Genomic DNA, 114,457 nt, shown 5'->3' on the forward strand with positions numbered 1-114,457 from the left:
TGGCGGCCTGGCAGGAAGACGAAACGGTCCGCGAGACCTTCGGCGAAGCCTCCGAGCCGCTGGGTTACGATCTCTGGGAACTGATCGCGAACGGGCCAGCTGAGGAACTCGATCGGACCGATCGTACGCAGCCGGCCATCCTGGTCGCCAGCGTGGCGCTGTGGCGCGTCTGGCAGGAACGAGGCGGTGCGGAGCCGGCGGTGCTGGCCGGACACAGCCTGGGGGAGTACAGCGCGCTGGTGGCTGCCGAGTCGCTGCAGCTCGCCGATGCGGCCGCGCTGGTGGCCGAGCGCGGTCGCTACATGCAGGAGGCCGTGCCGGCCGGCGAGGGCGCCATGGCGGCGGTCATCGGGCTTGAGGACGACAAGATCCGGGAGATCTGCGCCGGCGCCGCCCAGGGGGCCGTCGTGCAGCCCGTCAACTTCAACGCGCCGGGACAGGTGGTCATCGCCGGCAACCAGGAGGCAGTGGAACGGGCCGGTTCCGCCGCGAAGGAGGCCGGCGCCAAGCGAGTTCTGCCGCTGCCAGTCAGCGCGCCGTCCCACTGCAGCCTCATGCAGCCAGCCGCCGAGCGTCTGGCCCAGCGCCTCGAGGAAGTAGCGATCGAGGAGCCGCGCCGTCCGGTCATCCACAACGTCGATGTCTCGGTCAGCCGGGACGCTGCGTCGATCCGCCGCCGGCTGGTCGAGCAGCTGGCGAACCCGGTGCGGTGGACGGAGACGGTCCAGAAGATGAGCGGCGAAGGCGTTCAGGTCCTGGCGGAGTGCGGCCCGGGCAAGGTTCTGACCGGACTGACTCGCCGGATTGAGCGCAGCCTTCAGGGCGGATCGCTCAGCGAGCCGGACACTCTGGACGACATGCTGCGCCGTTTCCCGGCGACCAGCTAACCCCATCCGGACAGCTTTTGTTTGAAGGAGGCAGCGTGCACGGCAAAGACGACCTGCAGGGGCATATCGCCCTGGTAACCGGGGCGAGCCGGGGCATCGGCCAAGCCGTTCTGGAGTCCCTCGGCCGCGCCGGCGCGACGGTCATCGGGACCGCCACCAGCGAGCAGGGCGCCGAGGGAATTCGGCAGCGCCTGTCGGAGGCCGGGCTTATGGGCACCGGGATGGCACTGGATGTCACCGACTCGGAGCAGATTGCCGAGGTGCTGGGCGCCATTGGCCGTGACTTCGGGGCGCCAACCATCCTGGTGAATAACGCCGGCATCACCCGCGACAACCTGCTCATGCGGATGAAGGATGATGAGTGGGATCAGATCATCGACACGAACCTCAGCTCCGTCTACCGCATGAGCAAGGCGTGCCTGCGCGGCATGATGAAGGCGCGCGGCGGGCGCATCATCAACATCGGTTCGGTCGTCGGGGCCATGGGCAACGCCGGTCAGGCCAATTACTCTGCGGCGAAGGCCGGCATCATGGGCCTGACCAAGTCGATGGCCCGGGAGCTCGGTGCGCGCAACATCACGGTGAACACGGTAGCGCCCGGATTCATTGAGACGGATATGACGGCCGCCATGAGCGAGGAGCAGCGGGCGGCGCTGATTGGCAATGTGCCCCTGGAGCGGCTTGGCAGCCCGGAGGATATCGCCGCGGCGGTGACTTTCCTGGCCTCGCCGTCCGCCGGTTACATCACGGGCGAGACACTGCACGTCAACGGCGGCATGCACATGGCTTAAAACTCGTTGTTAAACAGTATCTTGTAAATGGTTCAGGATTCCGCTGGGGCGTTCTGGTACTCAGCGAACTGTTCCCCTACAATACGCGCCGCAGCCGGAAGACTGCGCCAATTAGAACCTCGGAGGACCTTTTAATGAGCAGCATCGAAGATCGCGTCAAGAAAATCGTCGTCGAGCAACTGGGGGTCAAAGAGGAAGAGGTCACTGGTGAGGCCTCGTTCGTGGACGACCTTGGCGCCGACTCGCTGGACACCGTCGAGCTCGTGATGGCGCTCGAGGAGGAGTTCGAGTGCGAGATCCCCGACGAGGAAGCCGAAAAGATTACGACGGTCCAGCAGGCCGTGGACTACATCAAGAAGCACCTGGAGGGGTAACCCCCACGGGCCACAGTCTGAAGGCGCAGCGGGGCCGGTCCGGTGGACCGGCCCCGATACATTCTGCGCCCCGAAGGGCACAAGGGTATGGATGATCGAGCCGTTGTCGTAACCGGGCTGGGGGTGGTCTCTCCGGTCGGTCACTCCGCTGATGAAGCCTGGTCCGCGGTGACCGAGGGCCGCAGCGGGATCCGGACCATCACCGAGTTTGATACGTCCGCCTACGCGGTCCAGTTCGGCGGGACGATCGAGGGCTTCGATGTGTCCCAGTATCTGCCGCGCAAAGAAGCACGGCGGATGGACCCGTTCATCCACTATGCCTTCGGCGCCTGTGCCGAAGCCCTGGAGTCGAGCGGCCTGGAGATCCGCGAGGACAACGCGGACCGGATCGGGCTGTCCGTTGGCTCCGGCATCGGCGGTATCCTGGGGATCGAGACGGGCCACCAGGCCCTGATGGAGGGTGGGCCACGCAAGGTCTCTCCCTTCCTGGTGCCGAGCAGCGTGATCAATATGGCGGCCGGGAACCTATCGATCCACTACGGACTGCGCGGCCCCAATCTCTCAACCGTCACCGCCTGCGCGGCGGGCACCCACAACCTCGGTGTCTCCGCCCGCATGATTGCCGCCGGAGACGCGGACGTCATGATCGCCGGCGGTGCGGAGAAGTGCATCACCCCGCTGGGACTGGCGGCGTTCTCGTCGGCGCGGGCGCTGTCGAGTCGCAACGATGATCCCTCGACGGCCAGTCGCCCCTGGGATGTCGATCGCGATGGTTTCGTCCTGAGCGAAGGCGCGGCGGTCCTGGTGCTGGAGTCCTATGCCCATGCGCGAGCGCGCGGGGCGACCATACTGGCCGAGCTGGCCGGGTTCGGCACCAGCTCGGATGCCCATCACATCACGCAGCCTGCCGAGAGCGGCGAGGGGGCGCAGCGCTGTATGGCGCGGGCCCTTGAAGACGCCGCCATGGCACCCGCGGATATCGATTACATCAACGCCCACGGTACATCGACCCAGGTCGGCGACCTGGCCGAGGCGGCGGCCGTCAAGCGCCTGTTTGGCGATCGGGCCGGCGAGGTGGCCATGAGTTCCACCAAGTCGGTGACCGGGCATCTGCTCGGCGCCGCCGGCGGGCTGGAGGCGGTATTCAGCGTGTTGGCGCTGCGCGACGGGATCATTCCGCCGACCTGCAATCTCCATCACCCGGAGGCCGATTGCGCCGGTCTCGATCTGGTACCCGGCGAGGCGCGGCAACAGCGGCTGCAGGCCGTACTCAGCAACTCCTTCGGATTCGGCGGGACGAACGCTTCCCTGATCTTTCGCAAGGCGAGCTGAGAAGTGGGGGCCCTTGAGCCGTAAGCAACTGGTCAACGGCAGAGCGGATACGGCCCTGGATGCCGAGGACCGTGGCCTGGCCTATGGCGACGGTCTGTTCGAAACCATAGCGGTGAATCGGGGGCGGCTGTGTCTATGGGACTACCATATGGACCGGCTGCTGGACGGGGCGCGGCAGCTGGGGCTCCCGGAGCCACCATTGGCGACCCTGCGAGAAGAGGCCCGCTTTCTTACCGAAAAGGTGGAGAGCGGGGTGCTCAAGGTGGTCTACACCCGGGGCAGCAGTGAAGGGCGCGGCTACCTGCCCCCGTCCCGGCCGATCCCCACCCGCATCCTGACGCTTCACAATCCGCCGGCGATCCCGCCGGAACGCTGGCAGGGGGTCGATGTCCGCCTCTGCCGGACGCGCATCAGTGCGCAGCCCCGGCTGGCCGGTATCAAGCACCTCAATCGCCTGGAGCAGGTGATGGCCCGTTCCGAGTGGCGGGATGCGGCCATCGCCGAGGGCTTGATGCTCGATGCCGACGGGCTCATCGTGGAGGGTACCGCGACCAACGTCTTCGCGGTCCGGAACCGGGTGTTGCTGACGCCGCCGCTGACCCACTCGGGCGTGGCCGGCGTGATGCGCCGCTGGATCGTGGAGCAGGCCGAGGCGTTCGGCCTGCGGGTGGAGAAACGCGGTTTCTATCCGGGTGAATTCGCCGAGATGGACGAGGTTTTCCTGACCAACAGCCTGATCGGCCTCTGGCCGGTCCGCTCGGTGGCCGGGACCTGGGTCCCAGTCGGGAAGGTTAGTCGCGGCTATCTCGAGCAGATCGGCAGTCGCGGGCTCACGCCGCTGGTGGACCCGCCCGAGGTTGGCGGAGAAGGGCGTTGGTGACGCGCGCATCCCGGCGGCGCTGGTGGATCCTCGCCCCGGTGCTTGTGCTTGTGCTTCTGCCGATCGTCGGCGGCGGCTGGCTGTTCTACGAGCTCGACCAGCGCCCTATGGCCGTTAGTGATCCGCCCGAGACCCTAGAGGTTCCGCGGGGCAGTTCGCTGCACGCCCTGGGGCGGGAACTGGAGGCGAGGGGCTGGATCTCCGGGGCGACGCGATTCGGGCTGCGGATCTACGGGCGCCTGACCGGTATCTCCGCTGAGCTCAAAGCGGGCGAGTACGCGGTGGAGCAGGGCATGACCGTCCGTCAGCTCCTGGCGCGGGTGCGCGCCGGCCGGGTCAAGCTCCACCCGCTCACCGTGGTCGAGGGTTGGACGTTTGCACGCCTGCGCGAGGCCCTGGGCCGACACGATGCTGTAGAGCAGACGCTGGAGGGTATCCCCGATCATGAGATCATGGAGGAACTCGGCCTCGGGGAGCGACACCCCGAGGGGATGTTCTTCCCCACTACTTACCATTTCCCGCGCGGTACCACGGATCGTGATCTGCTGCGCGTGGCGTTCGGGCAGATGCGTCAGGAACTGGCCCGCGTGTGGGCCGAGCGACGGCCGGAACTGCCCCTGGAAGATCCCTACGAGGTACTCACCCTCGCTTCGATCATCGAGCGCGAGACCGGCCGTGATGACGAGCGGCGGAAGGTGGCGGGGGTGTTCACGCGGCGGTTGGAGCAGGGCATGCGCCTGCAGACGGATCCAACCGTGATCTACGGCCTGGGCGAAGACTACGACGGGCGGCTGCGCCGATCCGATCTGCGCCGTGATACGCCTTACAACACCTACACGCGCCACGGCCTGCCGCCGACCCCGATCGCCCTTCCCGGGCGGGCCTCTCTGAAAGCGGCTGTCGACCCGAAGCCGGGCAGTGCGCTCTATTTCGTCTCCCGCGGCGACGGCAGCCACCATTTCTCGGACACGCTGGACGAGCACAACGAGGCCGTCCGACGCTACATCCTGGAGGAGGAGTGACGGAGCGAGGCCGTTTCATCACCGTCGAAGGGCTGGAAGGGGCCGGCAAGACCACCTGTCTGCGGGCCATCGAGCAGATGCTGGAAGAGGCCGGCATCGAGCGGCCGCTGTTCACCCGCGAGCCTGGGGGCACGCCTTTCGGCGAGGCCCTGCGCGGCGCGCTCCTCGACCCGCAGTACAGCGGTCTCAGCGCAGAGGCCGAGGCGTTGACCGTCTTCGCCGCGCGGGCCGAGCACCTCGCGCAGGTCATCCATCCAGCCCTGGCCACGGGGCGCTGGGTGGTCAGCGACCGCTTTACGGACGCCACCTACGCCTATCAGGGCGGCGGCCGCGGGCTCGGTGATGAACGGATCGCGGTACTGGAGCAGTGGGTCCACGGGGGCTTCGTGCCTGACCGGACGCTGCTGCTCGATGTGGATCCGTCGGTCGGACGCTCCCGGGTCGCCAGTCGGGGCAGCGGGGAGGATCGTTTCGAGCAGGAGCAGGACCCGTTCTTCCTTGCGGCGCGCGCCGCTTACGCCCGTCGTGCCGCAGCGGAACCAACGCGCTTCCGTTGCATTGACGCGAACCGGCCGGAAGACGACGTGGCCCGCCAGGCACGCGCCGCACTGGCCGACCTGCTCCCGGCGCGGAGTGCGTCATGAGCGAAGCACCCGAGCATCCGGACTGGGTGCCGCCGGGGCAGGGACGGGGCCAGCTCCCGCCCTGGCTGCTCCCGGAACTTGACCGGCTGCTCGCCCTGCACGACCAGGGTCGGTTGCATCACGCCCTGCTGCTGACTGGGCGAACCGGACTCGGAAAGAGGCTGCTGGCCGGCGTCCTGGCCCGGGCGCTGCTCTGTCAGGGGGGGGAGGAGGGCGGACAGCGGCCCTGCGGGGAATGCCGTGGCTGTCGTCTGACCGGTGGCGGGGCCCACCCCGATCTGCGCACCCTCAGCCCCAGCCGCGGTGGCGAGCGCGGCGAAATCGTGGTCGATAGCGTCCGCGGGCTGGTCGATTTCCTGCATCTGAGCGCGCAGCTCAGCGGCAGCCGGGTCGCGGTGATTGTGCCGTGCGACCGGCTCAACCGCGCAGCGGCCAACAGCCTGCTCAAGACACTGGAGGAGCCGCCCGCAGGGGTGTTCCTCATCTTGGCTACCGGGCGACCGGGGCGGCTGCCACCGACCGTACGCAGCCGGTGCACGGTGCGCGGGTTGTCGCCACCGCCTTGGGGCACGGCACGGCAGTGGCTAATCGAGCGTACCGCGGCCGGGGCTGAGCGGGCAGACAAGGCACTGGCGCTGGCCGGCGGCATGCCGCTGGCGGCCGAGCGCATCCTCCGCGAACAGGGCCTTGAGGGGTACGAGGCATTGCTCCAGCAGCTTCATCGGTTGAGTGCCGGTGGCGATCCGGTCAAAGAGGCAGAGACCTGGGAACGGGCGCCGGAGGCGTTGGCCGACGCGGTTTCGGCGATCCTCGCGGATCTGCTGCGTCAGCGCCACGGCGCACCGGATCGCGGGCTGCTGCCCTCAACCCTGGCGCAACAGCTGATTCGGCAGGCATCGCCGGAGTCGCTGCACCAGACGTTCCTGCGCATCGGCGAGCACCGGCGCAGCCTGGAGCAACCCCTGAATGGACGTCTGGCCGCGGAGGCGATCCTCCTCGACCTGGCCGCAGCCCTGCGGCCCGTGGGTCACTCGGCCGCCAGGCAGGCCTGAAGCCGCCGCCAGGCTTCCTCCAGGTCCTCGGCCGTGTTGTAGAAGTGCGCCGAGAAACGGATGCCGCCACAACGCGAGGCACAGGCAACATCGCGGGCGCGCAGAGCCGCCAGGAGGCGCTCCGGGTCGGCGCCCGGGACGCGGAAGGTGACAATACCGGCGTGGCGATCCGCTTCAGTCGGTGTCACCAGCTCGAAACCGTGGCGCCGGACGCCTTCCATGGCCTCCCGGGCGTTCGTCAGGACGCGCCGCTCGACCTCCTTCAAGCCGACATCCTCGAGCACCGCCAGGCTCGCTTCGAGGGCGTGGCTGCCAAGCAGGTTCGGGCTACCGGGTTCCAAGCACCGGCCGGTGCCGGCGGGATCCCAGTCGGGTCGGTCGAAGGCGCCCAGATCTTCGGCCATATGCCAGCCGATCTGCCAGATCCGCAGCTCATCGCGCACCCGGGGATGGACGTACAGCCCGCCGATCCCCTCCGGGCCGAGCATCCACTTGTGTCCATCCGCGACAATGAAATCGGCGTCCACGGCAAGCTGAAGGGCGCCCAGCGTCTGGATCGCATCGACGCAGAGCAGGACGCCGCGCTCGCGACAGGCGTTACTCAGCCGCTCCAGGTCCATGCGCAGTCCCGTGCCGTACTGGACACTGCTGATCGGAAGCAGCCGGGTGCGTGGCGTCAGGGCGTCGATGAGGGCGTCCTCCGGCGTGGCGCCGTCGCTCAGTCGCACCTGACGGACGTGGACGCCGTAGTGTCGGGCCAGGGATTGCCAGACCCAGCGATTGGAGGGGAATTCCTGGTCGTTGATGATCACCTCGTCGCCGGGCTGCCAGGTCACCCCGTGGGCGACCATGGAGAGGCCCGCCGAGGTGTTCGGCACCAGGGCGATGTCCGACACGGCACCAGCGACACCCATCAGTCGTGCCAGCCGGGCCCGTAGACGGTCTTCCGCCTCCAGCCAGTTGGGATAGTCCGCGGCTCCGCGATGGAGGCATTCGTCGGCAAATCGGTGGACGGCATCCCGAGTCCGCTGCGGCCAGGTGCCGACCCCGGCGTGGTTGAGATAGACCAGGTTCGGGTCGAGCGGGAACTCCGGGTGGGCCATTGCCGTTGCCTTTGTCGTTGCCATCGGATCCGGGGGGCGAGTATACCGGCCCGTCGCCGGGCTGTCGGCAGGCTGGCCGCTCAGTCACCCGTGCGATCGGGGTCACCCGGAGAGCCGCGGAAGGTATATTATGTTAAATTATGTTAGACGCAAGCAGCGCGGCTCTCCCGCCACGCTGCCATGGGCTTGTTTCGGCTTGTTTCCGTCTCTCTTCGCCTCAGCTACTCGGGCGCTTGTAACCATCGACCATACCAGCGGTCAGGTTCTGCTTCTCACGCCGACCGGAGAGCGTTACGCCGAGGATGTGCATGCCGACCAGGGCCAGCAGTGTATAAGAACTCACGATGTGCACATCCGAGATCAACTCCCCAGGCAGTTGCGCCCCGTACAGGAACCCAAGCGGACCCGCGCCGCGATCCAGCGCTGGCAGCATCATGCCTGATACGGACGCGATCACCAGTCCCAAGAGCAGGATCACTGCCATCACACCGCCCTGCGGCGGATGGCCCAAATAGCGACGGTCCTCTCCGGTGCTCATCGCACGCAGATGCGCCATCAACGCACGCGGCCCCGGCACGAAGTGCGAGAAACGCGCCTGTGGCGGCCCGACGAATCCCCAGACGATCCGCGCCAGCACGACCACGGTCAGCAAGTAACTGACCCACAGGTGGGCGGGCATCTCGCCGATCACAGCGGTAAAGAACGAGGCCGCAAACAGGAGCGTGATCAGCCAGTGACTGCCACGTACCACCGGGTCCCAGACATAGATGGTGCGCTGCTCCATGAGTCCTCCCATCGCTCGGATGCGCCGGCCTGTGGGCCTTTAGCCCTGGCCGGCCATTCACAGAGGTCTCCCGACCCAAACGCCGCAGCCGGGAGGCAGGGTGTGGCGAATTGTTTCAGCCACTGCGCCCAAGCATAAAAGTACAACTTGTGTACAACAATGTCCCCGTAGACGGTTTCCCGCGGGGTCAACAAGCTAGGTGCGCACCAGGTGGGACAACGATAGCCTATGCTGTGATCCCTGACTCAGCCCTCATTAATGGAAAAAATATTCCATTGCCCTACAGGGTGTCGCTGTGCTCAGACCTGTCGGGTCTCACGCCAGCGCTGGGCGTGGTCCTCGTCGCTGATGTTCCATTCCTGCTCGATGAACTGCTTGTCGCCTGTCTCCAGCAGCGCCCACTGGACGAAGTCGGCGGCGTCCTCCGGAGTATGGAGCTGGCCGTTCTGCTTGAGCTTGATGAATCGGTCTACGGCCGGGAAGCGCTCCGGCGTCTGGGTCCGGATGTGATCCTGCATCGGGGTATCCACGACACCCGGGCGAACGGAGCCCACCAGGATACCGTCCCGCCACAATTCGTCCCGGTAGACCTGATAGATCATGAACAGCGCGGCCTTGCTGGTGCAGTAGGCCCCCCACCCCATCGATGGCTTGTGTGCCGCTCCCGAGGAGATATGCAGGATACGGCTGCCCCGCTCCATGCGCGGCAACAGCCCCTGGGTGAGAAAGACCGGAGCCTCGACGTTAACGGCCATGGCCTGTCGCCAGGCCTCGAGGTCTACCTCTCTGAGCGGTCCCACCGGGTCTAGCAGACCGGCGTTGTGGACCACGGCGCGGACTCGCCACCCCTGAGCAGCATCAACAATGCGGGCGCGATCCTCCGGGTTGGCAATATCTGCACTCAACGTGCGGATGCGCTCAGGAGCGACACTGGCGGTCTCGCCCAACGGCTCGGCACGCCGCCCTACCGTGAGCACTTGTGCCCCGTCCCGGGCGAGTCCGCGCACCAGGGCCCTGCCTAGGCCACTACCGCCACCGGTTACCAAGACCAGATCGTTGTCCTGCCACTTCATCCTGCACTCCTTCACTCGATCCCAGCGACCCGTCCCCACCCGGGCGGGTGTGGACCGGGCCCCGCTCCGATTCAAGGAAAAAACCCAGTGTAACCAGTCAGCGCCTTACGGGTCGTTGTCCGGGCCGACGACCTGGTTCGGTGGCACTTCTCCGGCTGCAAAGGCCGCCAGGATGTCACGTAGTTGCCCCACAATGCGCTGTCGTGCCTCCAGCGCAGACCATGCGCTATGCGGAGTGACCGCCAGATTCGGTAGATCCGCAGCCAGTAGCGGATGCTCCGGTGGCGGTGGTTCCTTGGTCAAAACATCCAGTGCCGCTGCACCGATCTCCCCGTTACGCAGCGCCGCTGCCAGCGCCGGCTCATCGATCAGGCCCCCACGAGCGGTATTGACCAGTAAAGCATCGCGGCGCATCAGCCGCAGGGCCTGCGCGTCGATGACTCCGGCCGTCGTTTCCGTCAACGGGCAATGTAGACTCAGGACATCCACCTCGGGTAACAGGTCGTAGAACGGCACACGGCCACTGCGACAGGTCGCGGCTGCGGGCCGTTCCGCTACGCGGACCTTCATGCCCAGGGCCTCGGCATAAGCCGCCACCCGCTGACCCAGGGTGCCGTAGCCGAGAATGCCCAGGCACCGGCCGGATATTTCGCGCTGACCGGAGTCGATGAGGCTGAAATGGGCGCTGCTGCACCACTCCCCCGCCCGGACCCGCGCCGTGGCCGCGGGGATCCGCGTGAAGTGGTTGAGGATCATGGCCAGCGTGTGCTGCGCCACCGCAGTGGTCCCGTAGCCCCGGCAGTTCGCGACGGTGACCCCCCGTTCGCGGGCCGCGTCCAGGTCTACATTGTTGGTGCCCGTGGCCGCCACCGCGATCAGTCTCAGGTTAGGAAGACGGGCCAGGGCCTCAGCGTCGATGACGACCTTGTTGACGATCGCCGCCTCGGCGGGTTCGAGCCGGGGGAGCAGCGCCTCGGGACGGGTCCGGGGGTAGCACTCGAGTGGATCAGCCACCCGTTGCAGCGGGCCGAGATCGAGATCTCCAAGATCGAGGGATCCTGCATCGAGGAAGGCGGTGTGCATAGCGTGGCCCTGGGTGTCAGTTAATAGACCACCTGGCGCGCGGTTGCGCGACAGCCTGTTCGTTATTCTATGATCTTTCAGCTCTTGAGACAGGAGGCGACAAAATATGCCGCCAGGCTGTGGACACTGCCCGCCCCCTCCGGAAGACGCCCTGCAGCAAGCGGCACGCTTGCCGGCCCTCCGGCCGGTTATCGCCGTCACCGGGTACTCGGGGGCGGGCAAGACGACCCTGCTCACCGGGCTCGTGGCGCGGATGCGTCGCGGTGGCTGGTCCCCGGCCGTGGTCAAGCATGCCCACCACGGCTTTGACATGGATCGTCCGGGCAAGGACAGCTATCGGGCTCGGGAGGCCGGCGCCGAGCAGGTTCTGGTGGTCTCCGCTCGGCGCTGGGCGCTGTTGACCGAAACCCCGACTGCCGAGCGGGATGAGGATCTGCTCGTCAGGCGGCTTCAGGCCATCGACCCTGAACGGGCTGACGTCATCATCGCCGAGGGATTCCGCCACAGCGGTGCCGGGCAACTGCTGGTCCACAGCCAGCGCACCGGGACCGATCGCCCCGATTTCCGGGCACCCGGGATACTCGGTGTCGCCACCGATGAGCCACAGGCTGTGCCTTCGGGGCTGCCCTGCCTGGATCTCGATGACCAGGCCGCTATCGCAGCATTCGTCGAGCAATGCATCCACGGCATTATTGCGCGTACTGACGGCAATCCGGCACCTCACTATTAACAAGTCGAATCAATAAGTTAAAAGCGTACTTGCCCTTCCCTGCAGCCTGGACCGGGGTTACATTGAGCGGACCGGCGCGGGCGTACGCGCGGGTCGATAACAAGCATAAGCCCGGGGACGGCGACACCCCCAACGGAGGGAGGGGAGCCATGAGCTATCAGGAGACTTATCAGGAGTCGATCAACGATCCGGAGGGGTTCTGGTTACGCGAGGCGCGGCGCCTGGCGTGGATGACCGAGCCCCAAGCAGCCCTCGCGGAGGATGAACAGGGACGACAACGCTGGTTTCGCGGAGGACGCCTGAACGTCGCCCAGCTGGCGCTCGACGTGCATGTCGATGCCGGCCGGGGCGATCAGCCCGCCCTCCTCTACGACTCACCGGTTAGCGGCGGTAAAGAACAGTACACCTACCGACAGCTTCGCGACGAGGTGGCGCGCGCCGCCGGGATGCTGAGCGATCTGGGGGTCGGCCGCGGTGATCGGGTGGTCATCTACATGCCGATGATCCCGGAGGCGGTCATCAGCATGCTCGCTTGTGCACGGCTCGGTGCCATCCACTCGGTGGTGTTCGGTGGGTTCGCCGCCAACGAGCTCGCCGTGCGGATCGACGATGCCAGCCCACGGGTGGTGCTCACCGCGAGCTGCGGAATCGAGGTCGACCGGGTTATCCCGTACCAGCCACTGGTCAACGAGGCCCTGCGCCGTGCGGAGCACAAGCCGGAGCGGGTGATCTACGTCAGTCGCCCGCAGGCCGGGGTGGAATGGGACGAGGAACGGGATCTGGACTGGCACACCGGCTTAGCGGGTGCCGCTCCGGCCGATCCGGTGCCTGTCGATGCCACCGATCCGCTCTACATCCTCTACACCTCGGGTACCACCGGGAAACCCAAGGGCGTCGTCCGGGACAGTGGCGGATACGCCGTGGCGCTGAACTGGAGTCTTGGAGCTGTTTACGACCTGCACCCGGGGGACGTCTTCTGGACTGCCTCCGACGTCGGCTGGGTCGTCGGCCACTCTTACATCGTCTACGGCCCCTTGATTCGGGGCTGCACCACAGTGGTCTATGAGGGCAAGCCGGTGCGCACCCCCGACGCCGGTGCCTTCTGGCGGGTGATCTCGGAGTACCGCGCCAAGGCTTTCTTCACCGCTCCTACCGCCTTCCGCGCCATCAAGAAGGAGGATCCCGAGGCGCGCCATCTGCAGCGCTACGACATCTCCTGCCTGGAGAACGTCTTTGTTGCTGGTGAGCGACTCGACCCCCCTACCTACGAGTGGCTCTCACAGACCCTGCAACGGCCGGTGATCGATCACTGGTGGCAGACAGAGACGGGCTGGCCCATCGTCGCCAACCCAATGGGTATTCAGCCCATGCCCGTCAAGAGCGGTTCCGCCACCGTACCCATGGCCGGTTACGATATCCGCGTACTGGACGACTCCGGCCGCGAATTACCGGCAGGTGAACAGGGCAACCTGGCCATCCGGCTCCCGCTCCCACCGGGCTGCCTGCCGACCCTCTGGAACGACGAGGCCCGCTTTCAGAAGTCGTATCTGGAGCGCTTTCCGGGGTTCTATGACACCTCGGATGGCGGGTTCATCGACGAGGACGGCTACGTCTACGTCATGGGCCGGGTGGATGATGTGATCAACGTAGCCGGCCACCGCCTCTCCACCGGCGAGATGGAAGAGGTCATCGGCGATCACCCGGCAGTGGCCGAGTGCGCTGTGGTTGGTATCCACGACGACACCAAGGGCGAGCTGCCGGTGGCCTTCGTGGTGCTCAAGGATGGCAGTGACATCGACCAAGAGCGCATCGAGTCGGATCTGACCGGCATGATCCGCAACGAGATTGGCGCCATTGCTTCCCTGCGCCGGGTCGCCGTAGTCCAGAAACTGCCCAAGACCCGTTCCGGGAAGATCCTGCGCAAGAGTATCCGGACGCTCGCGAAGGAGGCGCGCGAGCAGGTTCCCACTCCTTCGACCATCGACGACGTCTCGAGCCTGGACGAGATCGCGGACGCGATTCAGGCCTACAATTTGGGACGTCACACCTGACGTCGCCGTGTCGGGCGCGGCCAAAGCGCCGCGCCCCACGGGGCCCCCGCGCCGGGGCGCCTAGCCCAGTGACCAGCCATAGAACCGCTCAAGCTGCTCGTAAACCGCCGGGAAGGATCGGCGCAGCCGCCGCGGGTCGGCGAAGAAGGTCTCCGTGGCTACCGCGAAGAATTCACCGGGATCCTGCCCGGCGTAGGGGTCGAGTGGGGCCGCGTCGCTCCCCTCTTCCGCCGCGTAAGTCTCCATCGTGCTGAACGCCGGCAGGAAGGCCGCCGACCAGTCCTCGACGGCCATCCCGCTCGGCAGCGGCGGCAGCCCGTTGACCGCGCCCTGACCCATATCCAGCTTGTGCGCGCACTCGTGGATGACCACGCTGCTACCCGGCTCCGGTTCCAGGGCGTCCTCAAGGGAGAGGACCAGCGGGCCCCCTTCCCACGCCTCGCCGATTAACGGTCCCTCCTCGATGTGCACGATGCCGTCTTCATCCTCGTACTCATGGGTGGCGATGAAGCCGGCTGGATACAGAAGGACGGTCGCCCAAGGCGCATACCAGTCCAGTCCCAGCTCCAAGACGGGCACAGCAGCTTGCAGTGCCACTGTGTCGATGGCTTGCGCATCGACTGTAACGCCGGCCAGGCCTTCGAAGCGCTTCTCGTGAACCAGCGCAGCCGCAACGGCTGCCAGGCGTTGCCGCTTGGCAGCATCCAGCCGGCGCAGCCCGGGCAGCGCTGCCTCGGCGCGGCTCCAGGCGCCGGGCGAGAGCCTGTAAGCGCGGGCAACACGGCGGCGGCGCCAATTACGCAGCCATCCCACGTCCACGCCTCCCTTGGGATCTTGGGCTCGCCTGGGTCATAATCCACCACCGTTGCCACTGGAAAGCCGATCATGCCAGAAACCACCCCCTGCGGTCCGCGCAAGCACATCAACGTTAACGGCACCGAGTTCGTACTCCTGGGCACGGCGCACATCTCCCGGGCCAGTACCGAAGAGGTCGAGCGTGAAGTGGCCGGCGGCGCCTACGACGCGGTGGCCATCGAGCTCTGCGAGAGCCGCCTGCGCGCCTTCCGCGAGCCCGACCACCTGGAGCGGATGGATCTTTTCCAGACACTCCGTGAGGGGCGTGGTGGGCTGGTCATGGCCAGTCTGGCCCTGGGGGCGTATCAACAGCGCCTGGCCGAGCAGCTCGGCGTGGACCCCGGGGCAGAGATGAAGGCAGCCGCCGCTGGGGCCGAACGCCAGGGCGCCGATCTGGTGCTGGTGGACCGGGAGGTCGGCGTTACCATGCGGCGGCTCTATCGCAACGTGCCCTGGTGGCAACGCTTTGGCCTGATCGGCGGCCTGATCGGCAGCCTCGCCTCCTCCCAGCGAATCAGTAGCGAGGAAGTGGAGCGGCTCAAGCAGGGGGACCTGCTGGAGTCGACATTCCGCGAGTTGGCCCAGAGCAGCCGGGCCCTGTACCAGCCACTGATCGATGAGCGGGATCGCTATATGGCCGCGCGGTTGCTGGAGTCCGCGGCTGGGCGCTACAAGCGTGTCCTCGTCGTGCTCGGCGCCGGACACCTCGAGGGGGTGGCGCGGTACCTGGGGCAGGCCTGGGAGGATCCGGGGGTCGAGCGCGAGGCGCTGGATCGGATGCCGCCGCCGGCACGCTGGCCACGCTACTTGGCCTACTTGGTGGCCATCGTGATCATCTCCGGCTTCGTCATCGGATTTAGCCGCAGCCCGGAGCTGGGCTGGACTCTGGTTGCGACCTGGGTGCTGATCAATGGCGGCTTCTCGGCACTGGGAGCAGCCCTCGCCTACGGCCACCCGGTGACCGTGGCTGGCGCCTTCCTGGCCGCCCCCCTGACCTCGCTCAATCCGACCATCGGCGCCGGCTTCGTGGCTGCCGCCATCGAGCTGACCGTGCGGCGGCCTCGGGTCGGCGATTTCCGCGCCTTGCGTCAACATGTGGCCCACTGGCGCGGGTGGTGGACCAACCGGGTGGCCCGCACCCTGCTTGTATTCTTCTTTGCCTCACTGGGCTCGGCCATCGGCACCTATCTGGCCGGTGCACGCATCATCGAGCGGCTGATCGCCGCCTAGCGGTCCCGCGTTGCGTGGAAGCCCAGGTCCGGCCAGCGCTCCTGGGTCAGCTCGAGGTTGGCCCGGGTCGGGGCGAGATACGCCAGCGCCCCGGTGCCGTCCCAGGCCAGCGCGGACTCGTTGCGCTCCCGGAAGCGTTCGAGCATCTTGGGATCGTCGCCGGTCACCCAGCGTGCGGTGTAGACCTGGACGCCCTCGAAGGTGCACTCGACGCCATACTCCTTGCGCAGGCGGTACGCAGCCACGTCGAACTGCAGGGTGCCGACAGCACCGACGATCCAGTCACTGCCGAGTAGCGGGCGGAATAGCTGGGTTGCCCCCTCTTCACACAGTTGTTCAAGTCCTTTTTGTAAGGCCTTCATTCGCATCGGATCCCGAAGAACGACGCGACGGAAGAGCTCCGGTGCAAAGTCGGGGATCCCCGTAAAATGCAGCGGCTCGCCCTCGGTGAAGGCATCGCCGATGATGATGGTGCCGTGGTTGTGGATACCGATGATATCCCCGGGAGCCGCCGTCTCGGCATGGGAGCGGTCACTGGCCATGAAGGTGGTGGCGCGGGGGATCTTCATGCTCTTGCCGGTGCGTACCTGGTAGAGCTTCATGCCGGGCTCGAAACGACCTGAACAGACGCGCAGGAATGCAATGCGATCACGGTGCTGCGGGTCCATATTCGCCTGGATCTTGAAGACGAATCCGGTGAAACGCCCCTCGTCGGCGTGGACCTCGCGGCCGGCATCGCGGCTGCGCGGCGCCGGGGCATGCTCAACAAAGTCGTCCAGCAGCTCGCGGATGCCGAAGTCGTTAACCGCCGAACCGAAATAGACCGGCGTCAGGCGCCCGGCGAGGTAAGCCTCAGGATCGAAGGAATCGCTGGCCTCGCGGACCAGCTCGATCTGCTCGCGCCACTCGTCCACCTCTCCCGGGAAGAGCTCGTCAAGGCGCGGGTTGTCCAGCCCCTGGATGACCTCGCCATCGGCGAACAGTCGCACCTGGTCCAGGTTGAGGTGGTAGACACCGCGAAAGCCCCGGCCCATCCCCAGCGGCCAGGTCACCGGCGCGCAGCGGATGCGCAGGACCGACTCCACCTCGTCGAGAACCTCGACCGGGTCACGGCCTTCGCGGTCGAGCTTGTTGATGAACGTCGTAATGGGCGTATCCCGCATCCGGCAGACGTCCATCAGCTGCACGGTGCGCTCCTCGACGCCCTTGGCGATATCGATGACCATCAGGGCCGAGTCGACCGCGGTCAGGGTGCGATAGGTGTCTTCGGAGAAGTCTCCGTGCCCCGGTGTGTCGAGCAGGTTCAGAATGCGCTCGCGATAGGGGAACTGCATGACCGAGGAGGTTACGGATATCCCCCGCTCCTGCTCCATCGCCATCCAGTCGGAGGTCGCGTGAAGCTTGGATTTGCGGCCCTTCACGGAGCCCGCCATCTGGATGGCGCCCCCGTAATAGAGCAATTTCTCGGTCAGTGTGGTCTTGCCGGCGTCGGGGTGCGAGATGATGGCGAAGGTGCGTCGCTTCGCTGCCTCGGTGGCCACGTCTTGCATCGGGTCTCCTGAACGGGGGTGAATCCGCGCATCATGAAACCGTACGATTCTACCCGAAGCCCGGCCGTTGCGTCGTCTCCTGAGGCTGGCACCGATGGCCCGGGCGGGAACCTGAGCGGGCCTGGTGATGTCGCACCAGGCAGCGCGCCGGGACCGGACGGCAGACCGGCTGTGTCGCGGCGGCATGTACATTCGGTAATGGCGCAAAAGGAGTCCTCAGCATGAAGAACCAACAGTGGATCAAGCTCCCTGCCACGGCAGCTGCCCTGGCGCTGGTGTTCAGCGTGAGCGCCCAGGCCCAGCAGGATCCGGGCATGGGGCAGCAGGATCCCGGTATGCAGCAGCAGGATCCGGGGATGGGGCAACAGGACCCCGGCATGCAGCAGCAGGACCCGGGCATGGCCCAGCCGGAGCCTGACCAGGCCACCTTCAGCAGCGACCAGATCGAGCGCTTTGTTGACGCTTATCTGGACATCATCGACATCCAAGAGCAGTACACCTCCGAGATCGAGGGTACCGATGGCGCCGAGGACGCTCGTGAGCTGCAGGAGCAGGCCAACGATGAGATGGTGGCGGCGATCGAGGACAACGGCCTGAGCGTTCCCGAGTACTCTGAGATCGCCAATGCCATGGACATGGATCCGGAACTGCGCGACGAGGTCTCGTCCAAGATCCATGAGCGCGAAGGCGGCTGAACGCTCGGCCCCTAGCCGCGCGCCGAACCACCCCCGGCCCCCACGCAGGGCCGGGTTTTTTTTGCCCGAGTGCGGCAGCGGGTGCGTGGCTAGTTCAGACGGGAGTGTGTACGATAGCGGCCGCACCGGCGCAAAACCGCCCTCTCTTTCGACGCTGAACTCTCCAAGAAGGTCGCATGGTCAAGCAACACAGCTACAACCGAGACGAACTCCTGCTCAGCGGTCATGGCCGGCTCTTCGGCCCGGGGAACCCCCAGCTCCCGAGCCCGAACATGCTCATGTTCGACCGCATCACCCGGATCAATGATGACGGCGGGACGTACCGCAAGGGTGAGGTGGTCGCTGAGCTGGACATCCATCCGGAACTCTGGTTTTTCCGCTGCCACTTCCCGGGCGATCCGGTGATGCCCGGCTGTCTGGGTCTCGATGCACTCTGGCAGATGGTCGGCTTCTACCTCGGCTGGATCGGAGGCAACGGGGCCGGTCGCGCGCTGGGTTGCGGCGAGGTGAAATTTACCGGACAGATACTCCCGGACAATCGGCTGGTTACGTACAATGTGGCGCTGAAGCGCGTGATCAACCGCCGGCTGGTCATGGGGATCGCCGATGGCAGCGTGTCTGTCGACGGCGAGACGATCTACGAAGCTACTGATCTGAAAGTCGGGCTCTTCCAGAACACCGGCGAGCTGAACGGGGCATAGGATCAGGCGCGGACGCCAGGAGTGACAGGAGGAATATCGTGCGTCGAGTGGTAATTACCGGTCTGGGCATCGTGTCGTGCATCGGCAACAGCCGCGATGAAGTCACGGCGTCTTTGCGGGCCGGCAGGTCCGGGATTCGTTACCAGCCCGAATACGAGGAGGTCGGCCTGCGCAGCCTCGTCGCCGGCAGCTGCGACATCGATCTCCAAGATCACATCCCCCGCAAATCCCTGCGTTTCATGGGCGATGCCGCCGCCTACAGCTACATCGCCATGGACCAGGCGATCGCCGATGCGGCCCTGGACTACGATTCCATCTCGAGCCCGCGTGTTGGCCTGATCGCCGGTTCAGGCGGCGCGTCGACAGCGAATATCGTCAGCGCCACCGAGACCTTGCGCAGCCGTGGGGTCCGGAAGATCGGCCCTTACGGCGTCACGCGCACCATGGGGAGCACCGTCTCGGCCTGCCTGGCGACACCGTTCCGGATCAAGGGCCTCAATTACTCCATCACTTCTGCCTGTGCGACCAGTGCTCACTGCATCGGGGCGGCCATGGAGCAGATTCAGTTGGGCAAACAGGACCTGATCTTCGCCGGGGGCGGTGAAGAGGAGCACTGGTCGCTGACCCAGTTATTCGACGGCATGGGCGCGTTGTCGACCAAGTACAACGACACCCCCGAGCAGGCATCCCGCCCTTACGATGCCAGCCGCGACGGCTTCGTGATTGCCGGCGGGGGCGGTATGGTCGTGGTCGAGTCGCTTGAGCATGCCCAGGCGCGTGGCGCTCCGATCCTCGCCGAGTTGGTTGGCTTCGGAGCGACCTCCGATGGTTACGACATGGTCGCCCCGTCCGGAGAGGGGGCGGCGCGCTGCATGCGCCAGGCCCTCGAAGACGTCGAAGGGCCGGTCGACTACATCAATACCCACGGCACCAGCACCCCGGCCGGCGATATCACCGAGCTCGAGGCCACGCGGGAGGTCTTCGGGGACAGCATGCCGCCGATGTCGTCGACTAAGTCGCTGACCGGCCACTCCTTGGGCGCCACCGGGGTCCAGGAAGTCATCTACTCGCTCCTGATGATGGAGCAAGGGTTTATCTCGCCCTCGATCAACATCGAGCAGCTCGACCCCGAGGCAGGTGACGTGCCCATCGTCACAGAGACGCGCGAGGGGGTTAAGCTGACTACCGTGCTCACCAACAGCTTCGGCTTCGGTGGTACGAACGCAACGCTGGCACTACGCCGTTTCGACGGCTGAACGGGGCGGTGCCGGCACCCCGGCGCCGCTGGCCTCCAAGCGATTAGGGCGTAAAGGTCTCTTATGGAACAACGGCTTGACTTCGATCGCGATTTGCTGCGCCGCTACGATGTAAGCGGACCGCGCTATACGTCGTACCCGACGGCGCCCCAATTCCATGAAGGGTTTGACGCCCAGGCTTACGCCGCGGCAGCCCGGGCCACCAACGAGGCGGATCACCCCAACCCCCTGTCGGTCTATGTGCACGTGCCGTTCTGCCGCAATGTTTGCTTCTATTGCGCGTGCAACAAGATCGTGACGGCGAATTACGGCCGTGCCCAGGAGTACCTGGAGCACGTGTTCAGGGAGATCGAGCTCCAGGCACAACTTTTCGGAGACCACCGACGCGTTGAGCAACTGCACCTGGGAGGCGGCACCCCCAACTACCTCACGGTCGACGATCTGGGCCGCCTGGTCGAGAAGCTGCGCGAGCAGTTCACCCTCGACGACACCGATCACCGGGAGTTCTCCATCGAGATCGACCCGCGCGACGTGCAGCTCGAGGATATCGGTCGCCTCGCCGAGCTCGGTTTCAACCGCATGAGCGTAGGCGTTCAGGACTTCAACGAGGACGTGCAGGCAGCGGTCAACCGCGTACAGAGTGCCGAACTCTGCCGTTCGATCATCGAGGAAGGCCGGCGACACGGGTTCCGCTCGACCAACGTCGATCTCATCTACGGCCTCCCCAAGCAAACGGTGGAATCCTTCGAGGAGACCCTGGACGAGGTCATTGAACTGCGCCCTGAGCGCTTGGCGATCTACAACTACGCCCACCTGCCGCACCTGTTCAAGATCCAGCGGCAGATCAACGAGGACGAGCTGCCCGGTCCCGAGGACAAGCTGACCATCTTTGGGCGCACCATCGAGAAACTCACCGAGGCCGGTTACGTCTTTATCGGCATGGATCACTTCGCCCTGCCCGATGACGAACTGGCCGTGGCGCAGAAGAAAGGCACCCTGCACCGTAACTTCCAGGGGTACTCCACACGTGCCGAGTGCGACCTGATCGCCCTGGGGTCCACTTCCATCGGCAAGATCGGCAACACCTACAGCCAGAACCTGCGGGATCCCGAGGAGTACCAGCAGCGCATCGCCAACGGCGACCTGGCGGTCTTCCGCGGCTACGAGCTGAACGAGGATGATCTGCTACGCCGGGAGGTGATCATCGAGGTCATGTGCCACTCCCGTCTCGATTACGCGGACATTGAGGCGCGGCACGGCATCAACTTCAACGAGTACTTCGCCGATGCCCTGGAACGGCTGCAGCCGCTGGTTGAAGACGGGCTGATGGAGATGGACGACCGCCACCTTCAGGTACTTCCAAGAGGGCGGTTAATGCTCCGCCACGTCGCCATGGCCTTCGATGCCTACCTGGAGCGCGAAGCCAATGAGGGCAAGCGCTATAGCCGCGTGCTGTAGGAGGCTCTGGCGAGGGGGCGTGGCCGCATCGGCCCTGGCCACGGCGGCAAGCGCCGTGGCCGGGCCGACCCTCCCCGATACGCAAGTTCTGGACCCCGGGCAAGTCGATGCACGCGGGACCCTGGGATTCAGCTATTTCGGCGCGGGCCAGGGCACGACCATGGATATCCTGCCCACGCTGCGCGCCGGTCTTCCGGGGCCTTTCGACGTCGCGATCACGGTTCCCTACCGGCACGACCTTGAAGAGGACGAGTACGCTCTGCGCAGCTCGTTCCGTACCGACTTCTCCTTCCGGATCCACGACGACGGGCGTCGCCGGGCGGTGCTGCGGGGCTACACCACCTTCGACCCGTCAGACTCCGGGGAGCGAGTTGGGAGCGGATCGCACAACTACGGGGTCAGTGCCGATTTCCGGGGCGAGGACTGGCTGGTCCCCGGAGCCTTCTACCTCCGCGGCGCTCTCGAGCGCCACGACCACCGCCAAGATCCCGGCAGCGGCGACCTCGACTATCGGCTGGCGAATCGGCTAACCGCCGAGGCCGGTGTGGGTCTGGATACCGACATCGATGCCGAGCCCTATCTCGGGATCCGCGGCACCCAGGGGCTGGGATCGACGACTCGGGATCAGCAGAGCCTGTCCTTCCGTCCGGGCATTCGGTTTCGCATCACGGGCAACTCCGAGCTCCAGTTCCTGGCTCAGTTCGATACCGTGCAGCGCAACGCTGAGCCCGAGCGGGCGATCTTCGCTACGTGGACGTACCGGCATCGCCCGCCGGATCGCGATCTGGATAGCCTCCGCGAGCGTATTGCCGCCAACGAGACAGCGATCGAGCGCCTGGATCGGCGGGTGGGGGATATTGAGCGCCGGCTGCTGACGCGTCCCGAGGTTCCCGAACCCGAGGCGACCGGAGGCGTTGTCGTGCTGAACCACTCCGGTATACCGGAACTGACAGCCCTGGTCGTCGATACCCTGGAGACCCTTGAGCTATCGGTTGCGGAAGCCCGTGAGGAGGACGACGTGGCCCGCCGGGACCGCACAAAGATCCTCTATCGGCCGGGGCATGCCGAACGGGCTCGGGAGATCGCCCGCGCCCTCCCGGGCAATCAGCTGATCGAGCAGCGGGAGGATCTGCCTGATCAGGCCGAAATCGCCGTGCTCGTCGGCTTCGACCTGGAGTAGCCCCCTTGCCCTCGGAGCACTGTATCGCTATCATGCGACGCGCTGGCTAGGTGGCAGAGTGGTGATGCAGCGGCCTGCAAAGCCGTGTACGTGGGTTCGATTCCCGCCCTAGCCTCCACCACCTTTCCCCATCGGCTATCGCCCCCTCCAAATGTCATGGCGAAGTCGATCCCCCGCCTGCCCAGGTGGCGGAACTGGTAGACGCAGGCGACTTAAAATCGCCAGGCTTATGCCGTGCCGGTTCGAGTCCGGCCCTGGGCACCATGCCGGGCGCCTTGCCGCGCCTACGCGGCCTACGCGGCCTCTACCCCGATCCCGCAACTCGATGGCTGTCGGCACCAAACGATGCCCCCTCGAAGGGCCGGCTCAAACCGGCGGCGGGGTGCCGGCGGCCGAAGGCGGCCTAGTCGCCCGCGCCCTGCCCGTCCCATCCACGTGTCAGTCTAGGACCTCCATCGCCGCTCGCATGTAGACGTAGGCGGAGTAGAGGGTCAGAAGTGCCGCCATCCAGACCAGAATGAATCCGATCTCGGGAATCGGTATCCCAAGGATGGGTTCGCGATAGAGCAGCATGAGGATGGCCGCCATCTGCGCGGCCGTCTTCAGCTTGCCCATCTGGTTCACCGCTACACTAGCCCGCTTGCCGATCTCCGCCATCCACTCGCGCAATGCCGAGACCGCGATTTCGCGACCAATGATCACCGCCGCCGGGATCGCCATCCAGAGTCCGGGGTAGACCGCCACGAGGGCAACCAGCGCTACGGCCACCATAAGCTTGTCCGCCACCGGGTCCAGGAACGCGCCAAAATCCGACGACTGGTTGAGTCGGCGGGCCAGGTACCCATCAAGCCAGTCGGTGATCGCCGCTAAGGCGAACACGGCCACGGTGAGCAGGTTGGTCCACGGCGGAGGCAGGAGGAAGCAGAGCCCGAAGACCGGGATCAGCACGATGCGGAACAGTGTGAGCGCGGTGGGCAGAGTCAGCGTCATGATGGTGTCCTAGCCGTGGAACGTGTCGTAGATCCGTTGAGCGAGCGAGCGGTTGATGCCGGGCACGCAGGCCAGGTCCTCGACGCCCGCCTGACGGATTCCCTGCATCCCCCCGAAGTGTTTCAGCAGGCTCTGGCGGCGTTTCGGCCCCAGTCCTGGGATCTCTTCCAGGATCGACTCCCGTCGTGCCTTGCCGCGGCGCTGGCGATGACCACTGACCGCAAAGCGGTGGGCTTCGTCACGCACTTGCTGCAACAGGTGAAGCGCCGGCGAATCCGCCGGCAACTCGAGTTCCCGCTCCCCGTCATCGAGCAGCAGGGTCTCCTCACCGGGGCGACGCTCCGGCCCCTTGGCGATCCCCATCAGGGCGACGCCGTCGATACCCAGTTGGTCGAGGACTTCCCGTGCCTGTGCAACTTGCCCCTTTCCTCCATCGATTAGCAAGAGGTCGGGCAGCGGTGCCTCGCCGCTCTGCACGCGCCGGTAGCGCCGCGTCAGCGCCTGGTGCATGGCCGCATAGTCGTCGCCGGCCGTTACATCGCGGATGTTGAAGCGACGATAGTCGCTCTTGACCGGCCCCTCCTGATTGAAGACCACGCAGGAGGCCACGGTTGCCTCGCCGCCGGTGTGGGAGATGTCGAAGCACTCGATCCGCTCCGGCGGCATGTCGCTGTCGATGATCTCGGCAAGCGCGCTGTAGCGCTTGCGTTGGCTGGACGTGGAGGCACTGCGTGCCGACAGGGCGTAGCGGGCATTCTCCTCGGCCATCTCGACCCAGCGGCGACGGTCGCCGCGCACACGATGGCGGATCGCCACCGCGCCGCCAGAGGGGGTGCGCAGGGTCTCTTCGAGCAGGCGTTGCTCGCGGACCGGGCGATTGATCACGACCTCTGGGGGGGCGGCACGGCCGATGTAGTGCTGAGCCAGAAAGCTTGCCAGGATATCGGTCTCGCGACTGCCTCCCGGCACGTTGGGGAAGTACGACTGGTTGCCCAGGCTGTTGCCGCCGCGAATGAAAAAAACCTGAACGCAGGCCGTATCCCCCTCTGCCACGCAGGCAACCACATCCATGTCGTCGTCCCGGTCCTGCGCGACGTACTGCCGCTGCTGGATGTGCCGGAGATTGGCAATGCGGTCACGCAGGCGCGCCGCCTGCTCGAACGCCAGGTTCTCCGCGGCCTCCTCCATGCGCTCGACCAGCTCGGCAATGACCTCGCCGGAGCGCCCTTCCAGGAAGAGCTCCACGTCCCGCACCTCGCGGCGATAGTCTTCCTCGCTGATGTACCCGACACAGGGCGCCGTGCAGCGTCGGATCTGGTATTGCAGGCAGGGGCGCGAGCGGTTCCGGAAGAACGTGTCCCGGCACTGCCGTATGGGGAAGACCTTCTGCAGATGACCGAGCGTCTCGCGCACGGCCGTGGAGTTCGGGTAAGGCCCGAAGAATCGGCCCGCCCCCTTCCGGCCGCCCCGGTGGTAGCCTAGCCGCGGAAACTGTTGATGACTGGAGAGGTAGATATACGGGTACGACTTGTCGTCCCGCAGCAGGACGTTATAGCGCGGCCGGTGCTCTTTGATCAGGTTGTTCTCCAGGATCAGCGCCTCGGCCTCGGTGTGCGTCACCGTGATCTGGATATCGGCAATGAGCTGGACGAGCCGCTCCGTCTTGGGCGTCTTGCGGGACGGCGTAAAGTAGCTGGAGACGCGCCGACGCAGATTGCGGGCCTTACCGACGTAAATGATGGTGCCTTCGGCGCTGAGCATGCGGTAAACGCCCGGCCGCTCCGGCAGGCTGCGGACCCGCTCGCGCAACGCCTCACGCCCGGAGATCTGCTCTGCCGAACCCTTGCTCATCCCGTTCCATGCCCTGCCCTGCTGTTGAGCCGGTCTGACCGCCTGCCGTCGCCCCCCGGAAACCCGGTTCTGGAGAGTCCGGGTGTTGTACCCGCTCCTTCAGCCACTGTCCACCGGAGCGGAACACAGTCGGAGTCATGGCGGCCGCGCCGGCACCAGGCGCGCGGGCAACAGCCGCGGCCCGTGACACCCCCGACCGCCACCCGCAGGCGAGGAAACGCTCAGGACTCGGGGGGCTTGGAGTCAAGCAGACCGTAGTCGAGGGCAACCCGCGTCAACTGGGCATCGTTACGCACGCCCAGCCGTTCGTAGAGACGACCGCGGTAGGTGCTCACGGTCTTGGGGCTCAGGCACAGCTCCTTGGCGATGCTGGTCCCCCGCTGTCCGTTGAGGATGCGCATCAGCACCTCGAACTCGCGGGAAGTCAGACCATCGAACGGGCTCTCACCGGTGCCGTCCAGGCTGACCAGGGCCACGTGCCGGGCGACCTCCGAACAGATATAACGGCGTCCGAGGTAGACCGAGCGGATAGCCTCGATCAACTCTTCCCGGTCCGCCCCCTTGTGCACATATCCCCTGGCGCCCGCCCGCAGCGCGTGGGCCGGATAGGGCCCCGAGTCATAAATGGTGACCGCGATCACGCCGACCTTCGGGTGGCTACGGGACAAGCGCCGTGTGGCCTCGATCCCCCCCATGCCTGGCATCTGAAGATCCATGAGAACCACATCGGGCTCATGCTCGCGCACTGCAGACAGGGCCTGCTCGCCGTTCTGTACCTGCTCAACGATCTGGAGGTCCGGGATATCCCGGAGCATTCCCTCGATGGCCTGCCGGACCAGGCGGTGATCGTCTGCCAGAACAATGCGAATCATCCACCCACCTCGAAACCGCTCGGGATACTCGGCTATTCTGTAGAGCGTGTTACATTCGGGCAACCCAAACTGATCAGGCCGTCACCTGCATGGACCCTACCCTACATCCCCGGCTTCAGCGATTGTATCCTTTGGAATCAACAGGTTCCGTCGACCTCGAAGGCCTCTACCTCGACACCCCTCTCCCGGAGGGGAGCGGCAATACGCCATGGGTCTACGCCAACTTTGTCACCAGCCTGGACGGGCGCATCAGCCTTGATGTCGGCCCCGGTTGCCGCGTGCCAGATACGGTGGCTAATGCCCGTGACTGGCGACTCTTCCAGGAGCTCGCCGCGCGAGCGGACTGCCTGATCACCAGCGGGCGTTACCTGCGGGAACTCGAGGGGGGCTTTGCCCAGGATATCCTTCCGGTGGGCCCGGCATTCAACGACCTGCAGCAGTGGCGGCGGGATCACGGGATGCAGCTGCAACCGGATGTGGCGGTTGTTTCCGGTTCAGCGGATTTTCGGATCCCGTCCCTGCTGCGCGAGCAGGGGCGACGGATCTGGCTGTTCGTCCCGGAAGATACAGCAGCGGAACGGCTGCAGTGTCATCGTGAGGTGGGAGCCGAGGTGGCGGCCCGGTTCCCCGGCGGGCGAGTGACGGGTCAGCAGGTGCGCGAGACGCTCGGCGCACTTGGGTATGCCCGGGTGTATTCGGTCGCCGGTCCTCAAGTAGCACATACTCTGGTCTCGGACGGGAGCCTCGATACACTCTTCAAAACCGTCCGCCACCGGATCATCGGCGGCAAGCCAGGTGCGTTCGAGACCATCATCGAAGGTGCAGGCCTTGAGCGCCCGGCCGACTTCCTGTTGCGCTGGATCTACCTCGACCCCGGTACCGCCCCGGGCGAGGAACAGCAACTGATGCGCCTGGACCGGGTCCGGGGGTAGACCGATCCAGGCGCCGGGCATCCCGGCCGGGCGGTTACTGTCCCTGGCCCGGGATGCCGCCGCGTGCCAGCTCCCGAGGGTCCAGCAGGCGCTGCAACTCTGCCTCCGAGAGGTCGGTCATCTCGCGGGCCACCTCGATCACCGGCCGCCCCTCCCGATACGCCTGCTTGGCGATCTCGGCGCCCTTCTCGTAACCGATCACGGCGTTCAGGGCCGTCACAAGAATCGGGTTGCGGTCCAGAGCGGTGCGCAGGTTGTCCTCGTTAACGGTAAACCCGGCAATGGCGTCCTGCCCGAGGACCGTCGACGCGTTGGCGAGAAGATCGATGCTCTGCAGCACGTTGTAGCCGATCACGGGCAGCATGACATTAAGCTGGAAGTTCCCGGACTGGCCCGCCACCGAGACGGTGGTGTCGTTACCCATGACCTGTGCCCCGACCATAGCCACCGACTCCGGGATGACCGGATTGACCTTGCCGGGCATGATGCTCGATCCGGGCTGCAGGGCCGGGAGGCTGATTTCGCCCAGCCCCGCCAACGGGCCGCTGTTCATCCAGCGCAGGTCATTGGCGATCTTCATCAAAGAGACCGCCACGGTGCGCAATTGTCCGGATAGCTCCACCGCGGCATCCTGGCTCGACAGGGCCTCGAAGCGGTTCGGCGCCGGGGCGAAGGGTACGCCGCTGGCTTCGGCAAGCCGCCGACAGACCTGCTCACCCAGCTCTGCCGGGGCGTTGATGCCGGTGCCCACGGCGGTGCCCCCCTGGGCCAGGGCGTGCAGCCTTGGCAGGCCAGCCTCGATGCGGCTGACCCCGTTGCGGATCTGCGCGGCCCAGCCCGAGAGCTCCTGCCCTAGGGTCACCGGCATGGCATCCATCAGGTGAGTCCGACCGGTGGTGGTGACATCCTCAAGCTCGGTGGCGCGCTGCTCGATGGTGTCCGCCAGTCGGCGCAGTGCCGGCAGCAGCCGATCGTGAACCTCGAGGGCGGCGCTGACGTGGATTGCCGTCGGGATGACGTCGTTGGAACTCTGCCCCATGTTGACGTGATCGTTGGGGTGGACGGGGCAGCCCGCCCGGTCACTGGCCAGCCGGGCGATGACCTCGTTGGCGTTCATGTTGCTCGAGGTGCCCGAGCCGGTCTGGAAGACGTCGATGGGGAAATGGTCGTCGTACTCGCCCCTTGCGACGGCCTCGGCCGCCTCCGCAATGGCTTCGGCGACGGTCGGATCGAGACCGGAGAGGTCGCGGTTGGCTCGCGCGCAGGCCGCCTTGATCAGCCCCAGCGCCTGGATGAAGGGCCGCGGCATGGGCTGCCCGCTGATCGGGAAGTTCTGCACCGCACGCTGCGTCTGCGCGCCGTACAGGGCGTCCGACGGGACCTGGAGTTCACCCATGCTGTCGCGTTCGATCCGGTAACCGTCTTGAGTCATAGATTGGCTCTCTCTCCTGCTCAATAGCGAGGGGCGATCAGGCCCACAAAAAGGCGAACAGGCATTGTAGAATACGCGGCCGGAATTGGCAGCGGAGACCCTTACCCGTGGAGCTGGATACCCTGACCGCACTCGCGCCGATCGATGGGCGCTACGCCGACAAGACCGACAGCCTGCGGCCGTTGCTCAGCGAGTACGGCTTGATTCGTCACCGAGTGGTGGTCGAGGTCCGCTGGCTGCAGGCCCTGGCTAACGAGCCGGGAATCGCCGAAGTCCCGCCGCTGTCGGCCGATGCCACCACCTTCCTGGAGGAGCTGCTGGCCGGTTTCGACACCGAGCAGGCGCGGCGAATCAAGGCGATCGAGGCGACCACCAACCACGACGTCAAGGCCGTCGAGTACTATCTCAAGGAGCGGCTCACCGCGCACGAAGAGCTCGCGCAGCGCGCCGAGTTTGTGCACTTCGCCTGCACCTCCGAGGACATCAACAACTTGGCCTGGGCGTGCATGCTCCGTGGTGCCCGCGACGAGGTCCTGCTGCCGGCACTGGACGCCACCATCGAGCAGCTGCGCGAGCTCGCCCATGCCCAGGCTGAGCAGCCCATGCTCTCGCGCACGCACGGTCAGACGGCCTCGCCCACAACGCTGGGCAAGGAGATCGCCAACGTGGTGCATCGGCTGCGCGAGCAGCGGCAGCGCTTGGCGGATGTCCAGCCGCTGGGCAAGATCAACGGCGCCGTGGGCAACTTCAACGCCCACCTGATCGCGTACCCGGAGGTGGACTGGCCTGCCCTGGGGCAGCGCTACGTCGAGGGTCTGGGGCTGGGGTGGAACCCTTATACCACGCAGATCGAGCCCCACGACTGGATCGCCGAGTTGTTCGATGCCATCAGCCGGGTCAATACCGTATTGCTGGATCTCAGCCGCGACGTGTGGGGGTATATCTCGCTCGGCTACTTCGGACAGCGGGTCGTTGCCGGCGAGGTCGGCTCCTCGACCATGCCCCACAAGGTCAATCCGATCGATTTCGAGAATGCCGAAGGGAACCTGGGGGTCTCGTCAGCGCTGCTTGAGCACCTGGCTCGCAAACTGCCCGTATCCCGTTGGCAGCGGGATCTGAGTGACTCCACGGCCCTGCGCACGGTGAGCCTGGGCATCGCCCACACACTCATTGCCCTGAAGTCCCTTGAGAAAGGTATCGGCAAGCTGGAGGCCAACCCCCACCGCCTCGACGACGACCTAGAGGCTGCCTGGGAGGTATTGGCCGAGGCGATCCAGACGGTGATGCGCCGCTACGGGGCCGAGGAACCGTATGAGCAGCTCAAGAAACTCACGCGTGGTCGCCGGATCGATGAGCACGCGGTCCGCACATTCATCGAGGGGCTCGACCTACCGGAGGAAGCCAAGGATCAGCTGCGCGGGCTAACCCCGCGAACCTACCTGGGCAATGCCGCGGCCCAGGCCCGCGCAGTGTAGCCGCTCGCCGCCTCTGCGCCGGGTGCGCCGGGCCCTTGCGGCCCGGCCCCGGGTGGGCCCGGTGACGTTGCTGCTCCGGGCGCTAGTCGGGATCCTCAGCGGACCAGAGATGGTCCGACCAGGCCCCCTCGGTCCACTCCTCGCGCAGACGACGGCGGTTGAGAGCCAGCCACTGTAGCGCAATCACCGGCATGGCGGCCCGATAATGGCCCTCTGCCACCTGTCCGATGGCCTCGTCGGCCGGGAGCACATGGGTCCAGATATCCTCGTGCTCCTCGTCGAGCCCGTGGACACCGCCGGCTTCACTGGTATCGCAGCGGGCACAGTAAAGCACGACCCGCTCCGTGCTGCCGCCGGGGCTGGGCAGGTAGTCCGCAATCGGGCGCAGGTCCTCAATGACCACGTTGGCCTCTTCCCGCGCCTCGCGGATGGCCACTGTGCGCGGATCTTCCCCAGGTTCCGCGATGCCGGCGATGGTCTCGGTGATCCAGGCGCCGCGATTGTCGTCGATGGCCCCGACCCGGAACTGCTCGACCAGGATGACCTCGTCGCGCTCGGGATCATAAGGCAGGACGCCAACGGCCAAGCCACGGACCAGACACTCCCGCGTCAACTCGGGCGTCATGCCGCCCTCAAACCTGGCGTGACGCAGACGGATCCGGTCCAAACGGAGGAACCCCTCATGGCAGGGGTCACGACCGAGGATCTCGAAACGGTGGGCCATTCCTTTACTCCCTCGATTCAGTCACGGTCGAAAACCGCGAAGCTCTCGACATGGGCGGTGTGCGGGAACATGTCCATAATACCCGCCGCCTTCAGCCGGAAGCCGTGCTCGGCGACAAGGATCCCGGCATCGCGGGCCAACGTTGCGGGGCCACAGGAGCAATAGACCACCCGGCTAGCGCCTGTGCCGGCAACCGCGGGAAGAACCTCCTGGGCACCAGAGCGTGGCGGGTCCAGCAGGACGGCGTCATAGTGTCCCGCCGCCTGTCGGGTGCCCTCCTCGCTGGCGAGATCGGCCACGGCGAAGGAGGCGTCCAGGCCGTTGGTGGCCGCATTCTCCTCGGCGCGGCGGACCAGTCCCGCCTCGCCCTCGATGCCGGTCACCGCGGCCCCTTCTCGCGCCAACGGCAGCGTGAAGTTGCCCACCCCGCAGAACAGGTCGAGGATGCGTCTGCCCGGCCGCGGCTGCAGCCATTCCAGAGCCTGCTCGACCATGGCCACGTTGATGGGGGCATTGACCTGCGTGAAGTCCGTGGGTAAGAACGCCACTTCGACATCGTAGGGCGGCAGGGCGTAGCTTAGGTCCAGCGCCGACTGCGGCGCCACCGGCGTCACCGTGGATTCATCCCCCGGCTGACGGAGGATGGCCAGGCCGGTGGCTGCGGCAAACTCACTCAGCCGATCCAGATCGCTGTCTGTGAGCGGCGCCAGGTGGCGCAGCACCAGCGCCGCGCGCGCGTCCCCGCAGGCTACCTCGATCTGGGGAATGCGGTCCGGGATCGACAGGGAGCCGACCAGACTGGCCAGGTCCTGCATGCGCTCACCCACCCGCGGGTCGAGCACCGGACAACTGTCCACCGGCGCCACGAGCGGGCTGTGCTTCTCGCGGAAGCCGACTAGCACCCCACCCTTCTTAGGCACGTGCTTGACGGCTAGCCTCGCCTTGCGCCGGTACCCCCAGACCGGCCCGGTCAGCGGTGCCAGACGCTGCTCCGGTTCGACACCACCGATGCGCTGTAGCTGCTCGAGCAGGACCCGTTCCTTGTGGGCGATCTGCGCCTCCGGGGGAAGATGCTGCAGCGCGCACCCGCCGCAGGTGCCGAAATGGTCACAATGCGGTGCGATCCGCTCGGCCGCCGGCTCGAGAATCTCGATCGCCGTCGCCTCGGCCCGTTGACGGCGCAGCTTGGTATACCGGTAGCGAACCCGCTCGCCCGGCAGGGCGAAATCGACGAAAACCGGCCGCCCCTGGGCATCGTGGGTGATCCCGCGCCCCTCGTGGGCCATGCCCTCGATACGGGCCTCCACCGGCTCGCGGGACATACGCCGTTTACGCCCCACGCCAGGCCTCCAGGAAGCTGCTCAGGTGGGGACGATCGGTGGCTTCCAACGCCGCAGCCACCCGGTCGGTCTCGCGCTGGTAGTCTTCGCGGTCCAGGGCGCCGCGGAAGTACTGGAAGCGCAGGTATAGCAAATAGGTATTGAGCACGTCGGTCTCGCAGTAGTTGCGCACCGCCTCGATCTCGCCCCGGGCGACGGCATCGGCTACCGCGCCGCCGGTCATGCCCATCTTGCCGGGCAGACCGCAGAGCGTGGCCACCTCGTCCAGCGGTGCGGCACCCCGCATCTGGAACGAGGAGAGGACGTCCATCAGATCGAGGTGGCGATCATGATAGCGGTTGAGGTAGTTGTTGAAACGGAAGGCTCGATCGTTGTCGCCCGTCTCCCAGTAACGCGGCGCACTGACCCCATTGATCAGAGCGCGATGGTGCAGCACGGGGATATCGAAGCCATTGCCGTTCCAGGAGACCAGATTGGGCACATAGCGATCGAGTCCCTCGAAGAAGCGTTCGAGGAGTATCTGCTCGCCATCCTCCGGGGTGCCCAGTGACCAGACGCGAAAACGGCCCTCGACCAGACCGGCCAGCGAAATGGCCACCACCCGGTGCAGGTGCAGTCGCGGGAACTCGTTTCCAGTCTCCTGGCGGCGTCGCGCCGCCATGGCCCGGGAGACATCCGTGTCCTCGAGGCCGTCCAGACCGTAGACGACCCGGCCGCCGGCCAGGTCGGGAACGGTCTCGATATCAAAGGCGAGCACGTTCATCGTTTCTCTCCCTGTCGATCAGCCGGTTACGAGGACCACGAAGGCAACGGCGTACTCCCGCTCGTCGCTGAGGCTCAGGGCTGCCTCATTCACCCGCAGGGCTGCGGCCCGCTCGGCGGCGGCGCCGTGGAAGCGCAGCGAGGGCTTGCCCCGGGCATCGTGGACCACCTCAAGATCGCGCAGCGTCACCCCATCGCTCAGCCCGGTGCCCAGGGCCTTGGAGGCAGCCTCCTTGGCAGCGAATCGGCGCGCCAGGAACGCCGCGGTACCGCCGGACTCTTGGAAGCCTTGCAGTTCGCCCGGCGCCAGAACACGCCGGGCGAGTCGCTCACCGTGGCGCTCCAGTGCACGCTCCAGTCGCACCACGGCCACAATGTCCGTACCAATGCCGGCAATCATGCCGCCGCCGACCGCATGAGCCGCTTCATCTCCGCCACGGCCGGCGTCAGCCCCTCGAAGACCGCGCGGGCGACAATGGCATGGCCGATGTTCAGTTCGGCCATGGCCGGGAGTGCCGCTACCGGCTCCACGTTATGGTAGTGCAGACCATGCCCGGCATTGACCTGCAGTCCGGCATCACGGGCCCGTAACGCCGCCGTCCGCAGGCGCTCGAGTTCGCGGCCCTGCGTAGCGGCATCCGGGGCATCGGCGTAAGCACCGGTGTGGAGTTCGATCACCGGGGCCCCGGCGGTCGCCGCGGCATCGATCTGGGCCGGATCGGGGTCGATGAACAGCGACACCCGGATGCCGGCCTCGCCCAGGCTGCGGCAAGCCTGCTCCAGGCGCTGCACATCCCCGGCAACGTCGAGGCCACCCTCGGTGGTCAACTCGGCGCGCCGTTCCGGCACCAGGCAGCAATCCGCCGGACCCAGCCGCGAGGCGATCCCGATCATCTCGTCGGTAACCGCCATTTCCAGGTTGACCCGGGTCTGCGTATGCCGCTGCAGCTCCTCCACGTCACGGTCTTGAATGTGCCGGCGATCCTCGCGCAGGTGGACCGTGATCGCATCCGCCCCTCCGCGCTCGGCCTCCGCCGCGGCGTGAAGGATGTCAGGGTAGCGTGTGCCGCGCGCCTGACGCAGCGTAGCCACATGATCGATATTGACACCGAGTTGAATTTGCCCCGTGGACATAGGTCTCCCAGAAAGCCGTCCCATCAACCGCGCAGCGATCGGAACATCTCGCGACTGCGCAACCGGCGCCCACCCAGATGTCGATGGAGCACCGCCCGCATCAGCCGCCGCGCCTCGCTGCGCACCGGTTCTTGCGACAAACCCTGCCCCTCCGTGGCTGCCAGTGCCAGCAGTGTAGCCCCCCGGACCTCCACGCCGCCCTCGCCCGTGCCCGCAGGCTCAGCGCCCCGCTCCGGGGTGTAGCGGTAGGCGGACTGCGGCACAACCGGCCGGCCGAGGACGTCCGTTTCCAGCTCCATGCCGTAGCCGCTCTCCTCCAGGAGCGCGAGCTCGAAGCGCCGCAGTGCGGGCTCCGCATCATCCCCAGCCAGACAATCGACGGCGATAGCGTAACGCTCCCAGGTCAGCGGGTGCGGGTCCTCCCGCCGGGTCAACGCCAGCAGGAGCTCAGCCATGTAAAACCCACACGCCAGCGCCCCACCACGCAACGCATAGCCGCGTCCGGCTTGCTCGACTTCGGTCAGGGTCTTGAGGTCGCCGCGGCCTTTCCAGACGACCTGAAGCGGGATAAAAGGCTCAAGCTGCCCGCTCCACCCCCGTCGCCGCACCCCGTTGGCAACTGCACCGATACGCCCGTGCTCGCGGCTGAACAGTTCGACCAGGGTGCTGCTCTCGCGGAAGGCTCGCCGATGAAGCACCCAGGCCGGCTGCCCCTGCGCGGTATCCATTCAATCCGTGTAACCGAGCTCGTCGAGCGCCCGCCGATCGTTCGTCCACTGCTCCTTGACCTTGGTCCAGAGCTCCAGGTGGACCCGTTCGCCGAGCATATTCTCCATCTGCAACCGGGCGCTGCGACCGATTTTCTTGAGCCGTTCGCCCCCGCGTCCGATCACGATGGGTTTCTGCCCCTCGGTCTCGACCCAGATGACCGCCGATAGCCGGGTCATACCCTCCTCGCGATGGAGCTGCTCGATCTGCACCGTGGTGGTGTAGGGAAGTTCGTCGCCGAGATTGAGCATGAGCTGTTCGCGGACTAACTCACCGAGGCGAAAGCCGAGGTCCCGGTCGGTGATCTGGTCGGCCGGGAACAGGGGTGGCCCCGCCGGAAGCTGCTGGATGATCTCCTGCTCGAGGGCATCGAGATTCTCTTTCCGGGTAGCCGATACCGGCACCAGCGCCGCGAATTCCCGTTGCGCGGCCAACCACTCCAGATGTGGTAAAAGCAGCCGTTTGTCCTGGACCCGGTCAACCTGATTCACCGCCGCAATGACAGGGGCGTCGACCTCGGTGAGGCGTTCCAGGACCCTCTGGTCGTCATCCTTCCACTCTGTTCCGCGGACGACGAAGACGACCACATCGATATCTTCCAGCGCGCTGTGGGCGGCCCGGTTGAGCTGGCGATTCAGGGCACGCTTGGCGGATTGGTGCATGCCCGGCGTATCGACCAGCACCGTCTGGGATCCGGGGCGATTGAGAACGCCCAGGATACGGTGCCGAGTGGTCTGTGGCTTGCGCGTGACGATGCTCACCTTCTCGCCGAGCAAGGCGTTGAGCAGCGTCGATTTACCGACATTGGGCCGACCGACCAGTGCGCACAGCCCGCTGTGCTCGAGCGTCGCAATCGCCTCGGTTGATCCATTACTCATGGCCGGAGCCTCCTCCTTCCGCCGACTCGGCGCCGATCTCGACGAGCATCGCCTCGGCGGCGCGCTGCTCGGCCTGCCTGCGGCTGCCGGCCTCACCGACCGTTTTCTGCTCGCTGTCGCTGAGTCGGCACTCGACCTGAAAGCGCTGATGGTGGGCTCGTCCGCGGACATCCAGCACCTGGTAGCCGGGCAGGGGACGGCGCGTCGACTGCAGAACCTCCTGCAGGCGAGTCTTGGGGTCCTTGAGCACCGCCTGCTCCGGCAAGCTCTCCAGTCGCGGACGATACAAGCCGATGATGACTTGCGACGCGGTCTCGAAGCCCGCGTCCAGGTAGACCGCGCCGAACACCGCCTCCAGGGCATCGGCCAGGATGGAGTCACGCCGGTGGCCGCCGCTCTTGAGTTCGCCGCCGCCCAGGCGAAGATGGTCACCCAGTTCTATGTCCCGCGCGATGGCCGCTAGGCTGGAGCGATTGACCAGGCTCGCGCGCAACCGCGACAGCGTACCCTCGCTATCGCCCGGGCGCCGGTGGAATACCTCGTGGGCGATGACGAAGTTCAGCACCGAGTCGCCCAGGAATTCCAGGCGTTCATTGTGGCGGCCGCCGGCACTGCGGTGCGTGACCGCCTCCTGGAGGCGGTCAAGTTCCCGGAACCGGTGATCGAGCCGCTGTTGCAGGCGTTCGAGATCGGACATGGGTTATTCGATCCGCTGGCCAATGCGATCCCAGGCGATCCCGCCCTCCTCGCTGTCCCAACTCATCCAGATCAGGAACGCGCGCCCGGCCAGGTAGTCGTCCGACACCGGGCCCCACATCCGGCTGTCGGCACTGCGATCCCGGTTATCCCCGACAGTGAAGTACTTACCCTCGGGGACCGTGTACGTGAAATCCGCCGACTGGGAAGCCGGATGGTGGAGGATGGTGTATTCGCGACCGGAGACCCGCTCCGTGCGCAGGACCGAGGGTTGGTCCGGGTCAGCGCCTGGGCCGGCGTAGCGCTCCTGCCCTTCCTGCTCCAGGCGCTCACCGTTAACGTAGAACGTCCGATCCTGATACCGAATCTCGTCCCCAGGCAGGCCGATGACTCGCTTGATGTAGTCCTGGCCCGGGTCAACGGGATAGCGGAACACGGCCACCTCGCCCCGCTCCGGCTCGCCATCCCCGAACAGGCGGCTGCGCAGGACGGGCAGACGGATGCCGTAGGAGGCCTTATTGACCAGGATGAAATCGCCGGCCTGCAGCGTGGGGAGCATCGAACCGGAGGGGATGCGGAACGGCTCGGCCACGAACGAGCGAACCAGCAACACGATCAGGATGATCGGAAAAAGCGAGCGCGGCAGATCGATATACCACGGGTCGCGGTCACGATCGATATTCTCGCGGTGACGCAGCCACCGATCCCAGCCCCACACCAGGCCGGTGAGCAGGGTCAGCACAACAAGGAGGATTTCAAAGTTCATGGGCGCCCACTAATCCTTTGAGTCATCGACCCGCAGCACGGCAAGGAAGGCATCCTGCGGGATCTCCACCTTGCCGACCTGCTTCATGCGCTTCTTGCCCTCCTTCTGTTTCTCGAGGAGCTTGCGCTTGCGGCTCGCATCCCCGCCGTAGCACTTGGCGGTGACGTTCTTGCGCATCGCCTTGACGGTGCTGCGTGCAATGATCTGCCCGCCAATGGCCGCCTGTATGGCCACCTCGAACATCTGCCTCGGGATGATCTCCTTGAGCCGCTCCACCAGGGCCCGGCCGCGGTGGTAGGAGTGATCCCGGTGGACGATATTCGACAGCGCATCCACGCGGTCGCCGTTGATCAGGACATCGAGCTTGACCAGATCGTCGGCCTGAAAACGCTTGAGTTCGTAATCGAAGGAAGCGAAACCACGCGTCGCCGACTTGAGGCGGTCGAAGAAATCGAGGACCACCTCGCTGAGCGGCATCTCGTAGACTAGCGAGATCTGCTGGCCAACGTACTGCATCTCTTTCTGGACGCCCCGCTTCTCCTCGCAGAGGGCGAGGACGTTGCCGACGTACTCCTGGGGCACCAGGATGCTTGCCTCGATGATCGGCTCCTGGATCTCCTCGATCTCCGCGTTCGGCGGCAGATTCGCCGGGTTGTCGATCTCCAGCTCCTGCCCGTCGCGGGTGATCACGTGGTGGACCACGGTCGGTGCGGTCGTGACCAGGTCCAGATCGTACTCCCGCTCGAGCCTCTCCTGGATGATCTCCATGTGGAGCATGCCAAGGAACCCCACGCGGAAACCGAAGCCCAGTGCCTGGGAGTTTTCGGGCTCGTAGTTCAATGCGGCGTCGTTGAGCCGTAGCTTGCCAAGGGCGGTGCGCAGCGCCTCGAAGTCGTCGGAGCTGGTGGGGAAGAGACCGGCGAATACACGCGGCTGGACCTGCTTGAAACCGGGCACCGGCGTTGCGGCTGGCTCCTGAGCGCGCGTGAGGGTGGCACCAACCGGCGCACCGTCGATGTCCTTGATGCCTGCGACCACATAGCCGACCTGCCCGGTACCGAGCCGGTCCTGCGGGGTGCGTTTAGGGGTGAAGATGCCCAGATCATCCACCTGAAATTCGCGGTCCGTGGCCATCACGCGGATCCGGTCCCCCTTGCGCAGTTCGCCGTCGAAGATCCGGGCCAGGCACACCACGCCGAGGTAGTTATCGAACCAGGAGTCCATGATTAAGGCCTTGAGCGGCGCGTCGGCCTGCCCCTTCGGCGGCGGCACCCGTTGGACCAGGGCCTCGAGCAGATCCTCGACCCCCTCACCGGTCTTGGCGCTGACCATCAGCGCCTCGGCCCCGTCCAGCCCAATGATTTCCTCGATCTGCTCGAGCACCTCCTCAGGCTCCGCCGACGGCAGGTCGATCTTGTTGAGCACCGGGATGATCTCCAGGTCCTGCTCGAGGGCCGTATAGCAGTTGGCGACGCTCTGGGCCTCGACCCCCTGGGAGGCATCGACCACCAGCAGTGCTCCCTCGCACGCGGCCAGCGAACGAGATACCTCGTAGGAGAAGTCCACGTGGCCCGGGGTATCGATGAAGTTCAGCTCGTAGACCTGCCCGTCCCGCGCGTGGTACTTCAGCGACACGCTCTGCGCCTTGATAGTGATGCCTCGTTCGCGCTCAAGGTCCATGGAATCCAGGACCTGGTCGCGGCTCTCGCGCTCGCTCAGCGTCCCGGCGACCTGAATGAATCGATCCGAGAGCGTGCTCTTGCCGTGATCGATGTGGGCGATGATCGAGAAGTTGCGGATATTCTCCATGCGTTGCTCGGTCCTGCCTTGTCGCCGGTTCCAACCAAAAAGAAAAGCGCCACCCGCGTGCGGGCGGCGCCCACATTCTACTCGTTTCGAGGCCTCAGGGCATTTGTAATGCCAGAAAACTCGGGTGTCCGTCACGGATCACCAGCACCGGCACGGTACTGCCGGGCTCCACGGCAGCCACGCCGTCGCTGAGGTCCTCCGCCGTGTGCACAGGCTCCCGATCGAAACTGACCAGCACGTCGCCCACCCGCAGCCCGGCCTCGGCGGCCGGCCCCTCTTCGACGCCGGTGATGAGCACTCCGCCCTCATCCTCCAGTTCCAACTCCTGCCGGGTGGCATCGTCCACGGGCTCCACCCGCAGCCCCAGGTCGGCACCGCCCTTGCGGTCCGCAGGGTCCTGCTTCCCGGGCGAGGCGGCGAGTTCGTCCTCGCCCGGCAGGGCAGCCACTTCGACCTCCACGGTCTTGGTCTCGCCATCACGAAGGATCAGCAGTTCGACCCTGCGCCCGATACTGGTCCGCCCGACCATGGGCGGCAAGGCGGCGGAATTCTCCACCACCTCGCCGTCGAACTCCAGAATGACGTCTCCGCTCTGAAGGCCGGCCTCAGCGGCGGGGCTGTCATCGAGCAGCTCCGAGACCAGGGCCCCACGGGGGCGCTCAAGGCCGAACCCCTCGGCCAGATCACGCGTCAGGTCCTGGATCAGGACCCCGAGCCACCCGCGCTGCACCTCCCCGGTCTCACGGAGCTGATCGGCGACGTCCATCGCCAGCTCGATGGGGATCGCGAATGACAGCCCCATGAAGCCGCCGGTACGGCTATAGATCTGCGAATTGATCCCGACAACCTCACCGTCGAGGTTGAACAGCGGCCCCCCGGAGTTCCCGGGGTTGATAGCCACATCAGTCTGGATGTAAGGCACATAGTTCCCGTGCGGCAGCGAACGGCCCTTGGCCGAGACGATCCCGGCGGTTACGGAGTGCTCGAATCCGAACGGCGAGCCGATGGCCAGGACCCACTCCCCGACCTCAAGTGCATCGGCGCTGCCCACCGAGACGGTGGGCAGCTCATCGTCGGTCTCAATCTCGACGACGGCCAAATCGGTGCGCTCGTCGGAGCCGATCACCTCCGCGTCGTGCTCGCGACCATCGGCGAGTCGGACGATGACCTCCTCCGCCCGGGCGACGACGTGGTGATTGGTCAGGATGACTCCGTCCTCGCTGATCAAAAACCCCGAACCGAGTGATTGCCCATCCTCGCCGAAGGGACCCGGGCCAGGCTGCTCACCGGGATCGGGGAGATGCAGCTCGTCACCATGGGGCGTCGAGACCTGGCGCGCCCCGGTGGCCGGCGGCGCCGGACCCTGCTGGGGCTCAATGCCTTCGGGCGGCATTCCCTCCGGGGTCGGCTGTGCTGGCGCCTCCTGCCGGGTACTGATGTTCACCACCGCCGCACTGTTATCGCGGACGAGCTCGGTGAAATCCGGCAGCTCGAGGGCAGCCGCCGGGACACTGATACCCAGCCCCAAACCTACAGCCAGTGCGATCCGCACTGACTTACGTTTCGCCATACCCATCGATCCTCACCCTGTTGCCCGGGGGCGCCTGGCCCGGTCCACTGTTCCCGAGATGTCTTAGCGTCGCTGCGTCCGAGTCGCGAAACGCTCGACGGTCTTGGCTGGTACGTCGCCGATCGCCGTGACTTGATAGCCATCGACGGGGCGTTCGTGGGCATGCAGCGCCCCGGCCCGCGCCCGCCCCTCATCACCTTCCGGCTCCGGGGCGATATAGACGGACACAGTGGCCAGGCCGTCGCTGAACAGCAAGTGCTCGATGGGATCCTGCCCTTGCTCCTCCGACGGTATCCGGCCGTGGGCAATCCGGGAGAACCCCGCGGGCACGTCGATCACTTCCCAATCCGGTTCGGGGCCGTCTGCGGTCTTTGTAGCCGGGCGGCGCTCAACCCGCTGCTGCGCCTCGCCGCTGGGGGCCAACTCCTCGGTGCCGATGTCCTCGCGGAGGCGGAAGCTGGTAAACAGCAGGCGCTCGATGACCCGGCGCCCGTCCAGCAGTTGGGCCTGGAGCGGCAGCCCGCTCTCTTCATCGACCCAGAGACGATGACCGTAGCGCAGCTGATCCAACGGCTCGATGGAGATCACCTGGACCGGGCGTCCGGCGACCCGCCCTTCCCCACCGATGCGGATACGATAGAGTTCATCGGAGATGCTGTCAGCCCTGGGCCACCCTTCGCCCAAGGCGGTCGCCACGCCACTGCCGCGCAGTCGATCCCCCTCGGGGACAGGTCCAGCCAGCAGGGCACCCTCGGGCGTACGCACCAGCTCCCGGTGGGCTCCGGTGAGCATCTCCAGACGCTGGTGGCGACCAGCCTCGTCGGCGCGGTGCACGATGCGCACGGTCTCCACGACGCCGGCCCGGGCGTAGACGAAGATCCCTTCGTAGGAGCGCTGATCGAGGGCCTCGACCATGCGGTTGAGCGCTTCGCGGCCATCATCGGCCGCGCGCTGGCCGCTGTCATCGGCCAGCGCGACCTGGCCGTGCGCGGCCCAGAGCAAACCGGCGCAGAGGAGCGCGCCGCGGAACCAGCCCCGATCAGGGATCCCCATGCTGCGGAACCCGTACCTGATGAAGCATGCTGCCGGGGTAGTCGGACTCGGCCTGCTCGGCGTGATCGATCATGAAGCGATGCAAACGGGACGGCATGGCGTCTGGCACCGGATCAAAGGACTGTTCGCGGGTGGTTCCCGCTGTGCCCCGGTCGCTGTCCGGCCAGGGCAGTCCGCCACTGTCGCCCAGGGTGACGGGACGAACCGTGGTGCCGCCTATGGATCGCTCACCGCCTGCCGGCGAGGCCACCTCGGTCGCCGGTTCGCCGCTGCCGGCCGTCGGCCCGGTGCCAGCATCGGGTGGCGCCCCACCCTGCCACCAGAGCACGGTCACCGCCGCCACACTAGCGGCGATCAGACCGCCGAACGCCGGACGGCGCCAATCCCGCGCTGCGGGCTGCCGAGCCGCGCCGCGCTGAACATGGTGGACTGGCTCATCGGCCAGCCCCGCGCGCACCCGCTCGACCAGATCGGTACTGGGCTGCGGCGGCAGGTTGCGCTGCAGCGCATCACGCATCAGATAGTAGCGCGCCACCTGCAGGCGGGCATCGGCGTCATGGTCCAGACGCCGCATCAGGAACGCCCGTTGCTCGCGTGGCAACTCGTCATCCACCAGCGCGGAGAGTTGCTCTGCGAGTCGGTCCCGATGTTCTTCTTCCGACATACCCTTATCCCCCGAAAGCCACCATGCCCTATGTCTCTTCGCCGGTCAGCGGCCGCAGTCGCTTGTCGATCGCCTCTCGGGCCCGGAAGATGCGCGAGCGTACCGTCCCCACCGGGCACTCCATGACCTGAGCGATCTCCTGATAGCTCAGACCCTCGAGTTCCCGCAGCGTGACCGCGGTACGCAACTCCTCCGGCAGCTCGGCGATGGCCTCGACCACCGTGCGCTCGACTTCGTCCCGATAGGCTTCGGCCTCCGGCGTATCCTGCTCGCGGAGCATGGTGTCGATGTCAAAACGCTCCGCGTCCTGCGCATCGACATCGGAGTCCGGTGGCCGGCGCCCCTGCGCAACCAGGTGGTTCTTGGCCGTGTTGACCCCGATCCGGTAGAGCCAGGTATAGAAGCTGCTCTCCCCCCGGAATCCGGGTATCGCCCGGTAGGCCTTGATAAAGGCCTCCTGAGCCACGTCCATCGCCTCCTGCGGATCGCGCACGTAACGCGAGATGAGCTTGACCAGCTTCTGCTGATAGCGCAGCACGAGGAGGTCAAAGGCCTGCTTATCACCGGCCTGGACACGCTCCACGAGCTCACGGTCCGACTCCTCGGAGCTCATCGCCACCGGCGCCCTCCTGTGTCGGTGCGCCGGTACTTGCTGCTGTAGACACTCCGCTGGGGCGTGAGTTCGCGCACGGCTCCGGGAATCTGACAATCGTGGGTGGGTGATTTGCCGCGGGTGGCGCGGCGTGCGAAGCTTTGCAGCCTATCCGATAGGCTGGCAAAAGCGCAACCAAATGGCGGAACCAAGAACGGCTTACGATGTCCTGGTGATCGGTAGCGGACTGGCCGGGCTGACCGTGGCCCTGCAGCTCCCCCGCGAGCTTCGCGTGGCGGTCCTCTCCAAGGGAACCCTGACCGAGGGAGCCACCCCCTACGCGCAGGGCGGAGTCTCGGCAGCGCTGGATGCGGCCGACTCAGTGGATGCCCATGTTGCCGACACCCTGGAAGCCGGAGCGGCCCTCAACGATTCGGATATTACGCGATTCGTGGCCGAGCGCGCACGCACGGCGATTGAATGGCTCGTCGACCAGGAAGTGCCCTTCTCGCGCATCACACCCGGGGCCGGCACCGACGGGTTGCATCTCCACCAGGAGGGCGGGCACAGCCACCGCCGTGTCGTACATGCCGAGGATGCCACCGGGGCGGCGATCTCAAGGAGCCTATCCGGGCTCGTAATCGAGCGGGACAATATCGATCTGCTCGAGGGCCGCTACGCGGTGGACCTGATCACCGGGGCGCGGCTCGGCGAGCCAGAGGACCGCTGCTATGGGGCCTACGTCTTCGACCAGGCCAGCGGTCGCGTAGAGTTGCTCAACGCACCCTATGTGGTGCTCGCCTGCGGCGGGGCCAGCAAGGTCTACCTCTACTCGACCAGCCCCTACGCCGCCACCGGTGACGGGATCGCCATGGCTTGGCGGGCCGGATGCCGGGTGGGTAACCTGGAGTTCAACCAGTTCCACCCGACCTGCCTGTACCACCCGCAGGAGCGCTCCTTCCTGATCAGTGAGGCGGTACGCGGCGAGGGTGGGCACCTGCTCCTACCCAGTGGCGAACGCTTCATGCAACGCTTCGACCCCCGCGGCGAACTCGCCCCCCGGGACGTAGTGGCAAGGGCGATCGACTACGAGATGAAACGTCTCGGCGCAGACTGCCTCTATCTGGACATCAGCCACCAGCCGGACTCGCTCATCGAGGAGCACTTCCCGACCATCCTGAGGCGCTGCCAGGAGCTGGGTATCGACATGCGCCGCGAGCCACTGCCCGTGGTGCCCGCCGCCCACTACACCTGTGGCGGGGTGATCGCCGACAGACGCGGGCAGACCGACGTCCCGGGGCTCTACGCCGTCGGCGAGACAGCCTGCAGCGGGCTGCACGGAGCCAACCGCCTCGCGAGCAACTCGCTGCTTGAGTGCCTAGTCTTCGGCGCGGAGGCCGCCCGCGACATTGCGGCCAAGGCGCAGCAGCCGATCCCGGCACCCGAACTCCCGCCTTGGGACGAGAGCCGGGTTACCGACTCCGACGAACAGGTCGTGGTCAGCCACAACTGGGCCGAGCTACGCCGAGCGATGTGGAACTATGTGGGGATCGTCCGCAGCGACCGCCGGCTCGAACGCGCGGCAAGGCGCATCGACCTGCTCTCCCGCGAGGTCCACGAGTACTACAGCAACTTCCGCATCAGCGGTGATCTGATCGAGCTGCGCAACCTCATCGAGGTAGCCAATCTCACGGTGCGCTGCGCCGGCCGGCGCCGGGAGAGCCGCGGTCTACACTACACCCTGGACTTTCCGGAGCGCGACGATGAACAGAGCTCCACCACCGTCCTGCGCCCACCAAAACCCCGGCCTTTCGGCCACTTGCGCTCTTTCCGCGAGCGATGACGCCCGCCGGCGGATCAATGGGCCGCGAGCGGGCCCAGACCCGCAGCCGCCGGTGGTGCTCAGTACCGAGCCGACCGCGCGGAATGAACAGATCGTAGCGCCGCCCGTCCACGGTCCGGACGGTGAGCGCGACCAACCATGGGTGGGCGAAACGGCTGACCACCCGGGCGCCGCACCGGCGCCCGTCCCGCGACTGTAGGAAGATCCGCCCGTCGGGATGAAGATGACAGCGGCGCAGCCAGTGGAGACGGCGCTGGCTGCGCCAGGCGGCGATCAGCGCCGCGACCAGTCCGCCGCCCCAGAGCAAGAACAGCGCCACTGGCGGTGACCGCTCGGCAAGCACGAGCAGCCCCCCAACGGCCGCCGCCGCTAGGACAAGCAACCACGCGCTGCTAACGCGCGGGCGGAAACTCAGTGGTTCGGATAAGTTCGACAACCCGGTGCAGCTCCCCGTCCGTGGGTGATTGCCCGGCGATCAGCCAGTCCTGCAGGAAGTGGTCCTCAAGCCCGAGCAGCCGCTCGAAAGCCGCCTGGTCCTGCGCATCGAGATGCAGGAATTGATCGTCCAAGAAGCGCTCCAGGAGCAGGTCCAGCTCCTTGGTGCCGCGACGGCAGCGCCAGCGCAACCGCTTACGCACCGCCACGGCCTCTGCATGGTGCTCGACCGGCGTCACGTCTCACGCTCAGCGATGAGCCGCTTGATGGCACCGATCGCCTTGCCCGGATTCAGCCCCTTCGGGCAGGTCGCCGTGCAGTTCATGATGGTGTGGCACCGGTACAGCTTGAAGGAATCGTCGAGGTCGTCGAGGCGTTCCCCGGTGCCCTCATCACGGCTGTCGGCAATCCAACGATAAGCCTGAAGCAGCGCTGCCGGGCCCAGGTAGCGATCGCCGTTCCACCAGTAGCTCGGGCAGGAGGTCGAGCAGCAGGCGCATAGGATGCACTCGTAGAGCCCATCGAGCGCCTCGCGCTCCTCCTTCGACTGCAGGCGCTCCTTGTCCGGCGGTGTCGGGGTTTCGGTCTTGATCCACGGCTCCAGCGAGGCGTACTGGGCGTAGAAGTGATTCAGGTCGGGGACCAGGTCCTTGATCACGTCCGTGTGTGGCAGGGGGTAGACCTTCACGTCGCCCTTGATCTCATCCATGCCCTTGGTACACGCGAGCGTGTTGGTCCCGTCGATGTTCATCGCACAGGAGCCGCAGATCCCCTCCCGGCAGGAACGCCGGAAGGTGAGTGTCGGATCGACCTCGTCCTTGATCTTGATCAGCGCATCGAGAACCATCGGTCCGGCGCTGTCGGCGTCGATCTCGTAGGTATCCATGCGCGGGGTGGCGCCGCCCTCCGGGTCGTAACGATAGACCCGGATGCGCCGGATGTTCTCGCTCTTTTCCGCGTCGGGGGCACGGTAGGTGTAGCCCTTCCGGATGCGGGAGTTGGCGGGAAGCCTGAACTCTGCCATGTCTGTCTCCCTGGAGTCTTTAGTACACCCGGGCCTTGGGAGGGATCGCCTCCACGTCGTCGCTCAGGGTATGGAGATGGACGGGGCGGTAGTCGATGTCCACCGTACCGTCACTGCGCAGCGTCGCCAGCGTGTGCTTGAGCCAGTTCTCGTCATCACGCTCCGAGTAGTCCTCCCGGGCGTGGGCACCGCGGCTCTCCAAGCGGTTGCGCGCCGAATGGATGGTGGTCACCGCGCTGCCAAGGAGGTTCTCCAGCTCCAGCGTCTCGATCAGATCCGAGTTCCAGATCAGCGAACGGTCGGTTACCCCGACGTCGGCGAAGCCCCGGAAGACATCGTCCATCCGGTTGCAGCCCTGCTCCAACACATCACCCGTGCGGAAGACCGCGGCGTAGTTCTGCATGGTGTTCTGCATCTCGGCCCGCAGTTGCGCCGTCGGCTTGCTGCCATTGGCCCGACGCAGCCGATCCAGCCTTTGCAGCGCCAGATCCGGCGCCCCCTCTGGCAGGGGTGCATGGGGTTTGCCGCGGCCGCCGATGACTTCGGCGGCACGGTGGGCGGCGGCTCGGCCGAAGACCACCAGATCAAGCAGCGAGTTCGACCCGAGCCGGTTGGCGCCGTGCACCGAGACGCAGGCAGCTTCGCCGATGGCCATAAGCCCCGGAACCACCGCATCGGGGTCACCACCCTTGAGATGAACCACCTCACCCATGTGGTTGGTCGGGATCCCGCCCATGTTGTAGTGGACCGTGGGCAGGACCGGGATCGGCTCCTTGGTCACATCGACACCGGCAAAGATCTGGGCCGACTCGGCAATACCTGGCAGCCGTTCATGGATCACCTCCGGCCCGAGATGCTCCAGATGCAGGTGGATATGGTCGCCGTGCTCGCCGACCCCCCGCCCCTCGCGGATCTCGATGGTCATCGAGCGGGAGACCACGTCGCGCGAGGCCAGATCCTTGGCGTTCGGGGCGTAACGTTCCATGAACCGCTCGCCCTGGGCGTTGGTCAAGTAACCGCCCTCGCCCCGCACTCCCTCGGTGATCAGGCAGCCCGCGCCATAGATCCCGGTCGGGTGGAACTGCACGAACTCCATGTCCTGGAGCGGCAGACCGGCACGCAGGACCATGCCGTTGCCATCCCCGGTGCAGGTGTGGGCCGAGGTGCAGGAGAAGTAGCTCCGCCCGTAGCCGCCAGTGGCCAGCACCACCTGATGGGCCCGGAAGATATGCACCGTGCCGGTCTCCATGTCGAGCGTGACCACGCCCCGGCAAACCCCGTTGTCCATCATCAGGTCGATGGCGAAGTGTTCGATGTAGAACTCCGCCTTGTGCTTGAGCGCCTGCTGGTAGAGCGTGTGCAGGATGGCATGCCCGGTTCGGTCCGCGGCCGCGCAGGTCCGCTGGGCCGTTCCCTCACCGAGGTGGGTGGTCATGCCGCCGAACGGGCGCTGATAGATCTTGCCGTCCTCGGTGCGCGAGAAGGGCACGCCGTAGTGCTCCAGCTCCACGATGGCCGGCACCGCCTCGCGGCACATGTATTCGATGGCGTCCTGGTCACCCAGCCAGTCCGACCCCTTGATGGTGTCGTACATATGCCAGCGCCAGTCGTCCTCGCCCATGTTGCCGAGCGCCGCCGAGACGCCGCCCTGGGCCGCCACGGTGTGGCTGCGCGTGGGGAACACCTTGGTGACACAGGCGGTGTTCAGCCCCTGTTCGGCCATGCCGAAGGTCGCCCGGAGCCCGGCCCCACCGGCACCGACAACGACGACATCGTACTGGTGTTCGACCGTCTTGATCGGTTCTGTCATCTGCGCCTCAGCCCCCCAGAACGATTTGGATGACCGCCAGGATCCCGGCGACGGCCACCAGGAAACATGCGAAGTAGACGGCGAGGTTGCCGAACCACTTCAGCCCCTCGAGGTGGACGTAGTCCTCGATGACCACCTGAACGCCGAGCGCCCCGTGATAGAACAACATGATGATCGCGGCGATCAGCAGCGTCGCGTTGAACGGGTTCGCCACCCACGCCCGGGCCGCCTCGAAATCGGCGCCGGCCTGCAGGGCCAGGCCGATCCCCAGCCACATCATCAGCGGAACCAGCACCACCGCGGTCAGGCGCTGATGCCACCAGTGGTGGAAGCCGTTCTTGGCCGAGCCGAGGCCGCGGGCCCGGGAGACGGCGGTCTCGTACTTACGCATGATCAAAACTCCCCTGCGTAGGCGATCACCCAGACCAGGGCGGTCAACAGGACGCTCGCGGCGAGCACCATGTAACCGCCGCGATAGACCGCCTTGAGCTCGAAGGCGCGCACGGTGTCCCAAACCAGGTGCCGAACGCCATTGCAAAGGTGGTAGGCCAGGCTGAACGTGATACCCAGCAGCACCAGCTGCCCGAACCAGTGGCCGAGCACCCGCGTCAGCAGTTCGTAGTATTCGGGTCCGGCGGCCAAGGCCATCACCCAGGCGACCAGCAGGACCGCAGCCATGGTGACGAACACCCCGGTGCCGCGGTGGAGCACCGAGAGCAGCGAGGTCAACTGCGGCCGGTAGATGGTCAGGTGCGGAGAGAGCGGACGATTCGGATTTCTCATGGATTTTTGCTCCGCTGAGCCGAGTCAGAACCTGCGGCGCACGATAAGAGTGAGGAAACGGGACGATAAGCTATATTGCGGACAATCGTAATGCAAGCATTAACAAATGGGAATACTGATGCTGACGGAAGATTAACATTCTGCCCCGGTCTAAGGCTGGCTGCCCCGGCGATGATCACCCACAATGAATACGATGTCAGTATACGGATCCCGCCCCTAGAGTGGCACGAGATGCAGCAAGCCGCCGATGCAGCAAGCCACCGAGGAGAGGTTATGCGAGAAGAGTTCCCGACCGTACCGGTAGATGCGCCCGAAGACGGCGCCGGTGCCTCTCAGCCGGAGTGCCTCGAGACCGGCACCGGCTACAGCGTGGTGGCGGTTACCGGCGAGGAAGCCGGGGATTTCTTGCAACGCATCCTGACCGCGGACATCCCGGCTGCAGACGACGCACGCAGCGTGCTGGCCGGGTTGTGCACGCCCAAGGGGCGGCTGCTTGCCCTGGCGCGAGTCATCCCCTGGGACGACGGCTACCGGCTCGTCCTCCCGGAGGACACCGCGGCCGAGACCGTCGCCCGGCTGCAGATGTATGTACTGCGCTCGAGGGTGACGGTGCACGCCCCCGACATGCAGTGGCGCCTGCTCCGGGCGGCCGGCCCGACCGCCCGGAGCCTGCTGGCCCGATGGAGTGAGCGCCCTATGCCAGAGGCCGAAGGCGTTGTGCGCAGCGGCGAGGTGGCGATCATCCGGCTACCCGGTGCGCCGGAGCGCTACTGGGTGGTCGGACCGGCGGCCCCGGTGGCCGCGGTAGAGGGCGTGCTTGCCGAACACCTGCCGCCGACCGACGAAGAGACCTGGCGGGCGTTGGAAATCCTTGCCGGACAGCCCGAGATCCGCGCCCCGGGCCGGGAACTGTTCATCCCGCAGATGGTGAATCTCGATCGCCTTGGTGGCGTGAGCTTCAGCAAGGGATGCTTCCCGGGGCAGGAGGTGGTGGCGCGGGCGCACTACCGCGGCAAGGTCAAGCAGCGCATGTTCCGCGCCCGGGGCACCGGAGATGCGCCGGCGGACGGCAGCGAGGTCCGTGATGCCGACAACCAGCTGGCCGGCCACGTCGTCTGCGCAGCGGGTGCGCCGCAGGGGTTCACGGCCCTCGTTTCGCTGCGCGAGGCACAGCTGGCCGGCCCCGCATCGCTGAGCGTGAACGGACAGCCGTTGCACCTCCGCGAGGCCGGCACCTGAACCGCCGCCCTACGACTCCGGGCGCATGGCGGGGAATAGAAGGACGTCGCGGATCGAATCGCAGTCAGCGAGCAGCATGACCAGGCGGTCGATCCCGATGCCCTCCCCGGCAGTCGGCGGCAGCCCGTACTCCAGGGCACGGATATAGTCGCCGTCGTAGTGCATCGCCTCCTGATCCCCGGCATCCCGCTCCGCCGCCTGGGCACGGAAGCGATCCGCTTGGTCCTCGGCGTCGTTAAGTTCCGAGAAACCGTTGGCGATCTCGCGACCACCGACGATCAACTCAAAACGCTCAGTGTAGAAGGGTTCGTCGTCCCGCGGGCGAGCCAAGGGGGATACCTCCTTGGGGTAATCGGTTACAAAGACCGGGCCGTGGAGCCGAGGCTCAGCCGTCTCCTCGAACAGGGCCGCCTGGATCCTGCCCAGCCCGTCGCCGGAGCTCACCTCGATCCCGCGCGCCTCGGCCGCCCGGGCCGCCTGCTCGCGATCCGCGAGTTCCTCGGCCGTGAGGTCAGGATTGCACCGAAGGACCGCCTCAATCAGAGAGATACGCTCGAATGTTGAAGTGAAATCATAAGTCTCGCCCTGCCAGGTTACCTGTCCGCTTCCGAGCGCCTGTTCAGCCAGATGCCGGAGCATTTCCTCGGTAAGGTCCATCAGGTCGTGGTAGTCGGCAAAGGCCTGATAGAACTCCAGCATGGTGAATTCCGGGTTGTGGCGGGTCGAAACCCCCTCGTTCCGGAAGTTTCGGTTGACTTCGTAGACACGCTCGAAGCCCCCCACGACGAGCCGCTTGAGGTAGAGCTCCGGCGCGATGCGCAGATAGAGATCCCGGCCGAGGGCGTTGTGGTGGGTCACGAAAGGTCGCGCCGCGGCTCCGCCGGGGATCGGCTGCATCATGGGTGTCTCCACCTCCATGAAACCGCGGCCATCCAGGAAACGGCGCAGGGCAGCGAGTACGCGGGTGCGCAGGGCAAAGACGCGCCGACTCTCCTGGTTGACGATTAGATCCAGGTAGCGCTGGCGATAGCGGATCTCGTGATCGGTCAGCCCGTGCCACTTCTCCGGCAGCGGCCGCAGCGATTTCGTTAGGAGCCGGACCTGATCGCAATGGATGGAAAGCTCCCCCTTGTTCGTCCGGAACACCGTCCCGGTCGCGCCGACGATATCGCCCACGTCCCAGCTCTTGAACGCGGCGTAGACCCCCTCGGGCAGGTCATCCCGGCGCAGATAGAGCTGGATCCGCCCCGAGCTGTCCTGGAGCTGCGCGAAGCTCGCCTTGCCCATGACCCGTTTGGCCATCATGCGCCCGCCGACCGTGACTCGAGCGCCCTCCTGCTCCAGGGCCTCCTCGTCCAGCGGGCCGTAGCGCTCGTGAAGGTCGGCGGCCAGCGCGTCACGGCGGAAATCGTTGGGGAAGGCTTGGCCCGCATCGCGCAGACCCTGCAGCTTCTCGCGGCGCTGGGCGATGAGCTTGTTCTCGTCGCTTTCGGACATCCGTTGACTCCGGGCAGTGTCAGGGGCGAGCGTCAGAGGCCGGCCTTGAGGCTCGCCTGTATGAACGGGTCGAGGTGGCCGTCGAGCACGGCCTGCGTGTTGCCGATCTCGATTCCCGTCCGCAGATCCTTGATCCGGGACTGATCGAGGACGTAGGAGCGGATCTGGTTCCCCCACCCGATATCGGACTTGGTCTCTTCCTGGGCTTCGGCCTCGGCACGGCGGCGCTGCATCTCCAGCTCGTAGAGTTTGGCGCGCAGCTGACTCATCGCCGTGGCACGGTTCTTGTGCTGCGATCGATCGTTCTGCGACTGCACCACGACGCCGGTGGGTTCGTGGGTGATGCGGACCGCCGACTCGGTGGTATTGACGTGCTGGCCACCTGCGCCGGAAGCGCGGAAGACGTCCACGCGCAGATCCGACGGGTCGATCTCGATATCGACATTCTCGTCGTCGATCTCCGGCGACACGAACACCGAGGAGAACGAGGTGTGGCGGCGACCGCCGGAGTCAAAGGGCGACTTGCGCACCAGACGGTGAACCCCGGTCTCCGTGCGCAGCCAGCCGAAGGCGTACTCGCCGGTAACCTTGATCGTGGCGCTCTTGACCCCCGCCTCCTGGCCGGCCGTCACCTCGATGACCTCGGTGTCGAAGCCGCGGGCCTCGGCCCAGCGCAGATACATCCGCAGCAGCATCTCGGCCCAGTCCTGGGCCTCCGTTCCGCCTGACCCCGCCTGGATATCGAGGAACGCATTGGACGCGTCCATCTCTCCGGAGAACATGCGTCGGAACTCCAGGGTCTCGATGTGCGTGGCGACGCGCTGGACATCCGCCTGGACCGCCTCAAGAGTTTCCTCGTCGCCCTCCTCCCGGGCCATGGCGACCATCTCGCCGGCGTCATCGAGCACCCCGCCGATCTCCTCGAGGGTGCTCAGGACGGACTGCAGCTGAGAGCGCTCGCGGCTCAGCCCCTGGGCCCGCTCCGGGTCGCTCCAGACGTCGGGGTTCTCCAGCTCACGCAGGACTTCCTCAAGCCGTTCGCGTTTGCCGGCTTCGTCAAAGATACCCCCTCAGGGCCTCGAAACGCCCTTGCAGGTCTTCGATTTGTTCAAGCAGCGGGTTGATCTCCATGAGCACCTCCGGATACTAAGGGCGCGAATCGTACTATATTCACCCGTCGTTCAGCAGCCTCGAACTTCAGCGCCGGCATCCAAGCCGTGCGCATCGACGGGTGTCTGCGCCGCCGCCGCGGCGCGCCATCCACCCGCTGATCAGGATTGAGGTTCCCATGACCACGACGACCAGTGCCGAGCCTGGCCATCAGAAGCTTGCCTGGGCCCGCGCCCATATGCCGGTCCACAAAGCCCTGCGCGAGCGCTACCGCGAGACGCGCCCCTTCGAAGGCCTATGCATCGCGGTCTGTTCCCACATCGAGGCGAAAACCGGCGTCTTTCTGGAGACACTCGCCGCAGCCGGCGCCGAAGTCGTATTCACCGGCAGTGAACCCGGTTCCAGCCAGGACGATGTGGTCGCGGCACTCAATGAGCAACCCGGGATCAGCGGCTACGCCCGGCGCGGTGTCAGCGAGGCGGAGCTGGCCCGGCTCCACGGCCGCGCCCTGGATCACCAGCCCAACCTGATCCTGGATGACGCCGCCGAACTCACCGCACGACTCGTTCACCAGCGCCCCGAGCTGCTGGACGGGCTGCGTGGGGTCTGCGAGCAGACCACCACCGGTGTGCAGCGGATCCAGGCCATGACGGCCGAGGGCGCTCTGCATTTCCCGGCTTACGCCGTCAACCACACACCGATGAAGCACGAGTTTGACAATATCCACGGCACCGGCGAGTCGGCACTAACCAACCTGATGCTGACAACCAACCTGCTGCTCGCCGGAAAGCAGGTCGTGATCTGCGGCTACGGTGACTGCGGCGTGGGGATCGCCCACAAGGCCCGCGCCTGGGGGGCGCAGGTGACGATCACGGAGGTCGAACCACGCCGGGCGCTACGTGCCCACATGAACGGTTTCGCCGTGCGCCCCATGGAGGAGGCCGCCGGCGTCGGTGATTTCTTCATCACCGCCACGGGCAACCGGGATGTCATCCGCGCCGAGCACGTTGCGCGCATGCGCGACGGCGCGATCCTGGCCAACGCCGGGCACTTCAACGTGGAGATCGACGCCGCGGGCTTGGCCCAGCAGGCCGAATCCCGCTATCCGGCGCGACCGGGTATCGAGGCCTTCCGCATGAGCGACGGCCGCGAGATCCACTTGGTCTGCGAAGGTCGCCTGGTGAACCTGGCCGCCCCGACGGCCATGGGTCACCCGGCCGAGGTCATGGACCAGACCTTCGCGATGCAATTCATGGCCGCGGACGACCTGTTGCGCCACCGCGACCAGCTCCGCGCCGGCGTGCATCCGGTTCCCGACGAGGTCGACGCCGAGGTGGCCCGCCTCAAGCTGGAAACGCTGGGGGTCGGCATCGACGCCCTGACCGACAGCCAGCGCCGGTTTCTCGAGGCTTGGCGGGCCGATGACATCCTTGAAGCGCCCTGAGCGCCACCCCATGCACCGGGCGGGCGGCGAAGCCTCGGCGGAGCGCCGCCCACCCCCCGGCTACTTGCCTGAGGCGAAAACGCGCACTAGGGTATACACGCTATGGCAGATTACAAACGCGACGACAATCCGGACCGTCACGAAGGGCACAGCCGGACTTCCCCCTATCCGGTCAGCCGGCTATCCGCGCCCATCGACCTTGTCGACACCGCCCGCGAGATCCAGGAGGCGGATCAGGCGATCAACAACCGCACCAGCTCAAAGCTGACGGTGATCGCGGATCAGATTCGCGCCCTCCAGGAGCAGGCACGGGAGGTGCTCGAGGAAAGTCAGCGTGACATGGACCTGCACCGGGCCAAGTGCAACTTCACCCGGCGCCCGGGCAGCATCTACCACCTCTACGAGCGCGAGGACGGCGAACTCTACTTCTCCATGCTCGCTCCCGAGGATTGGCGCAACGGCCCGCCCCATACCTACAAGGGGTCCTACCGCCTGGAAGCCGACCTCTCCTGGACACCATTCGACGAGATGGATCAGCCCGATGCCACCCGGGACATGGTGCAGCGCCTGATTGCCGATCACCGCAGCGGCGGGGGGGGGGGGGGCCCCCCCCCCCCCCCCCCCCCCCCCGCCCCCCCCCCCCCGGGGGGGCCCGCGCCCCCCCCCCGGCCCCCCGCCCTGTCTCCTTCGGGCGCTACTCCGCCTGCCCGGGCTCGGCCTGGCCGAGCCGGCGCACCCGCTGCTCGAGTGCCGCGGCGATGCGCAGCTCGGGCGTCTCTCCCTCGCCTTCGGCATCCAGCGTCTCCGCTGATACGGGCTCTCCGAGGCGGATCGTGATCCGCCCGGGCCTGAGCAGCCGGGTGCCGATGGGCATGACCCGATCGGTTCCCTCGATCCAGACCGGGATGGCCGGTACCGACTGCGCCTGGAGCAGAAGACCCACGCCCGGCTGAAACGCCTGCAGGCTGCCATCGGCCGAGCGCCGCCCCTCCGGGAACCAGACCAGCCCGTAGCCATCCCGTAGGGCTTTCGCACCGAGCGCCAGGCTGCCGCGTGGGCCGGTGTGCGGATCGATGGGCAGCACCAGGCAGGCCCGGCTGACCAGCCGCACCAGACGGTTGGAGAACAGCAGCCCGGTCCAACCACCCCAGCGCATGCGCACGATCCGGGCGTAGCGCATGATCGACCCCAGCGCCGGTGGATCCACGGCGCTCAGATGGTTGGGGACGAGCAAGACCGGGTCGCGCTCCGGCAGGTTCTCCAGGTCTTCCACGCGCACCGGCGCATAGGCCCGGAACAGAACCTGGTCGATGCCGTAGAAGATCGCCCCGAGCAGGCGCTCGAACCGCGTACGCGGCAGCATCCAGCGTAGTTGCTGGTCGCTGAGCATGGCCTCCGGGTCGCGCAGCTGTTCCACCAGGCCCGGCCCGCGGCTCTCATCGGGAGAGATCTCCGCGGCTTCGGCCGCCTCGCGCAGCAGGTCGCGGACGGTCTCGATCCGCCCCAAGGCCTCCTCCTCCAAGGCCACGCCGACGCTACCGCGTAGCTCCAGGGTCAGATCCACCCACCCCAGCGAGTCGAGCCCGAGGTCGAGACGCAGATTGCTGTCCGGGGTCAAGCGCACCCGCGGATAGCGGCGGACGAGCCCCTCCCAGACCCGGCGGGCAGTGGGGATCTGCAGCAGCTGCTGATCCTCCACCGCCATCCGCTCCTCGGGCATGGGACCGGTCTCGGCCGCCTTGGCGCCCTCGCCGAGCATTTCGAACAGCTCTCGCAGCTTGTGGCGGCGCAGCTTGCCCAGGCGCGTCCTGGGTAGCGGATCGGAGCTGACCCGATAGGTGCTGATCTGATGATGGCTCGGCAGGACCCCAGCCGCTTCGTGCAGGGCCTGGTTCAGCCGCTGGCGTACCTGCTCGTCGTCGAGATCCCGGACGGCCTGCGGGTCAGGGAACAGCACCGCCGCCAGGCGCCCCTCATGCTCGAGCACTCCGGCGTCGCGGACGGCCTCGGCAGCGGAGAGCGCGCCCTCGACCCGCTCTGGGTCGACATTCTCGCCGCCGGCGAGGACGATCATCTCGGAGGCTCGGCCCTCCAGGTGCAGGTACCCCTCCTCGTCGAACCAGCCCAGATCCCCGGTGCGGTAAAAGCCGTCCGGGGTGAACACCTCGGCACTCTTTTCAGGTAGGTGCCAGTACCCCTGGAAGACATTCTGGCCGCGAGCGAGCACCTCGCCGGTGCGCGCCCCCTCCTCGACAGGATCGATGCGCAGCTCCACACCCGGTAGCGGCAGGCCGGCCGCCTTCAGGCGCAGCCGATCCGGCGGGTTATAGGTCAGGATCGGCGAGGTCTCCGTGAGGCCGTAACCGGTCGCCACCTCCCAGCCCAGATCCCGCAGTCGCTCGCCGATCTCTGGATTCAGCGGGGCACCTCCGGCGACAACCATGCGCACCGAAGGGGCCATGCGCTGATGCAGGCTACGGAACAGGCGCCGACCCAAGGGCCAGCCCAACCGGTGACGTGCCGTCCGGGACAGCCGGAGCATGCCCTCGAACAGGCGCTCGGCGCGCGCCCCCCGCTCGGCGACGCGGCCGCGGATAGCACCATCAAGGGCCTCGTAGAGCCGTGGCACGCCGAGGATGATGGTGGCATCCCCCTCGCGCAGCGCGCGCACGATCTGCGGACCGAGGACTGAGTACGGCAGCACGATGCTCGCACCCAACGCCAGGGGGGTGATCAGCCCGAGCGTAAAGGGGTAGACATGGTGGTACGGAAGCGGGACGAAGATCCGGTCGTCCCTCTGGGCTAGCTCCTGGCCGAGAAGCGCATTGAGGTTGGCGGTGATGTTGCCGTGGGTCAGCGGCACCCCCTTGGGCATCCCGGTGGTCCCCGAGGTGTAGAACAGCGTGGCCGGATCCGCCGGGGTGATTTCCGGCGCCGCCGGGCCGTCTTCGCGCAACCAGTCCCGCCAGCTTCGTCCGCTCCCCGCCGGTTCGTCGAGACGGATCATCTCCAGCGACTGCTCGAGTTCCAACCCCTCAAGCCGGCGCGCCGCTTCGCCGCCGGTAAAGATCCGCCGCGCACCGCTGTCAGCGAGGGCGTGGGTGAGCTCCGCACGCGGCATCTGGGTATCCAGCGGCGTGACTACCGCGCCGGCATCGAGGATCGCCAGACAGGCAACCACCCATTCGGCGCTGTTCGGCGCGAACAGCGCCACCCGTTCGCCGCGGTCCACACCGGCCTCCACCAGCCCGGCGCTCAGCTGCTGAGCGAGCTCGGCCACGGCCTGGTAATCCCAGCGGTGAAGATCATCCCGATCCAGCGCCCGGACGGCATCACGCTGCCCGCCCTCCTTAAGCCGGCGCACCAGCATCTGAACGGTCTGCAGTTCTTCGCTCACGTTCCCTCCTGTCTTGCGTCGGCAAGGCGTTCGGTCGAGTCGCGGCCCCGAGCCTGATACCATGTTCAGCTTCGATGGCAACCCTGACCGTTGAGAATGGCCGCAAATACGCAGGAACCGACCCGTATCCGAGAGATTCCCTATAACTATACGTCCTTCTCCGACCGAGAGATCGTGGTCCGTTTCCTCGGCGAGCAGACCTGGGACCTGCTCAACGAACTCCGGGGCGAGCGGCGCACTGGGATCTCAGCCCGCATGCTCTTCGAGGTCCTCGGCGATCTCTGGGTTGTCTCCCGTAATCCTTACATCCAGGACGACCTGATCAATACCCCAAGGCGGCTGCGCGCGCTGGTCAGCTCCATGCACCACCGCGTCGACCAGATCTTCGCGCGCGCCGATGGCAACCAGAAAGGCATCGACCTGGGCGAACGGGCTCGCCGCGCGGTCCGCGATTTCGAGCAGCACTATCGCCGTCAACGTCAACGCCGACAGCGCATCAAGCGGCGGCTCGCGCGCCACACGCGCAGCGACAACATCTGCTTCGACGGCCTCTCGCGGGTTTCCCACGCCACCGACGCCACGGACTGGCGCGTCGAGATCCCGTTCCTCGTCCTCACCCCGGATACCGAGGCGGAGATCGCCCCGCTGGTGGCGACCTGCATCGAGGAGGGGCTGACCATCATCCCCCGTGGTGGCGGCACCGGCTACACCGGCGGTGCCGTGCCGCTGGACGGCGACTCGGCGGTCATCAACACCGAGAAGCTTGATGCGATCGCTCCCGTCGAGGAAGTCGACCTCCCCGGGGTCGACGGACCGGTGAGCACCATCCATGTCGGTGCCGGCGCCGTCACCCGCCGGGTCAGTGAGCGCGCCGAGGCCCACGGTCGCGTCTTTGCCGTCGACCCCACCTCCCAGGACGCCTCGACCATCGGCGGCAACATCTCCATGAACGCCGGTGGCAAAAAGGCCGTCCTTTGGGGAACGACACTCGATAACATCGTCTCGTTCCGCATGATCACCTCCGAGGCCAAGTGGATTGAGGTCGAGCGCCTGGACCACAACCTCGGCAAGCTTGACGAGCTCGACACGGTGCGCTTTCGGGTCACGCACTACGCCCGGGACGGGCGCACCCAGGAGGGCGAGCCGCAGATCCTCAGTTTCTCGGGCACCTCGTTCCGCAAGCCGGGTCTCGGCAAGGACGTCACCGACAAGTTCCTCGGCGGCCTCCCCGGCGTCCAGAAGGAGGGCTGCGACGGACTGATCACCTCTGCGCGCATGCTCGTCCACCGCATGCCCGAGCACGAGCGCACCGTCTGCCTCGAGTTCTACGGCCACGACCTCCACGAGGCCGTGCCGGCGATCACGGAGATCCGTGACGACCTGCTCGCTGACGAGAAGGTGGCGCTGGCCGGTCTGGAGCACCTGGACGAGCGTTACATCCAGGCGGTGGATTACTCGCCCAAGGCCAACCGCAGCGAGATCCCCAAGATGATCCTTCTCGCCGATCTGGCCAGCGACGACCCCGACGCCGTCGCCGAAGCGTCATCGCGCATCGTGCGGCTGGCCAATGCGCGCAACGGCGAAGGCTTCATCGCGGTCTCGGCGGAGGCGCGGCGGCGCTTCTGGGCGGAGCGTTCCCGGACAGCCGCCATTGCCTCGCACACCAACGCGTTCAAGATCAATGAGGATGTCGTCATCCCGCTGGAGCGCCTGGCCGAGTACACCGAGGGCGTCGAGCGGATCAACGTCGAGCAGTCCATGCGCAACAAGCTCGCTATGCTCGACGAGCTGCTCGACTACCTGAACGGCGACATGCCCGAGGTCCGTCAGGTCAAGGACTTCGAGGACAGCGAGGAAGGCGACCGGATCCTCGCCGACAAGAAGGCAACCGCCCGTGAGCACCTGAGCCGCGTCCGCGAGCGTTGGCAGCGGATCCTGGAGGCCTTCGACGACCGCGCCGCCGAGCGTGATGACCTCCTCGATGAGACGGCCCGCGCCGACTGCCGCCCGGAGGACCGGATCATCGATCTGCTCCTGCGGCGCAGCATGCGCATCTCTTACCGCCGGGAGGTCGAGCGACCGCTGGAGGAGTTCTTCAAAGGCCGCGACTTGCAGCCGGTGCGTGCCCGCTTCACCGAGATCCACGACCGGGTTCTGCGCAGCCGCCTGTTCGTCGCCCTGCACATGCACGCCGGTGACGGCAACGTGCACACCAACATCCCGGTGAACTCCGGCGACTACGGCATGATGCGCGAGGCCGAGCGGATTGTGGACCGCATCATGGAGCTTGCGCAGTCCCTGGGCGGCGTGATCACCGGCGAGCACGGCGTCGGCCTGACCAAGATGCAGTACCTGGATCCGGAGCAGGTGCAGCGCTTCGCCGAGTTCATCGACCGCGTCGACCCGGAGGGCCGTTTCAACCGGGGTAAGCTCATGCCCGGTTCCGGTCTCGAGAATGCCTACACGCCCTCGCTCTTCCTCGTCGAGGAAGAGGCGCTGATCCTCGAGGAGAGCGAGCTCGGCGAGCTTAACCGCGATATCAAGGACTGCCTGCGCTGCGGCAAGTGCAAACCGGTGTGCAGCACCCACGTACCGCGGGCCAACCTGCTCTACTCACCGCGCAACAAGATCCTGGCCGCGGGGCTGATCATCGAGGCCTTCCTCTACGAGGAGCAGACCCGGCGCGGGCTGTCGCTGCGCCACTTCGACGTCATGAACGACGTGGCGGATCACTGCACCATCTGCCACAAGTGCCTCAAGCCCTGCCCGGTGAATATCGACTTCGGTGACGTCACCATCCGGCTGCGGGATATCCTGCAGCGGCGCAAGCAGCGGCGTACGCGCCTGCAGACCCGGGTGGCCATGGGCTTCCTGAACCTCACCGACCCGCGCCTGATCAAGGCCCTGCGCCTGGGCATGGCGCGCTTCGGTTTCGCGGCACAGCGCCAAGTATCGCAGACCCTGCGGCGACTCGGCGTCTTCCCGCTCAAGCGCCGCCCCGGCAGCACGACCGAGCGTTCCAGCATCCCCGCCCAGGCGGTGCACTTCCTCGAGAAGCCGATGCCGTCCAACGTGCCGCCTCAGGGCATGCGTCAGATCCTCGGTGCCGAGGAGTCGGACCATATCCCGATCATCCGCGACCCGCAGAAGACCGACGAGAACAGCGAGGCGGTCTTCTACTTTCCCGGGTGCGGCCCGGAGCGACTGTTCAGCCAGGTGGGCATGGCCACCCTGGCCATGCTCCATGACGCCGGGGTGAAGACCGTTCTCCCTCCGGGGTACCTCTGCTGTGGCTACCCGCAACACGCCGGCGGCTACATCGATCGTGCCAAGCAGATCACTACCGCCAACCGGGTGCTCCTCCACCGGGTGGCCAACACCCTGAACTACATGGACATCCAGACGGTGGTCGTCTCCTGCGGCACCTGCATCAGCCAACTGGAACTCTACGAGTTCAACCGGATCTTCCCGGGGTGCCGCCTGATCGACATCCACGAGTTCCTGCTCGAGAAGGGCTATCGGCTGGAGGGCAGCGAGGCCACGCAGTACCTCTACCACGACCCCTGCCACCCGTCGATCAAGACGCAGAACCCGACGAGCGTGGCCACGGAGCTCATGGGCCAGCCCGTGCAGCTCTCCGATCGCTGCTGTGGTGAGTCGGGGGTCTTTGCCGTCTCCCGTCCGGATATCTCCAGTCAGGTGCGTCATCGCAAGCAGGAGGAGATCCGCCAAGGTGTCGAGTCGCTGACCGGGGCCGAGCGCGCCGAAGACGGCAACGTGCGGATGCTGACCACCTGCCCATCGTGCCTGCAGGGGCTGTCGCGCTATCGCGAGGACACGGGCGTCGAAACCGACTACATCGTCACCGAGATGGCCCGCGAACTCCTCGGCCACGACTGGCAGGAGCGCTTCACGGAGCAGGCCCGGAAAGGCAGCCTGGAGAAGGTCCTGCTGTGACAACCGTAGGGTAGGCGACGGTGAGCGAGTTGATCGACGAGTTGCTGTGGCGATCCGGCACCTGGGTCCATGGGCATGTCCACGACATCGCGCTGGCCCTGGTAGCGACGCTGCTGGTGGTCTACGGGGGCAGCATCAACCGCTTCGTCGCCCGCCCCCTGCGGCCCTATCCGTGGCTGATGCGCGTCGGTGCGTTCGTACTGATGTGCGCCTTCGGCTACGGTCTGGTCACGGTCTGGATCACGCCCCTGCTTGCCGAGGCCCTGCTGTATATCGAAACGCGCTACCTGGGCGTCGCGGTCATCGGCGCCTTCCTGGTCATCGGCTGGCTCGCCGAGCGCCGCAACCAGATCTGACGGCACCGTAGCGACCTCACCACAAGGAGTTCCACCATGCTGATCCTGCTGCTGGGCCTGATCCTGTTCCTCGGCACCCACTCGATCCGGGTTGTCGCCGACGATTGGCGGGCCAACCAGATCGCCGCCTACGGCGAGATTCCTTGGAAGGCCGCCTACTCGGTGCTCTCGCTACTGGGGCTGGTTATCGCCATTTACGGCTACGGGCTGACCCGTGTCGATGCCATCTGGGTGTGGACGCCCCCCACCTGGACCGCGCACCTGATGGCGCTAGTGATGATCCCGGCCTTCATCCTGCTCTTCGCCGCCTACGGGCCAGCCAACCGCATTCGCAACGCCATCGGCCACCCGATGTTGCTGGCGGTAGCACTGTGGGCCCTGGCCCACCTGATGGCCAACGGGCGCCTCGGTGACCTGGTCTTCTTCGGCGCCTTCCTGGCCTGGGCCGGCGTGACCTTCGTCTCGGCGCGGGAACGGGATCGCCGTCAGGCCACGACCCCGGCCGAACCGAAACGATTGGGGGATGCTTGGGCCATCGTCGGTGGGCTGATCGGCTACATCGTCTTCGCCCTGTTTCTGCACGTACCGATCACCGGCGTCCCGGCCCACTTGTAGGGACCCGGCACCCGATGGCGGGTCCCGCCAACGGGACCCGCCGGCTATCCTCCCGACCCGCCGGCTGCACGCGACCAGGCCTTGGGGAATAGGCTGACCACGGCACCGCCGCGGTACATGCCGATACCGACGGTATGGCCGTGATGGCGCAATACGCTGTGTCCTCCCTCGGCCAGGCCGACGCAACGCTCCGGCCCGGGGAACAGCGGCTCGCGGCGGAAAAAGGCGTGGACCTCGTCCCGGTCCAGCTCCAGCACGGGCCCCCGGGCACAATGGCCCAGGGCCATGACCCCGGCCGTGGAGGGCTTGGGCGGCCGGGTCTGCGCCCGCACTGCCGGAATCCCGCTGCGCACGACCGGCACCCCTCCCGCCGCGACATGGCCGGAGGCGACCACCTTGGCGTACTTGCTGCCCTCGAAGAAGGCCGTCAGCCCATCCAGCACATCCTCCGGCACTCCGAGTTCGTCCTTGAAGGTCTGCAGCAGAACCCGGGCGCGTGGCTCCTCCTGCACGGCAGGCAGGTCATCCGCTGGGTTCTCGCGCTCACCGCTGCCCACACGACGCAACACCGCCACGAAAAAGCCCCCGGTGTCGTTGTGGTGGGGCCACAGGCGTCCGCAGGACTCCATCTCGGCGCCGTAATGGGCCCCGTCCCATGCCTCCAGGCCTGGGCTCAAGTGCAGCCCCGACACCCTTGCAGGTACCAACTCGAACGCGCCCGGGGCTCGCTCGAGCGCGGCAGCGACCACCGCCTCGTTCTCTTCCGGGGCAAACGTGCAGGTCGAATAGACCACCGTCCCCCCGGGCCGCGTCAGCGCCATCCCGCGCAGCAGCAACCGCTTCTGCCGCTGAACGAGCCGCTCGCGGAACGTCGGTGATGTCGGCTCGGCGGCCGTCGCGGTCTTGCGAAAGGTGCCCTCGCAGCTGCACGGGGCATCGACAACGACCTTGTCGAAACGACCCGCAGCCCAGGGCATGCCCTGCCCGTCGCGAACGGTCTGGGAGACATTGAACAGCCCGTGCCGTTTGACCGCCTGACCGAGAGCTCCCAGGCGGCCGGCACTGGCGTCGTTCGCGACCACGGTGCCCCGATTGGACAGGGCATCTGCAATCTGGACCGTTTTGTTCCCCGGGGCGGCACAGAGATCGAGGACCCGTTCGCCGGGTCGCGGATCGAGCAGTTGCACGGGCAACAGCGAGGCAGCTTCCTGGATCTGGTAGAGACCGGCGATGGCGCCCCAGTGGTGGCCAGGCCGGAATCCGCCTTCAACCAGTAGAGCATCCCCCTGCCAGCCCAGCGGCTGCGGATCCCACCCCTCGTCCCGCAAAAGGCTGGCCAGCTCATCTCTGGAAAGCCGCGTCGTATTGGCGCGCAGACACGGGGTTAGTGGCCGCTGAAGGGTGCCGCAGAAAGCCTCCCAGTCGTCAATCAGGGGTCGGTAGCGGGTATAGGCGCTCTCACCCCGGGCCAGATCCTCGGGCGGCTGGTATCGCTCTCTTCGGGCCACGCTCCCTCCGGGTCAAAACCGTTTATTGTAACCGGCCGCGAATCCTTCGGGCACGATGGAAGCTGCACAGCGCCCGCGTCCTTCCCAATAACCCTGCAGTCTGTGCGAAACTGCCCCGAAGAAAACCGCCCTTGTGCGGGCCCGGTCCGGGGGTGTGCCGGACGATCCGGGAGGAGACCGATGCAGCAAAGGGGCGATGCCGGCAAACGCTCCGGGGCTTTCACCACCGCCGGTCCGGGCAACGCCCCCGTGGGGGTTCAGACCTGGCTGGCAGCGCTGGATGCCATCGAGGTTCCAATCTTTATCCACGATGCCGAGCACCGGATCGTCGAGGCTAACCGGGCCTACTACGAGCAGGTCGGCCTACACCCTGAAGACGTGCTTGGGCGCCCCTACTACGAGATCTTCCCCCGACGCGACGGCCCCCTGCCCGGCTGCCGCCACGGACTCCAAGCAGCACAATCCGGGCACGGCAAGAACGATCCGACCGGGGACGCGGCGCTGGAAGAACGCTTCACCGTGGATACCGGCGAAACCTTCCTGTCGCGCTCCTTCGCCGTACACGACGAGGAGGGCACCTACCGGCACTCGGTGCACATCCTGGAGGACATCACCGAGCGCAGCCGTGCGGAACGGGAACAGACCCGGATCCACCAGGCCTTGCGCGAGCGCGAGGAGCAACTCCACCGACTGTTCGAGAACATGACCGAGGGCGTGCTGGTGGTCACCCCGGACGGTACCGTGCGTTACGCCAACCCGAGTGCGGCACGGCTCTTCGCGCGCGACAGCGCAACCCTGATCGGGGCCGTGATCGGCCTGCCCATCGGCGGACCCGATGCCCAGGAAATCGAGCTGCGCAGTCCCGGCGGGGAGTTGCGGACGGTCGAGATGCGCGTGCGCGAGATCCACTGGCAGGACCAGCCAGCCCACCTGCTCAACCTGCGCGACGTGACCGAGCGCAAGCGCATCGAGACCGAACTGCGCCAGGCCGCTATCGTCTTCGAAGAGGCCCGGGAAGCCATCCTGGTCACCGATGCCGAACAGCGCGTGGTCGCGGTCAATCCGGCTTTCACCGAGATCACCGGGTATGCCGAGCAGGAAGTCCTTGGCAAGGACCCGGCGCTGCTCTACTCCGGTTTCCACGATGAGGGCTTCTACGAGGCCATCCACCGGGCCCTGGCCGAGCGCGGCTACTGGACCGGGGAGATGTGGAACCGGTGCCGGGATGGCACCACCTTCGCCAGCCTGGTTACGATCCGCGCGGTCTATGACAGTACCGGGCAGCTGACCCATTACATGGCGGTGCTCGCCGATATCTCCCGGCTCAAGGAGTATCAGAGCCAGCTGGAGCGGATCATGCACTCAGATCCGCTCACCGGCCTGCCCAATCGCCTCGTGTTCCAGGATCGCCTCCATCAGGCCCTGGTGACCACGCAGCATCACACCGGCTGTTTCGCCGTTCTCTCCCTGGATCTCAACGATCTCAAGGCGATCAACTACAGCCTCGGCCACGCGGTGGGCGATGCCATCTTGCAGCAGCTCGCCGAGCGGCTGCGCGCCACCCTGCGCGAGGAGGACACCGTAGCCAGGCTGGGCGGCGACGAGTTCGGTGTACTGCTCCTCGGCGTCCGGGACGCTAGCGAGGTGGCAACAATCACCGAGGGATTGACCCGGGCGTTGGATGCCCCCTTCCAGATCGCCGACCGGAGCATTCCCATCGCCGCGAGCATCGGCATCGCCGTCTATCCCGAACAGGAAGCCGGTGCGGCCGACCTCTTCCAGCAGGCGAATGCTGCCATGCATCAGGCCAAGCGCGAGGGCATCAACTACCGCTTCTTCAGCGAGGAACTCACCGAGCAGGCCCGCGAACGGGTTCAGCTGGGCAGCGAGCTGCGCCAGGCCCTCGACGAGGGCGGGTTGGAACTCCACTACCAACCCCAGATCGAGCTGAGTAGCGGTGCCTGGGTGGGGCTGGAGGCCCTGGTCCGCTGGCACCATCCGGTACAGGGCTGGATCAGCCCGGAGCGGTTCATCCCGGTGGCCGAACGCATCGGTCTGGTGACCGCGCTGGGCGCCTGGGTCCTCGAGCAGGCCTGCCGGCAGGGACGCGCCTGGCTCGACGCGGGCTTTAACTTCGGCCGCCTGGGGGTCAACTTCGCCGCCCCGGAACTCACTGCGCCCGATCTCGGCCAGCGCGTGCTGGCCACGCTCGAGCGCACGCGGCTACCGGCCCGCCACTTGGAGATCGAGGTCACCGAGCGCCTGCTGGTGGATCCCGATCCGGTGGTGATCGAGCAACTGCAACAACTGCGCGATCACGGCGTCACGGTGGCGCTCGACGATTTTGGAACCGGCTACTCGGCGCTTAGCTACCTGCGGGACCTGCCGGTGGACCGGCTCAAGATTGACCGCAGCTTCGTCGACGGTCTGCCGGAAGACGAGCGCACACTGGCCATCGCCCAGGCGATCGCCGGCCTCGGCCGTAATCTCGGTTTTACCATCATCGCCGAGGGGGTCGAGACACCGGCGCAGCGTGAGGCGCTCATCGGCATCGGCTGCCCCTGGGCCCAGGGGTTCCTGTTCGCCCGGCCCGCGCCGGTCGCCGGGATCGAGGCCATGGCCCCGCACTTCCCGCGGGGCGCCCTATAGCGAAGGAGGCGGAGAAGCCGGCCGCGCAAAATAGAAGCCCTGCAATAGGTCGACACCGACTTCGCGCAGCCACTCGGCCTCATCCCGCTCCTCGACCCCTTCGGCAACGGTCGTGGTGCCCAAATTGCGGGCCATGCCGACCAGTGCCTCGACGATGGTCGCCTGCCCCGGGTTGCGATGCACGTGCCGGATCAACTCGCGGTCGATCTTCACGAAGTCCGGCTCAAGATCCTTGAGCAGATTCAGGGAGCCGTAGCCGGCCCCAAGGTCGTCCAGGGCGATGCGGAACCCACCCTGCCGATACTGATCCACGATGTGGCGCAGGTGACGGTGGTCGGAGATCGCTTCGGTCTCGACAACCTCGAAGACAATGCGCCGCGGGTCCAGGCCAAGTTTCTCCACGGCGCCCACGGTGGTGCGCAGGCAGAAGGCCGGGTCGTAGATGGCCGTTGGCCGGAAGTTGATAAAAAGGTTGGCCTGAATCCCCTGGAGGTGGCTATCACGGATCGCCGCCACGCGCGCCAGTCGATCCAGGTGAAACTCCAGATCAGCCAACTCCGCCGCCCGGAACATCGCCCCGGGTGCGATCACCCCCCCGTCGCCGCCGACCCCGCGCATCAGGCACTCGTAGGCGAACACCCGCTGCGGATCCCGTGCATCAACGAGGGGCTGATAGTGGATCTGGATCCGCTCGCTGCGGATAACCTCCAGCAGCCACTCGTGCTCGGCGCGAGCCACCCAGGTGGAAAGCGGACGGGACTGGAACAGCGACCGGGCGTCGAACACCTCACCGTGCTCCATGAAGACAGCGGAACCGGCGGCCATCTCTGGTTCGCTCATCAGCGGCTCCAAGGCGGCGAGCAGCACCGGCAGCGCCTGCCCCGGTACCTCGACTCCCATGACCCCGGCCGCCGGGAACCGCACCCGCCACCCGGCGTCACGCAGTCGGACGTAGACCCGATCCCGCGTGTGCTGCAGCGGCGGGGCCAGGTAGAACGTCCCCGGGGCCGGACTCAGATCGGGCAGCTCCGGGCTGCCGGGGCAGATGGTGGGAACTTCAATGGTCATCGGTACGCTGCTCTCCTTGGGTGACGACTCCGTACGGTGGCGGACAGCCCCGCGCTGCTGCGGTTTTTTCACGCCTAGCCTAATGCATGGCCCCGGAGAACTCCCATAGTGGTGCCGGCGAATCTGGCACAATGCGGCTGTCTCACCACAACGGGGGTTCCCATGGAAGATCCGCGCGCTGTCTCCACGGGCATTGCCGGCGTCGACGAGATCCTCGATGGCCTGCGCCTGGGGGACAACGTCGTCTGGCGTGTCGAAGATCTCGACGACTACCGGGCATTCCTCAGGCCTTTTGTGGAGACCGCCCGCGAACAGGGGCGTGCCATCATCTACCTGCGCTACGGGCAGCACGCCCCCCTGCTCAACCCCGGCTCCGGCGTCCGGGTGGTGGAGATCGATGCCCGCGGCGGCTTCGAGGCCTTCACCAGCCGCGTCTATCAGTTGATCACGGACTACGGCCGCGGCGCCTTCTACGTCTGCGACTGCCTGACCGATCTCCTCCAGGCCTGGACCACCGATTACATGGTGGGCAACTTCTTCCGTGTCGTCTGTCCATACCTTTTCGAGCTCGACACGGTCGCCTACTTCGCCTTGTGCCCGCACAGTCACTCCCACGGCACCCTGGCGCGGATCCGCGAGACCACCCAGGTACTGATCGACGTGCGCCGGGCCGGCGATGAGGTGCATATCCAGCCCGTCAAGGTCTGGCGGCGGCACTCACCGACCATGTTCCTGCCCCATCGCCAGCGCGGCGAGCGGTTCTTGCCGGTGACCGACAGCAGCGACGCCACGCGGTTGCAGGACCGGCTGGAGCGCCAGCACCAGGAGGATCGTCAGCGCCGCCTGCTCGACTACTGGGATCGCTTGTTCCTCAGTGCCGGGGAATGCCTGGATCAACCCGCCGACGACCCCCAGAGGTGCGCGATCCTCGAGGAGCTGCTCGGGGCGTTGATCGGGCACGACCCGCGCCTGCTGGGGCTCGCGCGGCAGTACCTCGGTCTCGACGATCTGCTGGCCGTGCGCGCGCGGATGATCGGCAGCGGGCTGATCGGCGGCAAAGCGGTGGGCATGCTGCTGGCGCGCAACATCCTGCTGGCCGAGGACGCACAACGCTGGCAGGCGGCGCTCGAACCCCACGACTCCTTCTACCTGGGTTCCGACGCTTACTACGCCTACATCGTGCACAACGGATGGTGGCCGCGGTTAATGCGCCAGCGCACCGAGGCGGGTTACTTCGAGGAGGGGCGCGAACTGCACCGGGCCATGCTCGAGGGTGAGATGCCGCCAGAGATCCGCCCGGAGCTCGAGCGCATGCTCGATCACTTCGGGCAGTACCCGATCCTCGTGCGCTCCAGCAGCCTTCTGGAAGACGGCTTCGGCAACGCGTTCGCCGGCAAGTACGAGAGCATCTTCTGCGTTAACCAGGGCAGCCCGGAGCAGCGACTCGCCGAGCTTGAGGAGGCCATCCGTCGGGTTTACGCCTCCACGCTGGCCGAGGATGCCCTGGTCTACCGTCGGCAACGGGGGCTCGATCGCCTGGAAGAGCCGATGGCTCTGCTCATGCAGCGGGTCAACGGGCGCTACCACCGCCATCTCTACCTCCCCGATGCCGCCGGGGTCGGCGTCTCACGCAACCCCTTCGTTTGGGACGCGGGGCTCGACCCAAAGGCGGGCATGCTGCGCCTGGTGATGGGCCTCGGCACACGGGCGGTGGATCGCATCGGCACGGACCACGCCTGTGTCGTCGCCCTCGATCAGCCCCACCGCCGCCCCTTCCGCGACCGGGACGACCTCTACCGGTTCTCGCAGCACGAGGTCGACTGCCTCGATGTCAACGCCAACAGCCTCGCCTCCCTACCCCTGCGGGAGCTGGTTGCCCAGGCCGAGGACCTCCCGCTGGAGCGGCTCGGTGAGCTAGACCGTGCGGCCACGCAACGGGCCCGCGAACTCGGCGACAGCAACCCGGTCTGGCGGTTGACCTTCACCCCGCTGCTGCGCAGCGAGGATTTCGTCACCCGGGCCGCAGCCATGCTGCGGACGCTGGAGTCTGCCTACTGCCACCCCGTGGACGTGGAGTTCACCGTGCATCTGGATGAGGCCGGCACCGCCTCCTTCAATCTGGTCCAGTGCCGCCCTCTGCCCACGCGTGGCGAGGGCTCGTTGGCGCCACTGCCCGAGTCGGTCCCCGAAGAGCGACTGTTCATGCAGAGTGAGGGCCACTTCATGGGCAGCAATCTGGATCTGCACCCGGGGCACATCCTCCGGGTCCACAGCAGCCGCTACGCTGCCCTGAGTCGTGCGGCGAAGCATCAGGTGGCCACACTCATCGGCGTGCTCACCCGCCGCTTGGCCGAGGAGGAACCCGGCGCACCCATCGTGCTCATCGGACCGGGCCGTTGGGGGACCAGCAGCCCAGAGCTGGGTGTGCCAGTCGGCTTCGCGGACATCAGCCGCGTGGCGGTCCTCGCCGAGGTCGCGGAGATGGGATCGGAGGTGGTGCCCGATCTCTCCTTCGGGTCCCACTTCTTCCAGGATCTGATCGAATCGGGGATCGCGTACGTGGCGCTGTTCCCGGGAAGGCCCGGCAGCACCTACCGGCCGCAATGGCTCGACGGCGGCCCGGCACAGCCTGCCGAGACGCCCCGCGGCCAGGGCGCCCCCGACGACGTATCGGCGGCGGTCGAGCACTTCCGCGTTCCGCCCGGAAGACTGCGCCTCGCCGCCGACCTCGTCGAGCAGCGCCTCCTGGCCTACCAGCCCTAGATCAGCCCCATCGCTACCATGGCATTGCTGACCTTGATGAAGCCGGTGATGTTGGCACCGGTGACGTAGTCCCCGGGGACACCGAACTCATCGGCGGTTTCGTAGCAGTTGCGGTGGATGTCGACCATGATCTCGTGCAACCGCTCCTCGGTGTGCTCGAAGGTCCAGGAGTCGCGGCTGGCGTTCTGCTGCATCTCCAGGGCGCTGGTGGCCACGCCGCCGGCGTTGGCCGCCTTGCCGGGACCGTAGGCGATCCGGGCCTCCTGGAACATGCGGACCGCCTCGGGCGTACAGGGCATGTTGGCCCCCTCGGCCAGCGCGGTGCAGCCTTTGTTCAGAAGCTCCCGCGCGTCCTTGCCGCTGATCTCGTTCTGCGTTGCGCAGGGCAGCGCCACGTCACAGGGGACGGTCCAGATGTTGCCATCCTCGACGTACCGGGCCTTCGGCCGCTCGTCGGCATAGACGGAAATGCGCCGCCGCTCCACTTCCTTGATACGCTTGATGCGCTCGAGGTCGATGCCGTCTTCGTCGACGACGATACCACTCGAATCGGAGCAGGCGATGACCTTGCCGCCCAGCTTGCGGATCTTGTCCATGGCGTAGATAGCCACGTTGCCCGAGCCGGAGACCACGCAGGTCTTGCCCTCAAGATCCTCTCCACGGGCCTTGAGCATCTCCTGCAGGAAGTAAACGGTGCCGTAACCCGTCGCCTCCTTGCGGGCGCGGCTACCGCCCCAGGTCAACCCCTTGCCGGTGAAGACACCGGATTCGTAGCGGTTGGTGATCCGCTTGTACTGGCCGAAGAGGTACCCCACCTCGCGCTGACCGACGCCGATGTCACCGGCGGGCACATCGGTGTACTCGCCGAGGTAGCGGTAGAGTTCGGTCATCAAGCTCTGGCAGAACCGCATGATCTCGTCGTCGGAGCGGCCCTTCGGATCGAAGTCGCTACCCCCCTTGCCGCCGCCGATGGGCATGCCAGTGATGGCGTTCTTGAACACCTGCTCGAAGCCAAGGAACTTGATGATGCCCAGGTACACCGAGGGGTGGAAGCGCATGCCGCCCTTGTAGGGGCCCATGGCGCTGTTGAACTCCACCCGGAAGGCGCGGTTGATGTGGATCTCCCCGTTGTCGTCTTGCCAGGGAACCCGGAAGATGATCTGACGCTCCGGCTCGCAGATCCGCTGGATGATCTTGTGGTCCGCGAACTCCGGGTACTTGCTCATGACCGGGCCGAGGGTCTCGAGCACCTCGTGCACCGCCTGGTGAAACTCGCTCTCGCCGGGGTTGCGGCGAACAACATCCTGATAGATCGGTTCCAGTTTCTCGTCGAGCCGTGCGGTCATCTTCTTCTCCGTTTTTCAGTGCCCCGGAGACCCGTGCGGCCCCCGACAGGACGATGTCTCTTCTCCGGCGGGCGCCCGGACGGATCCGGCACCCACCGACAGGATCTCAGGCGCGGGAAGTCTGCACTAAAAACGGACCCGTGTGCACCATCCCGGTGCCACGGCGATCATCTCTGTGCGGCATACGGTCGCCGGTGAACGGCTCAGACGCCGCGGATCGCCCCTGCCATCCGCTCGATGCCAGCGAGGGTAAAGACCAGGATGATCAGGATGATCAGCACTGCCACCGACCAGGTCAGCACACGCCCCCAGAACGTGCCCTCAAGGATCTCTCGCAAGCGGCCCATAACGATACCCCAATCTCTCGCGACCACGGTCTCGGCCTCATCGAGAGTTTGATGCAGCGTGCTCCTGCTCGTTCCACGCTGCGACATCAAGCCGTGGGCAGCTTTGCCACGTCAGTTGTTGCCGCCCGACGGCCCCTTGCCGCACATGTCCGCGATCGCGCAGACCCCGCACCCCCCGTGACCGGCCCCTTCCCCCTCCGGCGTGGTAGGCCCGAGTTCCGGGTGCCGGCGCGCGAAACGGCGCGCCGCACCCTGGACACCGACCCAGCCGACAACCAGCGCAAAGATGACGAGGAACGCCGCAACGTAGGTGCCCATATCGGCTACCCCCCGAGTCCAGCGAAGCCCATGAACGCCAGCGACAGGACCCCGGCCAGCATCAGGCTCATCGCCGCGCCGCGGGCCACGGAGGGCACGTCGGCCAGATCGACCTGCTCGCGCAGGCCCGCCATCAGTACGATCGCCAGGATGAACCCGGCGCCGGCGCCCAGGCTGTAGGTCACCGACTGCAGGAAATCGTACTCGTAGCTGGTCTGGAACAGCGCCACGCCCAGGATCGCGCAGTTCGTGGTAATCAGCGGTAGGAAGATGCCCAGTGCCCGGTAGAGGGGCGGGCTGAACTTCTTCACCACCATCTCCACCAGCTGCACCGCCGAGGCGATGACGGCGATGTAGGCGATCAGGCTCAGGAACTCGAGCTCGAAGTAGCCCAGCACGATGTTGATGCCGTAGGCGGCCAGCGACGCGATGAGCATGACGAAGGCACTCGCCACGCCCATGGGAAAGGCCGTGCCCAGCTTGCCCGACACCCCGAGGATGGGGCAGATGCCGAGGAACAGGGCGAGCACGAAGTTGTTGATGATCGCCGCATTGAGGAAGATGTAGCTTAGGGAATCAGCGTCCATCGGCGGTCGCCTCCTTACCGGCAGCGGCGCGCTTGTTCTGCCGCTCCTTGATCCAGGCAAAGAGCAGCAGCCAGCCGGCGAGCACGAAGAACCCGCCCGGCGGCAGCAGCATGATCACCCAGGGCTCGAAACTGTCGGCGAAGACCTGAATACCCAGGATCTCCCCCGCCCCGAGGAGCTCACGCACGGTCCCGAGGCAGAGCAGTGCCAGCGTGAAACCGGCCCCGACGCCGAGGGCGTCAATCAGCGTCTTACCCAGCGGCTTGCGCGACGCGAACGCCTCGGCCCGGCCGAGGATCATGCAGTTGGCCACGATTAGCTGAATGAACGCCCCGAGGGCGTTGTAGATATCCAGGCTGATCGCCTGAATCGCGTAGTCGACCACCGTGACGAAGCTCGCGATGATCACGATATAGGAGGCGATGCGCACCTCCTTGGGGATGAAATCGCGCAGAATGGAGACCAGCCCGGTGGAGCAGACCAACACGAAGGTCGTAGCCAGCCCCATCGCCAGCGCGTTCTCGGTGGTGTTGGTCACAGCCAGCACCGGGCACATCCCCAGGAGCATCACGAAAACGGGGTTCTCCCGCCAGATGCCGCTGAGGAAGGTATCCATGGTGATCGGTTCTTGCTCACGCTTGGCAGCCATCACTCATTCCTTTCCAGCTCGGACCAGTGCCCCTGGAGCTGCGGCAGTCGCTCGTCCGCGCTCCGGTGCAGCATGTCTCCGATGGCTTCGGCGGAGACGGTGGCCCCAGTGATCCCGTCAATATCGCCGGGATCCTCGCGCTCTCCCGGGTCTACGGTGCGGATGCCGTGCTTCAGTCCGGTACCGTCCTCATTCAGTGAGGCGTCCAACCCTTCGATACTGCCCAGGAAGTCCGGATCGGTCTCGATCCGGTCCCCCAGACCCGGCGTCTCCTGGCTCTCCAGGACGGACATGCCGACAATGCACGCGCAGGACGGGTCGTAGCCGTAGAGGATGCGGATCACATCCGCATACCCTCGCCCCGAGGCCTCCAGCGCCACTCCGGCCAGGGCGCCGTCCTCGGTATAGCCGGCGTGGATGATCGGGCCTCGCTCCTGGGCGTCCTCCTTCGGCACCGGGCCCTCGTCGGTCAGCACGAAATCCCGGCGTTGCGTAGCCCCGGGGATGACGTCGAAGACCGCCTGCTGCAGCGCCCGTTCGTGGTTCTCGGCGATGATCGGCCGGGTCCACTCGACCACGCTGACCACCAGCAGCCCGGCGAACAGCGCGATCACCCCCAGCGTCCCGATCAAACGCAGGCTGGAGGTCGGCGTCGGCGCCACCTGCTGGGACTGGGCTGCTTCGCTCATTGCCCCCTCCTCTTGCGCAGGCCATACATCCGCGGCTGGGCAATGCGCTCGATCAGCGGCACCGCCGCATTACCGAGCAGGATCGCGTACATCACACCCTCGGGAAGACCACCGAAAAAGCGGATAATGACCGTCAGGAAGCCGATCAGGATGCCGTAGATCCAGATTCCGGCCGGCGTTACCGGCGACGAGGACATATCGCTGGCCATGAAGAAGGCGCCCAGCATCAGGGCCCCGGAGGCCAGCACGAAGAGCGGATCCGGGTAGGCGGCGGGATCCAGGGCGTAAAACACGCCGGCCGTGGCCGCGGCACTGCCCAGCACCGAGACCGGCACGCGCCAGTTCACCGCGCCACGCAGCACAAGGAAAAGGCCGCAGACGAGGACCAACAGCGCCGAGGTCTCCCCGGCCGAGCCGGCGATGGTCCCGAGCATGAGGTCCCACGTTTCGGTGGCGATCTGCCCCTCGAACTTCCACTCGGCCAGCGGGGTCGCCGTTGTGTACGCGTCCACCGAATCCGGCGTCATGAACGGCAGGGCCAGCGTCGACGGCAGAAACTCCGTGAAACGATCAGCCAGGCCGGCCTGCGTCCAAGTGGAAGACGCCTCGGGGAAGGCCGCGGCGGCGAAGGCACGGCCAAGCAGCGCCGGGTTGAACGGGTTGTAGCCCAACCCCCCGAACAGCGCCTTGCCCAGGGCGATGGCCACGAAAGCCGATACCGCCGCCATCCACAGCGGGAAGGCCGGCGGCAGCGTCAGGGCCAGCAACAGCCCGGTAATGACCGCACTGTAGTCCCCGATCGTACTCGCACGACCCGATAGCTGATTGAACAGCTGCTCGGTCAGGACCGCCGTGACGGTGGTCACCACTAGCAGTGCGGCGACACTGATGCCGAACTGGTAAACCGAGAAGGCACACACCGGCAGCAGAGCCAGGACCACCGAGCGCATGATGCGCTCGACCGTGTCCGGCTCCTTGATGTGGGGCGATGTCTTGATCTCGATACGCGGGCGCATTAAGAGGCTCGCTCCCGATTCAGCGATTTGGCAATCCGGAAGTACTGCACCAGTGGGATGTTCGAGGGGCAGACGTAACTGCAACAGCCGCACTCGAAGCAGTCATTGAGATGGAAGCGCTCTTCCATGGCCTCGTACTGCCGCTTGGCTGCAAGCCGCCCGAGCTCAGCCGGGTTGAGCCCCACCGGACACACCTCCACACAGCGACCGCAGCGGATGCACGGCTGCGTCGGCGGGCGATCGGTCTCATCGCCGACCCCCTCGGGCAGCACCAGCACTCCCGAGATCCCCTTCGTGACCGGCACATCCAGGAACGCCACCGTGTTCCCCATCATCGGCCCACCGAGGACGATTCGGCTCGGATCATCTCCCTCGAAGCCGACCTCCTCGAGCAGGTAGCGCAGCGGCGTGCCGACAGGGACCCGATAGTTGCCGGGGCGTTCCACGCCGGGACCGGCCACGGTGATGACGCGCTCGATCAGCCCCTCCCCGCGCGGGAGCAGGTACCCGAGCTGCGCCATGGTGCCGATGTTGTTGACCACGGCCCCGATCTCGTAGGGCAGGCCACCCGAGGGCACCTCCCGGTCAAGTAGGGCCTTGATCAACATCTTCTCCGAGCCTTGGGGGTACTTGGACTTGAGCTGCACCACCCGGATGGCGTCTTCTTCGGCGACCGCCTGCTGCAGCGCGGCGACGGCATCGGGCTTGTTGTCCTCGACGCCGATCACCGCCTCCGGAGCACCCACCGCCCGCATCGCCAAGCGCACGCCGGCGATGATGGACTCGGTGGCTTCGATCATCAGCCGGTGGTCGGTACTGAGAAAGGGCTCGCATTCGCAGCCGTTGACCACCAGCGTGTCGATGGCGTAGCCCTCCGGCACCGAAAGCTTCAGGTGGGTAGGAAACGACGCCCCCCCCTGCCCGACGATCCCGGCGTCCTGAATGGCCTCGATGAGCTCCTGACGCGAGAGGGCATCGAGATCCCGCTCCCGGCTCCAGCGCACCACCTGACTATCGCCCGGAGCCGTGCGCAGGAGAATCGCCTCGGTCTTGGGACCGCGGGCGGTGGGCATGAGCTCGACCCCCTCCACGGTACCGGTCACCGGGGCGTGGATCGGAACCGAGGGCCAGCCATCCGCCTCGGCGATCGGCTCACCGCGGCTCACCTCCTGCCCACGGGTCACCAGCGACCGCGCCGGACGCCCGAAGTGCTGCGTCAGCGGCAGCACCATGCGCGGGGCAAACGACAGACGCCGAATGGGCTGCTTGCGGGTCTGATCCTTGCGCCCCGGGGGCTCAATCCCCCGGGGGAAGGTCAGTCCACCCAGAAAGGACAGCACGCTCATGGTCAGTTGAACTTCTCTGCCCGCTTGATGAGCTTGTCCAGGCCCGGCTCGTTCGGGTCGAACGGGGTGCCCGGGTGGATCGCGAACGAGGCGCACTTCTCCGCCGCGCGGACGATGTCCTTGAACGACGCCCCCTTCGGATCCTTCACAACGACCTGCTTGTTGTCGTCGTACTCAAAAACGCCGGGGGCGATGTCGATGCAGTCATCGCACGCGGTGCACTCGTTGCTCTCCACCCACACCGGATCGTGGGCTGCGGTGGGCGCGGCATCGGCAGCGCCCCCGTCATCGGCCCCCTGACCCTGCGCGCCCGCGGAGGACACCGCCGACTCGGGGGCGGCGAGCGCGCCGGCCAGCTGGCCGGCATCCTCGCCGCTGGCCATGGAGACCAGGGCCGCGCTGATCCGTTGCGCCATCTCCTGACGCGTCCGGGCAGCCACGGCCTGCTCATCGACCTCTTCACGATCCAGTCCGAGCAGACCCTTGAGCTGATGCCAGAAGTCACGTCGCTCCTCGGTCGAGCGGACCAGCTCCTCGGAGACGATGACCCGGACCAGTCGGTTCTGCTTGTCCACGGCCCAGATGTAGGGGAACAGGCCCTCGCGATCCTCTTCGTCGAGCTCCAGCAGCTCCACCAGCGGGATCATGTCGTCGTTCCACTTCTCCGGCGGCACCTGCTTGAAGTGCTTGCGGAAGCGACCCTCGGTCAGCGCGAAGTCGGCAAAGGTCATGGGTAGTTCCATGCTCTGCTCCGCGCCCTCCTCGTCGAGGTAGTTGAGGGTGTACGTCGGCCAGTCCTGCTCGACCTCAGGGTTACCCTCGAGATCACTGCACTCGCGGAACGTGGTGCCGCGATCCGGGTTGTAGCGGAACAGCGGGTAGGCCCGGCCGTCCACTGCCATACGCGACTGCATGAAGGCCACATCGTCCCCCACTCCGTGCTCCGGCGGGCAGACGGCGTAGACGTTGAACACCGCTGGACGCCGGGTGTTGAGACCCTCGATGAAGCTCTCCAGCAGGTGCGTGACGTTGGCGATGGTCCCCTGCGCGACATAACTGGTGCGGTGGGCCATGCCGATGAGGCTGATCTCCTTGCGGATCTCGTTCTTGCCCTTCCAGGCCTTGCCGTAGGGCGCCATGTCCGAGACCTGGCTGATGAACCCAGAGGTGCAGGCCTGGCCACCGGTGTTGGAGTAGACCTGGGTATCGAGCACCAGCACCTTCACCGGCTTCCCGGACATCATGGCCCGCGACAGGTTTTGGAAGCCGATGTCGTACATGGCGCCGTCGCCGCCCAGGCTGACCACCGGCGGGCACAGGGCGTACTCCTCGTCGGTGAAGTTCTCCCAGTTGAACTGGGCGAAGAACGCGTCGTGCTCGGCCGGATCGTACTTGCCGGCGAGTTCGAGTTCGGCCATGCGGATGGCCTTGAAGCCATCGGCCATCTTCGACATGTGCCCCTCGAAGATGCCCACTGCCATCGACGGGCTGTCCTGGAACAGGTGGCTGGTCCACGGGAACGGATAGGGGTTGTAGGGATACGTGCTCCCCCAGACCGAGGTGCAGCCTGTGGCGTTGATCACGCCCATGTGGGTACGGCCGCGGCCGGTCGGCCCCTCGGTGTAGCGCCAGCGCAGATCCTTGAGCCGGGCCAGCACGTCGGTAGCCCACTTCAGCCAGTCGGGATCCACAGTCTGGCTGCCCCGCCCCTCATCCAGCGTGCCGGACAAGCGCGAGAGCGTCAGGTCACGGTCCGAGTGTGCCTGGATGGCCTCGTGGACCGCGTGGACGTCGGAGATATCCATGCCTTCGGCCAGCTTGAGGCGGATGTGCTGCTCCAGCCGGGCGATCAGGTCGTCAATCTTCTTGACGTGCTCCTTGACCCGGGGCTGCATCAGCGCCGAGACCGTGGAGGTGAACAGGTGCACCGCGGTCTTCTCGCCGCAGCCCAGGCATGCGCCGTCGCCGGCGTTCAACGACTCGTAGTTGGTCTTATCGAGCAGCAGCGTCTCCAGGGCGCCGATGCCCTCATCCAGGTCGTCGATGCGGATGTAATCCTTGCTGGTGCTCGGCAGATCAAGCCAGAAGTCCCAATTGCGCCGCATTCGGTCGACGTCGTCCTGGGTCTGTGTCACCGCCTCGAGGGCACCCTCGTCACAGATGCGGACGCACTCCATGCACCCCTTGCAGGTATACGGATTGACCGCCAGGGAGAACAGACCGCCACTGCCGGGGCTGCGCTTCTCCTGCGCGGAGAAGAACGGCTTGGTGACGGCGAACTGGAAGTCGCCGATCTGCTCGCGCAGCGATGCCAGCTCCCGCTCCAGACGCTCCTTATCGCCGCCATCGAGCGTGCTATCGGCCAGCAGGCGCTGGATGGAGTCGTCGAGTTCAGCGTGGAAGTCGGCCTCCTCGCCGGCCTCGAGCAGCGCACTGCGCAGCCGCTTCTCAAGATCGCGCACGGCGCGCCGCAGATGGCGTGTCGGCTGGGTCTTCTCGATACGACGCACGCCGGTGTCGAAGATCTCGCCGATGCTGTTGACCAGCCCGGGCAGTGCGGTGTCCGGACAGACCGCGTAGCAGTCCCCGCAGGCCGTGCACTTGGCCGGATCCCAGGCGGGGTACTCGAAGCGTACCTGGGTCATGTCCCGGTAGATCGCCGTGGACGCCGGGATCAGCGACTGCGCCATGAAGGGATCGGCCAGGTTGTCACTGCCCTGCCCGGCGACATAGAAGCTGCCGGTCTGCTCCCAGAAACGGTGGATATCCGAACGCGCATCCTCGGACTTGGGCAGACGCTTGAGCATCACCGGCATCTCCGGCATGGCCCGCTGCTCGCCCGAAGCCGGCGCCACGGCACCGCTGAGGGTCTTGTCGGTGATCTCCACCAGTTCATCGAAGCCGCGGCGGACCACCCGCAGGTTGTCCTCCACCACGCGGCGCCCCTTGCTGCCGAACTTCTGCTCGAGCTGCTCCTCGATAGCGCGGAAAAGTGAGTCACGTGTCAGGCCGCGGCGCTGCATAAGCGGCGACGACGCGAAAAACGCGCCCTGGAAGGCAATGCCCTGCATGCGGAACTGCAGATCGGCATCCGAGGCCTCGTCCCGGGCAATCTTGAACGCATCGAGATAGTAGACGTGGATATCGTTCTCGACGATGTAGCGCTGGGCCTCCGCCGGGAAGCTCTCCCAGACGGCTGCCGGCGAGTCCAGGTTCGACTGGATGACGAACGTCCCGCCCTTGGCCAGGCCGGCCAGCGGGTTGGAGTGATCGAAGACGTTCGGATCCGGCGACAGGACAACCTCGACCTCCTTGAGCTCGCTGCTGACCCGGATTGGCTCCGGCGCAGCAGCCAGGTAATAGGTGGTCGGCTGCCCCTTCTTCTCGGAGCCGTACTTCGGGTTCGCCTTGATGTGGAAGTCGAGCAGGTCGAAGAGCGTCATGGCCAGGTTCTTGCCGGTGGTCATGGCGCCCCAACCGCCAACCGAGTGCAGCCGCGCGGTGATCGCCTCATCGGGCATCAGGCTCGGGTTCTCGGAACCGCGCAGTGCCATCTTCTCGATACCCGGGTAGGCCTCCTGCACCTTCTGCTGATGCACCTCCTGGGTGGGCGTCGCCGGGTTGGGCCGGATGAAGTCCACCGACAGGTAAAAGAACGTCTGCTGCGGCCCGTCGCCGAGCATGTTCTCCACGGCGGCGATCAGCCCCTCGGGCTGCAGGTCGCGCGAGCCCAAGCCGTAGGCACCGGAATAGATCCGCGGCATGTCCCCGCCGCCGAAGGACGGATAATCCGGGTACGGTTTGCCTTCCCCGGCGATGCGGTTCTCCAGGCACTTGGTCAGTGCCGCCCGGGTTTCGCGGGCCAGGGGCAGATCCTCGGCCAACGGCTGATCCGTGCGCTCGAGCACGGCGACGCCCTTGCGCCCCTTGAGCAGCTGGGCCAGGTCGGCGCCAGGGAAGGGACGGAACATGGTCAGATTGACCACGCCCACCGGGATGCCGCGCGTATCCCGCAGGTAATCGGCCACCGCCTCGGCAGTGGCCACCATGCTGCCCTGACCGACAATGACGTACTCGGCGTCGTCCATCCGGTAACCGGAGACCCGGTTGTAGCGCCGGCCGGTCAGCTGGGAGAACTCCTCCATGCAGGCGTCGGCGATCTCGGGCAGGTGGGCGTAGAAGTACGGCCGCTGGGCCGCCACCTGCTGCATGTAGGCGTCCTGGTTCTGCACCGAACCGGAGAGCATCGGGTTGTCGACATCCCAAATGGCGGGGATACGGCGGCGCTGCTCGCCATAGAGCATCCGCTGCGCCGGGGTCGGACAGTCGATGATATCGTCGGCACTGCCCAGGTACTCCTGGATCAGCTCCCGCTCGGGGATGCGCAGCGACTCGATCAGGTGAGTGGTCAGGAAGCCGTCCTGACCGACGATACCCGGGTTGAGCGCTAGCTCGGCGATCTTGTGGGAGATGATGTTCAGGTCCGCCGCCTCCTGGGCGTTCTTGGCGAAGACCTGGAAGAAGCCGGTGTCGTCGACGCAGTGGTAGTCGTCGTGGCCGGCATGGACGTTGAGCGCGCCCTTGGTGATGGCGCGGCAGCCCATGTTGAGGATGTACGGCAGTCGCTTGCCGGCAGCGGCATAGAGCGATTCGTGCATGAACGCCACGCCCTGCGCCGACGAGAAATTAATCGCCCGCAGGCCGGTCATCGACAGCCCTGCGGTCATCGCCGCAGCGGCGTGCTCGGACTCCGGCTCGATGAAGATCAGCGAGCGACCGGAGACATTGATATGACCCTTGGAGACCTCCTCGGCCCACATCTCACCCATGTCCGTGGACGGAGTGATCGGGTAGGCGCCGGCGGCGTCCGAGGATTCGCGCTCGCACTGGATGACGGCACTGTTGCCGTCCATCGCCCCGCGAATCCCCTGATACTTCATCAGGTCCTGCGACGTAGTGCGCTTGAAAAGCATATCGCCTCCCCTAGCTTGCCCGGTCCGTCCGGACCGGTGCTCATTTCGAAATCTGTGTACCTGTAACCGCCAGACGCCACACCGCGGCGCCGGCCCGCGCGCATGCCGGCCGGCCAGCCATGCGGGTTGTAGCGCTGTGCCTCAGACGCGAGGCAGGGGTTCCATGCGCGGTAGAGGTTCTTTGCGGGTGATCTTCCGTGCGCCCGCACCCCGTCGGGGCTCACCGTCTTCCAACCAGACAATGGCGCCCGTTGGACAACGTTCGATCGCCACTGGTGAGGCCAGGTCGTTCTTGCTGTAGTCGATCACCGCCAGGTTATTTTCCATGCGGATCAGACCTTCCGGCGCGTCGGCTGCACAGCGCCCGCAGGCAGTGCAGACGACCTCACAGTGGGATTCGGCCTCGTCCTGCGGATCCTGGTTGCGGCAATTGATCCACAGGCGGTGGCTTTCGGGTTGCAGGCTGAAGAGGTCTTTTGGACAGATTTCGACGCAATCACCGCAGCCGGTGCATTTTTCGGCATCCACGATCGGCAGGCCATACCGGTTGAGCTCAATGGCGTCGAAACCGCACTCGTCCTCGCAGTCACCAAGGCCGAGACAGCCCCAGACACAGCCCTTGCCACCGCCGGCGACCAGCGCCGCCGCTCGACAGGACTTGAGCCCCTCGTAGCGCGCCCGGGTAGCCGCCACGTGGGTGCCGCCAGCGCAGGCCAGTCGGGCGATTAGCCGCTCCTGGTCGCCTACGCTGACACCGAGCAGGTCAGCGATCTGCTGATTCAACTCGGGGGAGTTGACTGTACACCGGGAAGGCTGGGTGTCGCCGTTGATCAGGGCTTCGGCAAACGGGCGACAGCCCGCGACCCCGCAGGCCCCGCAGTTCGCCCGAGGCAGCAGGTCCTCGATCTCGTCGATTCGCGGATCCTCGTAGACGTAGAGCCGCCGATTGGCCACGGCGAGCATCGCGGCCAGGAGGATACCCAGGCTCGCCATCACGCCGCCCGCCAGGGCGATCTGTGTCATTGCCGAAGTCACTCGCTGCGTCCCTTCCCGATGGTGTTAACGGTATTGTGCAGTGAACAATAGCGAGTGGAAATTACCCTCATAGAGGTCGACAGGTCAAATCCCGATGGGTTTTCCGGTGCCCGCGACCACCCGCTCGCGCGCGCGCGCTCCCATCATGTTGATCCCCCACCCCTTGCTCTCTATGCTCTACCGGCCTGAAATCGCAGTCCGGACAACGAGTCAGTCCCCAGGAGCAGTGCATGCCCGATCAATTCCTCACAGGCAATGAAGCCGTCGCCCAAGCCGCACTCGACGGCGCCGTGTCGCTGGGTACCGGCTACCCGGGAACCCCCTCGACCGAGATCCTCGAGCGCCTCGACCACCTCGGAGGGCGTGCCCAGTGGGCTCCCAACGAGAAGGTGGCCCTTGAGGTCGGCCTCGGCGTGGCCTACGGCAACGCCCGGGCCCTGGTGACTATGAAGCACGTCGGCCTCAACGTGGCCGCTGACGCGTTGTTCTCCGCCACCTACACCGGTGTAGCCGAGGGCCTGGTCATCGCCGTCGCCGACGACCCGGGAATGCACTCCAGCCAGAACGAGCAGGACACCCGCCGCTATGCCGAAGCCTCCGGGGCACCGATGCTCGAGCCCGGCGACAGCCAGGAGGCGTACGACTATACGCTCAAGGCCCTGGAACTCTCCGCTCGTTTCCAGTTGCCGGTGATCCTGCGTTTGACCACACGGATCTGCCACTCCAAGGGGCGGGTCCGCACCCGCACCGAACGGGCGCAGGTGCCCGCGCCGCGGTACGAGCGGGACATCCCCGGTCGGGTCATGATCCCTGGCTACGCGCGTCCGGCCCACGTCCGGCTGCGCGAACGCCTGGCCAACCTTGCGCGCTCCGAGGTGTCGGCGGAGCTGCTCGTCGAGGAGGGCGAGGATACGAGCCTGGGGATCATCGCCGACGGCGTGGCTGCAGCCCATGCCCGGGAGGCCGCCCCCGGAGCTCGCCTGCTCAAGCCGGGGCTGACCCACCCGCTACCCATCGAGGCCATGCGCGCCTTCGCCGCCAAGGTGGACCGTTGCGTAGTGATCGAAGAGGGGGATCCGTACCTCTACACCGCCGCTCGGGCAGCGGACATCCCGGTGGAGGGCAAGCCGGAGCGCTTCCGTTTCGGTGAGCTCAACGCCGACCGGGTCCGCCGCATCCTCGCCGGCGACGAGAGCCCGGAGCCCGAACCGGAGGAACCGGGCAAGCCGCCGCGGCTCTGTGCCGACTGCTCCCATAGACAGGTGTTCCAGACCCTGTCCCGGCACGAGTGCATCGTTGCCGGAGACATCGGCTGCTACACCCTCGGCGTCATGCCTCCCTTCGAGGCGATGGACACCTGCGTATGCATGGGCGCGAGCGTCGGCGTCGGGCTCGGCCTGCGCCATGCCCTCCCCGCCGACCAGGCACGACGGGTGGTGAGCGTCATCGGCGACAGCACCTTCGTGCATACCGGCCTCCCCGGGCTGGCCGAGATGGCCTATAACCCGCCGGCCACCGGCCACGTGCTGCTCATACTCGACAACGACACCACAGCCATGACCGGGCTCCAGGAGCACCCGGGCACAGGCCGACAGATCGACCACCACCCGGCCACCAGCAAGCTCAACTACGAGGCCGTCGCCCTGGCGATGGGCATCACCCGGGTGCACACGGTGGATCCGGTCGAGGCTCAGGACGAGTTCGAGCGACTGCTCACCGACGCCTTGGCCAGCGACGAGCTCACCCTGATCGTGGCCAGGCGCCCCTGCCCGCTGGCCAGCCGGCGCCTGGCCGCACTTCAGGCCGAGCAGGAGTCGTCGTCATGACTGACGAGCACGGCGTAACCAACATCGTCATTGCCGGACTCGGCGGCCAGGGGATCGTCACGGGCTCGGACATCCTGGCCGAGGCCGCCTTCAGCGCCGGCCACGACGTAAAGAAGAGCGAGATCCACGGCATGAGTCAACGAGGCGGGTCGGTCAGCAGCGACATCCGCTTCGGGCCCCGGGTCCACAGCCCGATGGTGCCGCACGCCGAGGCCGACTTCCTGATCATCTCGGAATCGTCCCAGGTCCTGCCCAACCGCCATCGGCTGGCCCCTCACGGGCGCCTGATCACGCCGGACGCCGTCCCGCAGCTCTTCCAGGACGAGGCATCGCAGCACGCCGCCCGCATGGTCAATGTCGCACTGCTCGGCGTGCTCAGTGCCCACCTCGACATCGACGAGACGCACTGGATCGACGCCATCCGCGGTCAGCTGCCCGATAAGCTCCACGAGATGAACCTGCGCGTATTCCGCCAGGCGCGGGGCATCGAGGCCCTGTTCGGCACTCTAACCAGCCATTCACGCCCCCGACCCACTCTGTGACGAGGGAGACCATGCACGACCGAGCCGCACCGACTCCGGATCAGCCGACCTTCAACCCGCGCAGCGCCCCCGATTACCTCCCGGAGCAGCAGCTGCGCGAGCTCCAGCTCAGTCGTCTCCAGGGCATGGTCACGCGGGCCTACGAGCGCGTACCACTGTTCCGCGAGCGTTGCGAGCAGCGGGGGGTGCAACCCTCCGACCTGCGTCAGCTGGCCGACATCCAGCATCTGCCGTTCACCGTCAAGAACGACCTGCGCGATACCTACCCCTTCGGCCTGTTTGCTAGCCCGCGTGAGGAGATCGTCCGCCTGCACGCCTCCAGCGGAACCACTGGCAAGCCGATCGTGGTGGCGTACACCCGGGACGATCTGGACGTCTGGTCCGAGGTCATGAGCCGGACCTTCGCCGCTTGTGGCGTCCATGCCGGCGACATGGTGCAGAACGCCTTCGGTTACGGGCTGTTCACCGGGGGGCTTGGCGCGCACTACGGCGCCGAGGAACTGGGGGCCACGGTCATCCCCATCTCCGGGGGCAACACCGAGCGGCAGATGATGGTGATGCGCGATTTCGGGGTCACCGCGCTGTGCGCCACCCCCAGCTATTTCCTTCATCTGCTGGAACGCGCCCGCGAGGCAGACATCGATTGGCCGAACCTGCCCCTGCGTGTGGGGATCTTCGGCGCCGAGCCGTGGACCGAGGCAATGCGCCAGCGCATCGAGCAGGAGAGCGGTATTCTTGCCTACGACATCTACGGCCTTTCCGAGATCATCGGCCCCGGCGTGGGCAGCGAGTGCTGCGCTCAGGACGGCCTGCACATCTTCGAGGATCACTTCTACCCGGAGATCATCGACCCCGAGTCCGGCACCCCGCTGCCCGACGGCGAGGAAGGCGAGCTGGTGCTCACCACCCTGAGCAAGCAGGCCATGCCGATGATCCGTTACCGGACCCGGGACCTGACCACCATCATCCCCGAGCCGTGCAGCTGCGGCCGGACCATAAGGCGCATCCAGCGCATCGGCCGGCGCAGCGACGATATGTTCATCATCCGCGGTATCAATGTCTTTCCGGCCCAAGTCGAGACCGCGCTGCTGCAGGTTGAAGGGACCCTGCCCCACTACCAGATCACCCTGAGCCGCCAGGGGAGCCTCGACCAGATGGAGGTCGCCGTGGAGGTCACCGAGGCGGTGCTGAGTGATACCGTCGGGGGGATGGAGGCGCTGCAAAGGCAGATCGCCGACGCCCTCGAGCACATCATCGGGCTGCGCGTCGGTGTCCGCCTCGCCGAGCCTCAGAGTCTCCCACGCAGCGAGGGCAAGGCGAAGCGGGTTTTCGATAACCGCGAGGGGTGACCATGAAATTCAAGCAGTTATCACTCTTCCTTGAGAACCAACCTGCACACCTCAAGCAACCGTGCCGAATCCTCGCGGAGGCAGGCATCAACATCCGCACCCTCTCCCTGGCCGACGCGGACCAGTTCGGCATCCTGCGCCTGATCGTCGCCGACTGGGAGCGCGCCAAGCGCGTGCTTGAGGAGGCCGGCTGCGCCGTTCGCGTCGATGAGGTGGTGGGGCTGGAAGTGGCCGATGAGTGCGGCGGTATGGCTTACGTCCTGGAGGTCCTCGAACAGGGCGGCCATAACGTGCTCTACACCTACGCCTTCACCTTTGGCGAACCGGGCCGGGCCGTACTATTCATGCGCTTTGAGGATCCGGACGCCGCGATTGCCACGCTGCAGGCCGGACAGATCCATGTCCTCGATCCGGTGCGCTGGCTCACCCGCGCGGACTGACCCGATCCCCGGGGAACGGCTCAGCCGCCGGTGGCGCTCATGAACCGCACCACCCGCGGCTGGCTGACTCCGGGTGCCGCGAACCCGTGCCGGGCCGGTTTGCGTGCCAGGGCGTCGCGAACCCCCGCGCGCAGACGCTCCCGAACGGTTACGGCATCGTCGCCGGCGCGCAGGATCCCGCGCAGATCGACGGCACCCTCGTCGCCCAGGCACGGCAAAAGCAGCCCCTCCACGGTCACCCGAACCCGATTGCAGGCCGGGCAGAAACATCCCGAGTGGGGCGAGATGAAGCCGACCCGGGTAGCGCTCCCGGACACCTGCAACTCCTGCGAGGGGCCGGCGGCCGGCCGCGGCTCGGCATCCTCCAGGTCGTAGCGCCGCTCGATCAGCGACCGCACCTCGGCCGAGCCCATGAAGGCCTCGCCCCGGACATGACGTTGGGCGTCGCCGAACGGCATCTCTTCGATGAAGCTGATGTCCATCCCCCGCGCCAGCGCAAAATCAACCAGCGATAGGATCTCGTCGTCGTTGCGGCCGCGCATCGCAACGGTGTTTAGGCGGATACGCTTGAAACCAGCCCCCCGTGCCGACTCGATGCCCTCGAGAACTTGGTCCAGCCGTCCGGTCCGGGTCAATTGCCGGAAGCGATCGGCGTCGAGCGTATCCAGACTGATATTCAGGCGCTGCACGCCGGCCGCCCGCAGCTCCCTCGCGTAGCGCGCCAGCTGCGTGGCATTGGTCGTCATCACCAGTTCCTCGAGCCCGTCGATGGCTCCGAGACGCCGCGCGAGCCCCAGCACCCCCCGCCGCAGCAGGGGCTCCCCTCCAGTGATTCGGACCTTCCGCACGCCCAGACCGACGACGGCCACCGCCACCTGCTCTAGCTCCTCTAGGGAGAGGATCTCGGAGCGCGGGACGAAACGCACCTCTCCACCCATGCAGTAGAGACAGCGCAGATCGCAGCGGTCGGTGACCGACAGGCGCAGATAGTCGATCCGGCGCCCGTGGGCATCAACCAGCGGCTGAGAATCGGACGACATGGCAGCCCTCACTGACCGGCGTCCACCCCCTTAGCGCAACCGGAAAACGGCGTACAGCGATGCCGCACCGAGGACCGTAAACCCGAAGAAGCTAGCAAACGGAAGCGGAACCCCAAACAGCGCGGCCGCTTCGGCACAGTCCGTGTTGCCGGTCACCAGCTCGACGAGGAACTCCCGCCAGGGCAGCATCTGCAGCATGACTTCCGGGCTCATCCCGCAATCGACCACCTCCGGATTCCACATGACATAGAGGTGGCGGCCAGCGGCGGCTAGACCCCCGGCGGTTACCGCAGCCAACGCTCCGCCCAGGCTCCACCGCCACCAGCCCCGGCGCGGCCAGAACACCACGCCGAGCAACGCCACGAGCATGAGGGCGGCCAGAATGCCGCGTTGCGTCCAGCACAGCGAGCACGGCTCCAGCCCCCCCCAATGCTCCGCCCCGGCAACAATCCCCCCTGCCGCCGCTGCCACCACGGCCACCAGCCCCAAAAGGGCTCGGCCCCGCTGTCCACGTGTCTCGCTCATTACCGGTACACCAATTCCTTCACGCATCGGACTGGGTGCAGCGATGATAGCAGCCCTGAGACGGGACCAGCTGCTCATCCCGACCACCTGCCCCGTCCTTGGCCCCCTCGCCGCCTCTACCCGTCGGGGCTACCCCGACACACTATCGATGCAGTTCTATCGATCCATGTAGAATCGCGCCGTAACCTTGCCGTTTCCACGACCGCAACCAAGAGGATCCACCCATGTACAAGGATTGGGCCAGCACCGCCGACGAACTCTCCGCGCTGTTCAAGGAGGTCCGCAAGGGCCAGCCAGATGTTGCCAAGGGGTTCTCGGCCATCGCCCAGGCCGCGACCGCCGACGGGGCGCTCTCGCCCAAGACCAAGGAATTGATCGCGGTCGCGATCAGTGTGGCGACCCGTTGTGACGGTTGTATCGCCTTCCACACTAAGGCCGCGGCCAAGCATGGCGCCACCCGCGACGAGATCCTCGAGATGATCGGTGTCTCGGTCTACATGGGCGGCGGTCCCTCGATGACCTACGGGGCCCAGGCCCTAGAGGCCTTCGACCAGTTCGCCGCGGATCGTTAGTGCGGTAAAAAGTCCACTCCAAAAGGGAGCGCTTGATAAGCATCAAAACCACGCCGTACGGTAGGGAAGACCACTTGCTCCCTACCGTACGGCACACCGGAGTGCAGCCTGGAATCCATGGAACAGCAAATCCCCAAACGTCGCGTGCTCGAGCAGTTCGCGGTTATCGCCAAGGCGGTGGGACACGAATACCGCCTGGAACTGCTCGAGCTAGTTGCGCAGCGGGAACGCAGCGTCGAGGCCCTGACGCAGTTGACCCAGCTGCCCGTGGGCAGCGTCTCGCAACATCTGCAGCAGCTCCGGCGCGCCGGCCTGGTGACCGCCCGCAAAGAGGGTAAGTACGTCTACTACGCGCTCGCCGACGAGGAGGTTTTGACCCTGATGTCGACCCTGCGCCGGGTGGCCGAGCGCAACATAGCCGAAGTCAATCAGCTGATTGCGCAGTACTTCGAGGACCACCAGGACCTGGACACGCTCTCGTCGGCGGAGCTCCTTGAGCGCCTGCAGCGTAACGAAGTCACTTTGATCGACGTCCGCCCGCCCGAGGAGTACGCCTCCGGACACTTGCCGGGCGCCATCAACGTACCCCTGGATGAACTCGAGGCCCGGCTCCAAGACTTGCCCGCCGAGCAACAGGTGGTCGCCTACTGCCGGGGACCGTTCTGCGCCCTGGCTCGCGACGCCGTGCGCCGACTGCGCCGCCAAGGCGTTGACGCAACCCGGCTCAACCAAGGCTTCCCGGAGTGGAAGGCCGAGGGGCTCCCGGTTCAATAAGAGGGTTTACCAGTTCAACCACTTGCGGCACTCGCCCTCGGCGTCGGCCGCCACGGTCTCGGCATCCACCTGCTCCGGGCGCCATTCGCGTACCTGCCCCTGACACTCCAGGTGCAGGACCGGATACTGCGGCCGCGCCGTGTCCCCGTGCAGCGCAGGGAACGCAAAGGACGGCTTGTGATAGAGGCGGCCCTCCACGGTGTAGACGCAGCTTCCCTCCGAGTCGGTTGCGACCATCAATCTGGCCCAGTGCTCGTTGTGCTCGACAAGGGCGGCAAACCCCTCGGCGATCAGGGTGTCGCGGGCCCGCCACAAGCCGGGCAGCACCGCCTCCCGGAAGCTTTGCTCGAGTTGTTGCTCGGCGTCACGGAGCTGTGCTTGCGCCGCCTCGGCATCGGCCATCTGGGGTTCGCCGCTTTTGAGGAGCTTTCTCAGCCAGCGTCTCATTGACGTTTCGTCCTTGTCTGCGGAGTGTCCGAGCTGCCCCGCGGCGGCCATCCACGGCGCCGCCGCCGGCGCTCATCCAGATAGCGGAACAGCCGTTCTAGCTTCGGCTCGGGGATGGGGCTGATCATGTCCGACTGCTGCGCATCGGCACGGAACGCCGCCCACAGCCCCCAGGCCATGAGCAGAAGGATCAGTGACAACGGCAGCGCCGCCGCAATGGTGACTGTTTGCAAGGCCTGCAGCCCGCCGGCGATCAACAGCACCGCGGCCACGGCACCGGTCATGGTGCTCCAGAAGATCTTCTGCAGCAGCGGCGGATTGGGGTTGCCGCCGGAGGCCAGGACATTCATGACCAGCGCCCCCGAGTCTGCCGACGTCACGAAATAGCCCACCACCACGGCGGTAGCCAGTGGAACCGTAATCGCCGCCAGGGGCAGCGCCTCGAGCATGGCGTAGAGCGCCTGCGGCACGCTCTCCTGTACCACTGCCGCGATGCCGGCGCCGGCCTGATCCAGATGCAGTGCACCCGCGCCGAAGGCGGTCAGCCAGACGAAGGTGAACAGCGTCGGTACCAACAACACGCCGAGGATGAACTCCCCCACCGTCCGCCCGCGGGAGACCCGGGCGATGAACATGCCCACGAACGGACACCACGAGATCCACCACCCCCAGTAGAACAGCGTCCAGTCGGCCTGCCAGTCGGGGCTCCGAAAGGCGTCGGTGCGGAAGGTCAGCTCCACGAGGCCGTCCACATAGTGGCCGAGGGATTCAAAAAAGCCGGCCAGGACCAGCCGGGTCGGCCCGGCGATCAGCACGAACAACATCAGCGCCGCACCGAGGAACAGATTGGCGCGTGAGAGAAGACGGATCCCGTTGTTCAATCCGCTGACCACGGAGATGGTCGCCGCCCCCATGATGGCGATGATCAGCCCGATCTGGTGCGTCAGTGACTCCTCCAGCAGCCCGACCCGTGCCAATCCGGAGTTGACCTGCATAACCCCCAACCCCAGGGATGTCGCCACTCCGAGCACGGTCCCCACCACCGCCATGGTGTCGACCAGATCGCCAATGACGCCGTGTATACGCTGTCCGAGCAGCGGGTAGAGCGCCGAGCGAAGAGACAACGGCAAGTCGTGGCGGTAGGAGAAAAACGCCAGCGAGAGCGCGACGATGATGTAGATCGCCCAAGGGTGCAAACCCCAGTGGAAGAAAGTGATCTGCAGCGCCTCGAGGGCCGCATCCGGCGTACCCGGCTCGGCCCGGGGCGGATCGGCGAAGTGCATCAGCGGTTCGGCAACGCTGTAGAACAGCAGGCCGATGCCCATACCCGCCGAGAAGAGCATGGCGAACCACGACAGGTAGCTGTACTCCGGATAGGAGTCGGGCGGCCCCAGACGCAGCCTGCGGAAATCAGGACGCAGCAGCACCACCAAAACGAAACCGAGTAGGAACGCAACGACACCGGTGTAGACCCAACCCAGCTCGACGGCAATGAACGTCTGCAGCCGGGCGATCCCATCACCCATCGCCTCGGTCCAGACGGCGGCGGCCACCACCAGGGTCACCACCAGGGCTGCTGCCGGCAGAAAGACCCTAGGATACATATACCCACCCAAGGGACGCGGATCGACCACCCCGACGGACGCGCGACGGGGCGGTCATGCTACGTTCGCTCCCAGTCCATGCTCCGGCGCACAGCCTTTTGCCAACCGCTGTAGAGTCGATCACGTTCCTCCTCCGCCATCGACGGTTCGAAGACCCGCTCCAAAGCCACCTGGCGGGCCACGCTCCCCTGATCCCAGACGCCCGCGTTAATACCCGCCAGGTAAGCGGCTCCGAGGGCGGTGGTTTCGGTGATCTCGGGCCGCTCCACCCGCACCCCCAGCACATCGGCCTGGAACTGCATCAGCACGTTGTTGGCCACGGCCCCGCCGTCGACTCGGAGCCCCTTGAGCGGCAGCCCGGAGTCACGCCCCATGGCATCGATCACGTCCCGGGTCTGATAGGCCAGCGCATCCAGGGTCGCGCGGGTGACATGCTCCTTCCGCGTCCCCCGCGTCAGCCCGAAGATCGCGCCCCGGGCGTACATGTCCCAGTACGGGGCACCAAGCCCAGCGAAAGCCGGTACGACGTAGACCCCACCGGCGTCTGGCACCTTGCCGGCGAAGTACTCCGAATCCTCCGCCGAGTCGATCAGCTTCAACTCGTCGCGCAGCCACTGGATGGCGGCGCCGGCGATGAAGATCGCCCCCTCGAGGGCGTACTCCACCCGACCGTCAATGCCCCAGGCGATGGTGGTGAGCAGGCCCGACTCCGAGACCGCGGGTTGCTCACCGGTATGCATCAGCAGGAAACAGCCGGTGCCGTAAGTGTTCTTGGCCATGCCCGGCTCGAAGCAGGCCTGCCCGAACAGTGCCGCCTGCTGATCTCCGGCGATGCCGGCAATGGGGATCTGTGCTCCGCCGAGCATATCCGGGTCCGTGGTCCCGAAATGCCCACAGGAGGGGCGCACCTCCGGCAGCAGCGTCCGCGGGATCGCCAGCGCCTCAAGCAGTTCGTCGTCCCAGGCCAGGCGATGGATGTCGTAGAGCATGGTGCGCGAGGCGTTGCTGTAGTCGGTGACGTGGCATGCCCCGCGGGTCAGATTCCAGACCAGCCAGGTATCCATGGTGCCGAACAGCAGCTCACCCTGCTCGGCTCGTTCGCGTGCTCCCGCGACATTGTCGAGCAACCAGCGGATCTTGGTGCCCGAGAAGTAGGCATCGATCACCAGGCCGGTGGTGTCACGCACTTTCCGCTCCAGATCGCGCTCCTTGAGCGACTCGCATAGGGCGGCCGTGCGTCGGTCCTGCCAGACGATCGCATTGTGAATCGGGCGCCCCGTGTGGCGATCCCAGATCACGGTGGTCTCGCGCTGGTTGGTGATCCCGATGGCGTGGAGTTCGGCCGGCTTGACCCCATGCACCTCGAGAACTTCCCGCACCACCCCCATCTGCGCGCCCCAGATCTCCATGGCGTCGTGTTCCACCCAGCCCGGGTGCGGGTAATACTGCGTCAGCTCCTTCTGCGCGACGCCCACGATCTGCGCCCGCTGATCAAAGAGAATCGCACGGCAGCTGGTGGTGCCCTGATCCAGGGCCAGGATGTAGCGCTGCTGCATGGTTCGACTCCTTCGCTGCGTCCCCCGGCCTGCTTTCAGCGCGGGCCGCTGCCCCGATCATCTCTGCCCGGCCGACGATTGCAAAGAGGCTCGCGAGACTTTGCCGCTGCTGTGCGCTTTCTTGCTAGGGTTCACGCTGGTGGCACCAGATTCCCACGCTGCAACCGAGGAGCCAGCCCGATGAGTGGACGGATCCCCGCGGAGCTCGAACACCCCTACGACCTGATCGTCATTGGCGCCGGGATCAATGGCGCCGGCATCGCTCGGGACGCAGCGCTGCGCGGACTCCGGGTACTGGTCCTGGAACAGGACGATATCGGCGGTGCCACCTCCGCCTGGAACAGCCGCCTGGTCCACGGCGGGCTGCGCTACCTCGAACACGGCGAGATCGGGCTGGTCCGGGAGTCTCTGCGCGATCGCGAGATCCTGCTGCGCACCGCCCCCCACCTGGTCACGCCCCTGCCCCTGCTCATCCCTCTCTACGCCGGCCAGCGGCGGGGCCCCGGAATGGTGCGCCTGGGCATGCTCGCCTACGACTTCCTATCCTTGGACAAAAGCCTGCCTTGCCACCGCATGTACGACCGCGCCACAGTCCGTGCCGCCGAACCAGGCCTGGCCGAGCAGGGCCTACTCGGCGCCGCGCGCTATTACGACGCCCAAGTCGCTTACCCGGAGCGGCTGACCCTGGAGAATCTCCTCTGCGCCCGTGCCCACGGAGCCACGGTCTATACCCACGCCCGGGCGCGGCGGGTGCAACGGGAAGCGGCCACGGGTCGTGTCACCGGGGTCGAGATCGAGGACCAGCTCACCGGCGAAACCGCCAGGGCGCGAAGCGCATCGGTGATCAATGTCGCCGGCCCGTGGGTCGACCACCTCCTTGAGGCCACCGCACCCGAGTTCCCGCGGCGCATCGGCGGCACCAAGGGCACGCACATCGTCGTCCCCCCCTTCCCCGGTGCTCCGGGCCACGCGCTCTATGCCGAGGCCCGAGAGGATGGGCGCCCCTACTTCACACTGCCCTGGAACGGGCTCTATCTGATCGGTACCACCGATACCCGCTACGATGCAGACCCCGGGACCGCAGCCCCCACCGAGGACGAAATCCGCTACCTCCTCGATGAGACCAACCGGCTCCTGCCGGATGCAGGGCTCGAGCGCAGCCAGGTACTGTACGCCTACAGCGGTGTGCGCCCCCTACCCCACGTCGCCGCCGGAGAAACAGGGGCAATCACCCGGCGCCACCTGATCGTCGACCACGAGGATCAGGCACCAGGGCTGTGGTCGGTGATTGGCGGCAAACTCACCACGTACCGCCACCTGGCCGAGGAAGCAGTGGAGCGGATCGGCCGGTCCCGCGGCTGGCAGCTGCCCCCGTGCCCGACGCGCCGGCGGCCTCTCCCGGGAGCTGCGACCCCGGACCTGGAGACGTTTCGGCGCCGCCTAGCGGCAGCCCATGGGCTAACCCCGGTGCTGGCCCAACGCCTGGCGGCGCTCTACGGCGTCAAGGCCGAGCAGATCGCTGCACGCATGGGCGCGGACCCTCGACTGCAGGAGGTGTTCAGCCCGCAGACTGGGGCCGTCGTCGCGGAGCTGATCCACGCTTTCGAGACGGAGATGTCCGAGACGCTCACCGACGCCCTGATGCGTCGCACGATGGTCGGTCTGGGACCGGCGGCGGGGCTGGATGCGGTGGATAGCGCGGCGTGTATCGCCGGAGCGCACCTCGGGTGGGACCGTGACCGTGTGGCAGCAGAGGCGGAAGGATTCCGCACCTACATCGGCCGGTTCTGCCCGCAGACGACCGCCTCGGCACCCTAGCGGATCGGCCGGGCCTGCTCGGCGGCGGCCCGCTGCTGGGCCCGGCGAGCCCGGACGCGCAGCACGGTCCAGATGATGGAGACGGCAGCAGCCGGCAGGGCAAGCCAGCGCAGCAGCTCGTAGAGCGGTAGATGGTCCGTCACGCTCCACCCCGGTGCATAGAGGCGCACGGCCACCGATGCACTGAGGATCGTGAAGGTCAGAACCGTGGCGGCGTAGTAAGGCTCGCGCCGGCGCAGCCCGGCCGCGCCGAAGGCGGCAACGTGGGCCAGGAAGATCAGCAGCAGTAGGGTCAGACCGTGGTCGGCCATGGCAGCGCGTCCCTTCTCGCTGAACCGGACGGAACGGTCCCCATCATAGCGGCCTCAGCCGGTCCCGGCCACGGCCGGGAAGGCGGTACAGGGGGGATATCAGTCGCCCCCGGTTCCCGGCTCGAAGTCCAGCTCGGCCAGCTCGCCGAGCACCGCACTGGCGATGTTGGTCAGGTGCGCGGCCACACGCTTGTAGTGGCGAGCGAGCAGCGAATACGCCACCGCCTCGTGGAATTCGATCTCGCCCTCGTCCTCGAACAGCTCCTCGATGAGCTGATCGCAGCGGCGCTGGATGTCCCGCGCCTGCTCGCGGCGCTCACGGGCGGCCTCCTGCTGGTCCGGATCCCGGCACGCCGAGGCCAACGTGCGAAAAATCCCGCCTAACTCCCCTTCGATCTCCTCCAGGGGCTGGTGGTACTTCGCAACGTGGAAGCCCCGTGTGTAGAAGCGCCCGATTTCAAAGACGTTCTTGCAGTAGTCGCCGATGCGCTCCGCATCCCTGGAGACACTCAGTAGCGCCAGACAAACGGGGACATCGTAGCCGGGGTTCACCGTCAGGTGGCGGAGGAGCTTGCGGCGGACCGAGCGCTCGCGGGCGTTGATCCGCCGATCCCGCTCATAGATCGCGTCCTCGGCCTTTTCCGCCGGTACCCGACTGTGCAGCACCTCGTTGGCCCGCTCGAACATCCACGCCCCGTCCTGGAGCATGGCTTCCAGCTCCGCAAAGGCACGGTCGACGGCCGTCTCTCGGGCAAAGGCACTGAGGATTTCGCGGAACATCGCCATCTCCGGTGGGAGCGTTTAACGGTGAATGAGCAACACCTCGGTGACTGCCAGCCCGACAAGCGGCAGCACCAAGAATACCAAGAACAGGAACAGGAACGCGTACGGCATGCTGCGCCCGGCCAGGCGGCCGTACCAGCTGGCCATGCGGATCGGTATATAGCGTAACGGATACCAGATCGCCGTGCCCAACAGATTGAACAGCACGTGCACGAAGGCAACGGTCAGCGCCGCCGAGACGGGGTTGGCCGTAGCAGCCAGGACACTGGTCGCGGTGGTCCCGAGATTCGAGCCCATCATGAACGGCAGGACCCGCCGCATGGGCACCACACCGGCGCCGGCCAGGGGAACCATCAGACTCGTGGTAATCGTGCTGGACTGGACCATTACCGTGGAGATCGCCCCGATCCCGTAGGAGCGCGGATCCGTGCGGAAGAAATAGCTACGGAACAGACCGTCCATGTGCCGCAGCAGGGCCCCGCGGAGATTCTTCACCATGAGCACCAGGGCGAAGAACATGAGCACCAGGCCGCCGGCAGCCACCAGCAGGCCCTCCGTGCCCCCGGTCGACGCCAGCGCGCTCCCGCCCGACTCGAACACGGCCACGATCGGCGCGGTCACCACCCCCACCGGGCTGTCCGGTCGCGCCACTTCCGGCAGACCGACCAACTCGGCAAGCCAGGCAGCGGTCTGGGTGATCACGCCCCGGCCACTCTCGGCGAGAGCCGAGGTCACCCACTCCAGCGGGAAGAGCACGGCAACCGTGAGGATGTTGAAGAAGTCGTGGAGCAGCGCCGCAGTGAACGAGCGCCGGAAGGTCCGGCGGATGCGCATATTCGCCAGCGCCACGAGGAGGGCGGTGACCGAGGTGCCGATGTTCGCGCCCATGATGGCGAACACCGCCGTGCCCAGGGTCATCTCGCCGGTCGCCACCAAGGTGACGATCAGCGCCGTCGTGAACGATGAACTCTGCACGATGGCCGTGACCAGCACGGCACCGAGTAGCGCGATGAACGGGTTCTCGCCATATTCGAAGGCGCGGACGAGGAAGTCGCTGGCCTCGCCGAAAGTCCCCAGCCCGCTGCCGATGACGTTCAGCGCGGCCAGGAAGAGGTACAGACAGAGCCCGGCATAGACCCCGCGCAGCCAGGCCGGCACCTCACGATGCCGGACGACTGCCGGGTCCACCCCGGCAGCGGAGGCTGATTTGCCTTGTGCCATCAGCTGGTCGCCCCTGTGTCCAGAACGGTCACCCGGCACGCACCGCGAAGCCCCGCGGCCGGGCGAACCGTAAGCTGCCCACCCGGCTCATGACAGTCAAGTTACAGTTTCATTGCAGCCAATAGGCCGAGCGCCCTGCCCAGGGTCACCCCGAGGGGCGCACCCAGGCGGTGATCCCCACCATCCGCTCGATACGCACCCGATCGCCCGGACGCAGCTCCTGCCCGTCGGCCCCGCGCGCGGGGAAGACCTCGTCATCGACCAGCACTCCGATCCCCTGCCCCCGCCGAACCAGGACACCGCATCGTCCTGCATAGGCATCGGCCGGGGCGACCATCCGGTGGGCGTAGGCCCCGGCAAAACGCTGCGCAAGGCGGTAACCGGTCGGCAGGAGGATCAGTGTGGTGACCAGATAGATCAGCAGCTGGTGAGAGACGGCCATGTCCGCCTTCACTGACGTCACCACCGCCAGAACGAAGGCGGCCACGGCCAGATCCACCAGGAACAGGTGACCACCGAAGAGAGCCGCTGTCACGAGTAGCAGGATGCCGCCGGCCAGCCAGATCCAGGATGGGTCGAACATGCACACCTCCAGCTCGCGGCCACTTTCAGTCTAATCCACAAAAACTGTGGAAGGCCCTGTGGAAAACCCTGCCCCGCCCCGATCCCGTGCGGACCTGCGGCAGGTGGCGATTTTTTCGCCGGCTAGCCGCACCCACCCCGGGGTACGCTATCCTGAGCGGCCGAAACCGGACGCCGGCTCTATTCCCTGGCTCATCAACGAAGGTCTTTGATGCGACTGATCGGCCCCTTATCCACTGTCGGCCTGCTGCTCGGCACCCTGTTCTTTGCCTTCTCGCTGACCCCGAGCCTGGTCCCCCGCCCCTTCGCCTTCCAGGGCGCCATCTCCGGCCTGTCCCTGACCGCGGGATACGCCATTGGTGCCGGGATGAGCGGGCTGTGGCACTACCTGCAACTCCCCGAGCTGCGCGGGCGGCTCGAGCGCATGGTGCGCTGGCTGGCCGTGGCCGGTTGCGCCCTGGTCGCGGTCACCTTCATGTGGCGCGCGGCCGGCTGGCAGGATGCGGTGCGCGCACAGATGGAGCTGGAACCGGCCGGCGGGCTGCCACCGATCGGTGCCGCGCTGGTTGCCTTGCTGGTCTTTGCCGCCGCCCTGCTCCTGGCCCGGCTCTTCCGTGGGACCTTCCGCTTCCTGTCCCAGCGCCTGCAGCGTTACATCCCCCGCCGGGTGTCGCAACTGGCCGGGGTCGTGGTCGCCGTGGGCCTGTTCTGGGCGGTGATCGACGGCGTGCTGTTCACCATGGCCCTGCGCGCTGCCGACAGCTCCTACCAGCAGGTCGACGCCCTCATCGAGGCGGATCAGGAGCGTCCGAGTGAATCCGAACGCGCAGGCAGCCCGGACTCGTTCGTCGACTGGAAGGATCTCGGCCGTCAGGGCCGCAGCTTCGTCTCCTCGGGCCCCACGGCGACGGAGCTCGAGTCGTTTATCGATAAGCCGACCCCCACGCCCATCCGCATCTATATCGGCCTGAACGCCGCTGAGACGCCCGAGGAGCGCGCCCGCCTTGCCCTTCAGGAGCTTCACCGCACTGACGCCTTCGAGCGTTCGGTGCTGGTCCTCGCCACACCCACCGGAACCGGCTGGATCGACCCGGCGGCCGCCGACCCGGTGGAGTACCTCCACCGCGGGGACATTGCCACGGTCACCGCGCAGTACTCCTACCTGCCCAGCCCGCTGGCCCTGATGGTGGAGGGGGGATACGGGGCGGAGATGGCCCGGGCCCTGTTCGAGGCCGTCTACGGACACTGGCGGACGCTGCCGGAGGATGATCGCCCGGCGCTCTATCTCCACGGACTAAGCCTGGGTGCCCTCAACTCCGATCGCGCCTTCGACGTCTTCGATATCATCCAGGACCCCTTCGACGGCGCCCTCTGGAGCGGTCCCCCGTTTCGCAGCGAGACCTGGCGAACCGTCACCGAGCGCCGCGATGAGGGATCGCCGGCCTGGCTGCCGGAGTTCCGTGATGGTGAGGTGGTCCGCTTCATGAATCAGGAGACCCGGCTCGATGCCGCCGGCGAGGAATGGGGACCATTCCGGATTGCCTTCCTGCAATACGCCAGCGATCCGATCACCTTCTTCAGCCCAAGCATCCTTTACCGGGAACCCGACTGGATGAGTGAGCCCCGCGGGCCGGACGTCTCTTCGGAGCTGCGCTGGTACCCGGTGGTGACCATGCTTCAACTAGCCGCGGACATGGCCGCCGGCGGCGCCCCAGCCGGCTACGGACACACCTACGCATTGGAGGACTACATCGACGCCTGGGTTGATCTCACCGAGCCGGAGAGCTGGGACAGCGACGATCTGGATCAGCTACGCCAGCATCTGGGCGGCTGAAGGCAGCGCCCGGGGAACCCCGCGGTGGCGTTCCGGTCCACTTGCCAGGCAAGGGTGGATCGCCTTTTAATGAATATTTTTGAATGCCTTAGAGAGGTTACCTATGCTCAAGCGCATCCTCATCCCGCTGGCCATCGCCCTGCCGGTACTGGGTCTGCTCTACGTCGGCCTGGGCATGGACTCCGAGGAGCTGCCCTCGCCCCTGGTCGGCGAACAGGCACCGCCTTTCGAGCTGGAAGACCTCCACGATGGGGACGAGACGATCACCCATGAGGATTTCGTCGGCGACGTGGCTGTCGTCCACGTGTGGGGATCCACCTGCCCGGTCTGCCACGAGGACTTCCCCCACCTTGAGCGCCTCTCGGAGCACGGGGTCAAGGTCTACGCCTTTAACTACCGCGACGACCGCGCGCAGGCCCTGCAGTATCTCCGGGTGCGCGGTGATCCCTACGATCGCATCGCCCACGACCCCGAGGGCGAGGCGGGTATGGAGTGGGGCGTCTACGCCACCCCGGAGACCTACGTACTGGATGAGGACGGCACCATCACCTACAAGGAGATCGGGCCGCTCGATGAGGAGGTGGTGGAAGAGGAGATCCTCTCGCTGGTTGATTGAACCGCAGCGCTGGGCCACGGCCGCGGATGGCCGGGGGCCCCCGCCCCCCCCAAAACCCCCCCCCCCCCCCCCGGGGCGCCCCGGGGGGGGGGGGGGGGGCCCCCCCCCCGCCACCCACTTACGCCACCGCCCCGACCCCTCCCTGGACGCGACGCAGCGCGTCGAGCTTCCTGAGTGCGCCCCCGGTGGCCAGTGCCTCCTTGGCCTGTTCCGTGGCCCGTGCCGGGCTTGGGGCCCGGTCGGCGAGCCAGAGCAACGCGGCCGCATTCATGGCGAAGAAATCGGCCTCCGGCGTATCGTAGCGGCCTTCAAGGGTCGCCAGGATGCGCTGCGCGTTATCCTCGGCGCGATTACTGCTGGCGATCTGTGCCAGCGGCCGCGTCGGTAGCCCGAAATCCGCCGGGGTCACCTCGAACGTGTCGATCCGCCCAGCCTTGAGCTGCACGAGCCGCGTCGGGCCGCAGGGCGAGACTTCATCCATGCCGAACCGCGGATCCTCGCCTTCGGCTCGACCGAATGGGGCCAGCGCCGCCTGCATACCGATCTCGCGCAGGATCGCCACCAGCTGATCGCACACCCCGGGCGAATAGGCCCCGATCACGATATGACTGGTACGGGCACAGGGCATGGCCAGCGGGCCGACAATGTTGAACGCCGACGTAAAGCGCATGCGCTGGATCAGCCGCGCCCATCCAGACCGCAGGAACGCCTCGCCGGGCAAATAGCCAATGCCGTGGGCCTCCAGGCAGGCCTCGGCCCGCGCCATCGGGGCCTCCAGGTCTACGCCGAGGCGCTCTAGGACGTCGGATGCGCCGGATACCCCGGTGACCAGTCGCGCCCCCTTCTTGGCCACCGGTAATCCACAGGCGGCGGCGATCAGGGCCGCAGGGGTCGATGCGTTGACCGTCTTCAGGGAGTCGGAGCCAGTGCCGACGATGTCGCCCACAGGGCCGTCCACCCGCGGGTGAATCTTCACCGTATCGTGGGCATCGAGGGCATCCCAGGCCCCGGAAAACTCCTCGGTAGTGGGTCCCCGGGCCTGATGGGCCGCCAAGAAGGCGCCCTGCTGGAGCTCGGGCTGCTCGTTCAGGATGACCTGCCGATAAGCGTCCGCAGCCTCTTCCCGGGACAGCTCCTCCCCACGGGCCAGCCGGCTGATTATCTTTCCGAAGCCCCGCAGTGCTTCTTCTTCACTGGACATAACTGATTCCCTGTAGCGGTTGCCTTTCAAGCCTGGTAACCGGCCCCCTCCGGGCGCACGACAAAACGCAGAACACCCCCCTGCCCCACTCGACGCAGGGCGTCCGGGCTCTCTTCCAGGGATATCACCGCCTCGATCAGCGCCCCGGCCGCCTTCCGGTACCCGGCCAACAGGTCCACCGCCTCCGTTACTGAGGCGTGCGTGCACCCGAAAGCCCCCACCAGATGCAGCTGCCGATAGTGCACCTCGTTCAGGCGCGAAAGATCATTCCTACCGGCCTCCTGCCGCAGGCCGCTGAAAACGACGTATCGCCCCCCGGAGCGCAACCGCTGAAGCCCCGCACACAGGGCGTGGCTCGACGAAGTGGCGTTGATGGCCACGTCCCAGCCATACCCGGGCTCCTCCCGCGTGACCACCACGCCGCTCAGGGACTGGAAGCGACTGCTCAGTGCGGCTTTCTCCGCATCGACCTCCACAACCAGCGGTTGGGCGCCCCGCGCTCGGGCCGCCAGCGCCAGCAGCAGCCCTACTGGCCCGCCACCGTGGATCAACACCCGCTCCCCCGCCTCGACCCCGGCCTGGTTCAGCGCGTTGACGCCGCAGCCCAGCGGCTCGGCCAGACAGACCACGGCATCCGGCACCTCCCCCGGTACCGGCACCAGGCTGCTACGCGGAACGCGCACCCGCTGCGCAATGCCCCCATCACGATGGAACCCGAGAACCGCCACTGCCCGGCAGAGGTTCTCGGCGCCAGACCGGCAGGCCTGACAGCGGCCACAGCTCGCCCCGGGCCAGACCGCATAGCGACGCCCATCCTCGCCGCGGACACACAGCTCATGCCCGAGGACACGGGGCAACACCAGATCTCGATGTCCGGACTGCCACATGCGTGCATCCGTCCGACAGATCGCGGCAGCGAGGACGTGCAGCACGACCTCCTCCGCCGTATCCGCCGGCAGCGCCTGTTCGACGATCCGCGCCTGCCCCGGCGCCTCGAGTCGCAGTGCCCGCACCGGCATCAAGCCACTGCACGCCAACATCGACGCCGGCACCGGTCAGTCATCGCTGCCCCCGCCCTCCTCGGCGGCCCCACCGCGATGCCCCTCCAGTGCCTGGACACGACGGAAGAGGCTGTCGAGCTGCGTAAAACGAACCGTGTTGCGTCGCCACTGCCGGACCGGTTGCGCCGGCAGCGGCGAGGCGTAGGCGCCGGGCTCCCGAATCGATCCGGTGACCCCGGTCATCCCCATCAGAGAGACGCCGTCGGCGATGCGGATGTTGTCGGTGATCGCGACCAGCCCGCCAATCATGCAATCCCGTCCGATGATGGTGCTGCCCGCAACGACTGCGGCGCCAGCGATGACGGTACGGGCACCCACGCGGCAGTTGTGGGCGATGTGGACGTGGTCATCGAGCTTGACCCCGGCCTCGATGACCGTGTCCTCAAGCGCCCCGCGGTCCACCGTGGCATTGGCACCGATCTCAACGTCATCGCCGATTTCGACCGCGCCGATCTGCGGAACCTTGCGCCACCCCTTGCCATCGGGCAGAGGGGCATAACCGAAGCCATCGGCACCGATCACCGCTCCGGCATGGATACGCACCCGTTCACCGGTGCGACACCCGCCACCGAGCACCGCATTGGGACCGAGCCAGCCGCCCGCCCCCAGCCGGGCCGCGGCTCCGACGAAGGCTCCCGGAGCCACTGTACTGCCCGCGCCGAGCATCGCCCCGGCCTCGACCACCGCGTTGGGACCGACACTGACCCCGTCTTCCAGCACAGCCTCCGACGAGACCACGGCACCGGACTGGACCCCCGTCGGCGCCGGCGCCGCGGGATGTAGAAGCTCCACCGCGTCGATGAAGGCCAGGTAGGGGTCGCCCACCACCAGCGCGGTGACCGGGCACTCGCTCTCGTATTCGGCGCGCACCAGCACGGCCGCCGCGGCGCAGCGGCGCAGGTCGCTCAAGTGGCGCTGGCTGGTGCAGAAGGCTACGGCATCATCCCCGGCCCCGAGCAGCGTGGCGGCACGGCGGACCGGGCGGTCCCCGTCACCGGCCACCCGAGCGCCGACCCGCGCGGCGAGTTCCTGGATGGTCATGGCGCTGGTCATGCTTCCTCCTGGCGGCGGTGTTCGCGGAGCCGGCCCCGACCGGGCCCATCCCGGATCCCCGCACGCGCCCCGGCCCCCCACTGTAGCCGAGGGATCGTAACCGAACGGGTTGCCCGGCCTCCAGCCGGCTCCGATCAGATCCGCCAGAAGGGCGGATAGCCAACGGCGTCCTGCGGGTTGCGGTAGATGCGCGAGCGAATCTCGCGTTCCCGCGCGATGATCTCCATCGAGCTGTCACCGGTGATCCACAGCTGCTGGAGCATCACGCCTGCGGCGGACAGTTCCGCCTCTCGGATGACCTCGTCGCGTTGGCGCACATGACGGATCAGGACGCCCTGCTCGGCCTCCAGTGCATCCACGTAATCGTAATCGAGGATATCCCCCACCCGGCCCGGCTCCCGGGCGGTGATCAGCACGATGAGCGTGAATCGGTGCGGCGCCCCCGCGCGCCACTGATCCCAAGGCGTGGGACGAGCCGGCCGCTGGCCAGCGGCGAGGAGTAGATTGTCCGCATAGAGCGAACTACCGAAGGAGTAGCGGTAGTTGTAGTGGTAGGTGTGCGCCGCACGCGGGTTGATCTCGGTCAGGTGCAGCGAGCCGTCTGGCATCACCCAGAACTCCAGATTGAAGAACTGGTTGCGGTACCCGAGAGCGGCCAGTCGCTGCATGTAGGCGGAGACCCACGCCTCGATGGTGTCGGCCATGTCCCGGCTGATCGATACCGGCGGCGTCAGGTAGCCGAGCGCCTGATGGTTGGAGAAGTAGATCTCCTCGGTCAGGCCGTAGTGGACAACCTGGCCATCGGCGGTGACATAGCCCTCGTAGCAGTATTCCGTCGCGCGGCTCATATCCACCAGATGCTCGGCCACGAAGGGGGGTGCCAGCGCCGGCACCTGCTGCGGTGCCACCCCCTCGAGGTAGGCCGCACACTGCCGCGCCAGCGCCCGCTGCAGCTCCCGGTCCTGCCGGTAATCGGCCAGCACCCGGCGCAACTCCTCCAGGTTGGCGATACGGAAGATCCCCCGGCCGAGCGACAGCGAGGTGTTCTTCAGCATGAAGGGCCACTCGTGCGCCGGGATTCGTGCGGCGATCTGTTCATCGCTCTCCTGAAGCGGGTCGACCGGGGCGTAGAAGAAGGCATCCCGCTCCAGGGTCCGCATCAGGTACTTGTTCATGCAGTAGAAGAAAGCCACCCGCGAAGGGACTGGGTTGCCCAGGCGCTCATTGATGAGCAGATGGTGGAAGGCGTCCTTCTGCGCGAACCCGGCGACAGCCACGACCCCCTGCTCCCGGCAGAACCGCGCCGTGGAGCTGATTTCACCCTCGCTCCAGTGCTCAGGGTGGAGACGCACCACCTCATGTTCCTGCTCCAGCTCCGCCAGCGCCGGCTCCATGTAGGGCTGAGGATTGATAACGCCGAACTTCATATCGGTTTCCCCCTGCAACCAAGATCGCCAGCACGGTTTCGCGCGCCTCGCTGAGGATAGCGGACCGGGCCCGCCCGGAACCGCCCGTCATGCAAATGTCACGCGAACGGCATCGCCACGTCACGGCAGACTGCCAGGCTGCCGTCTAATCTGAATAGATCGACACGAAACGCACTCAAAGGAGATTCGACAATGGCCCGCAAGAGCCCCACGGAGCTTTACCACACCGCGCTGCGCATGTACCGGCACGGCTGGACGATCGAGCAGATCGCCGACGAGCTGGCGATCCACCCGCAATCGCTGCGAACGTGGCTGACGGCCCCGGTGTATCCGGCTGCCCGCCGTAAGCACCCGACTCATGGCTACCCCGCAGAGCCCCGCCAAGTCAAACCCCAGCGGGCGGCACTCTGATCTGACCCGCGCAGGGCGGACGATACGGCTGTCCGCCGCTCACCCCTCTCCTCACAGCACCCCCTGCCCCTAGCGCCGGCATACGCCGCGCGCCGTCTGTGCCCGCGTGCAAACAGCCCGCAACCGCAACGTCTTCCCACCGTTATCCGGCCGTAACCGAACCGCAACAAGCGGCTCCCATACTGCCGCACTGTTCCCACCGCAACTGAACAGGTGCGCCATGAGTCGACCCCAAACCTCCCGGCACGATGCCGCCCGCATCGGCCTTCCCAGCCCGGGCACGCGCAGCGCCGTGCTCGCCCTCATCGCCGGAGGTATCCTGATGACGGCGGGCTGCTCCGGCGACGAGGACGTCCCGACCGGCGCGATCGATGCCGATGACGTGGACGCCGGTCAGGTCGAGCTGCGCGACGACGTGCTCACCGTCTACCTCCACGACCACGGCGATGCCATCGCCGAGCGGTTTACCGACGACACCGGGATCCCGGTCCAGATCGTGGACATGAGCGGCGGCGAGATCCTCGCCCGCATCGAGGCGGAGCGCGCCAACCCGCAGTGGGACGTGGTCTACGTCCAGGGCCACGGCAGCGTGAACCGCCTCTACCAGGAGGGACAGCTCCTCGACGATGGCTGGCAGCCGGACAACGCGGCTCGCTACAACGACCTGGGCCGCCAGATCTACGACCAGGACCCGGATGCGGCGTGGTGGCCGGTCACCGTCAACGCCCCGGCGCTCCTGGTCTACAACCCGAACTGCGCCGACACGGAGCGGGTCGAGGAACTCGGCTGGGATGCCCTGCGCGACTCGGCCTTCGAGGGCAAGGTCGGCATGCCCGACCCGGCCATCTCGGGCCCGGCCTACCCCTACGTCTCCTGGTTCTTCGAGGAGAGCATGGACGACGGCTACGCCTTCTGGGAGGACGTCTTCGACAACGGGGTCCGCATGTACCGCTCCAACAGCCCGGTGGCCGAAGCCCTGGCGGCCGGGGACATCTGCGTCGCCGGCCTTGAGGAGCCGAACACCTACGGCGAGGTGGAGAAGGACGCCGACATCGAGATCGTCTACCCCGCGGAGGGCACCCCCGGGGCCGCCCGCGCCACCGGGATCAGCGCTGACACCACCGTGGCCGATGACGCCCGGGCCTTCATCGAGTGGATGCTCGAGGCGGACACCCAGACCTATCTCACCCAGATCGAGCACCGCAACAAGTACTTCGTGCCGCTGGTCGAAGGCGCTGATCCCAACGAGCTGCTGCCGCCGAACGAGTTTCTCGACCGTGTGACCCCTTACGAGTTCACGGACTACGAGTGGGCCGGCGACGTCGAGAACGAGATCAAGCAGTGGTTCGCCGACCAGTCGGGGTCGTGAGCCGGTGCAGGCAGCTCGACTCTCTCAGGTAGCAACCACCACCATCGCCCGGCAGGCGGCCCGCAGCGGGGCCGCATTGACCGGGCGGTGGCGCCGCCTTTCCGGCCCGGGGGACCGATCAGTGGCTTGGGCGGTGACGGCCGCCCTGATCGTTTTGGTCGGACTCCCGCTGGCCGCCATGCTGGCCCACCTGGCCTTCCCGCAGCTGTACCTGGGCAGCCTGCAACTCGGCAATTTCGATCTGTTCAGCGACCTGTGGGAACGCAGCCTCTGGCGCAACGCGGTGCGCAACTCGCTGCTGCTCGGCCTGGGGACGATGGTCCTCGGCGCGGCCATTGGCGTCGGACTCGCCTGGATGCGGCACCACTGGCGCTTCCCGGGGTCGGGGCTGATCGACTTCTCCGCCTGGTTCGTCCTGGTGATGCCGTCGTTCATCATCGCCCAGGGCTGGGTGCTCTTCGCACGCAGCGGCGGCACCGCCTCGCTGCTCGGCATCCCCTGGGCCGGGGACGTCATCTTCTCGTTGCCGGGGCTGATCCTGGTCATGAGCCTGGCCAACTTCCCGCTGGCCTATCTGGCCTTCAGCGCCGCGCTGCAGTGGGACGTCAGCCGCTACGAACACGCCGCCCGGCTCTCCGGCGCGCGGCCGTGGACGGTATTCCGCACCATCCGGCTACCACTGCTCCTCCCGGCGCTGCTGGCCGCCGGCATCCTGGTCTTCGTGGATACCATCGGTGACTTCGGGCTGCCAGCCGCCTTCATCTCGGTGTTCCGTTTCCCGCTCATCCCCTACGTCATCCGCACCGAGATCCAGACCGTACCCGTGTCTTTTGAGGGGGCCGCCGTGCTGGCCGCGGTCCTGGTCTCGATGGTTGCCGTGGCGATCGCCATCCAGATCCGTGTGCTGCGCGGCGGCGGCCGGGATTTCCTCACCGCGGCGGCAACGCCGCGGCAGCGCCCCAGGCCCCGGTTCTGGCCGCTCCTCTCGGCGATCACCTTCGCGTTCCTCGGCCTGGCGGTCTTCGCCCCGCTGGGAACCAGCCTCTCCGTCTCGTTCATGGAGCGCTACGGGGCCGGCCTGAGCTGGGACAATCTCACCCTGGCCAACTACCAGGCCGTGCTATCCAGCGGCTCGGCCTTGCTGCCGGCGCTCAAGAACAGCTTCGGCATCGCCTTCGCCGCTGCCGCCATCGCCCTGGTCATTGGCTTCCTGGCGGCGTATCTGCTGGCCTACAGCGGGCACCGGCTGCGGCGCTTTATCGATGTGGCCTCGACCGTCACCCTGGCAGTTCCCGGCATTGTTCTGGCCGTAGGCTACATCTTCTGGTGGAACCAGCGCTGGCTGGCCGACATCGGCATCCAGGTCTACGGCAGCGGCTGGGCGATTGCCCTGTGCTCGGCAGCGGCCTCGGTGCCCATCGCCGTGCGGGTTTTGCTCGGCGCCATGTCCCAGACGCCGGGATCGTTCCTGTCGAGCGCCGCACTCCAGGGAGCTGGCCTGTGGACGCGCATCCGCGCCATCCTCCTGCCGCTGACCCTCTCCGGCCTGCTCTCCGCCGGCCTCGCTGTATTCGCCACCAGTGTCTTCGACCTGGCCATCACCACCATGCTGCAGCCGCCGGGCTTCCCGACCATCCCGGTGATCATCGACGAGCATTTCCGCACGGTGCAGTACGAATGGGCGACCGCCGCAACGGTCGTGGTCTGCCTGATCACCGCAGCGGTCATCGTCACGGTCCGTTTCAGCGCCCGACGGCTGTTCCGTAGCTACTTCGAAACCACGACGGAGACATCACGATCATGACCACGACGAAACCCGCCAACCGGGCACAGGCCGCCGGCGTGGAGGTGGACGCCGTCAGCCGCCACTTCGACGGGGTCCCGGCGCTGGGACAGGCCTCCCTGAACATCTACCCCGGCGAGGTAATCGCCATCCTCGGCCCTTCCGGTTGCGGGAAGTCCACGCTGCTTCGCCTGATCGCCGGGCTCGACACGCCCAGCGCGGGGGCCATCCGCATCGGCGGCCGGTGCGTATCCCGGCCCGGCGCCGTCGTTCCGCCCGAGCAGCGCCCCGTGAACATGGTCTTCCAGGACTTCGCCCTGTGGCCGCACATGACCGTGGAGCGCATTGTCCGCTTCGGTATGCGTCATCGCGGTGTGCCCAAGGCCGTGTGGGCTTCGCGCACGGCGGAGCTGCTCGGCATGCTCGGCCTGGACGGGATGGCACAGCGCTACCCGCGCCAGCTCTCCGGCGGGCAGCAACAGCGGGTGGCCATCGCACGCGCGCTGGCCACGGACCCGCAGGTGCTTCTGTTCGATGAGCCCCTGTCCAACCTCGATGCCCAGCTGCGGATCCAGATGCGCATCGAGCTCGCCGAGCTGCTGCAGCGGCTCGAGACCACTGCCATCTACGTCACCCACGATATCCACGAGGCGGTCGCCCTGGGGCACCGGCTGGTGGTCATGCGCGGCGGTCGGGTCGAGCAGGTGGGCTCGGCGAAGGAGGTCTTCCAGTCGCCGTCGAACGCCTGGATTGCCGGCCTGGTGGGCTACAACAACCAGCTGCAGGCCGAGATCGTCGGCCACGATGGCGAAGGCCGCCTCAGCGTCCGCAGCGGCGGCACGCACATGACGGTTCGCGGCCATGCCCGGGGTGAGCCCCGCGGCACTGGAGCCACGGTCCGCATCCGTCCGGAAGCCATCCGTCCGCTGCGCGCGGACGAGCCAGCACGCGCCGACGAGCAGCTGATCACGGCCACCGTGGAGCAGTGCTGTTTCGAGGGTTACCACTGGCGGGTGGTATGCCGCCTCGGCGATGAGCCGCTGACGTTCTTTTCCCGCCATCCGCTGGACGCCGCCGGCCCGGTGCAGCTGGCCATCGATACCGAAGGGACCTGCGCCTACAGCGACGAGCCAACCGCTGCCAACTCCGCCCCGGAAGGCGCCGCAGACTGCCAGCTGCGGACAGCCTGACGCCGGCGGATCACTGTCATCCCCGGCTCACGCAGCCATCACGACCCTGCAACATGGCCCCCGCAGACTCGGGGGCCATGAGCAAAAAGATCTTACCCCCGCCCGCCCCGTTGCAACGCGTGAGCATCGTGTCCGAAACCTACGCCCCGGAAGCCAACGGGGTGGCCACGACGCTCTCGCACCTGGTCGCCGGTTTGAGACAGGACACGACCCGGGTTGACCTGATCGTGCCCCACCACCCGGCGCGTCCACGCGGCCAGGAGACCAACCTCTACCCGGTCTGCGGCGTTTCGATACCGGGCTACCGGGAGGTCCGTTGCGGCCTCGTCCGCCCCCGCCTCCTCGAAGAGCTCTGGCGCAGCCAAAGACCGGACGCCGTCTATATCGCCACGGAAGGGCCCCTGGGCTGGTCGGCGCAGCGGGCGGCGGCCCGCCTGCGCCTACCCACCGTCAGCGGCTTCCACACGCGCTTCGATACCTACGCCAGCCACTACGGGCTCGGCCCGCTGAACGGGGCCGTCCAGCGCTACCTGCGCCGATTCCACAATCGAACCGACCGGACACTGGTTCCTGAAACCCGCTTGGCCGAGGCACTGACCGAGCGGGGCTACCGGAACGTCGAGACCCTCGGCCGGGGGGTCGACACCCACCGCTTCCACCCGGACCGGCGCTCGGCCACGTTGCGCGCTGGCTGGGGAGCCGATGACCGTGCCCCGGTTCTGCTCTATGTCGGGCGTCTGGCCGCGGAGAAGAACCTAGGCCTGGCCGTCGAGGCGTTCCGCCATATCCAGCACGTACAGCCGGCGGCAAGACTGGTACTTGTCGGCGACGGCCCGATGCGCGCGGAACTCCAGCGCCAGCACCCGGATCTGATCTTCGCCGGTGTGCGCCGCGGCGCGGACCTCGCCAGCTATTACGCCTCGGCGGATCTGTTCCTCTTCCCCAGCCTGAGCGAGACCTTCGGCAACGTGACGCTCGAGGCACTGGCCAGCGGGGTGCCAGTCATCGCCTTCGACTACGCCGCTGCCCATCGCCACGTCGAGGACGCCGTCAGTGGCCGCCTTGTTGCCCGGGACGACCCCGGCGGCTGGATCGAGGCCGCCGTCGGATCCGCGCTCCTCGCTCCGGAAACCCGCCAGCGCTGGCAAAAGGCCGCCCGCGCCGGGGTTGAATCCCTGAGTTGGCAACACGTCGCTCGGCGTTTCGGCCACATCCTGGCCGAGGCCGTGCGGGGACACGATGGCCTGAACCGAGGAGGGGTCACGCTATGCAGCAAGCCCTGATCCGCTTTCAGCAGTGGGAGCTGCTTCTCTGCCTGGCGCTGCGCCGGGTCCAGCAACGGCAGTTGTCGCGCCGGGTGTTCGTCGCGGCGAGTCGTCTGGGCGACGGTGGGCTCTGGTACGGCCTCATGGCCGGTATCCTCCTGATCGAGGGGATCAACGGAGCGACTGCGGTGCTGCACATGGCCGCAGCGGGCCTGGTCGGCACCCTGCTCTACACGCTCATCAAGCGCGGCACGCGTCGGCTCCGGCCGTATGAGGCAGACCCCTCCCTAACCCCGGGGACACCGGCCCTCGACCGCTACAGCTTCCCCTCCGGGCATACCTTGCATGCGGTCGGATTCACGCTGCTGGCTAGCGCCTACTACCCGGCCCTTGCCGTATGGCTGATCCCGGTCGCCGGGCTCATCGCCGCCTCGCGGGTGGTCCTGGGGCTCCACTACCCGACGGACGTCCTCGCCGGTGCCCTGCTCGGCGCCCTCATCGCCCATGGCAGCCTGTGGCTGCTCATGGTGTAGATGCGACCCCCCAAGCGGTGGAAGGCTGCGATGCACAAGACGCGCGGCCTACCCCCTCGGCACGGACAACCCTGCCGACCCCGGACTCAAGAGAGGGGCTCAAGCGGCCTTGCCACCCCGGCCAAGCGGGAGCCGCGCAGACCGCCGTCCTTACTCCCCGGCCCGGACAGCCAGCCGGGCCGGGGCAAACCTAGGCACCCGGTGCGGCCCCTTAATGCCGATCCCCAGTGGCCTCCTGGGCCATCTGCTCGAAGCTGGTGTGGCGCACGTTCTTGCCGCGGACGAAGTAGACCACGTACTCGCAGATATTGCGGGCGCGATCCCCAATGCGTTCCAGCGAACGGGCGGTCCAGACCACGTCCATGACCCGCGGTACGGTCTCCGGACTGCGCATCATCTGCTCCATCAGACGGTGGACAATCACCTCGTACTGACTGTCCGCCTGGATGTCCTGCTGCGCCACGCGCACGGCCTGCTCGACATCCATGCGGGCGAAGGCATCCAGTGAACCGCGCAGCATCCCCTGCACATGCTCGCCCATCTCGCCGAGTTCCTCGATCGGACCGTTCTGCCGGTCCAGCTCGAGGAAGTGCAGCGCCATCCGCCCGATCCGCTCCGCCTCGTCGCCGATGCGCTCCAGATCCGTGATGGTCTTGATCACCGCCATGACCAGGCGCAGATCCGAGGCGGTGGGCTGTCGGCGCACCAGGATCTGCGTGCAGTCCTCGTCCAGGGCCACCTCCAGGGCGTTGATCTGGTAGTCACTGGTTACCACCTTCTCCGCCAGTTCCGTCCGCGACTCGGCCATCGCCGCCACGGCATCGGCCAGTTGCTGCTCCACCAGGCCGCCCATGCTCAGAACGCGGTCGTGGATCGCCTCCAGCTCGGCGTTGAACCGCTGGGAGATGTGCTCCTGGAAGAAGCTCTTTTCGGTGGGGTTCTCGTCGGTCATCGGCGGTCTCCTCAGCCGTAACGGCCGGTGATGTAATCCTCGGTCTGCTTCTTGCCGGGATTGGTGAAGAGCGTATCGGTATCGTTGTGCTCAATGAGCTCACCGAGGTAGAGGAACGCCGTGAAATCCGACACCCGCGCGGCCTGCTGCATGTTGTGGGTGACGATGGCGATGGTGTAGCGCTCCTTGAGTTCGAACATCAACTCCTCGATCTTGAGCGTAGCCAACGGATCGAGGGCTGATGCCGGTTCGTCGAGCAGCAGCACCTCCGGCTCCACGGCGATGGCCCGGGCAATGACGAGCCGCTGCTGCTGCCCACCGGAGAGGCCGAAGGCGTTCTCGTGGAGCCGGTCCTTGACCTCGTCCCAGAGTGCGGCCCGGCGCAACGACTTCTCGACAACCTCATCGAGGGTACGGCGATTGCGCACGCCCTGAAGACGCAGACCGTAGGCCACATTCTCGTAGATCGACTTCGGGAAGGGGTTCGGCTTCTGGAAGACCATGCCGACCCGGCGGCGCAGCTCGGGCACATCCATGCGCCGGGCGTGGATCTCCTCGCCGTCGAGGGTGATGCGCCCTTCGATCCGGCAGTTGTCGATCAGGTCATTCATCCGGTTGAAACACCGCAGAAGCGTCGACTTCCCGCAACCTGAAGGCCCGATGAAGGCGGTGATCTGGCCTCGGGGGATCTCCAGGTCGACCCCTTTGAGCACCTGCTCCTCCCCGTACCAGAGGCTGAGCTCATGGGTCTGAAGACAGATATCGCTGCCCAACCGTTTTCTCGCCGCCGAGCCATCCCGCTGGCGGTCCTGCAGCGCCTCGCTGCTGAAACCGTGGGTGGGTGCGGACGGGGAATTGGTGGCGTTCATAGCTCCCTCTCTTAATCGCTCTCGGCCTTGTACTTCTCGCGCAGGAAGTTGCGGATCGAGATGGCCGTCAGGTTGAGCACAATGATGACCAGCACCAGGATCAGCGCCGTGGCGTAGACCAGCGGCCGCCCGGCCTCGACGTTGGGGCTCTGGAAGCCGACGTCGAAGATGTGAAAGCCCAGGTGCATGAAACTGCGCTCCAGGTGGATGTACGGGAAACTCCCATCCACCGGCAGCTGCGGGGCCAGCTTGACCACGCCGACAAGCATCAGCGGCGCTACCTCGCCGGCCGCACGGGCCACGGCCAGGATCAGCCCGGTGATCATCGCCGGCGTCGCCAACGGGATCACCACCCGCCAGAGCATCTCCGCCTTGGTCGCCCCCAGGGCCAACGCCCCTTGCCGGATCGACCCGGGGATGCGCGAGAGACCCTCCTCGGTGGAGACGATCACCACCGGCAGGGTCAGCAGCGCCAGGGTCAGCGAGGCCCAGAGCACGCCGCCCTTGCCGAAGGTTGGCGCCGGTAGGCGCTCCTCGAAGAAGAGCTGGTCCACTCCCCCCCCGACGAAGTAGACGAAGAAGCCGAGGCCGAAGACGCCGAAGACGATGGACGGGACGCCGGCGAGGTTGTTCACCGAGATGCGGATCATCCGCGTCAGC

General features: G+C 66.7%; 100 protein-coding genes, 2 tRNA genes and 3 pseudogenes (2 of these 105 only partly in view). 44 read left to right on the plus strand and 61 right to left on the minus strand.

Features of this window, described 5'->3' with window-relative positions; genetic code table 11:
• The 8 genes from fabD to holB all read left to right on the plus strand — a co-directional run.
• A protein-coding gene (gene fabD / locus LRF89_RS00250) for an ACP S-malonyltransferase (RefSeq protein WP_201167194.1) crosses the window boundary here: on the plus strand, positions 1-887 show its 3' portion. 67 nt of this gene lie to the left of the window's left edge; 887 of the gene's 954 nt are visible here — the last part of the coding sequence; its start codon lies off the left edge, out of view; it ends in the stop codon at positions 885-887.
• Positions 888-922: 35 nt separating this feature from the next.
• Positions 923-1,678 (plus strand): 3-oxoacyl-ACP reductase FabG, encoded by a 756-nt coding sequence (gene fabG, locus LRF89_RS00255; RefSeq protein ID WP_201167196.1) that lies wholly within the window; start codon positions 923-925, stop codon positions 1,676-1,678.
• 134 nt (positions 1,679-1,812) lie between these two features.
• Positions 1,813-2,052, plus strand: coding sequence for an acyl carrier protein (gene acpP, locus LRF89_RS00260; protein WP_011814030.1), 240 nt, complete (start codon positions 1,813-1,815; stop codon positions 2,050-2,052).
• An 87-nt stretch (positions 2,053-2,139) separates the two neighbouring features.
• The gene (gene fabF, locus LRF89_RS00265) at positions 2,140-3,384 is read left to right on the plus strand and encodes a beta-ketoacyl-ACP synthase II (protein ID WP_201242516.1); all 1,245 of its coding nucleotides are present in this window, start codon (positions 2,140-2,142) and stop codon (positions 3,382-3,384) included.
• A 13-nt stretch (positions 3,385-3,397) separates the two neighbouring features.
• The gene (pabC, locus tag LRF89_RS00270; protein ID WP_238634814.1) at positions 3,398-4,264 is read left to right on the plus strand and encodes an aminodeoxychorismate lyase; all 867 of its coding nucleotides are present in this window, start codon (positions 3,398-3,400) and stop codon (positions 4,262-4,264) included.
• Complete coding sequence (mltG, locus tag LRF89_RS00275; RefSeq protein ID WP_238634813.1) at positions 4,261-5,286, plus strand: endolytic transglycosylase MltG; 1,026 nt, start codon at positions 4,261-4,263, stop codon at positions 5,284-5,286. Before pabC ends, mltG begins: the two co-directional genes overlap by 4 nt.
• Positions 5,283-5,930: a dTMP kinase gene (gene tmk, locus LRF89_RS00280; protein ID WP_201167200.1), complete on the plus strand. Its 648-nt coding sequence runs from the start codon at positions 5,283-5,285 to the stop codon at positions 5,928-5,930. The genes mltG and tmk overlap by 4 nt, the downstream gene beginning before the upstream one ends.
• The gene (holB, locus tag LRF89_RS00285) at positions 5,927-6,982 is read left to right on the plus strand and encodes a DNA polymerase III subunit delta' (RefSeq protein ID WP_238636407.1); all 1,056 of its coding nucleotides are present in this window, start codon (positions 5,927-5,929) and stop codon (positions 6,980-6,982) included. The genes tmk and holB overlap by 4 nt, the downstream gene beginning before the upstream one ends.
• Here the strand turns inward: holB and LRF89_RS00290 are convergent.
• The 4 genes from LRF89_RS00290 to LRF89_RS00305 all read right to left on the minus strand — a co-directional run bounded on the left by LRF89_RS00290 (position 6,958) and on the right by LRF89_RS00305 (position 11,025).
• Entirely contained in the window at positions 6,958-8,109 is a 1,152-nt protein-coding gene (locus tag LRF89_RS00290) for an aminotransferase class V-fold PLP-dependent enzyme (RefSeq protein ID WP_238634811.1), read from the minus strand. The genes holB and LRF89_RS00290 overlap by 25 nt on opposite strands.
• A 193-nt stretch (positions 8,110-8,302) precedes the next feature.
• Entirely contained in the window at positions 8,303-8,869 is a 567-nt protein-coding gene (locus LRF89_RS00295) for a cytochrome b/b6 domain-containing protein (RefSeq protein WP_201167206.1), read from the minus strand.
• Positions 8,870-9,168: 299 nt separating this feature from the next.
• Complete coding sequence (locus tag LRF89_RS00300) at positions 9,169-9,942, minus strand: SDR family oxidoreductase (RefSeq protein WP_201167208.1); 774 nt, start codon at positions 9,940-9,942, stop codon at positions 9,169-9,171.
• A gap of 105 nt (positions 9,943-10,047) precedes the next feature.
• Positions 10,048-11,025 (minus strand): D-2-hydroxyacid dehydrogenase, encoded by a 978-nt coding sequence (locus LRF89_RS00305; protein ID WP_201167212.1) that lies wholly within the window; start codon positions 11,023-11,025, stop codon positions 10,048-10,050.
• Positions 11,026-11,131: 106 nt separating this feature from the next.
• Here LRF89_RS00305 and mobB point away from each other — a divergent pair, with 106 nt between their 5' ends.
• Together mobB and LRF89_RS00315 are read left to right on the plus strand one after the other, a co-directional pair.
• Complete coding sequence (mobB, locus tag LRF89_RS00310; RefSeq protein ID WP_201167215.1) at positions 11,132-11,755, plus strand: molybdopterin-guanine dinucleotide biosynthesis protein B; 624 nt, start codon at positions 11,132-11,134, stop codon at positions 11,753-11,755.
• Positions 11,756-11,904: 149 nt separating this feature from the next.
• Entirely contained in the window at positions 11,905-13,806 is a 1,902-nt protein-coding gene (locus tag LRF89_RS00315; protein WP_201167217.1) for a propionyl-CoA synthetase, read from the plus strand.
• A 60-nt stretch (positions 13,807-13,866) separates the two neighbouring features.
• Here the strand turns inward: LRF89_RS00315 and LRF89_RS00320 are convergent, their stop codons facing one another.
• Entirely contained in the window at positions 13,867-14,619 is a 753-nt protein-coding gene (locus tag LRF89_RS00320; RefSeq protein ID WP_238634810.1) for a zinc-dependent peptidase, read from the minus strand.
• A gap of 72 nt (positions 14,620-14,691) precedes the next feature.
• Here LRF89_RS00320 and LRF89_RS00325 point away from each other — a divergent pair, with 72 nt between their 5' ends.
• On the plus strand, positions 14,692-15,891 hold the full coding sequence (locus LRF89_RS00325) for a TraB/GumN family protein (protein ID WP_201242522.1): 1,200 nt from the start codon (positions 14,692-14,694) through the stop codon (positions 15,889-15,891).
• On the opposite strand, the gene LRF89_RS00330 is transcribed toward LRF89_RS00325, so the two are convergent.
• On the minus strand, positions 15,888-17,441 hold the full coding sequence (locus LRF89_RS00330; protein WP_201167225.1) for a peptide chain release factor 3: 1,554 nt from the start codon (positions 17,439-17,441) through the stop codon (positions 15,888-15,890). The genes LRF89_RS00325 and LRF89_RS00330 overlap by 4 nt on opposite strands.
• Positions 17,442-17,662: 221 nt before the next feature.
• On the opposite strand from LRF89_RS00330, the gene LRF89_RS00335 reads away from it, so the two are divergent.
• The 7 genes from LRF89_RS00335 to LRF89_RS00365 all read left to right on the plus strand — a co-directional run bounded on the left by LRF89_RS00335 (position 17,663) and on the right by LRF89_RS00365 (position 22,995).
• Entirely contained in the window at positions 17,663-18,136 is a 474-nt protein-coding gene (locus LRF89_RS00335) for a DUF4168 domain-containing protein (RefSeq protein WP_238636408.1), read from the plus strand.
• A gap of 176 nt (positions 18,137-18,312) precedes the next feature.
• The gene (fabA, locus tag LRF89_RS00340) at positions 18,313-18,837 is read left to right on the plus strand and encodes a bifunctional 3-hydroxydecanoyl-ACP dehydratase/trans-2-decenoyl-ACP isomerase (RefSeq protein WP_238636409.1); all 525 of its coding nucleotides are present in this window, start codon (positions 18,313-18,315) and stop codon (positions 18,835-18,837) included.
• Positions 18,838-18,875: 38 nt separating this feature from the next.
• Positions 18,876-20,093 (plus strand): beta-ketoacyl-ACP synthase I, encoded by a 1,218-nt coding sequence (gene fabB, locus LRF89_RS00345; protein WP_201167231.1) that lies wholly within the window; start codon positions 18,876-18,878, stop codon positions 20,091-20,093.
• Positions 20,094-20,156: 63 nt separating this feature from the next.
• On the plus strand, positions 20,157-21,551 hold the full coding sequence (gene hemN, locus LRF89_RS00350; protein ID WP_201167233.1) for an oxygen-independent coproporphyrinogen III oxidase: 1,395 nt from the start codon (positions 20,157-20,159) through the stop codon (positions 21,549-21,551).
• A gap of 19 nt (positions 21,552-21,570) precedes the next feature.
• Complete coding sequence (locus tag LRF89_RS00355) at positions 21,571-22,731, plus strand: LytR C-terminal domain-containing protein (protein ID WP_238636410.1); 1,161 nt, start codon at positions 21,571-21,573, stop codon at positions 22,729-22,731.
• 44 nt (positions 22,732-22,775) lie between these two features.
• Positions 22,776-22,849 (plus strand) — tRNA-Cys (locus LRF89_RS00360).
• Between the two features lie 61 nt (positions 22,850-22,910).
• Positions 22,911-22,995, plus strand: a tRNA-Leu gene (locus LRF89_RS00365).
• Between the two features lie 174 nt (positions 22,996-23,169).
• Here the strand turns inward: LRF89_RS00365 and pgsA are convergent.
• The 3 genes from pgsA to LRF89_RS00380 form a co-directional block, all read right to left on the minus strand.
• On the minus strand, positions 23,170-23,721 hold the full coding sequence (gene pgsA, locus LRF89_RS00370; protein WP_201167237.1) for a CDP-diacylglycerol--glycerol-3-phosphate 3-phosphatidyltransferase: 552 nt from the start codon (positions 23,719-23,721) through the stop codon (positions 23,170-23,172).
• Positions 23,722-23,730: 9 nt separating this feature from the next.
• Positions 23,731-25,572 (minus strand): excinuclease ABC subunit UvrC, encoded by a 1,842-nt coding sequence (gene uvrC / locus LRF89_RS00375; protein WP_201167239.1) that lies wholly within the window; start codon positions 25,570-25,572, stop codon positions 23,731-23,733.
• Between the two features lie 221 nt (positions 25,573-25,793).
• Positions 25,794-26,444 carry a response regulator gene (locus tag LRF89_RS00380; RefSeq protein ID WP_201167241.1) on the minus strand — a complete coding sequence of 217 codons (651 nt, stop codon included), beginning with the start codon at positions 26,442-26,444 and terminating at the stop codon, positions 25,794-25,796.
• Between the two features lie 131 nt (positions 26,445-26,575).
• On the opposite strand from LRF89_RS00380, the gene LRF89_RS00385 reads away from it, so the two are divergent.
• The gene (locus LRF89_RS00385) at positions 26,576-27,376 is read left to right on the plus strand and encodes a RibD family protein (RefSeq protein WP_238634805.1); all 801 of its coding nucleotides are present in this window, start codon (positions 26,576-26,578) and stop codon (positions 27,374-27,376) included.
• 34 nt (positions 27,377-27,410) lie between these two features.
• Here LRF89_RS00385 and LRF89_RS00390 read toward each other — a convergent pair whose 3' ends face one another.
• Entirely contained in the window at positions 27,411-28,808 is a 1,398-nt protein-coding gene (locus tag LRF89_RS00390) for a class II fumarate hydratase (protein WP_238636411.1), read from the minus strand.
• A gap of 107 nt (positions 28,809-28,915) precedes the next feature.
• Here LRF89_RS00390 and purB point away from each other — a divergent pair, with 107 nt between their 5' ends.
• Positions 28,916-30,283 carry an adenylosuccinate lyase gene (gene purB / locus LRF89_RS00395; protein ID WP_201242528.1) on the plus strand — a complete coding sequence of 456 codons (1,368 nt, stop codon included), beginning with the start codon at positions 28,916-28,918 and terminating at the stop codon, positions 30,281-30,283.
• An 82-nt stretch (positions 30,284-30,365) separates the two neighbouring features.
• On the opposite strand, the gene LRF89_RS00400 is transcribed toward purB, so the two are convergent.
• The 14 genes from LRF89_RS00400 to rpoE all read right to left on the minus strand — a co-directional run bounded on the left by LRF89_RS00400 (position 30,366) and on the right by rpoE (position 43,060).
• A complete protein-coding gene (locus tag LRF89_RS00400; RefSeq protein ID WP_201167246.1) occupies positions 30,366-31,007 on the minus strand; it encodes an NUDIX domain-containing protein in 642 nt (213 codons plus the stop codon).
• 17 nt (positions 31,008-31,024) lie between these two features.
• Entirely contained in the window at positions 31,025-32,329 is a 1,305-nt protein-coding gene (gene rlmD / locus LRF89_RS00405) for a 23S rRNA (uracil(1939)-C(5))-methyltransferase RlmD (RefSeq protein WP_201167250.1), read from the minus strand.
• Between the two features lie 7 nt (positions 32,330-32,336).
• Entirely contained in the window at positions 32,337-33,110 is a 774-nt protein-coding gene (locus LRF89_RS00410) for a 3'-5' exonuclease (RefSeq protein WP_201167252.1), read from the minus strand.
• 18 nt (positions 33,111-33,128) lie between these two features.
• Positions 33,129-33,509 carry a holo-ACP synthase gene (gene acpS, locus LRF89_RS00415; RefSeq protein ID WP_201167254.1) on the minus strand — a complete coding sequence of 127 codons (381 nt, stop codon included), beginning with the start codon at positions 33,507-33,509 and terminating at the stop codon, positions 33,129-33,131.
• Positions 33,506-34,243: a pyridoxine 5'-phosphate synthase gene (pdxJ, locus tag LRF89_RS00420; RefSeq protein ID WP_238636412.1), complete on the minus strand. Its 738-nt coding sequence runs from the start codon at positions 34,241-34,243 to the stop codon at positions 33,506-33,508. The genes acpS and pdxJ overlap by 4 nt, the downstream gene beginning before the upstream one ends.
• A gap of 23 nt (positions 34,244-34,266) precedes the next feature.
• Positions 34,267-34,971 (minus strand): DNA repair protein RecO, encoded by a 705-nt coding sequence (gene recO, locus LRF89_RS00425; protein WP_201167258.1) that lies wholly within the window; start codon positions 34,969-34,971, stop codon positions 34,267-34,269.
• On the minus strand, positions 34,972-35,889 hold the full coding sequence (era, locus tag LRF89_RS00430) for a GTPase Era (protein ID WP_201167260.1): 918 nt from the start codon (positions 35,887-35,889) through the stop codon (positions 34,972-34,974). It lies immediately after the preceding gene.
• The gene (gene rnc / locus LRF89_RS00435) at positions 35,882-36,586 is read right to left on the minus strand and encodes a ribonuclease III (RefSeq protein WP_201167262.1); all 705 of its coding nucleotides are present in this window, start codon (positions 36,584-36,586) and stop codon (positions 35,882-35,884) included. The genes era and rnc overlap by 8 nt, the downstream gene beginning before the upstream one ends.
• 3 nt (positions 36,587-36,589) lie before the next feature.
• Positions 36,590-37,351, minus strand: coding sequence for a signal peptidase I (lepB, locus tag LRF89_RS00440; protein WP_201167263.1), 762 nt, complete (start codon positions 37,349-37,351; stop codon positions 36,590-36,592).
• Positions 37,352-37,360: 9 nt separating this feature from the next.
• Positions 37,361-39,160, minus strand: a complete 1,800-nt coding sequence (lepA, locus tag LRF89_RS00445; RefSeq protein ID WP_201167266.1) for a translation elongation factor 4 — start codon at positions 39,158-39,160, stop codon at positions 37,361-37,363.
• 94 nt (positions 39,161-39,254) lie between these two features.
• Complete coding sequence (locus LRF89_RS00450) at positions 39,255-40,730, minus strand: DegQ family serine endoprotease (protein ID WP_238636413.1); 1,476 nt, start codon at positions 40,728-40,730, stop codon at positions 39,255-39,257.
• Between the two features lie 63 nt (positions 40,731-40,793).
• The gene (locus tag LRF89_RS00455) at positions 40,794-41,783 is read right to left on the minus strand and encodes a MucB/RseB C-terminal domain-containing protein (protein WP_201167271.1); all 990 of its coding nucleotides are present in this window, start codon (positions 41,781-41,783) and stop codon (positions 40,794-40,796) included.
• On the minus strand, positions 41,770-42,447 hold the full coding sequence (locus LRF89_RS00460) for a sigma-E factor negative regulatory protein (RefSeq protein WP_201167274.1): 678 nt from the start codon (positions 42,445-42,447) through the stop codon (positions 41,770-41,772). Before LRF89_RS00460 ends, LRF89_RS00455 begins: the two co-directional genes overlap by 14 nt.
• 28 nt (positions 42,448-42,475) lie before the next feature.
• The gene (gene rpoE, locus LRF89_RS00465) at positions 42,476-43,060 is read right to left on the minus strand and encodes an RNA polymerase sigma factor RpoE (RefSeq protein ID WP_201167424.1); all 585 of its coding nucleotides are present in this window, start codon (positions 43,058-43,060) and stop codon (positions 42,476-42,478) included.
• Between the two features lie 178 nt (positions 43,061-43,238).
• Here rpoE and nadB point away from each other — a divergent pair, with 178 nt between their 5' ends.
• A complete protein-coding gene (gene nadB, locus LRF89_RS00470; RefSeq protein ID WP_201242537.1) occupies positions 43,239-44,882 on the plus strand; it encodes an L-aspartate oxidase in 1,644 nt (547 codons plus the stop codon).
• Between the two features lie 82 nt (positions 44,883-44,964).
• Here the strand turns inward: nadB and LRF89_RS13630 are convergent.
• From LRF89_RS13630 to sdhC, 6 genes and pseudogenes are all read right to left on the minus strand, one after another.
• Positions 44,965-45,225: pseudogene (locus tag LRF89_RS13630) on the minus strand (hypothetical protein); the annotation flags it as partial.
• Positions 45,226-45,274: 49 nt separating this feature from the next.
• A complete protein-coding gene (locus LRF89_RS00475) occupies positions 45,275-45,556 on the minus strand; it encodes an FAD assembly factor SdhE (protein ID WP_238632575.1) in 282 nt (93 codons plus the stop codon).
• Positions 45,553-46,341 (minus strand): succinate dehydrogenase iron-sulfur subunit, encoded by a 789-nt coding sequence (locus tag LRF89_RS00480; protein ID WP_201167280.1) that lies wholly within the window; start codon positions 46,339-46,341, stop codon positions 45,553-45,555. The genes LRF89_RS00475 and LRF89_RS00480 overlap by 4 nt, the downstream gene beginning before the upstream one ends.
• Before the next feature lie 19 nt (positions 46,342-46,360).
• The gene (gene sdhA / locus LRF89_RS00485) at positions 46,361-48,151 is read right to left on the minus strand and encodes a succinate dehydrogenase flavoprotein subunit (protein ID WP_238636414.1); all 1,791 of its coding nucleotides are present in this window, start codon (positions 48,149-48,151) and stop codon (positions 46,361-46,363) included.
• A 7-nt stretch (positions 48,152-48,158) separates the two neighbouring features.
• Positions 48,159-48,542: a succinate dehydrogenase, hydrophobic membrane anchor protein gene (sdhD, locus tag LRF89_RS00490; protein WP_201167285.1), complete on the minus strand. Its 384-nt coding sequence runs from the start codon at positions 48,540-48,542 to the stop codon at positions 48,159-48,161.
• A 2-nt stretch (positions 48,543-48,544) separates the two neighbouring features.
• The gene (sdhC, locus tag LRF89_RS00495) at positions 48,545-48,934 is read right to left on the minus strand and encodes a succinate dehydrogenase, cytochrome b556 subunit (RefSeq protein WP_201167287.1); all 390 of its coding nucleotides are present in this window, start codon (positions 48,932-48,934) and stop codon (positions 48,545-48,547) included.
• Between the two features lie 273 nt (positions 48,935-49,207).
• On the opposite strand from sdhC, the gene ygfZ reads away from it, so the two are divergent.
• Complete coding sequence (ygfZ, locus tag LRF89_RS00500) at positions 49,208-50,173, plus strand: CAF17-like 4Fe-4S cluster assembly/insertion protein YgfZ (RefSeq protein ID WP_201167290.1); 966 nt, start codon at positions 49,208-49,210, stop codon at positions 50,171-50,173.
• 9 nt (positions 50,174-50,182) lie between these two features.
• Here ygfZ and lysS read toward each other — a convergent pair whose 3' ends face one another.
• Together lysS and prfB are read right to left on the minus strand one after the other, a co-directional pair.
• Complete coding sequence (gene lysS, locus LRF89_RS00505) at positions 50,183-51,670, minus strand: lysine--tRNA ligase (protein WP_238636415.1); 1,488 nt, start codon at positions 51,668-51,670, stop codon at positions 50,183-50,185.
• 32 nt (positions 51,671-51,702) lie between these two features.
• A protein-coding gene (gene prfB / locus LRF89_RS00510) for a peptide chain release factor 2 (protein WP_201242539.1) occupies positions 51,703-52,801 on the minus strand; the annotation gives its coding sequence in 2 pieces (ribosomal slippage) (positions 51,703-52,728 and positions 52,730-52,801; 1,098 coding nt in all).
• A 157-nt stretch (positions 52,802-52,958) separates the two neighbouring features.
• On the opposite strand from prfB, the gene LRF89_RS00515 reads away from it, so the two are divergent.
• Both LRF89_RS00515 and LRF89_RS00520 read left to right on the plus strand, forming a co-directional pair.
• Positions 52,959-54,224 (plus strand): adenosylhomocysteinase, encoded by a 1,266-nt coding sequence (locus tag LRF89_RS00515; protein ID WP_201167299.1) that lies wholly within the window; start codon positions 52,959-52,961, stop codon positions 54,222-54,224.
• Positions 54,225-54,326: 102 nt separating this feature from the next.
• Positions 54,327-54,788, plus strand: a pseudogene (locus LRF89_RS00520) (DUF2452 domain-containing protein); the annotation flags it as partial.
• A 130-nt stretch (positions 54,789-54,918) separates the two neighbouring features.
• On the opposite strand, the gene LRF89_RS00525 reads toward LRF89_RS00520, so the two are convergent.
• The gene (locus LRF89_RS00525) at positions 54,919-57,594 is read right to left on the minus strand and encodes an AMP-binding protein (RefSeq protein WP_274522054.1); all 2,676 of its coding nucleotides are present in this window, start codon (positions 57,592-57,594) and stop codon (positions 54,919-54,921) included.
• A gap of 123 nt (positions 57,595-57,717) precedes the next feature.
• Here LRF89_RS00525 and LRF89_RS00530 point away from each other — a divergent pair, with 123 nt between their 5' ends.
• Genes LRF89_RS00530 through LRF89_RS00540 form a run of 3 tightly spaced genes read left to right on the plus strand, consistent with a single transcriptional unit; the run spans position 57,718 to position 62,549 of the window.
• Complete coding sequence (locus LRF89_RS00530; protein ID WP_238636417.1) at positions 57,718-61,578, plus strand: DUF3683 domain-containing protein; 3,861 nt, start codon at positions 57,718-57,720, stop codon at positions 61,576-61,578.
• Positions 61,579-61,598: 20 nt separating this feature from the next.
• Positions 61,599-61,934: a DUF3392 family protein gene (locus LRF89_RS00535; protein WP_201167309.1), complete on the plus strand. Its 336-nt coding sequence runs from the start codon at positions 61,599-61,601 to the stop codon at positions 61,932-61,934.
• Positions 61,935-61,970: 36 nt separating this feature from the next.
• Entirely contained in the window at positions 61,971-62,549 is a 579-nt protein-coding gene (locus LRF89_RS00540; RefSeq protein WP_201167324.1) for an NnrU family protein, read from the plus strand.
• Positions 62,550-62,593: 44 nt separating this feature from the next.
• Here the strand turns inward: LRF89_RS00540 and LRF89_RS00545 are convergent, their stop codons facing one another.
• A complete protein-coding gene (locus tag LRF89_RS00545) occupies positions 62,594-64,057 on the minus strand; it encodes an RsmB/NOP family class I SAM-dependent RNA methyltransferase (RefSeq protein WP_238636418.1) in 1,464 nt (487 codons plus the stop codon).
• Between the two features lie 180 nt (positions 64,058-64,237).
• On the opposite strand from LRF89_RS00545, the gene LRF89_RS00550 reads away from it, so the two are divergent.
• A complete protein-coding gene (locus tag LRF89_RS00550) occupies positions 64,238-66,706 on the plus strand; it encodes a sensor domain-containing protein (protein WP_238636419.1) in 2,469 nt (822 codons plus the stop codon).
• On the opposite strand, the gene LRF89_RS00555 is transcribed toward LRF89_RS00550, so the two are convergent.
• Positions 66,701-67,774: an EAL domain-containing protein gene (locus LRF89_RS00555; protein WP_238636420.1), complete on the minus strand. Its 1,074-nt coding sequence runs from the start codon at positions 67,772-67,774 to the stop codon at positions 66,701-66,703. The genes LRF89_RS00550 and LRF89_RS00555 overlap by 6 nt on opposite strands.
• A gap of 162 nt (positions 67,775-67,936) precedes the next feature.
• Between LRF89_RS00555 and LRF89_RS00560 the strand changes: the two genes are divergently transcribed.
• The gene (locus tag LRF89_RS00560; RefSeq protein ID WP_238636421.1) at positions 67,937-70,537 is read left to right on the plus strand and encodes a PEP/pyruvate-binding domain-containing protein; all 2,601 of its coding nucleotides are present in this window, start codon (positions 67,937-67,939) and stop codon (positions 70,535-70,537) included.
• Here LRF89_RS00560 and gdhA read toward each other — a convergent pair.
• The 10 genes from gdhA to LRF89_RS00610 form a co-directional block, all read right to left on the minus strand.
• Complete coding sequence (gene gdhA / locus LRF89_RS00565; RefSeq protein WP_201167339.1) at positions 70,534-71,883, minus strand: NADP-specific glutamate dehydrogenase; 1,350 nt, start codon at positions 71,881-71,883, stop codon at positions 70,534-70,536. The two genes, LRF89_RS00560 and gdhA, sit on opposite strands and share 4 nt — an antisense overlap.
• Positions 71,884-72,086: 203 nt before the next feature.
• Positions 72,087-72,230, minus strand: a complete 144-nt coding sequence (locus LRF89_RS00570) for a hypothetical protein (RefSeq protein WP_201242549.1) — start codon at positions 72,228-72,230, stop codon at positions 72,087-72,089.
• 111 nt (positions 72,231-72,341) lie between these two features.
• Entirely contained in the window at positions 72,342-72,548 is a 207-nt protein-coding gene (locus LRF89_RS00575; RefSeq protein WP_201167345.1) for a hypothetical protein, read from the minus strand.
• Between the two features lie 5 nt (positions 72,549-72,553).
• On the minus strand, positions 72,554-73,135 hold the full coding sequence (locus LRF89_RS00580; RefSeq protein WP_201167363.1) for an electron transport complex protein RnfA: 582 nt from the start codon (positions 73,133-73,135) through the stop codon (positions 72,554-72,556).
• Positions 73,125-73,784 carry an electron transport complex subunit RsxE gene (gene rsxE / locus LRF89_RS00585; RefSeq protein WP_201242552.1) on the minus strand — a complete coding sequence of 220 codons (660 nt, stop codon included), beginning with the start codon at positions 73,782-73,784 and terminating at the stop codon, positions 73,125-73,127. The genes LRF89_RS00580 and rsxE overlap by 11 nt, the downstream gene beginning before the upstream one ends.
• On the minus strand, positions 73,784-74,473 hold the full coding sequence (locus tag LRF89_RS00590) for an FMN-binding protein (protein WP_201167369.1): 690 nt from the start codon (positions 74,471-74,473) through the stop codon (positions 73,784-73,786). The genes rsxE and LRF89_RS00590 overlap by 1 nt, the downstream gene beginning before the upstream one ends.
• Positions 74,470-75,489: an RnfABCDGE type electron transport complex subunit D gene (locus LRF89_RS00595; RefSeq protein ID WP_201167372.1), complete on the minus strand. Its 1,020-nt coding sequence runs from the start codon at positions 75,487-75,489 to the stop codon at positions 74,470-74,472. Before LRF89_RS00595 ends, LRF89_RS00590 begins: the two co-directional genes overlap by 4 nt.
• Positions 75,489-76,835: an electron transport complex subunit RsxC gene (rsxC, locus tag LRF89_RS00600; RefSeq protein ID WP_238636422.1), complete on the minus strand. Its 1,347-nt coding sequence runs from the start codon at positions 76,833-76,835 to the stop codon at positions 75,489-75,491. The genes LRF89_RS00595 and rsxC overlap by 1 nt, the downstream gene beginning before the upstream one ends.
• 2 nt (positions 76,836-76,837) lie before the next feature.
• Positions 76,838-81,808, minus strand: a complete 4,971-nt coding sequence (locus LRF89_RS00605) for a 2-oxoacid:acceptor oxidoreductase family protein (RefSeq protein ID WP_238636423.1) — start codon at positions 81,806-81,808, stop codon at positions 76,838-76,840.
• Positions 81,809-81,949: 141 nt separating this feature from the next.
• Positions 81,950-82,831, minus strand: a complete 882-nt coding sequence (locus LRF89_RS00610) for an RnfABCDGE type electron transport complex subunit B (protein ID WP_201167379.1) — start codon at positions 82,829-82,831, stop codon at positions 81,950-81,952.
• Positions 82,832-83,073: 242 nt separating this feature from the next.
• On the opposite strand from LRF89_RS00610, the gene LRF89_RS00615 reads away from it, so the two are divergent.
• Genes LRF89_RS00615 through LRF89_RS00630 form a run of 4 tightly spaced genes read left to right on the plus strand, consistent with a single transcriptional unit; the run spans position 83,074 to position 87,000 of the window.
• Positions 83,074-84,669, plus strand: coding sequence for a thiamine pyrophosphate-dependent enzyme (locus LRF89_RS00615; protein WP_201167381.1), 1,596 nt, complete (start codon positions 83,074-83,076; stop codon positions 84,667-84,669).
• Positions 84,666-85,211, plus strand: a complete 546-nt coding sequence (locus LRF89_RS00620) for an indolepyruvate oxidoreductase subunit beta (RefSeq protein WP_201167382.1) — start codon at positions 84,666-84,668, stop codon at positions 85,209-85,211. The genes LRF89_RS00615 and LRF89_RS00620 overlap by 4 nt, the downstream gene beginning before the upstream one ends.
• 11 nt (positions 85,212-85,222) lie before the next feature.
• A complete protein-coding gene (locus LRF89_RS00625) occupies positions 85,223-86,560 on the plus strand; it encodes a phenylacetate--CoA ligase family protein (protein WP_238636424.1) in 1,338 nt (445 codons plus the stop codon).
• A gap of 2 nt (positions 86,561-86,562) precedes the next feature.
• Positions 86,563-87,000 carry an amino acid-binding protein gene (locus LRF89_RS00630; protein WP_201167384.1) on the plus strand — a complete coding sequence of 146 codons (438 nt, stop codon included), beginning with the start codon at positions 86,563-86,565 and terminating at the stop codon, positions 86,998-87,000.
• 20 nt (positions 87,001-87,020) lie between these two features.
• Here LRF89_RS00630 and moaA read toward each other — a convergent pair whose 3' ends face one another.
• On the minus strand, positions 87,021-88,040 hold the full coding sequence (gene moaA / locus LRF89_RS00635) for a GTP 3',8-cyclase MoaA (RefSeq protein WP_238636425.1): 1,020 nt from the start codon (positions 88,038-88,040) through the stop codon (positions 87,021-87,023).
• A gap of 30 nt (positions 88,041-88,070) precedes the next feature.
• Positions 88,071-88,565 (minus strand): disulfide bond formation protein B, encoded by a 495-nt coding sequence (locus LRF89_RS00640; protein ID WP_238632557.1) that lies wholly within the window; start codon positions 88,563-88,565, stop codon positions 88,071-88,073.
• Between the two features lie 224 nt (positions 88,566-88,789).
• Here LRF89_RS00640 and LRF89_RS00645 point away from each other — a divergent pair, with 224 nt between their 5' ends.
• Both LRF89_RS00645 and LRF89_RS00650 read left to right on the plus strand, forming a co-directional pair.
• Entirely contained in the window at positions 88,790-89,137 is a 348-nt protein-coding gene (locus LRF89_RS00645) for a carboxymuconolactone decarboxylase family protein (RefSeq protein ID WP_201167428.1), read from the plus strand.
• A gap of 117 nt (positions 89,138-89,254) precedes the next feature.
• Positions 89,255-89,911: an ArsR/SmtB family transcription factor gene (locus LRF89_RS00650; protein WP_201167441.1), complete on the plus strand. Its 657-nt coding sequence runs from the start codon at positions 89,255-89,257 to the stop codon at positions 89,909-89,911.
• Positions 89,912-89,917: 6 nt separating this feature from the next.
• Here LRF89_RS00650 and LRF89_RS00655 read toward each other — a convergent pair whose 3' ends face one another.
• Genes LRF89_RS00655 through glpK form a run of 3 tightly spaced genes read right to left on the minus strand, consistent with a single transcriptional unit; the run spans position 89,918 to position 93,518 of the window.
• Positions 89,918-90,358 carry a hypothetical protein gene (locus tag LRF89_RS00655; protein ID WP_201167444.1) on the minus strand — a complete coding sequence of 147 codons (441 nt, stop codon included), beginning with the start codon at positions 90,356-90,358 and terminating at the stop codon, positions 89,918-89,920.
• Positions 90,355-91,962 carry a BCCT family transporter gene (locus tag LRF89_RS00660; protein WP_207189755.1) on the minus strand — a complete coding sequence of 536 codons (1,608 nt, stop codon included), beginning with the start codon at positions 91,960-91,962 and terminating at the stop codon, positions 90,355-90,357. Before LRF89_RS00660 ends, LRF89_RS00655 begins: the two co-directional genes overlap by 4 nt.
• A gap of 59 nt (positions 91,963-92,021) precedes the next feature.
• A complete protein-coding gene (glpK, locus tag LRF89_RS00665; protein WP_238632556.1) occupies positions 92,022-93,518 on the minus strand; it encodes a glycerol kinase GlpK in 1,497 nt (498 codons plus the stop codon).
• 180 nt (positions 93,519-93,698) lie between these two features.
• Here glpK and LRF89_RS00670 point away from each other — a divergent pair, with 180 nt between their 5' ends.
• Entirely contained in the window at positions 93,699-95,336 is a 1,638-nt protein-coding gene (locus LRF89_RS00670; protein ID WP_238636426.1) for a glycerol-3-phosphate dehydrogenase/oxidase, read from the plus strand.
• Here the strand turns inward: LRF89_RS00670 and LRF89_RS00675 are convergent.
• From LRF89_RS00675 to LRF89_RS00690, 4 genes are all read right to left on the minus strand, one after another.
• Positions 95,333-95,647 (minus strand): hypothetical protein, encoded by a 315-nt coding sequence (locus LRF89_RS00675; RefSeq protein WP_201167469.1) that lies wholly within the window; start codon positions 95,645-95,647, stop codon positions 95,333-95,335. The two genes, LRF89_RS00670 and LRF89_RS00675, sit on opposite strands and share 4 nt — an antisense overlap.
• 99 nt (positions 95,648-95,746) lie before the next feature.
• Positions 95,747-96,427 carry a phosphate signaling complex PhoU family protein gene (locus LRF89_RS00680; protein WP_201167471.1) on the minus strand — a complete coding sequence of 227 codons (681 nt, stop codon included), beginning with the start codon at positions 96,425-96,427 and terminating at the stop codon, positions 95,747-95,749.
• Positions 96,428-96,448: 21 nt separating this feature from the next.
• The gene (locus LRF89_RS00685; protein ID WP_238636427.1) at positions 96,449-97,651 is read right to left on the minus strand and encodes a Na/Pi symporter; all 1,203 of its coding nucleotides are present in this window, start codon (positions 97,649-97,651) and stop codon (positions 96,449-96,451) included.
• Positions 97,652-97,796: 145 nt separating this feature from the next.
• The gene (locus tag LRF89_RS00690) at positions 97,797-98,234 is read right to left on the minus strand and encodes an NfeD family protein (protein ID WP_201167477.1); all 438 of its coding nucleotides are present in this window, start codon (positions 98,232-98,234) and stop codon (positions 97,797-97,799) included.
• A 210-nt stretch (positions 98,235-98,444) separates the two neighbouring features.
• Between LRF89_RS00690 and LRF89_RS00695 the strand changes: the two genes are divergently transcribed.
• Together LRF89_RS00695 and LRF89_RS00700 are read left to right on the plus strand one after the other, a co-directional pair.
• A complete protein-coding gene (locus tag LRF89_RS00695) occupies positions 98,445-100,067 on the plus strand; it encodes an alpha/beta hydrolase (protein WP_238636428.1) in 1,623 nt (540 codons plus the stop codon).
• Between the two features lie 103 nt (positions 100,068-100,170).
• On the plus strand, positions 100,171-100,683 hold the full coding sequence (locus tag LRF89_RS00700) for a DsbE family thiol:disulfide interchange protein (protein WP_201167483.1): 513 nt from the start codon (positions 100,171-100,173) through the stop codon (positions 100,681-100,683).
• 118 nt (positions 100,684-100,801) lie between these two features.
• Here the strand turns inward: LRF89_RS00700 and trpD are convergent, their stop codons facing one another.
• The 4 genes from trpD to LRF89_RS00720 form a co-directional block, all read right to left on the minus strand.
• On the minus strand, positions 100,802-101,884 hold the full coding sequence (gene trpD, locus LRF89_RS00705; RefSeq protein WP_201167486.1) for an anthranilate phosphoribosyltransferase: 1,083 nt from the start codon (positions 101,882-101,884) through the stop codon (positions 100,802-100,804).
• A gap of 26 nt (positions 101,885-101,910) precedes the next feature.
• Positions 101,911-102,903, minus strand: coding sequence for a zinc-dependent alcohol dehydrogenase (locus LRF89_RS00710; RefSeq protein ID WP_238636429.1), 993 nt, complete (start codon positions 102,901-102,903; stop codon positions 101,911-101,913).
• Between the two features lie 36 nt (positions 102,904-102,939).
• The gene (gene lpxD / locus LRF89_RS00715; RefSeq protein ID WP_238636430.1) at positions 102,940-103,998 is read right to left on the minus strand and encodes a UDP-3-O-(3-hydroxymyristoyl)glucosamine N-acyltransferase; all 1,059 of its coding nucleotides are present in this window, start codon (positions 103,996-103,998) and stop codon (positions 102,940-102,942) included.
• A 134-nt stretch (positions 103,999-104,132) separates the two neighbouring features.
• On the minus strand, positions 104,133-105,425 hold the full coding sequence (locus LRF89_RS00720; RefSeq protein ID WP_238636431.1) for an ATP-grasp domain-containing protein: 1,293 nt from the start codon (positions 105,423-105,425) through the stop codon (positions 104,133-104,135).
• 192 nt (positions 105,426-105,617) lie between these two features.
• On the opposite strand from LRF89_RS00720, the gene LRF89_RS00725 reads away from it, so the two are divergent.
• The 6 genes from LRF89_RS00725 (at position 105,618) to LRF89_RS00750 (ending at position 111,976) form a co-directional block, all read left to right on the plus strand.
• Positions 105,618-105,836: a helix-turn-helix domain-containing protein gene (locus LRF89_RS00725; protein WP_201167496.1), complete on the plus strand. Its 219-nt coding sequence runs from the start codon at positions 105,618-105,620 to the stop codon at positions 105,834-105,836.
• Between the two features lie 220 nt (positions 105,837-106,056).
• The gene (locus LRF89_RS00730) at positions 106,057-107,205 is read left to right on the plus strand and encodes an ABC transporter substrate-binding protein (RefSeq protein WP_238635202.1); all 1,149 of its coding nucleotides are present in this window, start codon (positions 106,057-106,059) and stop codon (positions 107,203-107,205) included.
• Between the two features lie 4 nt (positions 107,206-107,209).
• Positions 107,210-109,009, plus strand: a complete 1,800-nt coding sequence (locus tag LRF89_RS00735) for an ABC transporter permease (RefSeq protein ID WP_238636432.1) — start codon at positions 107,210-107,212, stop codon at positions 109,007-109,009.
• Complete coding sequence (locus LRF89_RS00740; protein WP_238636433.1) at positions 109,006-110,178, plus strand: ABC transporter ATP-binding protein; 1,173 nt, start codon at positions 109,006-109,008, stop codon at positions 110,176-110,178. The genes LRF89_RS00735 and LRF89_RS00740 overlap by 4 nt, the downstream gene beginning before the upstream one ends.
• A 77-nt stretch (positions 110,179-110,255) precedes the next feature.
• Positions 110,256-111,461: a glycosyltransferase family 4 protein gene (locus tag LRF89_RS00745; protein ID WP_274519794.1), complete on the plus strand. Its 1,206-nt coding sequence runs from the start codon at positions 110,256-110,258 to the stop codon at positions 111,459-111,461.
• Positions 111,446-111,976, plus strand: coding sequence for a phosphatase PAP2 family protein (locus LRF89_RS00750; protein ID WP_238636434.1), 531 nt, complete (start codon positions 111,446-111,448; stop codon positions 111,974-111,976). Before LRF89_RS00745 ends, LRF89_RS00750 begins: the two co-directional genes overlap by 16 nt.
• Before the next feature lie 211 nt (positions 111,977-112,187).
• Here LRF89_RS00750 and phoU read toward each other — a convergent pair whose 3' ends face one another.
• The 3 genes and pseudogenes from phoU to pstA form a co-directional block, all read right to left on the minus strand.
• Positions 112,188-112,928 carry a phosphate signaling complex protein PhoU gene (phoU, locus tag LRF89_RS00755; protein ID WP_201167517.1) on the minus strand — a complete coding sequence of 247 codons (741 nt, stop codon included), beginning with the start codon at positions 112,926-112,928 and terminating at the stop codon, positions 112,188-112,190.
• A gap of 11 nt (positions 112,929-112,939) precedes the next feature.
• Positions 112,940-113,692: pseudogene (pstB, locus tag LRF89_RS00760) on the minus strand (phosphate ABC transporter ATP-binding protein PstB); the annotation flags it as partial.
• Between the two features lie 116 nt (positions 113,693-113,808).
• On the minus strand, positions 113,809-114,457 hold the 3' end of the coding sequence (gene pstA / locus LRF89_RS00765; RefSeq protein ID WP_201167522.1) for a phosphate ABC transporter permease PstA. It continues 1,028 nt past the right edge of the window; only the last 649 of its 1,677 coding nucleotides appear in the window; its start codon lies beyond the right edge, outside the window — the gene reads right to left on this strand; its stop codon occupies positions 113,809-113,811.

This window comes from Halorhodospira sp. 9621, from assembly GCF_022228055.1.
Lineage (GTDB): Bacteria > Pseudomonadota > Gammaproteobacteria > Nitrococcales > Halorhodospiraceae > Halorhodospira > Halorhodospira halophila_A.

Excerpts from the sequence above, each read along its gene's own strand:
- LRF89_RS00515 (WP_201167299.1), top strand. The coding sequence starts at position 52,959 with ATGACCACGACGACCAGTGCCGAGCCTGGCCATCAGAAGCTTGCCTGG.
- trpD (WP_201167486.1), bottom strand. The coding sequence starts at position 101,884 with ATGTCCAGTGAAGAAGAAGCACTGCGGGGCTTCGGAAAGATAATCAGC.
- LRF89_RS00680 (WP_201167471.1), bottom strand. The coding sequence starts at position 96,427 with ATGTTCCGCGAAATCCTCAGTGCCTTTGCCCGAGAGACGGCCGTCGAC.
- LRF89_RS00645 (WP_201167428.1), top strand. The coding sequence starts at position 88,790 with ATGTACAAGGATTGGGCCAGCACCGCCGACGAACTCTCCGCGCTGTTC.
- LRF89_RS00590 (WP_201167369.1), bottom strand. The coding sequence starts at position 74,473 with ATGAGCGAAGCAGCCCAGTCCCAGCAGGTGGCGCCGACGCCGACCTCC.
- LRF89_RS00570 (WP_201242549.1), bottom strand. The coding sequence starts at position 72,230 with ATGGGCCGCTTGCGAGAGATCCTTGAGGGCACGTTCTGGGGGCGTGTG.
- moaA (WP_238636425.1), bottom strand. The coding sequence starts at position 88,040 with ATGTCGTCCGATTCTCAGCCGCTGGTTGATGCCCACGGGCGCCGGATC.
- LRF89_RS00610 (WP_201167379.1), bottom strand. The coding sequence starts at position 82,831 with ATGACACAGATCGCCCTGGCGGGCGGCGTGATGGCGAGCCTGGGTATC.
- lpxD (WP_238636430.1), bottom strand. The coding sequence starts at position 103,998 with ATGACCAGCGCCATGACCATCCAGGAACTCGCCGCGCGGGTCGGCGCT.
- LRF89_RS00450 (WP_238636413.1), bottom strand. The coding sequence starts at position 40,730 with ATGGCGAAACGTAAGTCAGTGCGGATCGCACTGGCTGTAGGTTTGGGG.
- pdxJ (WP_238636412.1), bottom strand. The coding sequence starts at position 34,243 with ATGTCCACGGGGCAAATTCAACTCGGTGTCAATATCGATCATGTGGCT.
- LRF89_RS00380 (WP_201167241.1), bottom strand. The coding sequence starts at position 26,444 with ATGATTCGCATTGTTCTGGCAGACGATCACCGCCTGGTCCGGCAGGCC.
- LRF89_RS00455 (WP_201167271.1), bottom strand. The coding sequence starts at position 41,783 with ATGGGGATCCCTGATCGGGGCTGGTTCCGCGGCGCGCTCCTCTGCGCC.
- LRF89_RS00300 (WP_201167208.1), bottom strand. The coding sequence starts at position 9,942 with ATGAAGTGGCAGGACAACGATCTGGTCTTGGTAACCGGTGGCGGTAGT.
- ygfZ (WP_201167290.1), top strand. The coding sequence starts at position 49,208 with ATGCGAGAAGAGTTCCCGACCGTACCGGTAGATGCGCCCGAAGACGGC.
- LRF89_RS00595 (WP_201167372.1), bottom strand. The coding sequence starts at position 75,489 with ATGCGCCCGCGTATCGAGATCAAGACATCGCCCCACATCAAGGAGCCG.
- LRF89_RS00560 (WP_238636421.1), top strand. The coding sequence starts at position 67,937 with ATGGAAGATCCGCGCGCTGTCTCCACGGGCATTGCCGGCGTCGACGAG.
- acpP (WP_011814030.1), top strand. The coding sequence starts at position 1,813 with ATGAGCAGCATCGAAGATCGCGTCAAGAAAATCGTCGTCGAGCAACTG.
- LRF89_RS00690 (WP_201167477.1), bottom strand. The coding sequence starts at position 98,234 with ATGTTCGACCCATCCTGGATCTGGCTGGCCGGCGGCATCCTGCTACTC.
- LRF89_RS00670 (WP_238636426.1), top strand. The coding sequence starts at position 93,699 with ATGAGTGGACGGATCCCCGCGGAGCTCGAACACCCCTACGACCTGATC.
- era (WP_201167260.1), bottom strand. The coding sequence starts at position 35,889 with ATGAGTAATGGATCAACCGAGGCGATTGCGACGCTCGAGCACAGCGGG.
- rpoE (WP_201167424.1), bottom strand. The coding sequence starts at position 43,060 with ATGAGCTCCGAGGAGTCGGACCGTGAGCTCGTGGAGCGTGTCCAGGCC.
- LRF89_RS00750 (WP_238636434.1), top strand. The coding sequence starts at position 111,446 with ATGCAGCAAGCCCTGATCCGCTTTCAGCAGTGGGAGCTGCTTCTCTGC.
- LRF89_RS00550 (WP_238636419.1), top strand. The coding sequence starts at position 64,238 with ATGCAGCAAAGGGGCGATGCCGGCAAACGCTCCGGGGCTTTCACCACC.
- mobB (WP_201167215.1), top strand. The coding sequence starts at position 11,132 with ATGCCGCCAGGCTGTGGACACTGCCCGCCCCCTCCGGAAGACGCCCTG.
- nadB (WP_201242537.1), top strand. The coding sequence starts at position 43,239 with ATGGCGGAACCAAGAACGGCTTACGATGTCCTGGTGATCGGTAGCGGA.
- LRF89_RS00530 (WP_238636417.1), top strand. The coding sequence starts at position 57,718 with ATGGCCGCAAATACGCAGGAACCGACCCGTATCCGAGAGATTCCCTAT.
- LRF89_RS00720 (WP_238636431.1), bottom strand. The coding sequence starts at position 105,425 with ATGAAGTTCGGCGTTATCAATCCTCAGCCCTACATGGAGCCGGCGCTG.
- LRF89_RS00675 (WP_201167469.1), bottom strand. The coding sequence starts at position 95,647 with ATGGCCGACCACGGTCTGACCCTACTGCTGCTGATCTTCCTGGCCCAC.
- LRF89_RS00630 (WP_201167384.1), top strand. The coding sequence starts at position 86,563 with ATGAAATTCAAGCAGTTATCACTCTTCCTTGAGAACCAACCTGCACAC.
- sdhC (WP_201167287.1), bottom strand. The coding sequence starts at position 48,934 with ATGAGAAATCCGAATCGTCCGCTCTCTCCGCACCTGACCATCTACCGG.
- glpK (WP_238632556.1), bottom strand. The coding sequence starts at position 93,518 with ATGCAGCAGCGCTACATCCTGGCCCTGGATCAGGGCACCACCAGCTGC.
- LRF89_RS00700 (WP_201167483.1), top strand. The coding sequence starts at position 100,171 with ATGCTCAAGCGCATCCTCATCCCGCTGGCCATCGCCCTGCCGGTACTG.
- LRF89_RS00335 (WP_238636408.1), top strand. The coding sequence starts at position 17,663 with ATGAAGAACCAACAGTGGATCAAGCTCCCTGCCACGGCAGCTGCCCTG.
- LRF89_RS00740 (WP_238636433.1), top strand. The coding sequence starts at position 109,006 with ATGACCACGACGAAACCCGCCAACCGGGCACAGGCCGCCGGCGTGGAG.
- acpS (WP_201167254.1), bottom strand. The coding sequence starts at position 33,509 with ATGATTGCCGGCATTGGTACGGACATTGTGGCCGTGGTGCGACTGGAG.
- LRF89_RS00580 (WP_201167363.1), bottom strand. The coding sequence starts at position 73,135 with ATGGACGCTGATTCCCTAAGCTACATCTTCCTCAATGCGGCGATCATC.
- LRF89_RS00615 (WP_201167381.1), top strand. The coding sequence starts at position 83,074 with ATGCCCGATCAATTCCTCACAGGCAATGAAGCCGTCGCCCAAGCCGCA.
- sdhA (WP_238636414.1), bottom strand. The coding sequence starts at position 48,151 with ATGACAGAACCGATCAAGACGGTCGAACACCAGTACGATGTCGTCGTT.
- hemN (WP_201167233.1), top strand. The coding sequence starts at position 20,157 with ATGGAACAACGGCTTGACTTCGATCGCGATTTGCTGCGCCGCTACGAT.
- LRF89_RS00325 (WP_201242522.1), top strand. The coding sequence starts at position 14,692 with ATGCCAGAAACCACCCCCTGCGGTCCGCGCAAGCACATCAACGTTAAC.
- LRF89_RS00575 (WP_201167345.1), bottom strand. The coding sequence starts at position 72,548 with ATGGGCACCTACGTTGCGGCGTTCCTCGTCATCTTTGCGCTGGTTGTC.
- LRF89_RS00625 (WP_238636424.1), top strand. The coding sequence starts at position 85,223 with ATGCACGACCGAGCCGCACCGACTCCGGATCAGCCGACCTTCAACCCG.
- LRF89_RS00290 (WP_238634811.1), bottom strand. The coding sequence starts at position 8,109 with ATGGCAACGACAAAGGCAACGGCAATGGCCCACCCGGAGTTCCCGCTC.
- LRF89_RS00685 (WP_238636427.1), bottom strand. The coding sequence starts at position 97,651 with ATGGCACAAGGCAAATCAGCCTCCGCTGCCGGGGTGGACCCGGCAGTC.
- LRF89_RS00410 (WP_201167252.1), bottom strand. The coding sequence starts at position 33,110 with ATGAACGTGCTCGCCTTTGATATCGAGACCGTTCCCGACCTGGCCGGC.
- LRF89_RS00400 (WP_201167246.1), bottom strand. The coding sequence starts at position 31,007 with ATGGCCCACCGTTTCGAGATCCTCGGTCGTGACCCCTGCCATGAGGGG.
- sdhD (WP_201167285.1), bottom strand. The coding sequence starts at position 48,542 with ATGCGTAAGTACGAGACCGCCGTCTCCCGGGCCCGCGGCCTCGGCTCG.
- LRF89_RS00305 (WP_201167212.1), bottom strand. The coding sequence starts at position 11,025 with ATGCACACCGCCTTCCTCGATGCAGGATCCCTCGATCTTGGAGATCTC.
- uvrC (WP_201167239.1), bottom strand. The coding sequence starts at position 25,572 with ATGAGCAAGGGTTCGGCAGAGCAGATCTCCGGGCGTGAGGCGTTGCGC.
- holB (WP_238636407.1), top strand. The coding sequence starts at position 5,927 with ATGAGCGAAGCACCCGAGCATCCGGACTGGGTGCCGCCGGGGCAGGGA.
- rnc (WP_201167262.1), bottom strand. The coding sequence starts at position 36,586 with ATGTCCGATCTCGAACGCCTGCAACAGCGGCTCGATCACCGGTTCCGG.
- rsxE (WP_201242552.1), bottom strand. The coding sequence starts at position 73,784 with ATGGCTGCCAAGCGTGAGCAAGAACCGATCACCATGGATACCTTCCTC.
- lepB (WP_201167263.1), bottom strand. The coding sequence starts at position 37,351 with ATGAACTTTGAAATCCTCCTTGTTGTGCTGACCCTGCTCACCGGCCTG.
- LRF89_RS00330 (WP_201167225.1), bottom strand. The coding sequence starts at position 17,441 with ATGCAAGACGTGGCCACCGAGGCAGCGAAGCGACGCACCTTCGCCATC.
- rsxC (WP_238636422.1), bottom strand. The coding sequence starts at position 76,835 with ATGAGCGTGCTGTCCTTTCTGGGTGGACTGACCTTCCCCCGGGGGATT.
- LRF89_RS00650 (WP_201167441.1), top strand. The coding sequence starts at position 89,255 with ATGGAACAGCAAATCCCCAAACGTCGCGTGCTCGAGCAGTTCGCGGTT.
- LRF89_RS00540 (WP_201167324.1), top strand. The coding sequence starts at position 61,971 with ATGCTGATCCTGCTGCTGGGCCTGATCCTGTTCCTCGGCACCCACTCG.
- LRF89_RS00480 (WP_201167280.1), bottom strand. The coding sequence starts at position 46,341 with ATGGCAGAGTTCAGGCTTCCCGCCAACTCCCGCATCCGGAAGGGCTAC.
- fabF (WP_201242516.1), top strand. The coding sequence starts at position 2,140 with ATGGATGATCGAGCCGTTGTCGTAACCGGGCTGGGGGTGGTCTCTCCG.
- LRF89_RS00605 (WP_238636423.1), bottom strand. The coding sequence starts at position 81,808 with ATGCTTTTCAAGCGCACTACGTCGCAGGACCTGATGAAGTATCAGGGG.
- LRF89_RS00460 (WP_201167274.1), bottom strand. The coding sequence starts at position 42,447 with ATGTCGGAAGAAGAACATCGGGACCGACTCGCAGAGCAACTCTCCGCG.
- phoU (WP_201167517.1), bottom strand. The coding sequence starts at position 112,928 with ATGACCGACGAGAACCCCACCGAAAAGAGCTTCTTCCAGGAGCACATC.
- lysS (WP_238636415.1), bottom strand. The coding sequence starts at position 51,670 with ATGTCCGAAAGCGACGAGAACAAGCTCATCGCCCAGCGCCGCGAGAAG.
- fabA (WP_238636409.1), top strand. The coding sequence starts at position 18,313 with ATGGTCAAGCAACACAGCTACAACCGAGACGAACTCCTGCTCAGCGGT.
- LRF89_RS00295 (WP_201167206.1), bottom strand. The coding sequence starts at position 8,869 with ATGGAGCAGCGCACCATCTATGTCTGGGACCCGGTGGTACGTGGCAGT.
- LRF89_RS00315 (WP_201167217.1), top strand. The coding sequence starts at position 11,905 with ATGAGCTATCAGGAGACTTATCAGGAGTCGATCAACGATCCGGAGGGG.
- recO (WP_201167258.1), bottom strand. The coding sequence starts at position 34,971 with ATGGATACCGCGCAGGGGCAGCCGGCCTGGGTGCTTCATCGGCGAGCC.
- LRF89_RS00555 (WP_238636420.1), bottom strand. The coding sequence starts at position 67,774 with ATGACCATTGAAGTTCCCACCATCTGCCCCGGCAGCCCGGAGCTGCCC.
- LRF89_RS00620 (WP_201167382.1), top strand. The coding sequence starts at position 84,666 with ATGACTGACGAGCACGGCGTAACCAACATCGTCATTGCCGGACTCGGC.
- LRF89_RS00725 (WP_201167496.1), top strand. The coding sequence starts at position 105,618 with ATGGCCCGCAAGAGCCCCACGGAGCTTTACCACACCGCGCTGCGCATG.
- gdhA (WP_201167339.1), bottom strand. The coding sequence starts at position 71,883 with ATGACCGCACGGCTCGACGAGAAACTGGAACCGATCTATCAGGATGTT.
- LRF89_RS00525 (WP_274522054.1), bottom strand. The coding sequence starts at position 57,594 with ATGCTGGTGCGCCGGCTTAAGGAGGGCGGGCAGCGTGATGCCGTCCGG.
- LRF89_RS00730 (WP_238635202.1), top strand. The coding sequence starts at position 106,057 with ATGAGTCGACCCCAAACCTCCCGGCACGATGCCGCCCGCATCGGCCTT.
- LRF89_RS00695 (WP_238636428.1), top strand. The coding sequence starts at position 98,445 with ATGCGACTGATCGGCCCCTTATCCACTGTCGGCCTGCTGCTCGGCACC.
- rlmD (WP_201167250.1), bottom strand. The coding sequence starts at position 32,329 with ATGTCCCGCGAGCCGGTGGAGGCCCGTATCGAGGGCATGGCCCACGAG.
- LRF89_RS00390 (WP_238636411.1), bottom strand. The coding sequence starts at position 28,808 with ATGACTCAAGACGGTTACCGGATCGAACGCGACAGCATGGGTGAACTC.
- LRF89_RS00745 (WP_274519794.1), top strand. The coding sequence starts at position 110,256 with ATGAGCAAAAAGATCTTACCCCCGCCCGCCCCGTTGCAACGCGTGAGC.
- LRF89_RS00660 (WP_207189755.1), bottom strand. The coding sequence starts at position 91,962 with ATGTATCCTAGGGTCTTTCTGCCGGCAGCAGCCCTGGTGGTGACCCTG.
- lepA (WP_201167266.1), bottom strand. The coding sequence starts at position 39,160 with ATGGAGAATATCCGCAACTTCTCGATCATCGCCCACATCGATCACGGC.
- LRF89_RS00655 (WP_201167444.1), bottom strand. The coding sequence starts at position 90,358 with ATGAGACGCTGGCTGAGAAAGCTCCTCAAAAGCGGCGAACCCCAGATG.
- LRF89_RS00640 (WP_238632557.1), bottom strand. The coding sequence starts at position 88,565 with ATGAGCGAGACACGTGGACAGCGGGGCCGAGCCCTTTTGGGGCTGGTG.
- LRF89_RS00710 (WP_238636429.1), bottom strand. The coding sequence starts at position 102,903 with ATGCCGGTGCGGGCACTGCGACTCGAGGCGCCGGGGCAGGCGCGGATC.
- pgsA (WP_201167237.1), bottom strand. The coding sequence starts at position 23,721 with ATGACGCTGACTCTGCCCACCGCGCTCACACTGTTCCGCATCGTGCTG.